We start from the raw sequence: 112,767 nt of genomic DNA, 5'->3' as shown, positions 1-112,767 counted from the left end.
GTTTCCCGCCAGGTGGTCGGGGTCGTCGGCGGGCAGATCCAGTGCGGTGTCGAATGCTTCTTTGACATCCGGCTTGTCGCCGTAGAACCCTTCCTCACCCACCGGCACATAACCGCGATGACAGTTCGACAGCCCGATGTACGACTTCATCTTCTCCGTCACCGGCAGAGCGAAGAACTGCTTGGTGGCCTCCAGCAGCCGGTCGAAAAGCTCGTCGCTGACCGGGGTCCCGGAGATGTAGAAGAATCCGACGTCGCGTGCCGCTGCGCCGAGTTCGGCCGCGACGCGCTCACGGTCGGCAGCGTCGGCGGACCGCAATCCGCTGATGTCGATGACGGGTACCGATTGAAATGATGTCGCCCCACTCACAGTGTCACGCTTCCTTCGCTTTCTTTGATGTCCCAGGTGATGTCGTCGTCGACTCGTAGCTGTCCTGTCTCGATCCGAGGACGCAGCTGCGCCCCGACGCGGTGTGAATCGCTGGATTCCTCGATCCGCCAATCGGTTCCGCTGACGGTCCCGAGCGAGATTTCCTGCGGGCCGGCCCAACCGAACCGGTCCCCCACCCGCACCAGCACCCCGGTCGTTCCCGGCGCCGAGAGCACAAGTCCCCAGCAGGGTTGTGTCGTGCCGGCTTCGCGCTGCCAGTGCTCGGTGTAGTCGGCGTGTATGCCGATCTCCACGAGGGTGCCACCGGCCCAGCTCATCCGCCCCGCATCGGGCAGACCGGGTGGCTGCAGGTCGACCAGGCGGGCCCACACGAAGACATCGTCGCGCTGGCTGAGCAGGCCGGCGAAACCCTCACCCGGTCCACGCAGATCGACGAACATGGAGATACCTTGCAGCCATTGCACATTCGTTCCGGTGTCGCGGGAACCGTCGGCCTCCACCAGCAGCGTCCGTCGCCAGAGCCCGGTGCAGTCGGCAATCATCGGGGTCGCGAGGGTCACAGGGACGCGTCCCATCTCGATCGCAACTCCTCGAATCCTGATTCGGTGGGCCGGCCCAGCGCCCGGACCCGGGCGATGCCGCCATCGGGATAGGCCTGCACTCGAATGGCGGTGATCGCCGGCGCATCGACCACGAAGACCTGTCGCGCGTCGGCGATCAGGTGCGTGCGGGGCAGCACCACCTCGTCGAACGGCAGGGCCCACCATGGTCGTCGGGCATCGGGCCGGTCCCGGGTACCGAGCACGGACACCTCGCGGGAGGCGTTGAACACGAAGTAGGACGTGTCGATTTCGATGCGGGTCAGATCGCTGGGTGTCAGAAACGAGATCGTCACCGCGTCGTGGGTGTCGGGCCCGATGTCACGCCTGCGCCGGGCTTCCCAGCCCGACCCCATGTTCTGCGGGCGGTCCGCGGCGATCAGCGCCCGCGCGTCGGAGAAGAACGTGTCGCTGCAGTGCTCGACGCACCCTCCGTTCTCGGCACCGGACACTTCGACGGTCACCCCGGACCACAGCGCCGGATCGGGTACGGGGTCGCCGTAGGCCCGCAGCCTGGCCACCCCGCCGTCGGAGGCGATCACCAACTTGAGGTGGGTGTAGCGGCGCGGGTCGTCGACGGCGATGGGGTTGTGCGCGTCGGCTTTCAGAGCCGTCAGCGGCGACAGCAACCGCCAGTCCACCCGTGCATCGCATGGGTCGGTGCCGGCCGCCGGCGTGGCTGCATACAGCGTGCAGCCGGTCGGATGGTTGCCGGTGAAGAACCGGGTGTCGACGTCGATGGTGCGCAGCCGGCCAGGCACTCCGAGCCGGATGATGGCCCAGTCCGGCGCGGGCGCATGCCTGCGGGTCTCCCAGCCGTCGACCACTTCGCCGCGCAAGTCGAATGTGCCTGGGACGAAGTCGGGTTCGGCCGCGTCGATCAGCCGCTCTTTGACGCCGAACGACTCGTCGCTGGCCGCCACGACGCTGCCGCCGACCGTGCGGCACGCCAAGTCCAGTCCGGTCATGTGTGTAACCCCTGCGATAGTGGCCAATGCGTGCGTGCGTTGTCCGGTCCGGCGGCATATACGCCGGCCTTGCTGGTGGACAGGTTCAGACCGACCAGCATCTGCGCCAGACCCACCGCCGCGGCCACCCCGTCGACGGCGGGCACTCCGAGTGTGTCGGTGATCGCGGCGGTCACACCGGCCATTCCCGCGCAGCCGAGGCAGATCACGTCGGCGCCGTCCAGCGTCACCGCGCGCTCGGCTTCGGCGACGATCGCGGCAACCGCGCCGGCTGGGTCGGCGTCGACCTCCGCGGTCCCGAGGCCGCACGCCCGTATGGATGCACAGTGGGCAGCCAACCCGGCCAACAGCAGACGGTCCTCGATCGGAGCGATCGAGCGGGCCAGCGTGGTGACCACCGAGAACCGCCTGCCGATCAGATGCGCGACGTGGGCGGCTGATTCGGCGATGTCGAGTACGGGGACGTCGAGCATCTCCTGCAGCGCGTCTTTGCCGTGTTCACCGAAGCCGGCCAGCACGACGGCATCGGCGTCGAACGTTCCGGCGGCGAACTGGGTGGCGACGACGTCCATCACCCCGACGGCGGAGAGGTAGCTCTCCGCGGCGGAGTCGATCGCGACGGACCCGAAAGCTGGTTGCGCGGTGACAATTTCGGTCCCGGGTGCGGCCGCCGCCCGGGCCGCGGCATCGATCTCCGCCGTCATCGTGTCGGAGGTGTTGGGGTTGAGTACCAGAATTTTCATGCCGGTTCCCGCAGTCCGGCGACCAGCAGGTCGCCGTGGCTGTCGTGGCCGGCCACCCGTCCGGCCCGCCACATCTGGCGGATCGCACCGGTCAGCACGCTGCCCTCGTACGGGGTCACCGGATGACGATGCCGTAGCTCGGCACCCCGCACCACCCATGAGGCGTCGGGCTCGAACACGCAGAAATCGGCGCGCTTACCTTCGGCGATCAGTCCCCGGTCGGTCAGCCCGGCCAGGCCGGCGGGCGCCTGCGCCATCCACCGGCACACGTCGCGCACGTCGAATCCGAGCCGGCGGGCCTGAGTCCACAGCGCGGGCAGTGCGATCTGCAACGAACTGATCCCGCCGAAGGCACGGCCGAAGTCTCCGCCGGTGAGGTCTTTGTGGCGCGGGGCGCATGGCGAGTGGTCGGAGACCACCATGTCCAGCGTTCCGTCGGCCAGCGCAGCCCACAGCAGGGTGCGGTTGTCCCCGCCGCGGATGGGCGGGCAGGCCGCGAACACCGTCGCCCCCTCGGGAATGGCCTCGGCGGCGAAAGTCAGGTAGTGCGGGCATGTTTCGGCAGTCACCGGAAGGCCTGCCGCTTTGGCCTCGGCGAGCATCGGCAGCACCTCGGCGCTCGAGACGTGCACGATGTGGGCTCGGGCACCGGTCTCGGCGACGGCGTCGAGCACGATGCGCACCGCGTCCCGCTCCGCCGCGTCGGGCCGCGACCGCAAAAATTCGCCGTAGGACCGTCCCGCCGGGGCGGGGCAATCGGTCAGCACCCGCTCACTTTCGGCATGTACCAGCAGTACCGAATCCAGTTCGGCCACAACGGCCATCGCGGCGCGAAGCTGGTCGGGGTCCAGTGGCGGAAAGTCGGCGTTGCCCGACTCGGACAGAAAGCATTTGAAGCCGAGCACTCCCGCACCGGCCAGCTCACCGAACGACTCGAGGTTGTCCGGCACGATGCCGCCCCAGAAACCGGTGTCGACGTGGCATGCGCCGCGCGCCGCGGAACGTTTGACCTCCAGCGCCGGCACCGTGGTCGTCACCGGATCACAGTCCAGCGGCATGTCCACGACCGTGGTGATGCCACCGGCCAACGCCGCGGCCGTCGCGGAGTCGAAGCCCTCCCAGTCGGTGCCCGGGTCGTCGATGTGCACATGAGTGTCGACCAGACCGGGCAGCAACACCACGTCGGGGCCGAGCACTGTCTCGCCGGCGCCGCCGAGGTGACTGTCGACCTCGCCGATTACCCGGATCACGCCGTCCGCCAACCCGATCGCGGCGGGCCGGACCTCGCCGTCGATCACCGCGCGCGGTGCGCGAATGACGTGTTCGACGGCGGCCGTGGTCACGGCGGGGGCACCGGGCCGAACCGGTCCGCGAAGCGCTGGGTCAGCTCCGGCCAGACATGGGGGTCGTGGCCGGGCACCAGCTCGTAACCCTTGTCGGTGGCCAGTCGCTTCAGCTTGCGGATCGGCTCGACCGTGTCGGCCGGATCGACGTCGATGAACCCGCCGATCGGCAACTCGTGCTCGATGTTCTCGGTGAGGTCGGCGGCGTCGAACGCGAATACGAACCCGCCGCCGCCCACCGCCTCATCGAGCTCCACGACGAAGCTCTGATGCCCCGGGGTGTGCCCGTAGGTGGGCACCGCGGTGATACCGGGCGCGATCTCGGCCTCACCGTCGGCGAGTACCCAGTCGATGCGGGGATCGTCGAAGTCGATGCGGTTGATCGCGTTGTGTTCGGGCTCGGGATGGTTCGAGAGCCCGTACTCCAGCTCGCGGCGCTGCGCGTGCACCGGGACCTTGCCGGCGAACAGCTTCACGCCGCCCGCGTGGTCGTGGTGCAGGTGCGACAGCGCCACGAGGTGGATGTCGTCGACGTCGATGCCGATGTCGTGCAACGACTCCTCGATCGGCTCACCGGGTCCTGGGAGTACCGGGATGTACTCGACGGTCGGGAAGAACCGCCGGTACAACGCCGGATCGCGGATCAGTGCGGTGTTGAACCCGGTGTCGAGCAACACCCAGCCGCCGTCGGTTTGCAGCAGCACCCCGGGAACCGGCTCACGCATCCGCAGCTCCGGTGGCGCCCCGTAGACCGACACCGACTTGGGTAGCTCCTCCCAACCGAGGGTCAGCAGGACAATCCGGCGAACTTTCCCGTCTCCCAGGACCATTCGGCTCAGCCCACCGACAGCGCGGCCAACCGCAGCGAGTTCGGGTCGGTCACCACGTGTGCCTGCTCAACGCCCTTCAGCCACGGCTGGGCCACCATGAAGTCGTTGACATCGGCGACATTCAGCCAGCAACCCGTCTTGACCGCTTCCTCGCCGGCCGTGGAGAAGTCCGCGTCCGATCCGGTGGGCAGCCCCTTGGCCAACGCCTCGGTGATGGGCGGCGCCGAGCAGCCGAAGAAGTTCAGTCCACCGTCGGCATCCCAGGAGATGTGGCCCCAGGTGTAGGGCGAGGGCGCGTCCGGCCACCCGAGGTAGGTCATGATCTCCGGAGCCGACTGCCCGTCGCCGCCGACCCATCCGTAGATCTCCGACGTCGGGTAGGCCTGGACCTTGGCGTTGAGTCCGGCTGCGGCCAATTGGGTCTGAACCAGGTTGCTGATCAACTGGTTATCGGGGTTCGACGAGTCGTAGCCGATGGTGACCGACTTCTGGTCGGCAGGCAGACCCGCCGCGAGCTGAGTCAGCACGGACGGGTCGTGGGTCACCGACTGCTTACCGAACTCGGCGGCCATCACGTTGGGCGGGTAGATCTGTTCGGCCTTCTTGCCGCGGCCGAAGTAGGTCTGCTTGACCAGTTCGTCGACGTCGATGGCCTGCATGACGGCGTTGCGGTTCTTGGCGTCGGTCATCATTCCCTTCTTGGGATTGATGTAGACGAAGTTCGACATCATGGTCGGCAGCGAATAGTTCGCGAACGACTTGTTGTCCAGGTAGGACTGCACCGCGGAGGACGGCAGGTCATGCAGGATCGCGGCGAGCTGACCGTTGTTGAACTGCAGCTGCTGCGCCGAGACGTCGGTGATCACCGGCAGCTCGACCTTCTCGAAGTACGGCTTGGCGCCCCAGTAGTCGCCGAAGGCGGTCAACTGGTACTTCGAACCCACCTCGGCGTCGGTCAGCGTGTACGGACCGGTGCCCAGGTCGTGGGTGGTCAGATAACCCTGCGCGTGGTCGCTGCCCGCGTTCTTCTGCAGCCCGTCCGGACTCATCATCCGCGGGCCATAGGGACACGCGAGGTAGTCCAGGAACGCCGAGTTCGGCGCCTTCAGCGTGACGGTGACGTCGTAATCGCCCTGGGTGGTGACCGATTCGACGTCGGAGACCATGTATGCGGGCCCCTGATTCACCGCCGCGCGCCGGTCGAAGGACGCCTTGACAGCCGCGGAGGTGAACGGCGTGCCGTCGTGGAACTTGACCCCCTGGCGCAGCTTGAAGTTGAACACCTTGTTGTCCGGCGATGCCGTCCACTCGGTGGCCAGCAGCGGCTGGAGTTCAGGCTTGTCGGTGCCGGCCTTGTACTCCAGCAGACCCTCATAGGTGTTGGTGGTCAGCAGCAGACCCTGGCCGGCGTAGTAAATGTCGGGGTCCGGCGGCTGGCCCGGATCCTGCAGGAATGACAGCTTCAACACCTTGTCGGTCGGAGCCGCGTTCGGGGTGCTGCTGCCACCGGAATTCGAACCGCCGCAGGCGGTCAACGCCAGGGCTGCGGTCGCGCCGATCGCAAGCAGCGTGGTGATTTTCTTCATCGGGCGGCTCCTTCGAGTACCGGGGTGGTGAGGGAAGCAAAGGCGTCGAGGATCTCCTCAGTGGTCCGCGTCGCGCCGGTTTGCAGGTATTCCATGGCATCCAGTGCGGCATCGTGCCGGTAGACCGAGGAACCGCCGACACAGTCGGACACCACCCGCACGTGGAAGTCACGCTGATGGGCGTCGGCGAAGGTGTAGTGCACACACACGTCGGTCAGGCCGCCGATCAGGATCAGCGTGTCGGCCTTCAAACCGGACAGCACGATCTCGAATTCGGTTCCGATGAAACCGGAGTAGCGCCGCTTGACGATGTGGAATTCGTGATTGGGTCCGGTGAAGTCGGGTAACAGCTCGGGATGCAGTGGGGTGCCGGGCCTGCCGTCGATGCAGTGCGGTCCTTCGACACCGTCGAGTTCACGGCCGAAGTCGATGCCGTTGGCGCGGTGCACTTCCTGGAAGAACACGATCGGGATGGTCGCGGCGCGCGCGGCGGCGATCAGTTGCCGCGCCCGGGCGATTCGGTCGGCGTAGCCGGCCATGTGCGGGATGCCCACCTCCTCGACGGGCATGTCGCCACTTTCTTGCATGTCGACGACGACCAAGACCGGATTGCCCACTATCAGTGGCTGTTTCGGCACCTATCCTCCTGTAACTGCGATGCGGGGGTCTGCGGCGGCCTGGAGAAGATCCACGACCGTGTTGATGAAGACGTAGAGGGCGCCGAGCATCAGCGTGACGCCGGCAATCGCCGGGAAGTCGGCCACCGGGATGCTCTGGGCGATGTACTGGCCGATGCCCGGCCAGCCGAAGACCTGCTCGACGACCAGCACGCCGGCGAACATCAGGCCGACCTGCAGCCCGGTCATCGACAACGCCGAACCGACGCAGTTGCGCAGTACGTGACCGGCCACTATTCGGCTCTCCGACAATCCTTTTGCGCGTGCGGTTCGCACGTAGTCGCTGTCCATGTCGGTGAGCAGACTGGACCGCAGCACCCGGCCGATGGCGACTGCCGGACCCAACGCCAGCACCAGGGCCGGCAGGATCAGGTGGTGCAGGGCGTCGGCGACGACGTCGAAACGTCCGCTGAGCAGTCCATCGACGGTCAGCAGTCCGGTGGGGCCGGTCGGCGGGTTGCTGATGCCGATGCGGCCGTTGGCCGGTACCCAGCCGAGCTTCTGGTAGAAGACGATCAACCCCAGGATGCCGAGCAGGAACATCGGCGCCGAGGACCCGGTGAACAGGATCGCCCGCAGCACAGCCGATCCCCGCCACTTCAGCGTGGTGCTGAAGGCCAGCAGCACGGCCAGTACCAGCGCGATACCGATACCGTAGAGGGCCAGTTCCAGGGTGGCCGGGAAGAAGCTGCCGAGATCGGACGCGACGGCGTGCCGGGTCCGGTACGACGTGCCGAGGTCGCCCTGGACCGCCCCGGTGAGGTAGTGCCAGAACTGGGTGACGATCGGGTCGTTGAGGCCCAGCGCCTCTCGGCGCGCGGCCACCGCTGAGGCGGACGCCTGTGCGCCCATCTGAGCCTTGACCGGATCCAGGGGCGAAATATGTTGCAGCACAAACATCACGGCGGTCAGTGCGACCAGGATCACCAGCGTGGCGGCCAGTCGGGAGGCGATGAACGCTTTCACCTGTGGGCCTCCTAGCTCGTCTTCATCAGGTTGCGCAGGCTGTCACCGGCGACATTGCCGATCACTGCGAGGACAAGTACGCCCAGGCCGGGCATCACCGGGACCCACCACTGCTGCAGGAAGTAACTCAGGTTGCGGGCCGCGTCGGCGCCCAGTTCCGGGGCGGGAGCCGACTGCCCGAGACCGAGGAACGACAACGCCGCCAGCGTGAGGATCAACGTGCCGAGGTCGAGGCTGGCGGCCACCAGCGCATTGGGCACCGCGCCGGGCAGCAGGTGGCGCATGGCGACCCGGACGGGCCCGACGCCGGCCAGCCGGGCGGCCTCGACGTGGGGGCGGGCCGCCAACCGCGCGACCTCGCCGCGAACCAGCCTGGCGTAGAACGGCCACCACACGATCGACACCGCGATCAGGGTGTGCACGAAGCCGGGCCCCAGTGCGGCGACGACGGCGATGGCCAGCACCGGCGCCGGCAGCGACAGGAACCCGTCGGTGATCCGCATCAAGGTCGCGTCCAGCCAGCCGCCGGTCGCGCCGGCGATGAGCCCGACGAGGCCTCCGATGAGCAGCCCGACGCCGACCACCACCAGGGCTGCGAACCAGCTCGACCGGATGCCGAACAGCACGCGGCTCAAGATGTCCCGCCCGACGCTGTCGGTGCCGAGCAGGAATCCGTTCTTGCCGGGTGCCTGCAGCGGCATGCCGACGGGCACCAGCGGGTCGTGCGGGGCCAGCAGCGGGACGGCGACGGCGATCACGGTCACCAGCAGCAGCAAGGACACCCCGAGCCAATTGACGATCACCGCACGGTCTTTCGGTAACGCCGCCATCCGCTTCTCACGGCCGCGCAGCAGTGCCGGGGCGGGGACTGCGATGGCCATCAGCGCGCCTTCCGTTCGATACAGGCGACCTGGTGCGGGCTGCCGGGGGTGCCTTCCAGGCGGACGTCGAGTTCGATGTCGCTGCAGGTGTCGATCGCGATCGGGCACCGCGGGTGGAAGGCACAGCCGGTCGGCGGTGACAGCGGGCTGGCGGGTTCGCCGGCCAGCACCCGGCAGTCGCGGCCCAGGTCGGGGATCGCGTCGACCAGCGCCTGGGTGTACGGATGCGTCGGGCGTCCGATCACGTCTTCGGCGGGACCGATCTCGACGATGCGACCCAGGTACATGACCGCGATCCGGTCGGCCACCACCCGCGCCACCGACAGGTCGTGGGTCACGAACACCACCGACATGTCCAGGCTGCGGCGCAGCCCGCCGATCAGATTGAGCACCGAGGCCGCCAGCGATACGTCCAGCGCGCTCGTCGGCTCGTCACACAGCAGCACCTGCGGCGGGATCACGGTGGCCCGAGCCAGCGAAACCCGTTGCCGCTGACCGCCGGACAACTGCGCGGCCCGCGACTTGACCACATCCTGCGGAAGGCCCACCCGCTCCAGCACTTCCGCGACGGCGTCCTTGCGCTCGCTGCGCGACATCGAGGTGCCGCGCAGCCGTTCACCGATCAGTTCGCCGACGGACAACCACGGTGTCAGCGAGGCACCGGCGTCTTGGAAGACCATCTGCGGGCGGGTGTCGCCGGCCAGTTCGACCTCGCCGGTGGTCGGCTTCTCCAGCCCGGCGATGATGCGCAGCAACGTCGACTTCCCGGAGCCGCTCTCGCCCACCAGGGCCACTGATTCGCCGTGCGCGACGGTCAGCGACACTCCGCGCAGCGCCTGCAGTTTGCCTCCGGATGCCCCCGAGCGATCCAGCCTGCGGCGGCGCACGGTGAACGTCTTGGTGACGGTGCGGGCATCGACGGCGGGCGGTTGATCAGCCGCAATCTCGACCCGCTCGGCGAAGGCTTCGGCCTCGGCGGCGACGATCCCGGCCAGCTCGGTGCGCATCTGGGCCGGCTCGATGATGCACGCGCTCACCCGGTTCTCGGCGCACGCCACCGGATCCGGTGGTGTGGCGGAGCATTCGGTGCGGGCCAGCGCACACCGCGGCACGAACGCGCAACCGGGCAGCGGTGCGGTCGGACTGGGCACCTGGCCGGCCATCGCCGCCAGCGGCCGGTCCCGCGCCGTGTCCAGGGTCAGCCGCGATTGCAACAGCCCGTGGGTGTAGGGATGCGCGGGGGTGGCGAGAACGTCGGCGGTCGGGCCTATTTCGGCGATCCGCCCGGCATACAGCACGGCAATGCGGTCGGCGATCTGCGCGGCGACGCCGAGGTCGTGGGTGATCAGCACAATGCTGCAGCCGATCTCGGCGCGCAGCCGCTGCAGCAGCGCCAGCACCTGTGCCTGCACCGTGACGTCGAGTGCGGTGGTCGGTTCGTCGGCGATGATCAGCTCGGGATCACCGGCCACCGCGATCGCGATCATCACCCGCTGGCGCAACCCGCCGGAGAGTTCGTGCGGATAGGCTCGCATCCGTCGTTCGGGATCTGGAATACCAACGGCGGTCAGCAGTTTCAGTGCTTCTGCGCTGCTGCCTGCTACTTCTTCGACTTGTTTGCCGATCCGCATCGTCGGGTTCAGCGACGTCATCGGATCCTGGAACACCGCGCCGAGGTCGAGTCGGCGGACCTTGCGCAGCTGCTTGGCGGCGCCGGTGAGCATGTCGGTGTCGCACACCTGGACGCTGCCGCTGGTCTTGGCGGCGCCGAGCAGGCCGAGCATGCTGAAGCCCAGAACGCTTTTCCCAGAGCCGGATTCGCCCACCAGGCCCACGATTTCGCCGGGTGCGATCTGGAGCGACACCCCGCGCAGCGCGTGCACGTCCTTGCCGTTGCGGCGGAACGTGACACAGAGATCATCCACCGCGGCGACCACGTCGCCCGGCGTCGTCGCCGGTGCATCGGGTCGCAGCGCGACACTTGCGGCGCTCGCCATGCAGAGTCTCCCGGAAGGTCAGAGGGTCCACGAGGATGCGCTCACCGGTGAGCCATCAGCCTGTCGATTGACAGTTTTACGGGCCTCTGGTCGCGGTGGGTGTCGCTGGCGTAACCAAACCAAGACGGCGCGTAACCGATAGGTATCCCGCGTTTCTGTCATGTGACAGAAAATCCCTGGGTCTGTCTTTTCGCAGGTGATGTAGGTCAACATCGGACCATGGAGACAACGCGGGCGGGCCGTCCGCGCTTGACCGAACGGCGCAGACCCGGCACGACCGCCCGGGACGAGATCCTCGACGCCGCGGCGGAGCTGTTCACCAGCCGCGGCTACGCCAGCACCTCGACCCGGGCCATCGCCGAGGCGGTCGGCATTCGGCAGGCCTCGCTGTACCACTACTTCAAGACCAAGGACGAGCTGCTGTCGGCGCTGCTGCACCAGACTGTGACACCGACCCTGACGTTCTTGTCCGGACTGGAGCAGGGCGGCGACCCCCGCTCGGCCGCGAGCACCCTGCACGCCCTGGCCGCGTTCGACGGTGCCCAGCTGCTGACAGCGCAGTGGAACCTGGGTGCCCTCTACCTGCTGCCCGAGCTCCGGGAGGCGCGGCTGGCCACGTTCTGGACCGAACGTGAGCGCCTGCGACAGGCCTACCTGGACCTCAGCCGCGCGGTTCTGGTGGCCACCGGCATCTCCGACGACGCGGCGGACCTTCCGTTCCGGTTGGTCGAGTCCTTGGTGAACATGTGGACACCGCCCCCGCATCCGGACCCCGGCACGCTGGCCGGCCACGTTGCCGACGCGTGCCTTCGCGTCCTCGGTGTCACCGAGGACCAGCTTGCCGCGCTCAGCGCGTCCGAACCCGTCCGGGCAGGACATTTGTAGTATCAGGCCATGCCGCTGGCCGAAGGCGAGACATTCGCGGGCTATACGATCCTGCGATTGCTGGGCGCGGGCGGGATGGGTGAGGTCTACCTGGCCCAGCATCCCCGGCTCCCCCGCCGCGACGCCCTGAAGGTGTTACCGGCCTCGGTGAGTGGCGACGCCGAATACCGGGCGCGATTCGAACGGGAAGCGGATATCGCTGCCACGCTCTGGCACCCCCATATCGTCGGCGTCCATGACCGCGGCGAGACCGACGGCCAGCTGTGGATCGCCATGGATTTCGTCGACGGCAACGACGCCGGCGATCTGTTGAGGAACTTCCCCACCGGCCTGCCCCAGGCTGAGGTGCTCAAGATCGTCACCGCGGTCGCCGAGGCGCTGGACTACGCACACCAACGCCACCTGCTGCACCGCGACGTCAAGCCCGCCAACATCCTGGTTTCCAAACAGGAATCCGGTGAGGAACGAATTCTGTTGGCGGACTTCGGAATTGCTCGGTGGGACGACGATGCCAGCGGGTTGACCCAGACCAACATGACGGTCGGCACGGTGTCCTATGCCGCGCCCGAACAACTGATGGGCCGCGACCTCGACGGGCGGGCCGACCAGTATGCGCTGGCGGCCACTGCCTACCACCTACTCACCGGCACCCCGCCGTTTCCGCATTCCAATCCCGCGGTGGTGATCAGCCAGCATCTGTCGGCGTTGCCGCCGAGCCTGGCCGAGCACCGCCCGGAGCTGGCGAACCTGGACGCTGCGCTGCGCAAGGCGCTGTCCAAGGACCCTGCCGAGCGGTTCGACCGCTGCGTGGACTTCGCGCGGGCGCTGGCCCACCACATCACCACCCCGGTGTCCGGTGACGGCCTGATCGATGCCGATGGCACCCGACTGACCCCGATCACCGATGCGGCGCCCATCGGTGAGCCGGCCCCGCAGTCTCACGGTCGGTGGCTGAAAATTCTGCTTCCCGTCCTCGCGGTGCTGCTGGTCGCCGGTGTCGCGATCGCCTTCATCGCCGGGCGCGACCGCGGGGAGGACGTTGCCGCCAAGGACCTCCGGACCGCCACGACGACGGCAACCACCCCGGCCGTCCCGCCACCACCGCCGGCCGCGACGACGACACCACAGCCGACCACGACGGCGACGGCACAGACGACCGACACCGTCACCGTCGAGCCGACCCCCACCGCGGTGATCGGCTCGGATTGCACCGAGCCGGGCGCCACCGGAACCACCGCCGACGGTGCCACCGCCTATTGCACGAAGTTGCAGTACACCAGCCGCTACCTGTGGTCGGTGCATTCCGACGAGATCCCGAATCCGGTCGTCACGTCGTCGCCGACGTCCCCGGTGGCGGCCCCGCCGACCGAGACCGAGTCCCCGGTTCGTGTCTGCATGCAGGAAACCGGGCATACCAGACTGCGATGTGCCGAGGAGATTTTGCGCGGCAACGGCGGCTAGGACCGAACCGATGAGCGCTGACGACACCCCCCTGTGGCTGTTCGCCGATCAGCTCGGGCCGCAGTTCCACGGCGGCGAACACGCGCACCGTCCGGTGTTCCTGGTCGAGGCGACCTCCGCGCTGCGCCGGCGCCGCTTTCACCGGCAGAAGCTGCACCTGGTGCTGTCCGGGGTGCGGCACGCCGCGGCCGACCTGGGTGAGCGCGCAACCGTGGTCCGCGCGGAAACCTACAGCGAGGCGCTGCGCGATTACGGCACGCCGGTGCTGGTGCACGAACCGACATCGTTCGCCGCCGATCGCTTCGTGCGGCGCCTTCAGCGCGACGGCATGGTCGCCGAGGTGTTGCCCACCCCGGGATTTGCGTTGTCGCGGGCCGACTTTCGACAGTGGGCCGGGGATCGGCGCCGGTTCCGGATGGAGGACTTCTACCGCGAGCAGCGCCGGCGGTTCAGCGTGCTGATGGACGGTTCCGAGCCGGTCGGCGGGCGGTGGAACTTCGACGCCGAGAACCGCGAGTCCCCACCCAAGAACGGTGCATCGATCGGTGTCGACGCGCCGTACCGCCCGCGCGAAGACGACATCGACGACCGGGTGCGCCGCGACCTCGATGCGATGGATCTGCCCACCGTCGGCGTCGACGGACCGCGGCTGTTCGCGGTCACCCCGGCCGAGGCACGCCGGGCGCTGACGAGATTCATCGAACGTCGGCTGCCGCTGTTCGGCCGCTACGAGGACGCCATGATGGGCGGTGACTGGGCGATGTCACATTCGCTGCTGTCGGTGCCGCTGAACCTCGGCGTGCTGCACCCACTGGACGCCGTGCACGCCGCCGAACAGGCCTACCGGGACGGCAACGCCCCACTGGCCGCCGCCGAGGGGTTCATCCGCCAGATTCTGGGCTGGCGGGAGTACATGTGGCACCTGTACTGGCACTTCGGCCCGGACTATCTGGACAACAACGCCCTGTCCGCCGAGACTCCGCTGCCGGCCTGGTGGAACGAACTCGATGCCGACTCGGTCACCGCCGAATGTCTGCGGCAGGCGCTCGGCGGGGTGCGGGATCGCGGGTGGGCGCACCACATCCAGCGGCTGATGGTGTTGGGCAGCCACGCCCTGCAGCGCGGTTACCAGCCGCGGGCCCTGACCGAATGGTTCGCCACCGCGTTCGTCGACGGTTTCGCCTGGGTGATGCCGACGAATGTGGTCGGGATGAGCCAGCACGCCGACGGGGGTCTGCTCGCCACCAAGCCGTACACCTCCGGTGGTGCCTACCTGAACAAGATGAGCGACCACTGCCGCTCGTGCAGCTTCGACCCGAAGGTCCGCATCGGACCGAACGCATGCCCCTTCACCTCGGGTTATTGGGCGTTCGTGCATCGTCACCAGGACCTGCTGGCCGGTAACAACCGCACCGCGCGCGCGGTGTCCTCGATGGCGCGGCTGGCCGACCTGGACGCCGTCGTCGAGCAGGAACGGCACCGGGAGACGTTCTAGTCACATACCGGTGAAACGAATCCATGCCCTTGTGGCGATAGAGGTCGCAAGAGGCTGGTGTGATCTGCTCGCAGAGCGACCTCCAAGCTCCCTGGGCTATGTTCGACCGCAGACACAGACGGAGGTTGGAGTGAAAAGGCTCATCCTGGTGGCCGCCGGCGCGCTTGCCGCAAGTTCGGCAGCAGCCGCCCTCAGCATGGGGTCCAGCAGCGCCGACCCGAATGCCGGCGGAACGATGAACATCCTCGGCGAACCGTATTACAAGGCGGTCGCGATCCTGCACGCCCAAGGCATCTCGACGGTCTTCGGCGGCTCGGTGGGCAGCGACGTTCCGCAGGCCAAATGCATCGTTCAGAGCCAGAAATACCTGGCCAGCGGCAAGATGTCGCTGATGCTGAACTGCACCAAGGCCGCCCAGCCCGACGCGCCGGCGCCTAGCGCACCGGGTTCGGCCCCTGCTCAGCAGATCCCGTCCGACGGTGGTTCCCGCCCGACTCCGGGCGCTCCGGGAACCGTGATCGTCACGCCGACTCAGGTCGGCTGACCCGGCTCCGATACGGGCTAGACTCCTCGGCAGCCAATGCCGGGAGGTTTGCCCATGCTGCGCCCACGTCGCTTCGACCGCGAGATCGATCCGGGCCCGGTGCAGATCCAGGCCCGTAAGGTCGCCTTCGACGTGTCCGACGCGCCGTTGCACTGGATTCCGGGGCACCCGGTCGCCTCACATGTGGTCGGCCTGCTCCACGTCGTCCTCCCGGTCGCGGAGCGCTGGTTCGTCGCCACCTACAACGAAGCGCTGCCGCTGGTGAAGGATCCGCGGCTGGCCGAGGACATGCGCGGGTTCATCGGCCAGGAGGCCACCCACGCCGACACCCACGACCAGGTCCTGCAGGAGCTGATGGTGGCGCGCGGCGTGGACGCCGAGCCGATCCTGCGCCAGCTCGACTACGTGTTCGGTCAGGTGCTCTCGCCCAGCACATCGAGTGACCCACGGAAGCGGCTGAACAATCTGTGTGACCGCCTGTGGCTGATCGCGGCGATCGAGCACTACACCGCCGTCCTGGGCGACTTCGCGCTCAACTGCGCCTGGGACGACTTCGGCGCCGACCCCACCCTGGTCGACGTCTTCCGCTGGCACGGCAGCGAAGAGGTGGAGCACCGCAACGTCGCGCACGACGTCGCGGTCTACTTCCACGACAGCTATCTCGACCGGATCCGCTCGATGGCCATGGCCGTGGTGCTCATCGCCGGCTTCTTCAACCGCGGCAGCTGGTACATGTGTCGCACCGACCCGACGCTGGACATGAGCTGGTGGCGAATGCAGCGACTGCGGGCCCGCGACTCCAAGCTGGGTCTGCTGCCCAAGTACCGCACCTTGTTCGGCACGACGACGCTGACCTACTTCCGGCCGAACTATTCACCCGAGGAAATCGGGTCCACCGCGCAGGCGGTCGCCTATCTGGCCAGCTCGCCGGCCGCCCGCGCCGCGCACCTGTGAGAGACCGGCTGGGGTCCGCGCCGCCGAGCGCGTCGGGCCGTACTCGCCACGATCCGCTGCTGCGCCTCACCGACGCATCGATCAGGGCCCTGTGGGCGATCAGCGGCGCGGTGCGACGCCCGGCGATACCGCAGGCACGCGAGCGCACGTTCACGCTGCAGGTCGTCGACCGTCGGGTGGTCGCGCGGGATCAGAACGTGGTGGCACTGACGCTGGCGACGCCGGATCGACGACCCCTGCCGGCGTGGCATCCCGGCGCGCATGTGGACATCCGGCTGCCCAGTGGGCGCATTCGGCAGTACTCACTGTGCGGCGACCCCGCCACGCCCACCAGCTACCGGATCGCGGTGCGGCGCATCCCCGATGGTGGTGGCGGATCGATCGAGGTGCACGACGATCTTCAGGTCGGCGCGACGGTGACCACCGGTGGCCCGCGAAATGCGTTCCCGCTCACCGTTCCCGGCTACGGCTCCCCCGCCCGGCAGCTGCGGTTCATCGCCGGCGGTATCGGCATCACCCCGATCCTGCCGATGCTGGGGCTGGCGCAGCGGCTGAGTATCGACTGGTCGATGATGTACACCGGGCGCAGCCTCGAGTCCATCCCGTTCCTCGACGAGTTGGGCGAATTCGGTGAGCGGGTGCAGATCCGGACCGACGATGAACACGGAATTCCGACCGCCGCAGAACTTTTGGGCGCCTGCCCGGACGGTGCAGGCGTCTACACGTGCGGGCCGGCGCCCATGCTCACCGCCATTCGGGAAGCCCTGGCCGGCCGCGACAACGTCGAATTGCACTTCGAGCGGTTTGCCGCGCCGCCGGTGGTCGACGGCACGACGTTCACCGCGACGGTGGCCTCGACAGGTGTCACGGTGGCGGTGCAACCGGAGCAGACTCTGCTGTCGGCGCTGCAGCGCGAGCACGTCGCGGCACCGTACTCCTGCCAGCAGGGCTTCTGCGGCACCTGCCGCACCCGCGTCATCAACGGCGTTGTCCAGCACCGGGATACGCTGCTCACCGCGCCCGAGCGAGCCGAGGGAATGATGCTGACGTGCGTGTCACGCGCGCCCGACGGCGGCCACCTGACGCTGGATCTGTAGTCAGTCGGCCTTGAGCATCGGGATGCCCTCGCTGGTCGAGAACTGGGCATCTTCCTGGCTGGCAAGCCCCATCGACACCAGCGTCCGCGGGAAGATCAGGTCGGTGAGGTAGGCCAGCGCGACCGCCCACCGGTTGACTCCACGCGGGATCGCATACAGGTGATAGGCACGGGTGACGGCTTTGGCGGGCAGGCCGGAGACCTGGATGTTGAGCGGGTTGGCCACAGCCTTGCGCGGGCCGAGATCGACGACCAGACCCATGTTGCGGTGCCGGTAGTCCTTGGAGGTACCGAACCCCAGGCTGGCGGCGACGTTGCGCGCCAACGCCTTTCCCTGCCGTACCGCATGCTGGGCGGTGGGCGGGGTGATGGTGCCGGGCTGGGTCAGGTCGGGGACGGCGGCGGCGTCGCCGGCGGCGAAGACGTCGGGGTGACCGGGCACCCGCAGGTCCGCGCCGACCTTCAGCCGGCCCTTCTCGGTCGGCAGGCCGAGCGTCTCGATCAGCGGTGCGGCGGTCACCCCCGTCACCCAGGCCACCGTCCGGGTGTCGATCCGCGAATCATCGCTGAGCACAACGTGATCGGCGTGCACTTCCTTCAAGGTGAGGCCCAGCCGAACGTCGATGCCGCGGTCGCGCAGAACCTCCCGTGCGGCTTTCCCGAGCTTCTCACCCACTTCGGGCATCACCTGTTCGGCGAGGTCGAGCAGCAGGAAGCGCACCGATTGCGGGTCGAATCCCATCTGGCGTGCCGCGGCGTCGGCCAGCGCCCGCAGCTGGACCACCAGTTCGGTGCCCGAATACGAGGCGCCCACCACCACGACCGTGCGTCGTGCTGCGGCCACCGCGGGGTCGGAGTCGATACCGGCCAGTTCCAGCTGCTCGAGGAAGTGGTCGCGCAGGTACAGCGCCTCGGCGATCGATTTGAGACCGCGGGCGTAGGTGGCCAGGCCGGGAATGTCGAAGAGCCGGGTCACCGAGCCGGGCGTGAGCACCAGCCGATCCCAGGACAGTTCGTGGCTTCGACCCTCGGGGTCGGTGTAGCCGAGCGTGTGCGCCGTCAGGTCCGCGGTGTCGACGCGACCGCGGATCACCTGAACCCCGGGCAGCGTGCCGGCCAGCGGGATGGACACGAAGCGCGCGTCGACAAGGCCGCCGGCCACATCGGGCAGCAACGGCGTATAGAGCATGTAGTCGATCGGCGAAATGAGGGTGATCTGCACATCTGCGCTGTGCCGATGTAAGCGACGCTGCAGCCGCCGCGCGCACTCGAACCCGGTGAAGCCGCTTCCCACCACCACGACGGACGTCATCGGGCCAGTTATACCCTCACCCGGCGAATACAAACTCACGACTGGGAGTGTTGCGCCGCGCCGTGCCGACCGAGCAGGATGGGTAGCCCTATGGCACGTTCGCTGGGTCTGCTGTCTTCGGTCTGGTCGTCGGCGGCGACCTTCCCGGTGAGCACCGGGGCGGCGATGGCGTACCGCACCCTGTTCATGACCGTCAAGCGGTTGGTGGTCGGGCGCACGATGACGGTGCGTCTCGACGGCGGGGACGTCACGCTGACTGTCACCGAATTCAACTCGCGCCTCGACGTCCGTGGTCTTGCCGTCGGCCAGTTGAATGACGTTCGGATCACTGCGACCGACATCCGTTGGGGCAACCATCATTTCGAGGGCGCCACGATGGTTCTGCACAATGTGCACTTGAAGCCGGGTGTTCCGCCCGTGCTGGTGGCCGCGCCGGTGGAGGTGACCATGGTCGTCTCCACCCAGGCGCTCAACGCGGTGTTCTCCGAGTCGCTGCCCCGACTGTCGGGTCATGTCGACGACGACGGCATCGCGCGGTTGCGCTGGACTCGCCACCCCCGGCTGGGCAGTGTGGAGGTGGATGTGGAGTTGGACGGCTCCACGTTGTGGTTGCATCCGCGGGCGCTGCGCACCACTCGGCGCCGGTGGGCGTTGCCCACGCGGTTGCCGTCCTACCCGGTGCGGCTCCCGGAACTGGCCAGTGGCCTGACCCTGACCAGTCTGTCGTTGGGGCCCAGCTCCTTACAGCTGACCGGTAGCCTCCCGCAGTGGCGGGCCGAGGTGCCCAGGGCGCGCGTCGAGGACGTTCTCACCCAGCTCAGTGCTGTCGGGCGGCCACTCAATTTCACCGGCCGGTCCCGCCGCAGCTAGCCGGCGGCGCTCGTAGCGCCGGACCGCGAGCACCGTCACTGCGGCCAGAGCCCACCCGAGCAGCAGATCGATGACATAGTGCTCGGCTGCGTACACCAAGGTGAACGCCATGATCATCACGTAGCCGGCCAGCAGCGGCCGCCAGCGCCGGGCGACCCGTCCCCACAGGAATGCCGCGATCATCGCCGACAGGCCCGCGTGCAGCGACGGAATGGCGGCGACCAGGTTGACGCTGGCCTGACCCTCGTCGAGCAGCGCGCGGGCCACGTCCAGATGCAGCATCGCGAAGCCCCGGCTGGAGATCCGCTCCACGACGTCATTGGCGCCCGGGTGCTGGGTGGTCACGGGCCCCAGCAGCCCGCCGTCGGCATGCGGCACCGGGCTGAACATGCACGGCGGTGCGGACGGACCGCCTGCGACGTCGGCCGGCTCGCAGCGGGCCGCCGCCCAGGGCGGCGCCGCGGGCAGCACCGCATAGATGGCCAGCGCGGCGAACGACAGCACCACGAATCGCCGGACGAATGCCTTCCACTCCGCCCGGTCGCGCAGCCACAGCACGCCTGCCACCACGTACGGCAGGATGAAGAACGACATGTACACCGTGCTGATCACCACCTCCCACCAGGGCGGGGACGGCATCTTGAGGTGTTCCTGAAGCCACACGGTGGGCACCGCGCCGAACATCCGGCGATCCACCTCCGGTTGCCACACCCACTGGGTGGGGGTGCCGATCAGCCCGGCCGCTCCCCTGCTCAGGTCGTACACGATCAGCACCACGGCGAAGGGCAACCAGTCCCGCACGATCAGCAACACCCGGCGCCTGCCGATGCTGGCGGCCAGCAGCCCGGAACACACGTAGAGCAGCACGAGCTCACGATTGAGCGCCAAACCGTTTGTGGCAGTCCACCATACGATGCCGCCCAGCCAGACTCCGATGGCGGCGCGCCGGATCAACGCGAGCCGGCTGGTGTGGGGATCCGGATCGCGCTGCGGCGCTTCGGGCTCGACGTCGACGGCGGTCATCCCCGTCCACTCAACCCGTTCATCGCATGGGGTTACCCGCTTTACGCAAGATTTCGTTCAGACGCCGTTAATCCGGCGGTCGCGGGCCCACCGGACCGCGGGTTGCCCCCAGAGCCACCGAGCAATTCAGTCCCAGGCGGAGGCAACAGCCTCTTCGACGTCGATGACCTTTGCCTGTTGCGACGCCGGGCTGTCGATCTCGTCGGCGACGTATGCCGCGACGAACCGACGGATCTCGGTGTCGACGCCGGCCACGATCCGCAGGATCTCGCCGCGCACCGATTTCGAGGTCACGTGCACGGCGATGTCAGAGGGCCTCGGCTTCGCGACGTCGATGACCAGGGTGAGCGGTTCGGCCGCGCGGGCGGTCGCCCGCAGCGCGATATCGCCGTCGACCTTGAACCGCTGCTTGTCGACTCTGAGGTCCACGATCAGCTCGATCACCAGCGGGATGCGCACGTTGAAGGTGATGGTGTCGCCCACGCTGCGCCGGGCGGTCGGCTGTTGGATTTTCACTTTGGCGGTGACCTTGGCCAGACCACCGGGCCCTTGGGCCATCGGGCCCATCTCGAATTCGCCGCCGGCGATCTCGGCGAACGCGGCAGCCACCCGTTCCTCGGTCACCGCGATTTCGAAGAACCGGCGCCCGAATTCCTCATAGGTGACGAAGCTGTGCGATTGCATAGAGGTCTACGTTCTCACGTCTGATGTGGACCCGAGAGCGCGGACCGGTAACAAATCGGTTCGGGTCAGGCCGGCGGCCACACCAAGTGGAGCCCGGCATCGTCGGCCGGTTCACCGGCCGCGACCGCGAAGGTGTCCAGTGCGTTGACCACGGCCTGCCGCTCCTTGACGCTCATCGCACGCAGCGCCCGGGTGATCGCGCGCCGGCGGTGCCGGTTCATTTTGCGGACCAGTTGCCGTCCCTCGGTCGTGAGCGACAGCGATATGTTGCGCCGGTCCGCCGCGGAGTCCTGCCGGTGCAGGAAGCCTGCCTTGATCAGCCGATCGCAGATCCGGCTGGCGTTCGACGGGCTGATGTCCAACGCCGCGGCGACCGACGCAAGGTTCAGCGGGCCCTGGGTGTCGATCATCACCAGCACCCGCAGCTGCGGCACGGTGACGACTTCGGAGATCTCGGCTATCGAGGCGGCGGCGATACCCACCAGTGCGCGGGAGGCCCGCAATACCGCATCGACATCTGCCGACGACGGCCCGTCGATTGACTGCTGCACGCCCGGCCCCCTCCTCATTGATGTTCCGGCCACGGCGCTCACTCGTCTTTCGCGGCCAGCACCGACACCACACCCTTCTCTTCGAACAATGCCAGATGAACGTGCCGCGGGCTGCGATGGCCGTGTTGTCGCAGCACGGCGTCGAGGTCGGCGCGAGTCAGCCCGCTGCGCCGCAGGTTTCGTTCGTCGACCTCGCCATCGCGGATGAGCACGCGAAGCGGCGGATCCACAATGCGCCGCAAGGCCGGAACGAACCGCATCCGGACGACCGCTGCATGCGCCGCGATCAACGTCGCCAGCGCCGCCGCTCCGGTCAGCCATGCGGTGTCGGGCGCGGTCGCGGTCCGGCCCACGACTGCGCCGACTGCGACTGCGGTCACCCAATCGAATGGGGTGAACTCCGCGATCGCACGACGTTGGGTGAAGCGAAACGCCGCGGCGGCCGTGACGAAGAGTGCCAACGCTTTGGCAGCCGCCCACGGCGCCTGGTGCCAGTCGCCTATCAGTGCGTGCTCCCAGCCGTTCACATCGCTTCCTTGACCCCTCGTCTGATCAACCACACGTTGGCCGGCCACGCCGTCGCGAAGCCGATGATCATGCCGATCTGCATCAGAAACCAGTAGACGGGATTGTTCGGATGCAGCGGATCGGAGCCGAAGAAGACGAACGACATCAGCGCCATCCAACCGAACAGTCCCACCTCGAAGGCGGTCAGTGACAGCACATCGGCCTTCGCTGCCTGGGCTAGCCCTTTGCGCAGTCCCAGGCCGCGCATCGGGGCGATGGCGAAGTACTGGAACAGAATTCCCAGCGCCAACGCCGCAGTGTAGTCACCGATGTACTCCGGCAGCAGCGCTCGTCCGGCCAGCTGCAGGGCCAGGGCGAATACCGTGAATTCGGCGATGATGTCCCCGAGAGTGCATCCTGCCCCGCAGTGACTGACGCCGATCGCGGTGGTGGCCCAGCCCGGCTTTCCGGGCGGGCTGTCACGCCCGTGCTCGGCCAGCCACCGGCTACTCTGTGGCCTTCCGAAGCGCCAATACATCCATACCGCGACCGGACCGAAGTACAGGCCGGTTACCGGCCATACCGCCTCCATTACGCGCATCCGCTGCCGGTAGCCGCGTGCGTAGATGTCGAAAACAATGATCAGAGAACTGATTCCGGCCAGCGCCAGCGCGCACCAGGACAGCACCGTCAGCCACGCGGGGGCCACGCCGGCCTCCTGAGACCTCGGGACGTCACCGGTACAACCGACGCGACCAGGTATCGGCTCAACCCGCCCGGTATGGAACGAGGCCCCATGCCATTGCGATGCATGAAGTGCGCGTACCCGGTCGGCGGCGATGAATGCCCGTGGCGGGCACACCTTAATCGAGGCCTCATCGAACGCTTAGATTAGTTGCGCACAGGCAATTGTTTCTTGACGGTAAGCATGGACATCGTGCTCAGCGACAGCCGAGCCTAATGTTTCGCAACGGCGTGCCACGCCAGGTCGGCGATCGCGGCGCAGTAGTGCTCGGCGATCGGCTCCCGGGTGTAGAGAGCGCGGACGTTGATCGGTGCCAGGACGAGCTGCATCGCGGCGATCGTGTCGACGCCGTCCCGCAGCTCGCCACGCGCGGCAGCCCGATCGAACACCGACCGGATACTGGCGAAGCGCCGCATCCAGAACGCCATCCGGGTGTCGTCTGCGAAGGCGGCACGGTCGTCCACCACCAGTGCTCGGAGCAGACTGCGCCCGACCGTGTCGTTCACCTGCTGGGCCACCGTTGTGGCCAAGGCTTGCAGGTCGGTGCGCAGGGATCCGGTATCCGGTGCGGTGAGGACGTCGTTGCTCCAGTACAGGAGGGCCTCCAGAGCGAGCCGGCTGCCGTCCCCCCAATATCTGGTGACCATCGACTCGTCGATGCTGTGCCGCGAGCACATCGTCGGAATGTCGAAGCGCTCCAAGCCCCACCGGGTGAGCTCGTCGTAGGCGGCTGTCATCACCATCTGCCGGACGTCATCGGGGACGCCGGCATCCGTATGCTCCGAGTCGCCTTCGATTGGTCGACCTCCGTCCCTGCCATTGGTCAGCTGCCAGTCAACCACTTCTGCCGGTCGGCTCGGATCGGATTGCGGCGCTATTGCCGACCAGGCCCGCGGGCAGCCGACGGCCGGGTAACTTGGACGGGTTGGAGTCATGGCCGAAATCGCCCGCGCATCCCGGGGTCGCCGCGCCTATGAGGCTCTACGTCAACAGGTTTCGGTCACAGCTCCAGCAGCACAGTGACCGGGCCGTCATTGACCAGCGCCACCGCCATGTCGGCGCCGAACACGCCGGTTTCGACGTGGGCGCCCACCTCCCGCAGCGCATCGGCGAAGGCTGTGACGAGCGGCTCGGCGACGGCGCCCGGCGCCGCCGCGTTCCAGGTCGGCCTGCGACCCTTCGCGGTGTTGGCGTACAGGGTGAACTGGCTGATCACCAGGATCGGCGCGCCGATGTCGGCCGCGGACCGTTCATCGTCGAGAATCCGCAACTGCCATAGCTTTTCGGCGAGCCGGCGGGCGATGGCGTCGGTGTCGGAATGGGTGACGCCGACCAGAGCCAGCAGGCCCTGACCGGAGGGCCGGATTTCCCCGACCACCTCACCACTCACCGACACCGAGGCCGACGTCACCCGCTGCACCAGCACCCGCATGGCTGCCGATGCTAGTGCGTGCCCTGGCTAATCCCCGCTGCCGACGGGCGCGTACCCGAGGATCGCCTTGGTCTCCAGGAAATCGGCGAAACCCTCTTCGCCCCACTCCCGGCCGTTGCCGCTGGTTTTGTACCCGCCGAAGGGGGCCTTGATGTCGAACGCGTGGTTGATCGTGACCGCGCCGGCCCGGATGCGCCGGGCCAGCGCACGCGCCTGGTCCAGGTCGGCACCGGAGACGTACCCGTAGAGGCCGTAGTCGGTGTCGTTGCCGATCTCGACGGCCTGGTCCAGGTTGTCGTAACCCAGGATGCACAGCACCGGTCCGAAGATCTCCTCGCGGGCGATCGTCATGTCGTTGTTCACGTCGGCGAACACCGTCGGGCGCACGTAGTAGCCGGTGTCGAGGCCCTCGGGACGGCCCGGGCCGCCGGCCACCACCGTCGCGCCCTCGGCGATGCCCTTCTCGATAAGGCCTTGTACTTTCTCGAACTGCGCGCGGGAGGCCACCGGCCCGATGGCCGAGCTGTCGGACAGGTCGCCGACCTTGACTCCCTCGGCGGTGGCTTTCGCCACGGCTACGGCTTCGTCCATCCGCGACTTCGGGACCAGCATGCGCGATGGCGCATTGCAGCTCTGCCCGGAGTTCATCATCATCACCGCGACGCCGGCCGCGACGCTCTGGCCGAACGCCTCGTCGTCGAGCACGATGTTGGGGCTCTTCCCGCCGAGTTCCTGGCTGACTCGCTTGACGCTGGGGGCGGCGTTGCGCGCCACCTCGATACCGGCCCGGGTCGAGCCGGTGAACGACACCATGTCGATGCCGGGATGGCTGGACAGCGCGGCGCCGACACCCGGCCCGTCACCGAAGACCATGTTGTAGACGCCCGCGGGAAGCCCTGCGGCGTCGATGATCTCGGTAAAGATCTGCCCGGAGAACGGCGCCACCTCGGACGGCTTGAGCACCATGGTGCACCCGGCAGCCAGGGCCGGGAACACCTTGCAGGCGATCTGGTTGATCGGCCAGTTCCACGGCGTGATGAGGCCACACACCCCGACCGGCTCCTTGACCACCATCGTCTGGCCGCGCTCGGTTTCGAAGCTGTAGTTCTTCAGCACGTCGATGGCGGTCGACAGGTGACCGAGACCCATCATCACCTGCGGCCCCGCCGCCAGCGTCGGAGGTGCGCCCATCTCCTCGTGCACCGCGTCCGCGAGATCCTTCAGACGTTTCTGGTACTCGTCGAGGATCGTCTGCAAGACGTCGAGGCGGTCTTCCTTGGAGCTGACCGACCACGTGCCGAATGCCGTGCGGGCCGCTTTGACCGCCTTGTCCACGTCGGCGTCGCTGCCGATGGCGATCGTGCCGCCGACCTGCTCGAGTGTCGGGTTGTCGACGTCGAGCGTCCGCAGCTCGACCGGCTCCACCCACTGGCCATCGATGTAGAACTTCAGATATTCGCGCATGATCACATCCTCCTCAATCCGGCTGGGTTATTGGGTGCCTTCGGCGTACCAGGTCCTGAATCGGTCGTACTTCGGCATCTCTTCGGAGTTCGCCTTCGGGTCGATGCACACGTGCACCACGCCGACTTTTCCACTGGCGTAGGCCCGGGCGATCGCCGGACCGATCTCCTCTTCTTTCTCCACATATTCACCGTGGCAACCGAAACCTTCGGCGATCTTGTCCATCCGGACATCCTTGCTCCAGTGCACGCCGGGTTGCGGGGACGGCTGGTCGAAGGTCCGCTTGTACACGCCGACCTCGAGACCCCACTGATGGTCGACGCCGACCACACACACCAGCGGCAGGTTCTGCCGGGCTGCGGTCTCCAGCTCGGCGATGTGGAACAGGAACGCCGAGTCACTGGTGAGCAGCATGACCGGGCGGTTACCGCCCTCGGCCACCGAGGCGCCGACGGCGTAGGGCAAGCCGGTGCCGAGGTGACCGAAGTTCTGGTTCCAGATCACGTCGCGCGGCTTGGTCTGCGAATACGTCCACTGAAAGATCACGGTCGCCCCGCCGTCGCGCACCAGGATCCCGTCGTCGAGGTCCTCGAACGCCTTGGTCGCCTCGACGACGTAGCGAGCCGGGTGCACCGGGGTGCGTCCGCTCGGTGCCTCCTCGGCGACCCGGACCAGCTCGGCGGCGTCGGCTTTGATCAGCGTCTCGAGGTTGGCCGACACCGACCGCGGGGTGTCTCGCAGCGCCTCCACCAGCTGGGGGACGACGCCGCGCAAATCACCGACCAACGCCACGTCGACGGGCCGGTTGACACCGATGGCGGTCGGGTCCTGCTCGACCATCACCCATTTGCGGGTCGCGTTGCCCGCGGCCCAGTGCTGGGTCTTGCCGTAGTGCATGGGTTCGCCGAGTTCGGTGCCCAGGGCGACGCACAGGTCGGATTCCTCGACGGCGGTGTTGGCGGCCGGGGAGAACAGGTACGGGAACGTCCGGTCTTGCAGCCCGGGGATGAACGAGGTACCGCCGGAGGTCTGGATCACCGGGCAGGCCATCAGTTCGGCCAGCTCCTTGACCTCCTGCTGGGTGCGGGAGGTGTGCACGCCATGACCGACCAGCAGCACCGGGCGCTGGGCGTCGCGGATCAGCCTGACCGCCTCGGCCACCTCACGGCTGCCAGCGCCCTGGTTGACCAGCCGGTAGGCCGACGGCGGCGGCGCGTCGTCGACGTCCAGCTCTTCGAGGATGATGTGCGACGGGAACTCGACGTAGGTCGGTCCCGGGGTGCCCGACATGGCCTTGCGAATGGCCTCATGGATGATCTCGTCGGTCTGGTCTGCGTACTCGATTGAGCTGCTGTACTTCACCGATGCGGCGAAAAGTGGCTCCTGCTGCACGAATTGGATGCGTCCGCGCCGCACCCGACGCTCGGTGACCCGGGCCCGCTGCCCACCCAGGAAGATGACCGGCGAGTTCTCGACGAGTGCGCACTGGATGGCGCCGGCGATGTTGGCCATGCCCGGGCCGAGCGTTCCGATGCACAGGCCGGGCTTGCCCGTCATCCGGGATGCGGCCTCGGCCATGAAGCCGGCGCTCAGCTCGTGGTGCGGCGCCACAACCGACCACCCGCGGGCATCCGCTTCGGTGAACATGTGCACGAAGTTGGGATCCGGGATGCCGAACAATGTGTTCACGCCCTCGGCCTCGAACAGGTCGAGAATGCGTTTGTAGACCGGTACACCCATGCGAAACTCCTTGATTCCGTTACAGATAGCGTTGTGCGAGTTGGTGACGATGCGCTGCGGGTGAGCCGAACAGCGAACGATTCAGCGCGGCCCGCTTGAGGTAGACGTGGACGCCGCTTTCCCACGTGTAGCCGATGCCACCGTGCAGTTGCATCGCCTTGCCTGCCACGTCGACGGCAGTGCTGCACGCGTACGACTTGGCCATCGCGGCCGCTGCCCCCGCATCGGGTTGGTCACCGGTGACGGCGTGTACGGCCGCGCGGACCAGTTGGCGGGAGACCGCGATCGCCACATACATGTCGGCGCACGCGTGCTTGACAGCCTGGAACGAGCCGATGGGCCGGTCGAACTGGTGTCGCATCGTCACGTAGGAGACGGTCGCGGCGAGCATGGCTTCGGCCACGCCGAGACTGTCGCATGCGATGGCGGCGGCGGCCCTATCGCGTAGCCGGCCGGCGGCCGACTCGTCGACGAAACTCAGCGCTGCTCCTGGGTGTTCGACCGTCACGCGGGCCAGGCGGCGGGTCTCGTCGAGCACCGGCTGCGGGGTGACGGACACAGTCGCCTCGGTGACCCCGGCGTCGGTGACGACCAAGATCGTGTCGGCGCCCTCGGCGTCGGGCACGAAATCGAACGGCTCGAAGGCAACCGCCACTCGGGTGCTGCCGGAAGCTGTTTCGGCGAGCAGACGGTCCCGGGTCTCGCTGGGCGCCAGGCTGTTCAGCACTCCGACGGCCAGCACGGCGCTGCCGAGAAAGCTGGTGGCGCTGGCCGCCCGGCCCATCTCCGCACAGATGACCGCCGCCTCGGCGAACGTCGCGCCCGCGCCACCGAGGTGTTCGGGCACTTCCAGCCCGGTCCAGCCGGCGTCGGCGATCACCGCCCACTCGACCGTGCGCTCCTTGGCCAGCAGACCGCCGGCCACCGATCGTAGGTCGGCATGGAACTGTTCGAAATGGTCTGCCATCACGCTGCGCCTGATTCTCGCGGTCTCACAAGGCCCCGCTCGGACTCGGTTCGCGCGGCAACCCCAGCCCGCGTTCGGCGATGATGGTGCGCTGAATCTCGCTGGCGCCACCCGGAATGGTCCATTCCCAGGATCCGATGAAGTCCAGCATCCACGCCCCGGACTCCCAGCCGCTGGACGCGGGTTTGGCGAGTGTGGTGTGGGCGGCCAGCCCACCGATCTCGGCGCCGAAGTCGGTCATCCGCTGCAGCAGTTCGCTGTAGAACAGCTTCACCACCGAGGCGTCCGCCGCCCCGACTCCCTCGGCATCGTGGTTGAGCACCAGGTCACGGCACAGTCCGCGCAGGCCGGCGATCTCGATCTCGAACTGCGCCAGGCGATCGGCGACCCGCTCATCTGTGATCGGCGAGCAGGCCTGCACCAGCCGGCGGAAGCCCGCAGTCCCCAGCCGCTCGGCCAATTCCAGCATCGTCATACCGCGCTCGGCGCCCAGCGTCGCCTGGGCGACCTGCCAGCCCTCGTTCTCGGCGCCGATCAGATTGGCCGCCGGAATGACCACGTCGTCGAGGAAGATCTCGCAGAAGTGCGACTCCCCCACGGCGTTGCGGATCGGCCGCACCTCGATACCCGGTGTGGTCATGTCCAGCAGGAAGTAGGAGATCCCCCGCCGTTTCGGCGCCTCCGGATCGGTGCGGGCCAGAAGTAGACACCAGTCGGCATGCAATCCCCCACTGGCCCAGATCTTTTGACCATTGACCACATAGGTGTCGCCGACGCGTCGGGCGGTGGTACGCAGGCTGGCCAGATCGGATCCGGCTTCGGGTTCGGAGAATCCCTGCACCCAGATCTCGCCGTCCAGGATGGCGGGCAGGTGGCGGCGGCGCTGCTCCTCGGTGCCTGCGACCAGCAGGGTGGACGCGGCGTGGTGGATGCCGACGAACGCCAGGACCAACCGCGGGGCGTCCTGCGCGGCGAGTTCGGAGTACAGCACGATCTGCTGATCGACCGGCATTCCGCCACCCCACTGCCCCGGCCAGTGCGGGACGGCGAAGCCCGCGGCGTGCAGTTCGGCGAACCAGGCTTTCTGGAAGGCGACGAAATCGGCGTCGGTGACGCCGGTTTGGGCGGACCGCCAATCGGTGGGCACATGGCTCTCGCACCATGCACGCACCTCGGTCCTGAAGTCCTCGAGGTTCGTCATGAATTGGCCCGCAGCTGGTCCATGGCGTGCGCCACGGCCGCACCGTCGTCGAACGACGGAGCGATCTGCGTACCGGACCGTATCGCCTCGACCACCGTGCCGAGGAACGCCGACAATGCCGGCGGCGGTGACCGTCGTGGTGCAGGCGGGAATTCGAACGTTTGCGGATCCTCGCCGCGCCGATACACCACCAGTGCCGTGTCGCCGGTCAGCTCTACGGAGCCGGCGCTGCCGAGCAGTGTCGCGCGCGGCGTGAGGGCAACCGCCCCGGCGAAGCCGGTGTCGTGGGAGGCGGTGCAGCCGTTGGCCATCCTGAACCACGCCGAGTACGCGTCCTCGGCGGTTGCCTCGGGCGCCGAACCCTCGATCCGCGTGACACCCCCGCAGTCGGCCACCTCGCTGTTGAACAACCACCGCGTGTAGTCGATGAGGTGCGAGCCGTAGGCGCCGATCCAACCGCCACCGCGCTCACGGTCGTTGATCCAGCCGTACTCGCGTCCGCGTAGTCCGCTGCCGTAGAACGTCCAGTTCAGATGCACTGGCGTGCCGATCGTTCCATCGCCGGCCAGCTGTTTGAGCTTCGCCCACGCCGCAGTGAACCGGAACTCGAAGTTCAGGAAGTTCAGCACTCCCGCTTCCCGTGCCCGGTCACGCATGGCCTCGGCCTCGGCGGCGTTGCGGCCGAACGGCTTGTCGCAGAGCACGGGGTGTCCGTGATCGATCGCGGCGTTCACATGATCGACGTGCATGAACGGTGGCGAGTGCACCGAGACCAGATCGACGTCCGATGCGATCGCCGTCCGCACCGCGGACTCGTCACGTGGGCTGATCACGTCGACGTCGAGGCCGAGACTCGAGTAGACCGGCGCGGCAGCGTGCTTGCCGAAGCCGGTGCCGATGACAACGACCTTCATGCGAACAGTCCTGTCAATCCGGCCCCGCCCACCCTGCGCGTCAGCAGGTCCCGCGTCGCGGACAGGCCCGATGGGAGCCGTCGCAGCGGCTGGCTGTGGCGTGAGAGCCAGGACAGGGTCGTCTCGTCGCAGAACCCCACCGCACCGTGCAGCTGATGACACACCCGAAAGACGATCTCCGCGGCTTCGAGAGCCGACATTCGCAGGGCGAGAGCATCGTTGCACGCGTCGGCGCTGTCGCTTCCGATGCTCCACAGCGCGTACTTGGCGAGAATGTCCAACCCGCTGCGCTCGACTTCGGCGTCGGTGAGCTGGAACTGCACGCTCTGAAATGCCGACAAGGTCTGACCGAATTGCTTCCGCAGGTTCACATGCGCAACTGTCAGCTCGATCGCGCGATCCAGCATGCCCAGCAATGTCCAGCACTGCAACGTCAGCGCCAAGGCGACGTCCCCGGCACCGTTCTCATCGATCGCCGACAGCTGCAGCTCTGTGACGAATGCCGGCCCGGCCGCGGTATGGCCGGTCACGTGGGCTCGCGCGCCGTCCAGGGTCACTGCTGCCCAACGGGTTTCGAGGCCGGCCAGAGTCGCCGACGGTCGGCTGCCTGCCACGACCACCAGCCCGTCGATGTCGAGGTCGGCGGGAGCGGACAGACGCTCGGCCACCGGGTAGGGCACCGCCCAGTAGCCCGCGCTGCGACAGAGAGCCGCGGCGGCTTCCAGACTGTCCGGGTCGGTGCGAGGGTCGAGCTCCCACGCGCCCAAGCCCGAGAGGATCGGGCCGACGAGAGACTCTCTGAGGCCCGGCTTGGCCGGGTCTTTTTCGGCCTGCTGCACGAGTTGGTCCCCGCCCGCGGCCTCGAAGGCCCGACGTGCCTGAAGGCCGAACTCTCTGGCCTCCGCGCTGAGGTCCAGCACCATCGAGGTCATTTCGCCGCCGCCAGCAGAGAACGGGACAGCAGGATGCGCTGCATCTCGATGCTGCCCGAGGACACTGTGGAGGCCTGCGAGTACTTCCAATGGTCCTCGACCTCGCCGAGGAACCATCCCGCCCGCGGGTCGTCGTGTGACACCTCGGCCGCGATGTCCATCAATACCTCTGCGCTGTCCTGATCCAGCTTCGTGACCGCGATCCGGTAGGCGGCAGCGTCGCCGGGCCGGACCCGACCGGCGCTCTGGAGTTCCACGATGCGATAGGCCATCAGCCGCGCACGGCGGCAATGCGTCAACATCCGCACCCATCTGCCGCGCAGTTCAGCGGACACGTCATCCCAGCGGTCGCCGAGAACCGTTGGCGCCGCCGCCAGTAACCGTTCACACCGCGCGTACCGGGCGATTCCCACCCGCTCGAACGAGGTCACCTCCTGCACGATCGACCATCCGTCGTCGACCGTGCCGAGCACATCCGCCTCGGTGACCCGCACGTCCTCGAAGAACACCTCGTTGAGGTGATGCGGGCCCATCATGGAGCGGATCGGCCGCACCTGGATCGCGGGATCGTTCATCGGGACCAGGAATATCGTCAGGCCCTGTTGTTTTCTCTGCGTTGCGCCTTCTCCCACTTTGGTGGTGCGCGCCAGCAGGAAGCACCACTGCGCCATGGTGGCGTACGACGTCCAGATCTTCTGACCGCTCACCAACCAGCCGTCGCCGTCCCGCCGCGCGGTCGTCCGCAGTGACGCCAAGTCCGATCCGGCCTCCGGTTCCGAGAAGCCCTGACACCAGATCACGTCGCCGCGGGCGATCGCCGGAAGATGGGTGCGCTGCTGGGATTCGGTGCCGTGCCGCATGATGATCGGTCCCACCCAGTTGACCCCCATGTACTGCGCACCGCGCGGCTCGTGGTGCGCCCACATCTCCTCGCGGACCACGGTCTGTTCCCACACCGAGACGCCGCGACCGCCGAACTCCTTCGGCCAGGCCGGGCAGAGCAGTTCGTGCGCGGCCAACGTTTTGCAAAACCGTTGTGCGACATCCAGATCCGCGGGGTCATCGGTGAACGCCCCGAGGTATCCATCCGGAACATGGTCTTTCACCAACTCACGCAGCTGTGTGCGCAGTGCTGCCGCTGACGCGCCCATGTCGAAGTTCAGATTCATCGGCTCTCCACTTCCGCCAGACCCAGCTCGGCCAGCACGGCCTCGGTGTCGGCGCCGAGTTCGGGTGTGGGCCCGGCGATCCGCCCCGGAGTCCGGGAGAACCAGGTCGGCACGCCCGGCATCCGAACCGGACCCTGGGGGGTGGGCACGGTCTCGAAGAATCCGACCGCATTGAGCTGTTCGTTGTCGAACAGCGCCTGGGGCGAATTCAGCGGTGCGGCCGGAATCTCGAGCTCGACGAACAACGTCAACCACTCCTCGGTGGTGCGTTCGGTCATGGTCTGCGCCACCAGTGAGTACACAGTGTCGATCTCGGCGGCCCTGGCCGTGAGCGTCGCGTATCGCTCGGTAGCCCAGGCCGGCTGCACGGCGCCGATGAAGCTGGCCCAGTGCCGGTCGTTGTAGATCAGCGCCGAGATGTAACCGTCCTTGGTGCGATACGGCTTTCGATTCGGCGCGACCGTCCGGTGGTACAACGCGGGCCCGAGGGGAGGGTCGAACATCGCGCCGTTGGCGTGCTCGACGAGCATGAACGAGGCCATCGTCTCGAACATCGCGACTTCGACCTCCTGACCTTCGCCGGTCCGCTCGCGGTGGAACAGCGCCATCGTCGTCGCATACACCGCGGTGAGTCCGGCGACCTTGTCCGCGACGATCGTGGCGACATAGTTCGCCTCACCGGTCAATTCGGCCTGCACGGCCGGCAGGCCGCACTCGGCCTGAATGGTGTCGTCGTAGGCGGGACGGTCCCGGTCGGGTCCGCGGCGGCCGTAGCCGTAGCAGTTGGTGTAGACGATCGACGGGTTGATGGCGGCGACGTCGTCGTAGCCGAACCCGAGTTTGGTGATCGCCTTCGCGCGCATCGAGTGGATGAACACGTCGGCACGCGCGATCAGCGCGCGCAGCGCGGCCCGACCCTCGTCGGATCGAAGATCAAGTACCACACTGCGTTTGCCGCGGTTGACGTTGACGAACACACCACTGAGCCCCGGTACGGGGCCGACCGAGACGTAGCGGGTGTCATCACCGGCCGGCGGCTCGACCTTGACGACGTCGGCGCCCATGTCGGCCAGGATCTGGGTGCAGTAGGGTCCCATCACCATCGCGGTGAGGTCGACCACCCGGATCCCGGCCAGCGGGCCGCTGCTGTTCATACCGTGCCCCTTGCCATAGCGAAGCTGTGGCCGATGTGCGCGTGGTGGCCGTCGGGGACCACCGGGAACATGAGCTGCTCCCCGAGGTCGCGAATCTGGTCGATACGAGCGCCCACGTCGTCGACGGTCCACGCCGGCTGGTAGACCCCGGCGCTCTCGACGACGGCGACCCGGGCCACCCGTCCGGCGATCGCGGTGAGAATTTCGCCGGTGACCGAACATGATTCGTGCGCCAGCCAGCCGACCACGGGAGCGACCAGCTCAGGACCCATCGGCGGGTAGGCGGAGGTGTCGATACCCTCGGCCATTCTGGTAACCGCCGCCGGGACGATGACATTGCAGCGCACCCCGTGGTCGGCGCCCTCCAGCGCGACGACGTTGGAAAACCCGATCACCCCGGCCTTGGCCGCGGCGTAGTTGGCCACCCCGTGGTTGCCGTACAGGCCGCCGATCGACGACGTGAGGACCACTCGACCGTAGCCGGCCTGACACATCGACGGAAACGCAGCGCGCACCACGTGAAAAGCACCGCGCAGGTGAACGTCGAGCACCGCGTCGAAGGTCTCGGCCGTCATCTCCGACAGCGGTGCGTGGCGGACGTTTCCGGCGTTGTGAATCAGGACATCCAAGCGACCGTACGCCTCGAGGGCCGCCGCCACGATCGCCTGGCCACCGTGGGCGCTCGCCACCGACTCCGGCGACGCGATCGCCTCCCCACCTGCTGCGGTGATCTCGTCGACCACCTGCTGAGCCGGGCCGGTGTCGGTGCCCTCACCGGTCAGCTCCCCGCCCGCGTCGTTGACCACGACCTTGGCACCCAGTCCGGCGAGCAGCAACGCGTACTCGCGACCCAGACCCCGGCCTGCGCCGGTGATGACGGCGACCCGGTCGTCGAATCGTGCCGGTGCCATCAGGTTCCGAGTACCAGGCCGTCGAGATCACCCGTGCCCCGCCACTGCTCGAGGAGTTCATCGAAGGCGTAGAAGCCGGGCGAGTAGAAGTCACCGAGGAAAGCGCCGTTGTCCTTCGCGCCGCCCTGGCCCTCGTTGTTGTAATAGCCCGGCGTGCAGGACAGTTCGAACGCGGAGTTGTCGATCGACAGCTCACGGACCGTGGTGACCCAGGCGTCCTGACCTTCCTGGCTCGGCTCGACGGTGGTCGCGCCGCGATTCTGGGCCTCGGCGATGATGTAGGCGATGTGCTTGGCTTGTTGCTCGAACATGGCGGTGGTGTTGGCCGAGACTCCGCCCTGGATGAAGCCCATGAAGAACTGATTGGGAAAGCCGCGACTGGTCATGCCGTGCAATGTCGAGTAGGCGTCGTGCCAGTGGTCGAACAACGACAGCCCGTCCCGCCCCACGATGGCGTCGATCGCGAATCGACGGCTGATCTCGGTGGAGATCTCGAAGCCGCTCGCGAAGATCACGCAGTCGACCTGGTATTCGACCCCGTCCGCGACGATCCCCCGCTCGGTCAGCCGTTCAACGCCTTTGGACGCCGACACGTCGACGAGGGTGACGTTGGGACGGTTGAACGTGGCCAGGTAGTGCTCACTGGACGTCGGACGCTTGCACATGAAGCGGTAGTAGGGCTTCAGCGCCTCGGCGGTGGCCGGATCCTCGACGACTTCGGCCACCAGGCGGCGCAGCCGCTCCATGATCTTGAAGTCCTCCTCCTCCCGGAACGCCATGATCTGCTCGATCGACACCGAAGCGGGATCCTCGGTCGCGGCGATCCGGGCAGTCAGGTTCCGTCCGAGCTCGGTCCAGAAGTCGCACACCAGATCCGGTTCACCGAACACCACACCGACGAACGGCGACCAGTTGTGAAAGTTGCGCTTGCGTTCTTCCTGCCAGCCGGGTGGCAGCGACGCCGCCCAGGCCGGATCGGTCGGCGGATTGGTGCGCGCGTCGACCGACGACGGCGTGCGCTGGAAGACGAAGAGCTCCTTGGCGTCCCGGCCCAGATGCGGAACCAGCTGAATCCCGGTGGCACCGGTGCCCACCAGCGCGACGCGCTTGTCGGCCAGTTTGTCCAAGCCGCCGTCCGCGCTGCCGCCGGTGTAGTCATAATCCCAGCGCGCGGAGTGGAACACATGGCCGGCAAAGTCTTTGATCCCCGGGATACCCGGCAGCTTCGGCCGGTTGTAGGAGCCCTGCGCCATCACGACGAACCTGGCCCGGATGTCGTCCCCCCGGTCGGTGCTGATCCGCCAGCGGTGCGTCTCGTCCTCCCAGCGCAGTTCGCGCACCTGGGTGGAGAACAGCGCTCCGTCGTACAGGCCGAAGTGCTTGCCGATGTTGCGGCAGTGCTGGAATATCTCGGCGCCGTCGGCGAATTTCTTCGACGGCATGAAGCCCAGCTCTTCGAGCATCGGGATGTAGCAATAGGCATCGTTGTCGCACTGGATCCCCGGGAACCGGTTCCAGTACCAGACGCCGCCGAAGTCACCGGCCATCTCGATGACCCGGATGCCGTCGACGCCGGCCTTCTTCAGGTGGGCGCCCGCCAGCAACCCGGCGAAGCCGCCGCCGAGCACCACCACATCGACATCCTCGATGATCGGATCACGCTGCACCACCGGCGTATACGGGTCGACTTCGTAGAACTCGGCGAAGTCGCCGTCGAGCTCCAGGTATTGCGCGGAGCCGTCCGGACGTAGTCGCTTTTCCCGCTCGACGCGGTACTTCTCCCGCAGCGCATCGATGTCGATGTCGTCGGGTGTCCGGGTGGGTCCACAGTCGGCGGTCATCGGCCGGTCTCCTCTGCGAGCGGTCGCGGCTCCCCGGTGCCCATGTACTTCGACAACTGGTAGTGCAGGTTGACAGTGCTGCGCTCGCGATATGGATTGGGCTGTGTCCCGGGGAAACCCAGCGACTTCATCCCCTGCTGGACGGCGGCCATGTTGGAGAAGTCCTGGGGTAGTACGCTGCGCCACCGCGGATCGCCGACCGGGGTGTACTCCCATTCCGTCTGGGGCTCGGCGCCTTTGGGGTACAGCTCGAACACCGACACCTCGAAGATGCACTTGTCCGGGTCATAGCCCGGGTCGGGGCGTGCGCCGTAGCACAGCGCACTGGTCAGGCCCTGTCCGATCTGGAAGTTCGGGAACAGCTGCCATGCGGTGCCGCTCTGCCCAAGGATGTCGGCAGGGATGGTCGGCCAGAAGACCCCGCGCGCCTCGTCGTCGCGCCGCGCGGAGGCCAGCCAGTGCTCCAGAACCTTGTCCGCCGGGGTGCCCTCGGGCAATTCGTCGACGAGTCGCAGTGCGGCGGCCACCAGGGTTTGCGTGGTGGTGGCGTTGGTTTCCTCCATGGTGTACACCTGCATCTCCGCGGTGGAGATGCGGGGGTCGCCGGTCCCGAGCCTGATCTTGGACTTCGTCTCGGCCATCTCCTCCGGAGCGTCGTAGCCGATGTTGCTGTGCCTGCCCTGCGCCTTGGCCCAGCCCTTGAATTCACCGAACTTGTTGAACTCCGGGTGTGTGGTGAAGACGTGATAGGTCTCGTTGAACGCTTCCAGCGCGACTTTCCAATTGCAGTCGAAATGCACCCATTTGCGCCACTTGCACCGCATGTTCTCCAATCCGAACGGATCGAGGATCTTCGCGGCCGGGAACAGGTAGTCCGCCAACGGTTCGCAGTCGGGGTCCATGTTGACCCACAGCCAGCCACCCCAGGTGTCGACGTTCACCGGCCGAAGCCGGGTGTTGTCCGGATTCAGCGCACCCTTCCAGTCGGCTTCTTCCCGGATGTGAGTGCAGGCGCCGTCCAGACCATAGGTCCAGCCGTGGAATCCGCACACGAACGACTTGCGTGCCCGTCCGACAGCATGTTTGGCCCCCGTCGGGGTGTCCACCAACCGGCGGCCGCGGTGCATACACACGTTGTGGTGCGCCGCGAAAGTGTCCGCCCCCGTTCGCACGACGATGATCGAGTCGTCGAGGATGTCGTACGTCAGGTAGCTGCCCACCTCGGGCAGTTCCTCCACCCTGCCGACCTGCTGCCAGACCGTGCGCCACAGCTTGTCGCGTTCGGCGCGGGCATACTCCGGCGAGATATAAGCATCGACATCGATGGTCATCGGCTCCGCGAGCTCTTCGGCACTTTCCAGTTCGCCCATCATCACTTCCTTTCAGGGCCTGCTGATTTCGCGGCGGAAGTCGTCGTCGGCGAGGAACAGCGAGGTGTTGTCGGCACGAAGGTGGCTCCACCGCAGGTCCAGGCCACCGTCGACGAGCAGGGTTTGGCCGGTGATGTAGCTGGCGAGGTCCGACAGCAGGAACACGATGGCGCCGGCCTGTTCTTCCGGTTGTCCCCGCCGTCCCATCGCGATCGCCGCTCGGTCCCGTTCCGGATCGGGGTCGACGTAGGTGCGTGACGCCTCGGTTTCGGTAACCCCGGGTGCCACGGCGTTGACCCGTATGTCGTCGAGCGCGAGTTCGACCGCCAGGGTGCGGGTGGCCGCCACGATCGCGGCTTTGGCCGTGCCGTAGGCGATGTGGAACGGCGCGGTGTTCATGCCGCTGATCGAGGACACGGAGACAATCGAGCCCGGCCCACCCACTGCACGGATTTCGGCGGCCACCGCCTGGCTCATGAAGAACATCGTCTCGAGATTCGCGGTGAACAGGTCTCGCCAGTCGTCACGGCTGACCCGGGTGGCGGGCATCCACGTCGAGGGTGCGGCGCCGCCGGCAATGTTGACCAATCCGTGCAGTCGCCCCTCGGTGCGGCGCGCCGCGGCCAGCACGGCTGCGATCCCGTCGTCGGTCGCGGCGTCGGCTGTCACGGGCACGATCGGCAGTCCCTCGGCGATCAGCGGGCCGATATGGGTGTCGAGGTTGTCCTGCGAGCGGCTGACGGCCACAACCGTCGCGCCGGCCCGTGCGGCCATGGCGGTCACAGCGGTTCCGATGCCGCCGCCGCCCGCGCCGGACACCACCACGATGCGGCCGTCGAGCCTGAGGAGATCCGCCATACCCTGCTTTCGCTCACCATTTTGTCCGGACAAATAGATGCACTCTGCCGAATGGAGAACATGATTCCGCAGCGATTATGGCGTCGTCAAGGGTGATCATGCAGAAATATGGCGCCTATTGTCTGGACTAAATCAGCTTGGTACGGTCACGCGGTGGAACAGAGGTCGCTGCGTTCTTCGCCTGGCCGCTTCACCCTCGTCCAACCCCCTGTGGTGGCCGAGGGCTGGACCATCGAGCGCCGCACCGCACCCAGCCGGCTGTTCGGCGCCAACGGTCTGCGGACCGGTCCGGACGGTCGGGTGTACATCGCGCAGGTGACCGGCAGCCAGATCAGCGCCCTGGACATCGGGACCGGATCACTCGACACGATCAGCGCCAAGGGCGGCGACATCATCGCCCCCGACGACGTCGCGTTCGACGATGCCGGGAACCTGTACGCCACCGAGGTGATGGACGGGCGGGTCAGCGTGCGGGCCGCCGACGGCAGCACTCGGGTGCTGCGCGACGATCTGCCCTGCGCCAACGGCATCACCATGCACCGCGGCCGGCTCTTCATCTGTGAATGCCGCGAGGGTGGCCGCATCATCGAGCTCGATCCGGCCGGCGGACCGCCGCGCATCCTGCTGGAGAACGTGCCCTCACCCAACGCGATGGAGGTCGGACCCGACGGGTTGCTGTACTTCCCGGTGATGGGTGCCAACGAGATCTGGCGCATCGACCCCGATGGCGGCGGCCCCGAAGTGGTGGCCGGCGGCCTGGGCGTGCCCGATGCGGTGAAATTCGACGCGAACGGCAATCTGGTCTCCACCCAGGTACACAGCGGCCAGGTGCTGCAGATCGACCCCCGCACCGGCGAGCACACCGTGCTGGCCAACCTCAGTCCCGGGTTGGACAACCTGACGTTCGTGGGGAACAGACTGTTCGTCTCCAACTTCACCGGCGAGATCACCGAGGTCCTCGACGGCCTGCAGACCCGCACCGCGCTGCCCGGCGGGCTGAACTGGCCGTTGGACCTCACGGTCGGTTCCGACGGTGTCGTGTACATCGCGGACGGCACCTACTTCTATGCACTAGGCGCCGATGGCGAACTGCAGACGCTCGGCATGCTGTTCAGCCCCGGCTACCCCGGTTTCGTCCGGGGTGTGACCGCGACGGGGCCGGGCGAATTCGTGGTGACGACGTCAGGTGGGCAGGTCGCGCGGTTCCGCCCCACCCAGGGCGAAAGCGATTTTCTGGCAGCCGGATTAGACCAGCTCTACGGGGTGGCCGTTGCAGCGCGCGGCATCGTCGCCGTGGAGCAGGGCACCGGGCGGCTGGTGTCAGTGGACGCCGGCCGCACCGAGGTATTGGCGACCGGACTCGATACTCCGGTCGGGGTGGCGTTCGGGCCCGATGGCAGCCCGCTGGTCAGTGAACGCGGCCGGGTGGTGCGGGTCGATGGCGGCACGATCGAGCCGGTCGTGGACGGATTGGGTTGTCCGCAGGGCATTCTGGTGGACGCCAACCGGCTCTACATCGTCGACGCGGACGCCAAGTCGCTGCTCGAAGTCGATCTGGACAGCGGATCGCGAACCACGATCGCCTCGGGTCTTCCGGTCGGCACACCACCTGGCGTCACCCCCAAACCGCTGCGCGGCATGCCGCCGTTCTCGGGTCCCCAGGGGCCGTTCGCCGGGATCGCCGCCGCGCCGGACGGCACCATATACGTCTCGGCCGATGCCGACGGCAGCATCTTGGCCCTGCGCCGGAGCAGCTGACATGACACCTCCCGAGTCCGGCGACCACCGCTATATTCAGGTGGCCCGCACGCTGCGCAAGGAGATCGTGGACGGGGTGTATCCCGTCGGTTCTCAGCTACCCACTGAACACGAACTGTGTCAACGGTTTTCGGTCAGCCGGTATACGGTGCGCGAAGCCTTGCGACGGCTGCGTGAGGACAACCTGGTGTCGTCCCGGCCGCGGGCCGGCACGATGGTGGTGCCCAGGCCGTCGGCACACGCCTACGTCCAGGACGTGGTGTCGATCAATGATCTGCTGGCCTTCGCGACGGGTGCCCGCTTCGCGATCGAATCGATCGCCATGGTGACCATCGACGACGAACTCGAGCACCGGTCAGGGTTGGCGGCCGGCGAAGAATGGCTGGCGGTGCGGGGCTTCCGCGGCGCCGACGGAGCCGACGCCCCGGTCTGTCGTACCGAGTACTACATCAACCGCGCGTTCGCGGCGGTGGGCCGGATGCTGCAGAACCACAGCGGGCCGATCTTCCCGCTCATCGAGGACCTGTTCGGGCTCAGCATCGTTGAAGTGCGGCAGGAGATCTCCGCTGTCCAGATCAGCGTCGAGCTGGCCGGCCGGCTCAAGGTCGAACCGGGTACACCCGCACTCGAGATGCAACGCACCTACATCACGTCTGATGGTGAGATCGCCCAGGTGACCGTCAATACGCACCCGGCCTCGCGGTTCCGCCACTCGATGACGATGCGACGGGTGAAGGGCTGACGGGCAATGCGCACCGCGCAGCGTGACGCCGAATTGACCGCCCGGGCCTACGGTTCCGGATTGTGGGTGCACGACACCCTGGCGGACGCGTTGACCGCCGCCGCCCGCGACACCCCGCAGCGGGAGGTTCTCGTCGACGGCCCGATGCGCCTCGACTGCGCAACACTTCACAACCGGGCGACCGGGCTGGCCGGCGCGATGCTGACCCGGATACCCGCCGCAAGCGTGGTGTCGTTCATGCTGCCCAACTGGCATGAGGCGGCGATCATCTACCACGCCGCGACCGCGGCCGGCATGGTGGTCAATCCGATTCTGCCGTCGCTGCGTGACCACGAGCTCGCTTTCATCCTGGCCGACGCCGATGTGCGAATGATCTTCGTGCCCGGCGATGTCGGCGGTCACGACTATGCGGCAATGCTCCAGCGCGTCACCGCGGCGCTGCCCCATCCACCGGTTGTCGTCGTGGTCCGCGGTAAACCCTTGACCGGGCAGCTCGCGTTCGACTCGCTGCCCACCCAGCCGGCGTCGGCCCCGGCTCTGGACCCCGACGCCGTCCGGATGATCCTCTACACCTCCGGCACCACCGGACGGCCCAAAGGTGTTCTTCACAGCCATAATTCGATTCACGCCTTGATCCGCCAGATCGGCAGACACTGGCTGATCGATCCGGGATCGGCATTCCTGGTGCCCTCCCCCATCGCCCACATCGGTGGCTCGATCTATGCGTTCGAATGTCCAGTGCTGCTGGGAACCACCGCGGTGCTGATGGACCGGTGGGACTCCGACGGCGCGGTCGCACTGCTGACCGCCGAGCACTGCACACACATGACCGGCGCGACGCCGTTCCTGCAGGCGATTCTCGCCGCCGCCCAACGCGCGAACACCCGCCTACCCGACCTGCGGGTGTTCATCTGTGGCGGCGCCTCGGTTTCGCCACAGCTGATCCGCACTGCCGCCGACTATTTCGAGCGGGCGGTGATCACTCGGGTGTACGGCTCCACCGAGGTGCCGGTCACGACGATCGGCGCTCCCGACGATCGCGACCGGGCCGCCGACACCGACGGCCGACCCGGCATCGCCGACGTGACGATCGTGGACGGTGAAATCCGGGCCCGGGGTCCGCAGATGCTGCTGGGCTACCTGCATCCGGAAGACGACACCGACGCCTTCGATGCCGACGGCTATTTCCGCACCGGCGATCTCGGTCACTGGGTGGACGGCCACTATCTCGTGGTCACCGGCCGGGCCAAGGACATCGTCATCCGCAACGGCGAGAACATCTCCCCCAAGGAAGTCGAGGACGTACTGCTCGGCCACCCCGACATCGGCGAGATCGCGATCGTCGGGGTTCCCGACCCGCGCACCGGGGAGCGCGCGTGCGCGGTGATCGTCACCGATCGGCCGCCGGGGCCAGACGTCGGCGATCTGCGTGACTTTCTGCAGGCCACCGGTGTCGCGAAGTTCAAGTGGCCCGAGCAGGTGGTCGTCTGGGACGCGCTGCCCAAGAACGACGCAGGCAAAGTACTGAAACATCGAATTCGAGCGAGATTGGTCGACGCGGATGAGTGATCCACAGGTGGCGGTGGTGACGGGCGCAAGCAGTGGAATCGGATTCGCCTGCGCCACAACGCTCGCCGCGGCAGGCATGGCGGTCGTCGGCACCGGGCGCGACGCGGGCCGGCTGGCCGCGCTGGCCGAGGTGATCGGCGATCCCGACCGGGTGGCCACGCTGGCGGTCGACCTCACCGACGACGATGCGCCGCAGCGGATCGTCGAGGCGGCGGTCTCCCGGTGGGGACATGTCGACTTCCTGATCAACAACGCCGGGGTCGGCAGCCCGAAACCGCTACACGAAACCGACGACGAGACGCTCGACCACTTCCTCGGGGTCATGCTGCGCGCGCCGTTCCGGCTCGCCCGCGACGTGATCCCGCACATGCCAACGGGTTCGGCCATCATCAATGTCACCTCGACCTTCGCCGTGGTCGGCGGTCTGCGCGGCGGTGCCTACTCGGCAGCCAAGGGCGGCCTGACCGCACTGACCCTGCACATCGCGTGCCAGTACGGCGCACAAGGGATTCGCAGTAACGCCGTCGCGCCGGGCGTCACGGTCACCCCGATGGTGGAGCACCGCCTGGACGACCCCGGCTTCCGGAAGATGCAGACGGAGATGACACCGCACACCCGGCTGGGACGGGTCGAGGACATCGCCGGCACGGTGGCGTTCTTGTGCTCCCCCGCAGGCAGTTTCATCAACGGCCAGACCATCGTGGTCGACGGCGGCTGGAGCTCCACCAAGTATCTGTCCGACTTCGCGCTGACCTCGCAGTGGGTCGCCCGGTGAACCTGTTCGCCACCCTCGATCAGGCAGCGGACCGCTTCGGCGACCGCGGCGCGGTCTACCGCGGCGAGCAGCAGCTGCACACCTGGAGCGAGCTCAAGCAGCGCGCGCTGCGACTGGCCGCATCGCTTCGGCGTGTCCACGCACCAGGCCAGCGGATCGCGATCGCCAGCGAGAACCGCGCGGAGATCATCGAACTGTTCTACGCGTTGTGGGCGGCCGAGTGCGTCGTCGTCCCGGTGAACTTCAAGCTCCATCCCCGTGAGATGGCACAGATCCTCGACGACTGCAGTGCGGCAACGGTATTCGCTTCTCCCAAGATCGCGGCAGACCTGACCCCGCACTCCCCCGTCGGCGTCGAACAGATCGGCGGCCCGGACTACGACCAGCGGTTCACCGCCCCGCCCGCTGACGTCCCGGTAACCGACCCGTCGACGCTGGCGTGGCTCTTCTACACCAGCGGCACCACCGGCCGCTCCAAAGGAGCGATGCTGTCCCACCGCAGTCTCACCGCGATGACGGTGGCGCATCTGGCCGACATCGATTCCCCGGACGAGAATTGCAGCCTGCTGCACACCGCCCCGATGTCGCACGGCTCCGGTCTCTACATCGCGCCGTACGTGCTGCGCGGCGCACGGCAGGTGGTTGCCGCATCCGGCGTCTTCGACCCGGACGAATTCCTCGATCTTTGCGCGGCACACCCGGGATCATCAGCGTTCCTGGCGCCCACCATGATTCAGCGCCTGGTGGGCACCGGGCGGGAGGCTCCCGCCGCCCTCCGCATGATCGTGTACGGCGGAGGCCCGATGTACGTCGACGGCCTCAAGAAGGCGATGGCCGCGTTCGGGCCTGTCTTCGCGCAGATCTACGGCCAGGGCGAATCGCCGATGACGATCACCGGATTGCGGCGCGCCGACCATGAACTCGGCGACGACGCGATCCTCGGGTCGGTGGGATACCCCCGTTCCGGCGTCCAGGTGGCCGTGCTGCGCGCGGACGGCGGCCGCGCCGAGCCGGGCGAGATCGGTGAGATCGTGTGCCGGGGCGACGTCGTGATGTCCGGATACTGGAACAACCCGGCGGCCACCCGCGACACCGTGAAGCAGGGCTGGTTGTACACCGGGGACATGGGGTCGTTCGACGACCGTGGCTACCTGACTTTGCACGACCGCTCCAAGGACGTGGTGATCAGCGGAGGCAGCAACATCTATCCGCGGGAGGTGGAGGAGGCGCTGCTGGAGCATCCCGACGTGGCCGAAGCCTGCGTGATCGGTGCGCCGGATCCCGAGTGGGGTGAGGTGGTCGTGGCGTTCGTCGTGGGCTCCGCCGCCGGCGATGTGCTCGACGCCCACCTGCTCGATCGGATCGCCCGGTTCAAACGGCCAAAGCGCTACCTCTTCGTCGACGACCTGCCCAAGAACAGTTACGGCAAGGTGCTCAAGCGCGAATTGCGCGCCCGCCTCGGGTAACGACGTTCTCGTCTGCATAGAATGCCGCTATGTCCACCGATTACCGCTTCCTGACCTACGAAGAGCTCGATGACGGCCGCATCGTCCGCATCATGCTCAACCGGCCCGAGGCGCGCAACGCGCAGAACCGCGGCCTGCTGGTCGAGCTCAACGAGGCGTTCCTGCGGGCCGAGGCCGACGACACGGTTCGGGTGGTCATCCTGGGCGGTCATGGCCCGATGTTCTCGTCCGGTCACGACCTCGGGTCGGCGGTGTCGCGGGCCGAGTACACCCCGGGGCCGGACCAGCACCCGAGCTTTCAGGGCCTCGGCGCCAACCGGGAGGGCGCCGAGAAGCTGATGCTGCAGGAGTGGCATCACTTCTTCGCCAACACCCGCCGGTGGCGCGACCTGCGCAAGATCACCATCGCGCAGGTGCACGGCGACGTCTACGCGGCGGCCCTGATGCTGATGTGGGCGTGCGACCTGATCATCGCGGCCGAGGGCACCCGGTTCGCCGACGTGGTGGGCACCCGGCTGGGTATGTGCGGTGTCGAATACTTCGCCCATCCGTGGGAGTTCGGCCCCCGCAAGACCAAGGAGCTGATGCTCACAGGTGACGCCATGGAGGTCGACGAGGCATATCAGCTCGGCATGATCACCAAGGTCTTCCCTCAAGCCGAGCTCGCCGACAAGACGCTGGAATTCGCCCGCCGGGTCGCCGAGGTGCCCACGATGGCGGCTCTGCTCGCCAAAGAAGCGGTGAATCAAACCGTCGACAACATGGGCTTCTACAACGCGCTGAACGCCTGCTTCACGCTGCACCAGCTCAATCACTCACACTGGGCGCAGGTGCACGAGGAGGGCTGGCCGGTGGGCCTGGAGTCCGATGGCCTGCCGAACTGGAAGACCGCGCCGCCTATCGTGCCTGCGGTCAAGGACCAGGTCCGCGCTGAAGGCTGATCGTCGGCACAGCTGCGCGATCACGGCAAAGTCCCGATTCCAGCTCACCTGAATCGTTCAAGTAGTCTCGGCGCTGTCACAGGCCGTGACCGATGAGCCGTGCGGTTGGGCGACTGCTGCCGACGTGCCGTGAACGATGCCTTGCCGAAATCCCTTGTTATAGGCTTTAATTCGCGGAATGCGCAAAGCGCGTTAATCGGATTAGCCTTATAAATCTTAAGATTTATGTTGTGCAGGACACACTTTTTCGCGAAACGTGGTGAAAAGCACAGACTTTGGTCTGCGCGCAAATTGTTGTTAGTTTCGGCCGCATGTTTGCAATCGCGACGTTGATGACTCTGATCAGTCAGGTGTCAGGCACGCCGTACGTCCCCGGCGGGGACACACCGGCTGGCACCGACTGCTCGGGACTGGCCTCCTGGGTGTCAAATGTGGCCACCGGAAGGCCTGCCTTTGGCAGCCGGTTCCACACCGGCAACGAGGAAGCCGCCCTCCTCGCCCGCGGATTCCACTACGGAACCGCCCCCAATTCCCTGGTGATCGGCTGGAATGGCCGCCACACCGCAGTCACATTGCCCGACGGCACCGCGGTGTCCAGCGGTGAGGGCGGCGGCGTGCGCGTCGGCGGTGGCGGCGCCTACCAGCCGCAGTTCACCCACCACATGTACCTGCCGATGCCTGCCGATGCCACTCAGGATCCGCCCGCGCCGCCGGCGCCGGATGCTCCCCCGCCGGCTCCGGATGCGCCGGTGTTTGTCGACACCGTCGACGCGCCGCCGCCGCCGGCTGCCGACGTTCCTCCGCCGGCCCCCGACATCGTGCCCGCCGGCGCCGATATCGCCCCTCCGCCAGTCGATCCCGTTCCCCAGCCCGCATAGAACATCCACGAGTACGCCGCTCTGCCCACCCCGGCAGTGCGGCGTATATCGTCAAAAGCCCTGTTGTGCGATGAGTTTCGCTCCTGCGTCACGGGCGGCGGCGGGCCGGGCGAGCACGCCGGCCACGACCAGCACCAGGACGGCGACAGCCAGGCACGGCCCCCACACCGCACTGCCGTGCGGCCACGGGATCACATTGCGATACAGGGTGTATCCCAGCAAGGCCAGACCGAGCAACGGCAGGATCACCTCCGACTTGCGAATCTGGTTGTCGCGGGCGAGGAATAGCAGCCGGACAGCTCCCAACGTGGCCAGTGCGTAGGCCACCAGCAAGATGAGCGTGCCCGCTGTGGCCGCGATGCTGAACACGTCGAATGGACGCGCCCGCAACGCAATCCAGCCGATCGCCTGGATTGCGAACACCGCCGCCACCGCTGTTGCCGCCGCGACATGCGGAACGTTGCGTCGGGGATGCACAGCTGCCAGCGCGGCCGGGCCGATACCGTCCCTGCTGAGCGCGTAGAGCAGCCGGCTCGCACCCACCACGCTGGCCAGGCAGCAGGCCGCCGCGCTGAACGTCGCGCCGACGACGATGACATAGGACAGCCACGGTGCGACGTACCGCTCGGCGATATCGCCCATGAGCGCGTCGGATTTGGCAAAGGCCGCGACCCCGGCCGAGTCCGTGCCGAACGCCATCATCTCGATCGCCGTGACCGTCACGAAGAACACCCCGCCGAACAGCGCGGTACCGAGGATGGCCCGGGGAATGTTGCGCCGCGGCGCCTCGGTTTCCTCACCGAGAGTCGCCGCGGCCTCGAAGCCGGCGAACGACAGGAAGCCGAACACGATTCCCAGGAACACCGTCGAGACCGAGGTACCGGGGGCGACGGTGAACACCGACATGTCCAGATGCTGACCGCCGGGAGTGTGGCCGGTGATCACCTTGCCCAGCGTGATCGCCGCCACCACCAGGATCAGCATCACCGTCAGGCCTTCGGTGACCAGCAGGACGGTGGCGCCACCCCTGATCTCCCTGGCGGCGAGCCACCACACTGCGGCGAGCACCAGCCAGGCGAACACGAACGCAATCCAATCCGGTAATTCGTTGGGGGCAGCAGCTTTTCGAACCAGATCGGTCAGGAAGATGCCCGCTGCCGTCGCAGTCACCGCGCCGAAAAAGACATAGGTTCCCGCGTTGAGCCAGCCGGCCACACTGCCGGCTCGCGGTCCGAGCGTGACACCGACGAAGGCGTACACACTGCCGGCGTGGCTGAACCGTTGGGCGAGCCGGACGAACGTGTGGGCGATCAGCAGAACGCCGACTGTCGCCAACAGGAACGCCAGTGGGACTGCACGACCGACCGCGGTGGCCGTTCCCTGCGGATTGATGTTGATCGCCATCGACGGTGCCATAAGCGCAACCGACACACCCACCGCCGACCAGACGGTGAGGGTCCGGCGCAGCGCGGGATCACCGGACACCTCGTGCCCCGCCAATCAGTCACCCTCGTCGAGCACCAGCGCCTGTTCCGGGCAAGCTGCGACACCGTCTCGGGTGCGCTGCTCGTCTCCGGGTGCGACGTCATGGTCCTCGAGTGTCGAGTAGCCCATGTCGTCAACCGGAAACAGCTCGGGATCAACGGCATAGCACAGCGCATGACCCACGCACCGTGAGCTCTCCAGGCGGACCCGCATCGGCTCAGGTTAACCGCGGCCCCCGAGCGGACGTGCCGATTTCGGCAAGGCCTCAGGGGTTGATGGTGTTCTCTCCGACCTGACGCCCCCACACATACTCGGTGAGCAAGGGCTGGCCGAGTTCGAAGTGGTTGTACGGCGCGATCGAGGCCCCGTCATCCATCACCAGGTAGGGAGCCGGCCAGAAATTGCGGTCGATCGTCTGCCAGCACCCCGGTGCTCCGCCCGGTCCACCCCTGCCGTTGGTCCTTGGCAGGTTGTCCGGGTACACGTAGGGATTCGGCGCGCCGAGGATCTCGGTCATCGTGGAAAGTGAATATCCGTTGCCGCCGAAGGCATCCAGTGCACTGGGTGCCGCCTGCGCGATGTTGCGAATACCGCAGAACAGTTCGGGGCTGTAGGTGTCGAGAAGCTGGGAGCTGGGGACCAGGTCCGCCATCCCCCGAATGAAGTACGGCTTGCTGCGCTCGAAGATGTCGGCGCCGGTGTTGCCGAATCCGATGGAGGCGAGCAGGGCCGCGTCGATGTCGTGCTGCTGGCCGTTGAGCGAGTTCGCGGTCACCACCGCGTGGTCGAGCGCATCCCACAAGTTGGGGCTGGCCTTGGTGTAGACGTCGGCCAGATCGCCCAGCCGCTGGATGTCGCGGCGGATCTGCGGCATCTGCGGGTTGATGTCGTCGAGCACCGAATTGCCGTTGACGATCGACTGGCCGAACTTGGTGCCCAGCCCGTTCAACGCCTCGGCCGTCGCCGACAGCGTGAGGTTCAGCTTGACCGGATCCACCTTCTCGGCGATGGAGGTGACTGTCTCGAACAGGGTGTTGAACTCCGTGGTGACGCTGGAGGCGTTGATCACGTCGGACGTCGTCAGCCGGGCCGACACCGGATTCTTCGGTGTCGACAGTGCGACGTACTTGTTGCCGAAGACCGTGGTGGCCTTGATGTCGGCGTGCACATTGGCGGGGATGTAGGCCAGATAGCGGGGCTCGACGTCGAGCCTCAGCCGCGCAATGTTCTTTCCGTCGCGCTCCCCGGAGCTGACGTTGATGACCCGGCCGATCACCACTCCGTTGAAGGTGACCTTTGACCCCGTGTCCATCACCAGGCCGCCGCGATCAGACACCATCGTCAACGTTGCCCGAGGCGACAGATCGCCGCGGAATTGCAAATAGACCAACGACAGGACCAGAACGATCACGGCGAGAAAGATCAAGCCGGCAGCCTTGAGCGGCGGACGGTCGCGCCAGTTCACCGCAGCCCCTCCTCACCCCGACCCAAGCGAACGAGCGCCCCTACCGGCCGTGGCCAGTGATATGGACCACAGGAATGTACCTGATGTGCGAGTCGAATGGTCGCCATCCGCGCAATTCGCCATGCCGTTAATTCAGTAATTCTGATTGCGTCATCGTCAATATATCCGGAACCGGACCGACGCGGTGGAATATGCAGGTGCCCAACCAATTCCGCGAGCCCTGATGTGCATTGCCAACGGCCGCCGATAAGGGTGGCAATTTGTCTTTGCAATATTTGCTGTGGCACTGCGGCACCGATGATCGGCGGGTGCCGCCCGCCGACCGGATGCTGACGGCTTCCCGAACTGGCCCCAAACCCGCTCCGGTAAGCGGTGGAGTCGGGATAATCGACTGTGCCGCCCGGGGGTGTCGCCGGCGCGGGAACAGCTCAGCGAGGAGCGTGAGACCCATGTCCATCATCGAAGCGGACTCAGCGACCCAGTCGCCCCATCAGCGCGCGGTCAGCGAGACCCAGCAATACATCGACAGTCCGCGATTCGAGGGGATCACCCGCCTCTACACCGCAGCCCAAGTCGTCGAACAGCGCGGCACGATCCCCGTCGACTACACCGTCGCCCGTGAGGCGTCGGCCGCCTTCTACAAGAGGCTGCGAGAACTCTTCGCAGCCAAGAAGAGCATCACCACCTTCGGGCCGTACTCGCCGGGCCAGGCGGTGACCATGAAGCGGATGGGCATCGAGGGCATCTACCTGGGGGGCTGGGCGACCTCGGCCAAGGGTTCGACCACCGAGGACCCGGGCCCGGACCTGGCGAGCTACCCGCTGAGCCAGGTGCCCGAGGAGGCAGCGGGCCTGGTACGCGCGCTGCTGACCGCCGACCGCAACCAGCAGTACCTGCGCCTGCAGATGACCCCCGAGCAGCGCGCGGCCACGCCGGCCGTCGACTACCGGCCGTTCATCATCGCCGACGCCGACACCGGCCACGGCGGAGATCCGCACGTGCGCAACCTGATCCGCCGCTTTGTCGAGGCCGGCGTCGCGGGCTATCACATCGAGGATCAGCGCCCCGGCACCAAGAAGTGCGGCCACCAGGGCGGCAAGGTACTGGTGCCGTCCGACGAACAGCTCAAACGGCTCAACACCGCCCGCTTCCAGCTCGACATCATGGGTGTGCCGGGCATCATCGTCGCCCGCACCGATGCCGAGGCGGCCAACCTCATCGACAGCCGCGGTGATGAGCGGGACCAGCCGTTCCTGCTCGGCGCGACCAATCTCAAGGTGCCGCCGTACAAGTCGTGTTTCCTGGCCATGGTGCGCCGGTTCTACGAGTCGGGTGTCACCGAGCTCAACGGCCATCTGCTCTACGCGCTGCCCGAAGGTGAGTACGCGGTGGCCGACGCCTGGCTGCAGCGGCAGGGCATCTCCGACCTCATCACCGAACAGGCCGCCGCATGGCGCGACGGTAAAGAACATTCGCTGGACGCCCTGTTCGACAAGGTCGAGTCGAGATTCGTCGACGCCTGGCAGGACGACGCCTCGCTGGACACCTACGGCGACGCGGTGGCCGAGCTTCTCGCATTCCGGGAGAGCGAAGGTGAGCCGCACGAGATGAGCGCCGCGGACTGGCGCGAGTTCGCCAAGACCGCATCGCTGCACGCGGCCCGGGAGAAGGCACGCGAACTCGGCGTCGACGCAGCCTGGGATCCCGAGCGGGCCAAGACCCCCGAGGGTTACTACCAGGTCCGCGGCGGCATTCCCTACGCGATCGCGAAATCCCTTGCCGCAGCGCCGTTTGCCGACCTGCTCTGGATGGAGACCAAGACCGCCGATCTGGCCGACGCCCGCGAGTTCGCCGAGGCCGTTCATGCGGTGTATCCGGACAAGATGCTGGCCTACAACCTCTCCCCCTCGTTCAACTGGGACACCACCGGGATGACCGACGAGGAGATGCGAGCCTTCCCAGAAGAACTCGGCAAGATGGGCTTCGTCTTCAACTTCATGACCTACGGCGGCCACCAGATCGACGGTGTCGCCGCCGAGGAATTCGCCACCGCCCTGCGCCAGGACGGCATGCTGGCGCTGGCGCGTCTGCAGCGCAAGATGCGGCTGGTCGAATCGCCGTACCGCACACCGCAAACGCTGGTCGGCGGACCACGCAGCGATGCCGCGCTGGCGGCATCCTCGGGTCGCACCGCCACCACCAAGTCGATGGGCAAGGGCTCCACCCAGCACCAGCACCTGGTGCAGACCGAAGTGCCGAAGAAGCTGCTCGAGGACTGGTTGGCGCTGTGGAGCGAGCACTATGAGCTCGGCGAGAAGCTGCGGGTGACGTTGCGTCCGCGGCGTGCCGGCGGCGAGGTCCTCGAGCTCGGTATCTACGGCGAGCGAGAGAAGGGCGGCGAACAGGAGCTGCTGGCCAACGTGCTGGTCGACCCGATCAAGGACCGGCACGGCCGGAGCATCCTGACGGTGCGCGACCAGAACACCTTCGCCGAGAAGCTGCGGAAGAAGCGCCTGATGACGCTGATCCATCTGTGGATGGTGCACCGGTTCAAGGCGGACGCCGTCTACTACGTGACGCCGACCGAGGACAACATCTATCAGGCCGACAAGATGAAGGCGCACGGCATCTTCAGCGATGTGCACAAGGACGTCGGCGAGATCATCGTCGCCGACGTCAATCAGGAGCGCATCGCCGAGCTGCTGGAGCCCGACCGGGTGGCGCTGAAACGGCTTATCGCCAAGGAGGATTGACCCCCTCCGCCCAAACCGACATTTCGCCGGGAAAGATCGAGTAGCGCGCGACATTTCGTCGATCTCGGCGCGGAAACCTACTTCAAGTAGGCGACGATCGCGTTGGTCAGTCCGCGACGGGCCGCGTCGAGATCGCCGTAGCTGCCGAGCTGCTTCTCGGAGGCGATCCCGCGCATCGCGCCGGGAATCAGCCAGGCCATCTCCCGGATGCGCTGCGGGTCGACGTGCAGGTCCGCGAACGCCTTCTGGCAGGTCTCCTGCCAGCCCTGCCCCCAAGAGAACAGTTCGGCAGCGGTCTGCGGGTAGAGCCGCTCGAGGTCGGCATGCTCCCTCGGCAGCGCGGCCCGCAGGTTCTCGATCGCGCGCGAGTCGCGGTTCGTCAACCCGTCATAGAGCGTGTCGATGATGCCGGCCACCCGCTCACGCAGGCTCGCCGACGTATCCGGCGGGGTGAAGATGTTGGCCCGCCGCTCGGCCGTGTAACGCAGTACCGCTGCCCAAAAGCCGTCGGTATCACCGAATTGGTATTGCACGGTGCCCCAGGTGGCGCCGGCGTCTTTCGCGATCCGATTGGCCGACACCGCACCGGGCTGACCGGATGCGAGCGCGGTCAACGCCGCCTCGAGCAGGCTCTCGCGGGTGGCCGAACCGCGCCGGTTCGGCCGTCGTCGCGCACTGTCCGCCTCGGCCACGCCGAAAGCCTAACCCAGATTCATTGACACTTCTATGATCTCTTTCTAGACTCGCCAGCGTGGCGAAACCGTCCCTGTCGATGAAGCCCACCGGCTGGTTCCAGGTGGCGTGGTCCGACGAGATCGCGGTCGGCGACGTCCACCGCATGAAGTATTTCGACACCGACATGGTCGCTTGGCGCGCACAGTCGGGAGCATTGACCGTGATGGATGCCTACTGCGAACATCTCGGCGCTCACCTCGGATACGGCGGCCAGGTGGTCGGCGAGGTCATCCAATGCCCGTTCCACGGCTGGCAATGGAACCACGAGGGACGCAACGTCTGTATTCCCTACCAGGACAGGCCAAATCGCGGCCGCCGGATCCCCACCTACCCGGTGGTGGAGCGAAATTCCTCGGTGTACATCTGGCACGACATCGAAGGTAGGTCGCCGTACTTCGACGCGCCGGACATCTTCGCCGACTTCGGGGACGACAAGACCGCCGCCGACTATTACCCGCAGGCCCGGCTGTACCGGCCACAGCTTGAGCTTCATCCGCAATACGTGCTCGAAAACGGGGTGGATTTCGCACATTTCAAGTTCGTGCACCAGACTCCCATCGTGCCGCTGTTCACCCGGCACGACTTCGACGAGCCGGTGTCCTACGTGGATTTCACCATCACCTTCGAGGGCGACGAGGGCCAGATCATCGACGACATCAACAGCGGTGTCGAGGCGATCAACGGCGGACTCGGCGTCGCGGTCACCAAGAGCTGGGGCATGATCGACAACCGCACCATCTCCGCGGTCACCCCGGTCGACGAGAACACCTCCGATGTCCGGTTCATGGTCTACATCGGCCGCAAGCCCGGCGACGACAGCGCCAAAGCCGAAGCCAAGGCGCAGGCGTTCGCCCAGGACGTGATCGACCAGTTCGCCGCCGACATCGAGATCTGGCAGCACCAGCGCTACACCCACCGCCCTGCGCTGGCCACCACCGAGTTCGACGGCTTCACCGCAATTCGTAAGTGGGCCAACCAGTTCTATGTTTCCGACCACCAAGGAGAACCTGCGAATGTCAGCCAATAGCCCGATCCGGGTATTCCAGGTGGCGACCGGAAACGTCGGCACCGAGATGATCAAGCGCATCGGTGAGCATCGCGGCCTGGAGCTGGTCGGCCTGCACTGCTACTCCCCGGAGAAGATCGGCCGCGACGCCGGTGAAATCGCCGGAATCGCGCCGATCGGTGTCACCGCAACAGGATCCGTCGACGAGATCATCGCCGCCAAGCCCGATGTGCTGACCTTCCACGGGGTCTTCCCCGATGAGGACCTCTATGTGAAGGTGCTCGAGTCGGGCATCAACATCGTCACGACCGCGGACTGGATCACCGGCTGGCATCGCGACACCAATCACCCGCACCACTCCGGCAAGAAGGTGTCGCAGCTTCTGCACGAGGCCTGCGAGAAGGGCGGCTCCAGCTTCTATGGCACCGGCATGAATCCCGGCGTCAACCAGATCCTCGGTGTCGTCTGCTCCTCCGACGTCGCGGAGATCGAGAACGTCACCACCATCGAATCGGTCGACGTGTCGTGCCACCACTCGGCCGACACCTGGAAAGAGGTCGGCTACGGTCTGCCCGTCGACGACCCGGCGCTGCCCGGCATGCTCGAGAAGTACACCCGGGTCTTCGCCGACAGCGTGCTGATGATGGCCGACTGCTTCGACCTCGAACTCGACGAGGTGACGTTCACCTATGAACTGGGCGCGTGCACCAAGGACGTCGACCTCGGCTGGTACCAGCTGCCCAAGGGCTCACTCGGCGGCAATTACCTCAAGTACCAGGGCATGGTCGACGGTGTGCCGCGGGTCGAGACGCATCTCGAGTGGCAGATGACACCGCACACCGATCCGAGCTGGGACATCAAGGGGTGCTACATCACCCAGATCGCCGGCGACCCGTACGTCTACAACAAGCACATGATCTTTCCGAAGCCGGGCGTCGACCTGTCCGACGTGGAGTCGTTCGCGTCCATCGGCATGACCGTCACGGGGTTGCCGGCGCTCAACGCCATCCCCGCGGTGGTGGCCGCCGCACCCGGGCTGATCACGAGCGCGGACCTGCCGCTGCGTGGATTCGCGGGCCGGTTCAAGAAGTAAAAGCCGCAGTCTGACGGCGATCGAGCGAACGGTAAACGGAGAAGTATCGGTCCGGATTCGGTTTGGTGAACAGAAGATGAACACCGACGTCAGGGTGCACTTTGCCGCGGTCTCGGCGCGTTTTCCGCTGGTCGGCACCCCGGTTCGACAGCAACGGTTCAGAGCCTCTCAACGGTCCTGGACACCAGTCCAGAAGATAGCGAACGGTGTATGGGCGCCGGAACTGTCCAGGTAAAGTGCCGTCCGTGGGAAAGCACCGGTTAGCCAGGCCCCGGCGCCGATGGTCGGTCGCCGTGGTCGCGCTGGCCGCTCTCCCGTTGGCCGCCGTGCTGTCCGGCAGCACCGGTTCCGGCCCCGCCAAAATGACGTCGGGCACCGTCGAGTGCTGTGCCGAATTGGTCGCCGCGGCGCCGATGGATCTGGCCGCCGCACCGATCGGTGCGCACTACGTCGTCATGACGCAGGCCGAGTTGGTGGCCAGCAGAAGTGCGGTCAACCGCACGCCCCTGCACGCACTACCCGCGGGCGTCGGAATCGAACAGGGGCTGCAGCTCAAAACGGTCCTGGCCGAACGCCTCATCAGCGCCTACTTCCCGGAGATCCACAACATCGGCGGCGTACGAGCCGACTCGTTGAAGTGGCATCCGATGGGCTTGGCCATCGACGTGATGATCCCGAATTGGCAGACGCCGGAAGGCAAGGAACTCGGCAACCGGATCGCGGCATTCGCCCTGGCCAACGCAGACCGGCTGTCGTTGAATCACGTGATCTGGCGCCGCATCATCTACGACCACGGCGGCAAACCGTCCCTCATGCCGGATCTCGGCGGAAACGACGCCAACCACTACACTCACGTTCACATCGCCACGAACGGTGGCGGCTATCCCACCGGTGACGAGAGTTATTTTGGCTGACTTCAAGGTTTTTGGTGTGGCGTCGAGCGCCGCTCTTGTGCTGATCGCCGCGCCGGTCGCGCACGCCGACGAGGTGTTCTGGGGTGGTTGGTACAAGATCACCTTCCACACCGATCAGAAGTCGGGCACGTCGAAAGCGGCGACACAACAGGAAACGCCCTACACCGCCTCGTACAAGATCAACACGGACTGTTCGGCCGACATCTGTACCGCCTCGGTCATCGACGGCCCGACGCCCAAGGACAACGCCGCGCAATCGACCAGTTTCGTCTGGACGGGCTCGCAATGGTCGAGGTCGAACAGCTGGCGATGGGACTGCACACTGCCGGACGGCACAATCACCTACGACCCGGCGCATTCGGTGACGACCTATACCCCGCAATCCGACGGATCGCTGGCGGGCACATTCCAGACCACCATCGAAAGCGGCGCCTGCCAAGGCACGGTCACCATCCCGGTCACCGCAACACCGGCCTGACCCACCTCGTCGCTTAGGGTGCGAAGCGTGAATCGTCTCGACCGCTTCTTCGAGATCACGGCCCGCGGGTCGACGATCGGCGCCGAGGTTCGCGGCGGCCTGGTCACGTTCATCGCGATGGCCTACATCGTCGTGCTGAACCCGATCATCCTGTCCGGGGCCGCCGACGTGACCGGACACAAACTCGGCTTCGCGCAGGTTTCGGCCACCACCTCGCTGGCCGCCGGGGTGATGACGATTCTGTTCGGCGTGTTCGCCCGGCTTCCGTTCGCGTTCGCCGCCGGGCTGGGCATCAACTCGTTCCTGGCCACCACCGTGGTCGGTACTGTCACCTGGCCGGAAGCGATGGGCCTGGTGGTCGTCAACGGCCTCGTCATCGTCGCGCTAGCCGTCACCGGGCTGCGCCGGCTCGTGTTCGACGCGGTGCCCATGCCGCTCAAGCTGGCGATCACCGCCGGCATCGGCCTGTTCATCATGTTCATCGGCCTGGTCGACGCCGGCTTCATCTCCTCGACCGGATTGCCCTCTCCCCCTGTTGGTTTGGGCGGTGGCGGACATGGCTCGATCAGTACCGTGCCCACGGTGGTGTTCATCTTCACACTGCTACTGACCGGCGCACTCGTGGTGCGCAAGGTCCGGGGCGGAATCCTGCTGGGACTCGTGGCCGGCACCGTCGTCGCGGTCATCATCGAAGCGATCTGGCATCTCGGCCCCGCGACCAAAAACCACGGGGGCTGGACCCTGTCCGTGCCGACCTTGTCGGGGTCCCCGTTCGCGCTTCCCGACCTATCTCTGGTGGGCGCCTTCAGTTTCGACAGTTTCGGGCGGATCGGCGTCCTGGCCGCCACGATGCTGGTCTTCACGCTGGTGTTCGCGAACTTCTTCGACGCGATGGGCACCTTCACCGGACTGTCCCGGGAAGCCGGACTGGCCGATGACCGGGGCAACTTCCCACGGCTGCGTTCGGCTCTGGTCGTGGAAGGCGCCGGCGCAGTCGTCGGCGGCGCGACGTCGGCCTCGTCGAACACGGTGTTCATCGAATCGGGGGCCGGCATCGAGGAGGGCGCCAAGACCGGGCTGGCCAACCTCGTCACCGGCGCGCTGTTCCTGGCCGCGATGTTCGTCGGGCCGCTGGCCCAGATCGTTCCGACCGAAGTCGCCGCGGCCGCGCTGGTGATCGTCGGGACGATGATGTTCTCCCAACTGCGCCATGTCGATGTCTCGGAATTCTCGGTGGCGCTACCGGTCGTCCTCACGGTCGCGGTGATGCCGTTCAGCTATTCCATCGCCAACGGCATCGGCGTCGGGTTCGTGACGTGGGTGGTGGTGCGCTCCGCCGCCGGCAAGGCCCGCGAGATCAGCCCGCTGCTGTGGATCGTCGCGGCCGGGTTCGTCCTGTACTTCGCCCGCAGCGGGATCGAGTCACTGCTCGGCGTGTCCTAGCCCGGCACAGGCTGACTCACGCATCGTCGACGAGCATCGTCTGGAAGGCCACACGGTCGCCGCGGTACAGCGCGCGGACCACCTCGATGGGCCTTCCGTGGACGTCCAGTGAGCGACGGTGCAGATGCAACATCGGCATGGCGGTGGTCGTCATCAGCAGACCCGCCTCCCGCGGAGTGGGCAGGATGGTCTCGATGCGCTCCACGGCCGAGGCGAACCGGACCCCCGTCGCACGGATCGCCGCGTACAACGACGTCTCCGCATCGAAGGTTTGATAGAACGTGCCGAACCGGGACAGGGGCAGGTAGGTGCTCTCCAGTCCGATTCGCTCGTTGTCGGCCAACAACACACGCTCGAGGTGCATCACCGGCTCCCCGAGTTCGACATCGAGTCCGGCCGACAGCTCGGCGGTGGCCTCGACGTCCTCCCACGTGACCAGGATGCGGCCCGGCTTGCGCCCCATCCGGTCGGCGCCCTCGGTGTACGACTGCAGCGAAAGTGGTTGTGTGAGTTTCGGCTTCGCGACCACGGTACCGCGGCCACGACGCTGGATACGGCCCTCCAGGAGCAACTCGTGCAACGCTTGCCGCACCGTGTCACGCGCGACACCAAATCGCACCGCCAGGTCCCGCTCGGCGGGTACGGCGTCTCCCTCCTGCAAGTCCGCCAAGAGTTCGACGAGGCCGCTGCGGACCAGATGCACCTTGCTCATGTCGTGCGGCGTCTGAGTACTCGCTCAGCGATGTCCAGGACATCGGCGATGCTCAACGCCGGCGCCCCGGGAACTTTCGCGGCGTCGTCGTAGCGCCGTAGCCGCAGCCCGTCGGACCACCAAGGGTGCCAGGATATTTCGTCATCGACGGCTGGGCCACCCTGCTGCCGCAGCGACAGCACCGACCGCGGTGACAGCGCTTCGGCATAGGCCGGGTCGGTGGCGGCCAGGTAGCGCTTGGCCATCACATGAGCACCCGCGAGCCATCCCACGCGGCTGCCGTAGCGCGGGGTCAGCCAGTTGCGTGCGGCGACGTCGTGGCGATCTCGGTCGGGACCGACGTACAGCGGGCTGTGCGCCAGATCGTGCAGGGCGGCAGCCAGCACCAGTTCGTCGTCGGCGCCGTCGTCGACGGCGCGGGCCGCGGCCTGCATCGCGTGGTCGAGTTCGTCGACACAGTCTTCGTCCCACACGTCACGCAGCGACCTGAGTAAGGCTGACGTCTCCGCCAGCACCTCGGTGAGGGCCATGGCTGACAGGATAACGCGAATTGGTCTATACCAATCGTTTGACTTCTGTTCAGGTGCGCGGAACCGCACCGTAGGTCCGCCGATGCTCGGGGCGTAGAGCCTCTATCCATGCGGGTGACCATTGTCGGTGGCGGCGTGCTGGGAACCGCCCATGCGTGGGAGGCCGTCGAACGCGGGCACACCGTCGTCCATCTGGAACGAGAGGTCGAAGCACGCGGCGCCACCGTGCGCAACTTCGGACTGGTCTGGGTCTCCGGACGCGCGGAGTGCGAACTCGACGCCGCCCTGCGGGCTCGCGAATTGTGGGAGAAGATCGGCGAGCGAGTCCCCGGCGTGGGCTTTCGTCCCGCGGGGTCGCTGACGCTGCTGCGCACCGCCCGAGAGGTGGCCGTCGCCGAGGAGGTGAGCCGCCGTCCCGACGCCGCCCGCCGCGGCTTCCGCTTGCTGGAACCCACCGAGGTGCGTGCACTCAACCCCGCGTTGCGTGGCAACTTCCTTGCCGGACTCCATTGTTCACGCGATGCCGCCGTGGAATCACGGCAAGCCTTGCCCGCCATCCGCGCACATCTGGCAAACAGCGGTCGGTACCTGTTCTTTCCGGGCACTGAAGCCCGATCGGTCGAGCGTCACGCCGTGCGCGACGACCATGGCCGCCATCACGAGGGCGATGTCGTACTGCTGTGCCCCGGCGCGGCGCATGGCGGGCTCACTCGCGAACTCGCCGGAGATCTTCCGGTGCGGCGGGTGCGGCTACAGATGATGCAGACCGAGCCACTCGGCGAACCGCTGAGCACCGCGATTGCCGACGGCGACAGCTTTCGGTACTACCCGGCTTTCGCCGGGACCGCACTGAACAGATTGCGGGACAACGAGCCTCAGCATCCCATTGCAGAAGCTGACCGGATGCAACTGTTGTGCGTGCAGCGACTCCACGGCGGACTCACGATCGGCGACACCCACGAATACACCGAGCCGTTCGGCTTCGATGTACACGAGGCGCCCTACTCGTATCTCGTGGAGTTGGTCGAAGAGCTTCTGGGACGGCGCTTGCCGCCGGTTCGCCAACGGTGGGCCGGGGTGTACAGCCAGTGCGTCGACCCGGGCGAACTGGTGTGTCGGCGCGCGATCGGCGACGGCAACTGGGTGATCACCGGGCCCGGAGGCCGCGGGATGACGCTGGCGCCCGCGATCGCCGAACACACCGCAGAACTGATCGGGCTCTGAACGGAAACCGAGGAAAACATCATGGCGAACAACGCTATTCAACTCGCAGTCATCGATATGGCCGGCACCACGGTAGCCGACGACGGCCTGGTGGTGGAGGCCTTCGAGGCTGCCGCCACCGCAGCGGGCCTGCCACCGAGTGGCGAAGAACGCGAACGCGCGCGCCGCTATGTGCTCGACACCATGGGCCAGTCGAAGATCGCCGTCTTCCGCGCTTTGTTCGGAACAGAAGAGCTGGCACAGCGGGCCAATCAAGCCTTCGAGCAGGCCTACGACGAACTGATCGACACCGGCAACGCCCGGCCGATTCCGGGGGCGGCCGACGCCATCACCGCCTTGCGGCAGGCCGGCGTGAAGGTCGCATTGACCACCGGATTCAGCGCCGCCACCCAGGACAAGCTGCTGGCCGCGCTCGGCTGGCAGTCGCTGGCCGATCTGACACTGGCGCCCGGCGACGACGTTCGCGGCCGGCCTTACCCCGACCTGATCCTGACCACGCTGATGCGTCTGCAGGTCGACGGGGTCGGCAACGTCGCGGCGCTGGGAGACACCAGCAGCGACATCCACAGCGCGCTACGCGCCGGCTGCGCAGTCGCGGCCGGCACGCTCACCGGCGCGCACAACGCCGCGCAACTGCGGGACGCCGGGGCCACCCACATCGTGTCGACCGTGACCGAATTCGCCGACCTGATCACCCAAACCCGCGTAACCGGAAGGTACTGATGAAGATTCGAAATTGGACGGCGGTGGCCAGCGTCGCCCTCGTCGCGACACTACTCAGCGCGTGCGGCGGTACCGGCACGTCGAGCTCCGGCGGCGGCACGACGCTGACTGTCTACAGCGCGGACGGCCTGGGTAACTGGTACAAGGGTCAGTTCGCCAAATTCACCAAGGACACCGGGATCAACGTCAACGTCGTCGAAGCGGGTTCCGGCGAGGTGGTATCGCGGGTGGAGAAAGAGCAATCCAATCCGCAGGCTGACTTGTTGGTCACTCTGCCGCCGTTCATTCAGAAAGCGGACAAGTCCGGTCTGCTGCAGGCCGGTGCCGCCGATACGACCGGCATCTCGCCGGACCTTGTCGGCCCCGACGGCAAGTACGTGGCGATCGTCAACAATGCGCTGAGCTTCATTGCCAATCCCGGCGCGAACCCGATGCCGGTCAGCTGGGATGACCTACTGAAGCCGGAATTCAAGGGGAAGGTGCAGTATTCGACCCCCGGGCAGGCCGGCGACGGTACCGCGGTGCTCGTTCTGCTGCAGCATCTGATGGGCACGCCAGGCGCGCTGGACTACCTGGGCAAGCTGCAGGCCAACAACGTCGGACCGTCGTCGTCCACCGGAAAATTGCAGCCCAAGGTGAGCAACGGCGAACTGCTGGTGGCCAACGGTGACGTTCAGATGAATCTGGGCTCGATCAAAGACGACGGCTCGAAGTTCGTCATTTTCTTCCCCGAGATGGCCGACCACACCCGAACCACGGTCGCGCTGCCCTATGTCGCAGGTGTCACCAAGGGTGCACCGCATGTAGACGCGGCCAAGAAGTTGTTGGGCTTCCTGCTGTCCGATGAGGTGCAAAAGACAGTTGCCACAGATGCTTTGGGCATCCCGGTCAAGGATGCCGTGGTCTCGGCGTCGGCCGGCTCGCCGGATACCACCACACCCACCGGCCTGCTCAACGGTGTGCAGGTCTGGTCGCCGGACTGGAACGCGGTGCTCACCGACCTCGACGCCGATGTCGCCGCCTATCAGAAGGCCACCGGGAACTGAGGTGAGCGAGATCGCCGTCGGCTCATCTCAGGCCACCTCGACCAGCCGGTCGGCACCGGCGGTATCCGACGCGGCCCCGGCCATCACCTTCGATCGGGTGGGGGTGAGCTACCGGCGTGGCAAGAAGCGGACCGACGCGCTGATCGACTTCAACCTCAGAGTCGCCGTCGGTGAAACCGTCGCGCTGTTGGGCCCCAGCGGGTCGGGCAAGTCGACCGCGCTGAACGCACTCGCCGGATTCGTCCGGCCGACGTCCGGTCGGGTCCGGCTCAGCGGACGTGATGTCACCGATCTGCCGCCGTCGAAGCGCGGGATCGGGGTCGTGCTGCAGTCGTACGCATTGTTTCCGCACATGCGGGTCGCCGACAACGTCGCCTTCGGATTGAAGTCCCACCGGGTCGCCCGCCGGGAGATCGGTCCGCGCGTCGCCGAAGCACTCGACATGGTGGGTATGGCGTCATTCGGAAAGCGTTTGCCGCGTGAACTTTCCGGTGGACAGCAGCAGCGGGTGGCGATCGCACGTGCATTGGCGATCCGCCCCAAGGTGCTTCTGCTCGACGAGCCGCTGGCCGCCCTGGATGCGCGGCTTCGTCAGTCGATGCTGGCGGAATTGCAGCAACTCAAAGAGGCACTGCCGGACACCGCGATGCTGTACGTCACCCATGACCAGGCCGAGGCGCTGGCACTGGCCGATCGCGTGGTTGTGATGAACGACGCGCGGCTGATGGATGTCGATACCGCCCAGAACCTGTGGACGCGCCCGCCGACGAGTTTCACGGCGGCCTTTCTCGGCGGGGCCAACCTGATCCCGTGCACCATCGGGCGCGTCATCGGCACCTCCGCGCTGGTGAGTGTCGCACACAAGACCGTCAGCGCCGAGGCGCCGCAGCCCGCCGTTGGGAAGGTCGATTGGGCGCCCGGCGCGCAGGCGCTGCTGTGCATTCGGCCGCATGCGCTGCAAGTCGTGGGGTTGGGCCATCCGGAAGCACTGCGTGCCACCGTCAACGCGTCGGTGTGGCGGGGTGCGACGACGCGTGTGGTGTTGTCGGTGGCAGGGATGACCGACCGCCTCATCGAGGTGGACGCGCCCGGACACACCGGCTACCCGGTGGGCACCGAGGTCGGTGTGCGTTTTCCGCAACCGGCGGGCGTGCTCGTCCAGGTGGGTCGATGACGGCACTTCTCGACCAGCCCGCACCGACCGAGGCGGCACCCACCGGCCGACCGGGCCGCGGCCGCAGGCAAGTGTGGTGGACACTGCCGCCGCTGCTCATCGTGTTGCTCGTCGCGGTCTACCCGTTGTTGCGAGTGTGCCTGGAATCGGCCAAAGTTCGCGGCGACGGCCTCGGTACCGACACGTGGGAATCGGTGTTGAGTTCGCCGGCTTTTCGGTCTGCCCTGTGGCGCACCGTGGCGATCGCGGTGACGTCGACAACCGGCTGTCTGGTTCTGGGGACATTTCTGGCAGTCGTGTTGGCATTCATGCCATTTCGGGGATCATCGGTGGTCGGCCGACTCATCGACTCGGTCCTCGCACTGCCATCGTTTCTGATCACGCTCGCTTTCACGTTCATCTACGGCAGCGCGGGCGCGGTCAATGCATTGATCTCCACCGTCGGCGGAAGCTCCTCGCCGGCGCTCAATTTCTTGTACACCCCGGCGGGCGTGATTGCTGCCGAGGTCACCTTCTTCACTCCGTTCGTCATCCGCCCGCTGTTGGCGGCTTTCGCGCTTCTCCCCCGGCAGCAACTCGACGTTGCGGCGAGTCTGGGTGCGTCTCCCCTGCGGGTGCTGTGGTCGGTGATCATGCCCGAAGCGTGGCCGGCTCTGATGGCCGGCGGCAGCCTGGTGTTGCTGTTGACACTCAACGAATTCGGGATCGTCCTGTTCACCGGCGCGAAGGGTGTGATCACACTGCCGGTGCTGATCTACACCCGGGGAATTGTGACGTTCGACCTGCCCGGCGCGGCGGTGATCGCGACAGTCCAGATCGCGCTGTCCCTGGCCCTGTATGCCGGCTACCGGGCCGTCTTCACCCGCGTCTCCGTCGGCCGGGCCTGAGGGGATTAGCCGGATGTTGCTGTGGGGCAGGCGTAGTCGGGTCATAGTGTTGACCGTCTTCGCTGTGGTGGTGCTGGTGGTGTTCGTCGCCCCCCTGGGAACCGTGGTGATCGCCGGACTCTCCGGCGCGTGGAACGGTCCGCTGCCGTCGAACGTCGGGTTCGCCAGATTCGGACCGGCGCTCTCCGGCGAGAATCTCGCCAGCCTTTCCGTCAGCGTGCAGACCGCGGTCCTGGCCGGCGGCCTCGCGCTCGTGTTCGGAACCTGGGCCGCGATCGCGGTCCAGGATGCGCCCCGCTGGCTGGGCCGATTGACCGATGCCGTATTCCATCTGCCGATCGCGGTGCCGTCGGTCGCAATCGGACTGGGGCTCTTGATCGCCTTCAACAGCCGTCCAGTCCTTCTGGGGGGCACCCGGTGGATCGTCATCCTCGCCCACTTCGTGCTGGTGCTCGCGTTCGCCTTCAGTGCGGTGTCGGCTGCGCTGAATCGGTTGGACCCGGCCTACCGGCAGGTCGCGGAGTCGCTGGGTGCCGGCCCGGCCCGAGTGCTCCTACGGGTCACCCTTCCGCTTCTGTTGCCCGCGCTCGGCGCGGCCGCCGGGCTGGCCGTGGCACTGTCGATGGGCGAGCTGGGTGCCACGGTGATGGTGTATCCCGCAACATGGAAAACCCTGCCGGTGACCATCTTCGGGCTCACTGATCGCGGTCAGGCGTTTCAGGCGGCGGCCAGCACCACACTGTTGCTTCTCGTCACGCTGCTGGTGCTGGTGGTCCTCGGGCGCATCCGAGGCCGTGCTGCCCTCCGCTAGACCGCTTGCCCGTTGGCCGCGACGCCATGTCCTAGTCTGGGTCGACACGACGGAAGGACCCCGACATGCGCAAGGCGACCCTGGCCACGCTGATCGCGGCCGCCGCGATCACGGGCGCCCCCGGCATCGCCGCGGCCGCGCCCACGAACTATTGCGGTGATCTCAAGGGCGTCGACAACGGGCAGACGTGCGATATCCAGCAATCCGCCCCGGCATACCAGGTCAAGATCAGCTTCCCCAGCCGCTACCCGGACCTCAAGCCCGTCGCCGACTACATCAGCCGGACTCGCGACGGCTTCCTCAACGTGGCCAAGGCGTCCAATCCGGGCGACGTGCCGTTCGAGCTCGACATCACCGCAACCTCGTACACCTCGACGGTCCCGCCGCGAACCAGTGAGTCCCTGGTGCTGCAGAACTACGAGAACATCGGCGGCGCACACCCCGGCACATCGTTCAAAGCGTTCAACTGGGATCAGGCCTCCGGCACGCCGATCACCTACGACACGCTGTGGCGCCCGGACGCCGACCCCTTGCCGGTGGTGTATCCGATCGTCGTCGCCGAACTGCAGAAACAGGCCGGCCAGCCGATCACGGTCGATCCGGTGACGGGGATGGACCCCGCGAGTTACCAGGACTTCGCGATCACCAACGACGGCGTGATCTTCTTCTTCAGCCAGGGCCAGCTGCTGCCCGAGTCGGCGGGCGCCACCCAGGTGCTGGTTCCGCGCTCGGCGATCGATCCGTTATTGGCCTGAGCGCGCCCGCGGCGTGACACACACTGCCGCGCTCCACATCTTGTCGCCCGGGTTGCGCGGATCGGGCTGCGGTAGGCGGGCCGCGAGCCGAAGCAGCAGCGGCAACCGCCGCAACCGGCGGGCCGCCGTCAACAGTGATTCCGCGGAAACGACCGACCAGCCCAGGTTTTCGAAGAACGCCAGCCCGTTAGGTGGGGCGAACTTGATCGGCGCGTTGCGCATCATGCCGTCGGTCTTGTCGTTCATCGTCTTCTTGATCCCGCCGGATCCGAAATCGAATGTCCACCAAGCAATCTCGGGGCGCTTGAAAGCCGCGGACAGCCCGGTGACATCGGCTTCGTCCAGATACATCAGCAGGCCCTCGGTCAGCACGAAGGCTTTCGTCGCCCCGGCGAGAGCCTCGTCGAGAAACGCGTTCCGGGCGCGCGGATCGGCCAGGTCTACGGCGTGGCGCGACAGCCGGCAGCGCGGGGTCTGATCGGCCAGCAGTTGCTCTTTCTCGGCGACCAGGGCCGGAAGGTCGGCTTCGACCCACTCCAGCCCGGCCGGCAGGTCCAGCCGGTAAGGCCGGGTGTCGAGACCGGCCGCCAGGTTCAGCACTCTGTCGCACCCTTGGCTGATGGCCTGCGCAATGAGGTCGTCGATGATCTTGGTGCGGGCGACCAGCCACCAGCCGTCGCGAATGCTGCGCGGCGCGGCGGCGATGATGGCGTGGCCCTGTTGCCCCGCCAGCCGTTCGGCCAGCGGATCGCGGAACAGCGCGTCGGGCCGCGCCGATTCCTTCGCCCGGTGCGCGGTCACCCAGCGGGCGGTGTCGGAGACGTTCGAGACGAGCGAGTCCATGGGCGACAGTGTCCCAGACCGCGGGGTCCCAGACCGCGGGCTCAGAACACCGGCAGGTGCGCGGCCGCGATCATCGGCAGCCGGCCGGCGTTCACGGCGCGCCCTTCCACCATGGCGGGCACCCGACCGGTCCAGGTCGCGCCGTAATAGGGATCGATCGGAGTCAGCGCATCCGCGCCGCCGAGGCTGTTGCCCACCCGCTCCAGCCAACGCGAGATTCGAGCCTTCATGGCTGACCTCCAATTCGGTGTTGTCGTCGTTGCCATGACTCTGCTGGTTCGCGAGCGTCGACGGCATCGGTCGGTCGGCCGATGCAGAGGATGAATCCGGTGTCCACCAATCGGGGGACGTCGGGCTGCCATGCTGTTCCCATGCCTCGTCTGCCTCGCCGGATCACATCGGATCTGACCGCCGTTGTGGCCGGGCTGGAGGGCAAGCTCACCGAACGACGTCGTGACCTCAAGGTGCAGTTGGGCGCCTTCCGTGGTGTTCACGTCGTGGTCTACCGCGGGTATGTGGCCGAGGACGTCGCCAAGGTCCGGGTCCGGGTGATGGAGACACCGGAGTTGCCCGGCGACAGCAGGATCCCGTACTGGGACGTCGCGCAGAGCAATGTGCGACGGCACGCGACGTTGTCCATCGTCGGTACCGAGGTCGAGCTGCGCATCGGCAGGCATCGGGCCACCGAGGTCACCGACAGCCACGGCTTCGCCAACTTCTCACTGCCGGTGCCCAAGCTGCGGGTCGGCTGGCACACGGCGGAGGCGGTCGCCGCGGGGATCGGCGACGACGAACCGGCCGTCGGCACCGGCTGGGTGATGAAACCGTCGCTGGCCGCGCCCTATCTGGTGATCTCCGACATCGACGACACCATTCTTCTCACCGGCCTGACCGAGGGTGTGGCGATGGTCGCCAGGACCTTGCTGCACGCTGTGGAGCAACGCAGGGCGATCCCCGGCATGGCGCCGTTCTACCGCGGTCTGGCCCGCGGTGTCGAGAGCCGCACCGGCAGCCGTCGAGCGCAACCCACGTTCTTCTACGTCTCGACGGGCAGCTGGTCGTTCTATTCGATGCTGGAACAGTTCGTGGAATTGCGCGCCTTTCCGCCAGGTCCGATGTTCCTCACCGACTGGGGCCCGACCGAGCGCTACCTGCGACGCAGCGGTGCCGAGCACAAACGAGCCGCCGTGCGCCGGCTGTTCGAGGCCTATCCGCGGATGCGTTTCATCGTGATCGGCGACAGCGGTCAGCGCGATCCGCTGATCTACGAGGAGGTGGCGCGCGAATTCCCCGGACGGGTGCTCGCGGCCATCATCCGGCAGGTCGGCGCCGACGACGACGAGCGCAACGTGTCATTGCGCGAGCACGCGCAGGCGCTGCGCGACGAGGGCATTCCGATGCACCTGGTGGCAGACGCCGGGCAGGCCGCCGAACTGGCCCGCAGTCTGCGTCTCTGCGACGAAGACACGGTCGCCGAGGTGCGCGCCGAACTGAACGACTGAACACCGACATCAATATTTGCTGAACTGATAGTCTCTGCAGCGTGCAGGCATCGGGGTATTTCGCAGGCGGTGTGCTCGCGCTCGGGATCGGCGCTGGGCTCTTCCTCGGGCACGGGGTGGCCTCGGCCGCTCCCGACGCCGGATCCGCTGCCCAGAAGTCGGTGACGAAGCCCGCCGCCAAGTCGGCGCGGCAGGCCGGCCGACCCGCGCCGGCCCGCAGTGACAGTCACCACCCGGCCGCACGACTGGCCGCACGCTCGGCTCCCCGATCGATCGAAAAGTCGACTGCGACAACGACTGTGGCGACCACAGTATCGGTGACACTGCCGCCGATGCCGGTCGTCAGTGGCGCGTCGTTCACGGTGTCCACCGGATTCATGAAGCCGTTTGCCACGAATTTCGTTGCCGCCGGCGGTGATCCGGCCGACAGCGCACGGTTCTTCTTCGGCGACCTGGCCGTCAAGAGTCTGGACGCGCTGGCCGAGGACAACATACCGGCACCCCAGGTGCGGTTGCTGATGGGCAACCTGGCGGCATCGGGCTACTTCGGCGGAATCTGGTTGCGCGACAACCTGCACGCCAGCCCCACCAGCACCCCGGCGATCCCGGCACCCCCTGGGCCGTTCCCGGCAATCGACCTGTCCCCGTCGGCGATCGGCATCCGGTTGTTCGACGCGGTGTCGGCCGGGTTGACGGGCGCGGCGGCCAGTGCGCCGGATTGGGTCGTCTCCGCGGTCGCACACGTCTCGGTGCCGGTGCTGCTGGCGCTCTACGGGTACAACCGCGGCTATCTGCAGGTGGTACTGGAGCATCCGCCGGCGGGCGTGCCGTCGATGCAGGACACATTGGCCTGCAGCGGCTTTCTGGCGTGCAACTCGACGGCGTTCCCGTTGGAACTCGCCACGCGTTACGACAGCGCACTGGGCAAGCTCGACGACCCGGCCACGCCCGGCTGGGCGGAGATGTCGATGTGGACCAGCGTGCTCCAAGGAGCTACCGGCGCGGGGCGGTTCGTCTGGGAAGGGCTGGCCCAAGCCGGCTTCTCCCCCGCTTCGTATACCGCACTGGTGCAGCTGAGTTCGGCATACCTGATGGTCAGCAAGGCCGCCGTACTGTCCAGCATGACCGCCTACGCCGACGGCGATGCGGCCATCGGTCGCAGCTCACTGCGGCTGCAAGCGGGACTGTGGATGTGGTCAGGCGCGTACTTCGCCGGCCTGGCCTCGAGCGCCGCTCCGGGCACCATACCGAAAGTTGTTGTCGTCTAAGTTTTTGGAGCGCGCCCGGCGCCAGAACCGTCCACGAGGTTCCTCCTTGGCGCACACCCCACCGGGTAAGACCCGCTCGGACGGAACGTCAACGTGGGGGGCCAAGAATGATCTGGCCGAATTCCCTTGCCCCTTCGGCCATCTTCGAAGGCGTGATCTCGAAGTCGTCCGGTCGCGGCGTCGCCCGATCGCGCCCAGAATGCCGGAACATGCCCTCGATCCCCGCCGGAGTATTGATCATCAGCAAGTCAGCCGTCTTCGATGTGATGCGGTAAGCGTGCGGAATGTTCTTGGGCAAGAACACGATCCCACCCTCGGATAGCTCCATCTCTTGGTCATCGACCCAAACCAATGCCGTTCCCTTGATCAGCATGAAAACCTCGTCTTCGCGGGTGTGCTTGTGGTACGGCGGCGCCTCACCTTCGCCGACGTCAAACCGTCCGACCATTAATTGGCCGTCAGTTGCCTTGCCGTCCAGCAAGATCGCCAGCGTGCCACCATCGAGCCATTCCAGTTTTTGCTGCTGTTCGGGTTGAGCCAGGTATGCCATGCTCATATCGCGTCGCCTCTCGTGATAGGACAGCCAGACGTCCTGTGTTTATGCGGGTTCCAGGCCCCGCGCCGGCCGAACTGCCAGGTCGGGCTGATCATCGGTTCCAGCGCTGATCGAGCCACTGTTCGAATGTCTGCACAGAAGGGGCGAGTTCCGCGGTGAGCGCCCGATCTGCTTGGTAGGACGGCGGCGTGGAGAACCACGTGAACATCGCGCGCAGGTCGTCATCTCCGGCATCGGTTGTCGGCAGAGCTTCGAAACGAGCTGGTTGTGCCGCCCGGCGTCCGAAGACGTCGGCGATCTGCGAGCCGGTCAGCTCGTCGCCGGCGATCTCGACCGCTCCCGTGGGGACACGAGACGGGTCGATGAGCACAGCGCCGGCGACGGCGCCGATGTCGCTGACGGCCACCATTTGCAGCGGAACACCGTCGGGCATCGGAAGGCGCACGACTATATCGTTCGCCTCAAAGTTCGACGACTGGCTCAGCAGATTGTCATAAAAGAACGTCGGCCGCACGTATGTGGCTGGTATTTCCAGGCTTTCGATGTACTCCTCGACGCGGCGCTTGCTCTCGAAGTGCGGGATCCCGGTGTGCCGCTCCGCGCCGCCCACCGAGCTGTACACGAGATGCTCGACTCCGGCAGACTTGGCCGCATCCGCGATGAGGATGCCATCGTTGATCTCACCCTCCGTGCCACGGCCCGATGTCATCGTCGTCATCGCGAAGACACGTTCGACGCCCTCGAAGGCCGTGCGAACACTTGCCGAGTCGTCGAAATCAGCGATGGCCAGTTTGGCTCCGGCAGCTACCAGCGCCTGCGCAGCCGGTTTCTGCGGGTCGCGGACCAGCGCCCGTACCGCCACCCCAGCGCTCAGCAGAGCCCGCGCGGTGGCACCGCCCTGCTGCCCGGTTGCTCCAACGACGGCGACCACACCAGATAGCGCCACACTCTTCTCCGATCACGGGCCGCAGCTGTGTCGCGCGGATGCGGCGACGATCAGGAGCGGACGAATTATTCCGCATAACGATAGGGTAGGTCGCGGCCGGCGTTCCGGCAATACGAAGTCGCTGCCGCCGCAAGGATTCGATCCGGGCCGTCCGGATTTCGCGCCGACCAACCCCGTGGTCGATCTTGGCGCGGCCGCGCAGAACTCAGAGATCGATTGTGCTTCAACGTCTTTTGCCGCAGACAGACCTGGCATCGCCGGTGGCTTGCCTGCAGCCCGGCTGAGTCGACTCCCTGCGGCTAGCGCTTCGTGAACGGCAACGTTCGAATCGCCATGTCGTGCTCGTCAGACGATGCAGGTGTTGTGTGACACTCGAGGGATGACCGCTGAGTTGTCCCCGCAGCCACGTCGGCGCGCGGTCCGGCGCGATGCGCTCGTAAACCGAGAGAAGATTCTGCGCGCCGCGGCCGACGCGATGGCCCATCAGGGACTCAACATTCCGCTCGCCGACATCGCGAAGGCCGCCGGCGTCGGTGTCGGCACCTTCTATCGCGGGTTCCCGGACCGCACGGCGCTGCTGCACGCCCTGGAGCACCGCTCGTACGACATGCTCATCGACATCCTCGATCGGATCGAGGAGTCCGGGCAGACCGGCGCCGACGCGGTAGAGACCTACCTGATCGAAAGTTTGAACCTCGGCCACCAGCTGGTGCTGCCCCTGCGCGGAGCGCCGCCCCTAACTTCCGAGGCGGCCGTCGCCGCCCGTCGACGAATCAACGCCTCCCTCGAACACTTCCTCGCCGAGGGTCGCACGGCCGGGACGGTGCACCCCGACGTCAACGCCACTGACGTCATCGTCTGTGCGGTCATGACCGGCCAGCCTTTGCCCCACGGTCCCGCGTGGCCCGCCATCGGCCGCCGCCACCTCAGCTTGTTCGTTCGAGGTCTGCGATCACCTGACCAAGCACCGCTCCCGGGACCACCGGTCACCCGCGACGACCTCGAAGCTCAGTTCGCCGCCAACGCAGACTGAGGGCGCAGGCAGATCTGAAGGTAAGGCGCGTGGGCAAACGTTGGCGCGTCACGTCCAAGAAATTCGGCCCGGCAGCAGCGTCAGAGGTCGCGTTCGAGCAACACCGCACCCGCGTCGACGGAAACGATTTGGACTGCGGCAATGTCGTCGACAGGCATCGATGTGCTGCCAGCAGGCGATGCCGGTATCGCGATCCGTGCCGTCCAGGTCGCCAGCTGGGTGCGGCTCCCATCGCGACCGACCGCCACCATCGCCAGTGTGTCGGTCACCTCACCGCCGTCATGGCCGAGGTCCATCGGTCCCGCCTCATAGAGGCAGTGCATCTCGATGCGGGTCCCCCAGCTCCGGCGGGTGAGAGTGACTGTGGCAGTCAGAGGAACCGGCGTCACCGGCGTCATCGTGAGCGCGGAGGCTTCGACCGGTGCAGGTGTCACCACCATCGGGTTCGACTGAAGGGCAACCACGGTAAGGCCGACGACCAACGCGGCCGCCCCGGACCACGCCCACGTCGCCGTCCTCGAGCGACGCCGTCGCGCAGTGACCTCGGCCAGCAATTCATCCCGCAGCGGCGGCAGCCAGGCCTGGCCACCTCGATCGTCAAGGGTGTCGACGTAACCGCGGTCGATCTGCGCCAAGAGCGCAGGCATACCGCTGAGATCACTGACGGCATCAACGCACGACGGGCAGCCCATCAGGTGTGTCTCGAAATCGCGCCGCTCCGCCGGCGACAGGCAGCCGAGAACATACGCCGCATCCCACAGCGCGTACGGGTGGGTGTCGCCGGGTGACGACGGACCGTCGACTGTGGTCATCACGTCACCCCGAGGCCAAGCCCTCGAAGAGCCGGGTGATGAGCATGATGACAAAGCTGTCGAAGTCGCCGCGCAACCGGTCCTGATCGGACGCGAAAGGGCGCTGCATCGACATCCCCAGCAGCACAACCTCCATGAGTCGCACCGATTCGTCGATCACATGTTCCGGCGCCGCATCACCGGCAATGGAGCGCAGCAGCCCGGCGAACTGCCGCCGCTGGGTGTCCCGGAATTCGAGGTAGGCGGTGCGCAGGAATTCGTTGTGGTTGGCAGCCGCCCCGAACTCGACGACGAAGGTGACCGTGTCGAGATTGTCGATGAACAGGGTGTACAGCAGGCCGGCAGCGTCAGCCAGCCCGTCGCCGACCGACTCTGCGGGCACCAGCTGGGTCGCTGCCGTGGCGAACAGTTTCGTCGCCACATCGTTGATGGCGGCGTCGAAGAGCTTCTCTTTGGTTTCGAAGTGATAGTGCAGCAGCGTCTGGGACACCTTGGCCGTGTTGGCGATCAGGCGCATCGACGACTTCTCGTACCCGTGGGCGCGGAAGCATTCGACCGTCGCCTCCAAGATCCGCTGCCGGGCGTCGCCGGGCGTGACCTCGGGCGGCCCGACACCGTCGTTCGCCTCAACCGTTGGTGTCGACATCGACACTCCTTGTTCTGTGATGAACTTTCCCTGATCGCGCACTCAGTGTCCTCTTTTTTGAGTCACGAGTGGCGATTCCGGTTGGTTCAGCAGGAAACCAAGGGATTTCAGTCGGTCACGACCCAGTCGGTCACAACTCAGTCGGTCACGACGACGACGGACTGAAACCGCCGGAATGAAGCCGCAGTACGCGGCGAACCTTGGCGGTTCGGCGCAGCCGCCTGGTCCAGGACACCGCAAACGCGCTCAGCATCAGCACCGCCAACGCCGCGAGCCAGGGATGGCCGCCGTGGCCGTGCACCCACTCGGCCAGACCGCCTTGAATGCGTCCGGCGCCGGCGATCACCGGGTCTCGTGGTGCCGCGGCGCCGCTGAAGACGCGTATCTCGTAGACACCGTAGTAGCCGACGTACAACCCCACGATCAGCACCAAGAAGCCACCGAACCTGTTGATATAGGGCAGGATTCGACGCAGCCGGTACACCCCGATCGGGTTGGCGAATGCGGCGGCGATGGCCAGGACGCCGACGATCAGCGACATCCCCGCCGCGTACGCCAGATAGGTCACCAACCCGTTGACCATCAGCCCGCTGCGGAAGCCGGCCGCGGTGACGGCCAGAAAAGGCCCGATCGTGCAGGACAGGGACGCAATCGCATATCCGACGCCGTAGCCGAACATCGAACCGCCGCGCACTGTCGGCGCCCATCGGCTGCTTTGGGTCACCGGGTTGAGGCCGGGTAGGTGCCGACCGGCCAGCGACCAGATCCCCAGGACGACGAGGACGACGCCGATCGCCACCGTGACGTACGGCAGGTATTGCTGCACAGCAGCGGCCGCCGAGACCGTGAGCACGCCGAAGACACCGAACACAGTCATGAAACCCAGCACCATCTCGATCGTTGCCACCGCGGCTCGGCGCACCGCGGTGAGCTGACCCGTGGCATCGCCGCGCACCACCAGCGTCATGTAGACCGGCAGCATCGCGAAACCGCACGGGTTGAGCACAGCCACCAACCCGGCGCCGAAAGCGAGTCCCATCAGACCTTGTTCCACGATGCGCCTGAGACCCCTGTCTTGGTGGGCGACCCGAACTGTCGTCTGCTACGACACGAGCCACAGCGCTTCTGGGTTCACCTGATTTCCCGCACTCGAGGGCGGCGGTCTGTCTCGGGTGACCTGAACGGGCCATCCCCGCAAGATGGCCGGGTTGAGCGATGCGGGGCGACGGGCCGCAACCGTACGTTCTCGACATGACCGAGACTGCCCGCGACGATTCCCGTACCGATGAACAGCCCACGCCCACCTACGCGGTGTGGCTGCGCGTCATGGCGCTGGTATATGACCCGTTCGTCTGGCTGGGCGAACTGGTCGGCATGCGGCGCCGGCGGCGCGAGCTGGTGGCCGGCGCGCGCGGGCGGGTGGTCGAGATCGGCGCCGGAACGGGGCTGAACCTCCCGCACTACCCCGATGGCGTCGACGAGCTCGTGCTCACCGAGCCCGAACCAGCGATGCGCCGCGCACTCGCCCGGCGGCTCGAACGGGTCGGGCGCGCCGCGCGGATCTCTGATGCGTCCGCCCTGCACCTGCCGTTCCCCGACGCCTCGGTCGACACCGTCGTCTCGACGCTGGTTTTGTGTACCGTCCCCGACCCCGAGGCTGCGTTGCGGGAAATCGCCCGCGTCCTACGACCGGGCGGGCAGCTGTTGTTCATCGAACACATCCGCTCGGGCTCGCGTCTCCTTGCGGCGTTTCAGGACGTGATGCTGCGGCCATGGCGCGGCTTCGCGGGCGGATGCGTATGTAACCGCCCGACCCTGCAGTTGATGCGGGCCTGCGGGTTCACGGTGAGGGCCGATGCCGCGGTGTGGCACGGGATGCCGGCCGTCGTCCATCCACTCGCCATCGGGCAGGCCACTGTATGACGACCTTGCGTGATCTACGCGGCGGCGTCGCGGGCGCAGCGATCGCCGGGACCGGCTACGTTGTCGTCGCATTCGCGGCGACAGCCCCGGCAAGTGCTGCACCACAATGTAATTCGGACATTCACTCCTGTGGCGACAGCCGCCCGGGTCATGCCATGTTTGTGTCTGTCGCGCCCGCCCCGATCATGCTCGTCGGCGACGGTACTGCCGAGCATCCCAACGGCGGGCTGTTGATCGGGAACGGATACAGCCCCGACCCGGCGACGTGTGGCACCGCGTGCAACGGCGGCAATGGCGGCTGGCTTCTCGGCAATGGCGGCGAGGGCGCCAACGGCGGCCGCGGCGGCAGCGCCGGCCTGTTCGGCTCTGGTGGACGGGGCGGCGGCGGGACCTCCGAGCACATCGACGGGGGCGACGGCGGCCGCGGTGGTGTGCTGTCGGGCGACGGCGGCGACGGCGGCTTCGGCGCGAGCGGCGGCGGCGCTGGCGGCCGCGGCGGCGACGGCGGCGTGTTCGGCGGCCACGGAGGCAACGGCGGTTCCGCCGGTGCGGGATCCCCGGGCAGTAACGGCGGCACCGGTGGCCGCGGTGGCGAATCCGGGCTGTTCGGTGGTGTCGGAGGTCAGGGCGGCAACGGTGGTGACGGCGGCCTCGGCGTCACCGTCGTCATCAGCAATGGTGGGGGCGGGGGCGCCGGCGGGAACGGCGGACTCTTCCACGGTGGCGGCGACGGCGGGCAAGGAGGCGACGCCGGCACCAGCGGAGCAGGCGGGCAAGGCGGTCGCGGCGGCAACGGCGGTGCGATAGACGGCCGTGGCGGATTCGGCGGTGCCGGCGGAAACGGTAGTAACAGAGGATCTTTCAAGGGCGGCCAAGGCGGCGTCGGTGGCACGGGCGGCATTTTCGGCGTCGGCGGCGGTGGCGGCGACGGCGGCACCGGCGGCGGCACCACCGGCGGGGTCAGCGGGTTGGGCGGTGAGGGCGGCGCTGGGGGTGCCGGCGGAATCTCGGGCGGTTCAGGCGGAGTCGGGGGTCAGGGCGGCAGCGCGACCACCGGCACCGGCGGAAACGGCGGCAGCGGAGGCGGCGGTGGGAACGGCGGAATCGTCGGCGGCTCGGGCGGCTATGGCGGCAAAGGCGGAAACAGCAACTCGGGGCCGGGCGGTGCCGGTGGCTCAGGGGCCAACGGCGGGCTGGGCGTCGGCGGAACCATAGCCGGTCGAGGAGCCAGGGCCGGAAGTCCGCCCAACGGAAGCACCGGCGGAAACGGCGGCATCGGTGGGCGGGGCGGGCGCCCCGGAGACCCCGCCCGGTAGCTGCTACTCGGCGATAGCGTCGAGACGCTCGGTCACCCGAACCAGCGCCTCATCGAAGACCTCCACCTTTTCCGAACGTTTCTCATTGGCCGGCTGCGCGGCGCCGCGGCCACCCTCGGTCTCCACTCGAGCGGCGCCCTGGCGCCGCAACAGGCTGAAGTTCTTCTCCCGCGCCTGCCGGAGCCGACTCTGCAATTCCTTGAGCTGCTTGGCGTCCATGCGGGCCAGCGCTTCCGGTTGGCTCTCGCCGATCAGCGAGTCTTCCTGCGGTGTCAGGTTCACGTGGTGGTTGCTCATTGTTGATTCATAACCCTTTTCGGGGCGCTGGACGCGTGAATCGGCGCACTGCTCGCCAACTGGTACCGGCGCGCTCACCTCATATTCACGTTGTCGGTGCTCGCTTTGCCGGAGTCGCGTCGCAACAACGCCTTTGCCCGCTACACTCCGTCGACTACTCGCCGGGAGGCATGCGTATGGCATTACAACGCGCTACCGATCAGCCATCACGTACCGCCATCAACCACATCGGAGGGGTAGGCGGGTTGGCGGCGACGGGGCCGTCCGACCCGAGCGCATGACCGGGCTCCCTACATCATTTGACCCATACCGCATTCTGCGAACACATAGTTCAGCCGAAGAACCGGTGTGTCCATGCGCCATACGTTCAACAGCATGAACACGATCACCGGCATCACCAGGTTGGCCGCCTACGGCGCGCTCTTCGGCGGCATCACTGCTGCAGCTCTCGGCATCGGCTCCGGTGTGGCCCAGGCCGACCCCTCGGGACCGGCGACCGGGACCCACCAACTCCGGTCCGACGACCGCGGCGACCAAGAGGTCTTTCCCCGGGATCACCCGATCCCGATCCATGGCGACGACAGCGGCACCCACATTCCAGGCTCGGCCCACACGGCTCCCCCGGCCGGCGCCACCCACACGGCCACGACCCATCGCGGTAACTGAGCCCGCGCACACCTACCTCCCACCAGTGCAAGGACGGGCAAAATGACGCAGGTAATAGCGGGCGACGAAGCCGCCGACGACTTCTGCGAAGACTGCGGCTACGAGCCGGAACTCAAGCGAACACTGAATGGCTTTCAGGTGTTTGCCATTTCGTTTGCTTCCCTGTCGGTCGCGGTGGGAATCTTCGCCACCTATGACGACGTATTGCGGGATTCGGGCCCGATTGGCATCTGGCTGTTCCCCATCGTCGCGATCGGACAGATTCTGGTGGCGTTGGTGTACGCGCAATTCGCTGCGCGCATCCCGCTCAGCGGGTCGTCCTACGCGTGGGCGTCGCGGCTGGCGAGCCCGAAACTCGGCTGGGCCTTCGGTTGGCTGGCCGTTCTGAGTGCGGTCGCCAGTCCGGTGACCATCGACAACGCCCTGGCCAGCCAGTGCCTGATGCCGTTGTTCGGGATGGAGCCCAGTGAAACCACCGCGCGACTGATGACGGTGGCGCTGTTGGTCATTCAGTTCGTCCTGGCCGTCGCCGCGACGCGCATCGTCGGTTGGGTCAACTCACTGTCGGTCGGGGTCGAGCTGGCGATCCTGCTCGTGATCGGTGTCGCCCTGACCATCGCGATCATGGTGAGTGGCAACGCGGAACCGGCGAACCTGTTCTCCCGCGGCATCACCGAAGGTAACCCGAACTTCTGGGTCATTGGCGGCGGATTGATGGCGGCATCGATCATGGGGTTGTCGACGCTTGTCGGTTTTGAGACGGCATCGAATATGGCTGAGGAAGCCAAGAATCCGACGCGCACCGTTCCGCGGGCGATCATCGGCTCGGTCATCGCAGCCTCGGTACTGGGGATGGTGTTCGTCATCATCCTGACCGTGTCGATCACCGACATGGCCAAGGTCTCCAACACCGAATCGCCGGTCGCCGAGATCATGAACCAGCGCTTCGGACCGGGCTTCGAGCGGCCGCTGCTGGCCGCGATCGCCCTCGCATTCTTCGGGGCCGCCTTGGTTGCCATGGTGTCGGGAGCACGCTACATCTACGCCATGTCGCGCGACGGGCGCTTTCCCGCCCACAAGGTGATGGGCCGGGTCAACCCGCGCACCCGCACACCGATACCCGCGACATTCCTGGTCCTGGCCGTCGGTGTGATCCTGATGGCGCTCATGCCGGGAGACGCACTGCTGCAACTCATCATGGCCGGCGCGATCGTCACGATGCTCCCCTACCTGTTCACGATCATCTTGTATCTCGCGACGCGCCACAAGCTCGATCGCAGGCCGGGCGGATTCGATCTGGGTCGCTGGGAATGGCCGGTGGCGATCGGAGCGCTTGTGTGGGTGATCATTTCACTGTTCGTGGTGATCACGACATCCCCGGGATGGGCGCCCATCGCGCTGGCCTTCGGGTTGTCTGCAGCCGGCGGGCTGTACTTCCTCTACATGTGGACGTTCAATCGTTCGGTGCTCGAGGAAGAGCCCGGTGATCCCAACATGTTCGCGGAGGTGGAGTGATCATGGCTGCTGTACTGACCGGCCGGGTGGTGCACCCTGGCGACGCCGACTACCCCGCTGCCAGCCGCGGCTGGAACCACTTCTTCACCCACCGTCCCAAGGCCGTCGTATTCGCCTACAGCACAGACGATGTCCTCAACGCACTGACCTGGGCACGCCAGGAAGGACTCGCCGTCCGGGTACGTAGCGGCGGCCACGCCCTGGAAGGCTGGTCTGGCGTCGACGGCGGCGTCGTGATCGACGTCAGCGGGTTGAAATCGGTGGCGATCGACGCGCATGCCCGGACCGCCACCGTCGGGGCGGGGCTCAATCAGCTCGAGGCGGTCACCGGACTCGGCGAGGCGGGGTTCGCGGCACCCACCGGAACAGAAGGCAGCGTCGGGTTGGTCGGTGCCACGCTCGGCGGCGGCTTCGGCCTGCTGACACGCAACTACGGAATGGCGTCGGACAACCTGCTGGGGGTCGAGATCGTCGTCGCCTCAGCCGACGGCGGCGCCCAGGTGATCACCGCCGACGAACACAACAACCCCGACCTGTTGTGGGCGCTACGGGGCGCGGGCAACGGAAACTTCGGCATCGTCACGTCGTTGACGTATCGCATTCATCCGCTGACACACTCGATCTTCGTCGTCGCCACGTGGCCCGGCTTCGATGAACTGCAGCCGGTGTTCGAGGCCTGGCAGCAGTCCGCGCCGTACGTGGACCCTCGGCTGACGAGTCAGCTGGAGATCGAGGGCGACAAGGTCGGGTTACATGCCCTGCTTGCCGGCGGGACGGAAGCCGAAGCGCTGCAGCTCCTTTCGCCGATGCTGTCGATCGGGAGCCCTGATATCGTCGTGCAGGACTCGACGTGGCCGGAGATCTACGCCGGGTTCCAGATCCCCATCACAGAAGAACCGGCGAACTGGAAGTTCTCCTCGCAGTTCATGACGGAGCCCTTACCGTCCGACGCGGTGGGCATCATTGCCGAATTCATGGCGAAGGCACCCGACGGGTGCAACTACTTCACCAACGCGTTCGGTGGCGCGCTGGCCGACAGTGAGCCCTCAGGCGGGTCGGCGTTCGCGCACCGCGGCGCGTTGTACTACGCCGAACCAGGTGCAGGTTGGGGTGTTCGCGGCGGGCCGCCCGCCCCCGATGAGGAAACCGAGGCGGTCCTCGCGTGGGTCGCGGAACTCACTGACGCGTTGGCACCCTACGTCAATGGCGCCTACGTCAACGTACCGAACGCCGGCATGCCGGACTGGGAGCGCGCCTACTGGGGCGGCAAGGTCGAGCGGCTACGTCAGATCAAGGCGACCTACGACCCCGACAACGTGTTCAGCTACGCCCAGAGCATCACGGCCTAGCCGCCGTTCATCAGCTCCGCGAGGAACTTGGGCAGGCGACCGGAACCGAAGTCGTAGAAGCGAGCCCACACCGGCTCGATCGAGATGCGCACCATCTGCGGGTAGGTGGACCTCACGTTGCGTTCGAACTCGGCGAGTTCGTCACCGCTCATGGTGTTTCGCGCCGACGTGAGGTACTCCTCGGTGACGCCGTCGACTGTTTCCAGGGTTGCCAGGCCCCGCACCAGCAGCGCCTTGGCTTCTTCCGGAGACGAGCCGCCGTCGATGGCTACGGCGACCTGCGGCCGGGAAGCCAACGCCCGGGCTTTCGGCGAGGTCGGCGCCGTCGACACCACGATCCGCTCACCGGTCCAGTGGAACCCGACGGGAATGACCCGCGGGAAGCCGTCGTGTCCGTTGTAGGCGAGCCGAGCCATCGCCCCCGACAACAGTTGTCGTGCGCCCGGATGGCTGAGCTCGGCCGCCAGTTCCCGCGTGTCCATCAGTCGGCCACCGGTTGCAGCGGTCCGATGTACGTGCCCGGATGACTCGCCGCGTCCTGCCGGGCAACGGGTACCCGGCCGGGAATCCAGGGAACGTCCATCCGCCCAGGCGCATTCGGCAGAGTCACCGCGATGGTGTCCGGCACCCAGCCATTCGGGTCCGCCAGGAACGTGAGACGGCTAGCGGCGGCGGCACCCGGTGGGAGCGTGATCGGCACCGCCGCGTCGGCTTGTTGCGGCACCTGATAGTCCGGACCCCACCTCGGATCGTCGGGACCGATGAGATCCACGCCGGGATACCCCTGCACCTCACAGGGCTGAGGCGAGACGTTCGTGACGATCAGGTCGAAGTGGATCTGCGTCGTATCGCCGGGTGACGCGGGCGCGCCGGTGCTCAGACGAAGGACATCGGGTGTGCACGCGGGCATGGCTGATGCGGTCGGACTCGGGGCTGTCGAACCGATGGCCGCGAGCGCAATCAGCACCCCGAGAGCCTTCGGTACATACCTCGTCATCATCGAGCCGCCTTCCGTCTTCGAGACTCCTCGACCGGCGAGCGAACTCTAGTCCTTTATGTGGCCACTGTGTCCGTTCTCGATATTGGCCGCCGTCAGCCCGCCGCGACGCCGGTGGGAGGTTCGTCGACCTCCGGCGCAACCGGAACCACGATCGTGATCGCGGTGCTGCCGCCGTGGCCATCGGAGACCGAAATAGTGAAGCTGTCGTGGGTTACGGCGAACGGGGCCCCCAACGCCGCGGCGAGATGCCGTTGGTCGGCAGTCGGGTTGTAGGTGAATGAGCCGTCCCCGTAGACGTCGACGACGCCGCCGCCGGTAGTGGTCGGATTCGAGCTGTAGCTCAACACATCCGCGTCCGGGTCGGTGACCCCCATCACGGACCCGGAGACGACACCGATGACGTCATCGACGGCCAAGTCGGTGATAGTGCCGCCGCTGGGGTTTCGGTTGACGGCGCTCACCGGCACCGTGATGGTCTGGGTGACGGAACCGCCGTAGCCGTCGCTGACGGTGACGGTGAAGCTGTCGGTGGTCGCCGTGTCGGGCGCATTGTCTGCGGCTGCGGCATGGCGTATCTGGAACGTTGGCGCGTAGCTGAACGAACCGTCGGAGTTGATGGTGACTGCTCCCCCGCCAGCGCTCGTGGTCGATCCGCTGAAGTGGAGGCTGTCCTGGTTGCGATCATCGGCCTGGATCTGGCCGGAGACCGTGCCGTCGATCGAGGACGTGCTACCCGAATAGCCGCTGACGGTCGGGGGCTTGTTGATGGGCGCGACATCGACGGTCACCACCGTGGTCGTGGTGTCGCTGCCGCTGATGCCCAATCGTCTTGCGTAGTAGTGGATTACCGATTGGATGCGGCCCAGCACGCCCGGCAACCGGTACGCGCTGCCGTTGTCCGCGGTGACGGTGAAGTTCACCGACCCGCCAAGGTGGGCGGTGGTCGCGTCGGGGAGGACGGTGAAGGTGCCATCTGGGTCGACGTGGACCACCGCATTGTCGGGTTGGCCGACTGTGTAAGTCACTGGACCACGGGACCCGGTGGTGCCGTGGAGATCACCCGTGACGGCACCGGTCACGGGGTCCTCTGGCTGTTGAACGGGTGTGATCACCGGGGGTTTGTTGAACAGTGTGTAGTGCAACTCGCGGCGGAACCAGCGCAGTACGTCACGAGGGCGGAGGTCCTTGGTGGCCGAGCCCGCAGGAGTCGTGCGGTAAGCGTTACCCGATGCCCGAATTGTCCTCGGCACCGTGACGTTGACGGCGTCGCTATGACGGGCAGATGAGGCAGGTCCGGCGTTACCGCTGGCGCCACTCCTGCCGCTGTGCCCGGTGTCTGCGTTCGCCACCGCAGCACCCTGCGCCAGCGCAGCGCCGATGCCGACGGTGATCGCGCCGGCACCCAACCAGACAACAGGACCGCCGAACGGCCGTCGGCCCCATCGGCGGTGTGCCAGGACCGCGCCTCCGGCCGCCCCGAAGACCAATACCGTGACCGCGGCGCCGACTCCTGCCCCGTCGAAGAAGGCGGTCGAAAACAGCAGCGTTGCCGTCCTCGCCAGGACGGACAGGCTTACGACAAACCCGATCGCGCGTGCGGCCCCCACGTTCCGGCGTACCGGCTCCGCCGCATGCCCCGGCTGCGCGTGCGCGCTTTTTTCAACGACGGATGAAATCATGAGCAGAGCGTAAACCCACTACCGGAATAATTCAATGGATATTGAAATGATATCGTCAGACATGCCTTCACGTGCAGCGATGGACAAGCGACGCGGCCGACGCCACGGCGAACCGGTGTCCCGGGACGTGGTCCTGCGCGCAGCCAAGAACCAATTCGCTCAACACGGATACGAGAAGGCGACCCTGCGTGCGATCGCCGACGAAGCCCATGTGGACCCGTCGATGGTGCTGTATCTGTTCGGCTCGAAGGCGGAACTCTTCCGCGAGTCGATGAAGCTGGTTCTCGACCCGGAATTGTTCACCGATCAGCTGACCGCCGGCAATGACGACGAGCTGGGGTTCCGCATCGTCCGTGCCTATCTGACCATCTGGGAACAACCTGACACCGCTGCGAGCATGGTCTCGATGCTGCAGTCGGCGACATCGAACAGTGATGCGCACGAGGCATTTCGGGAGTTCTTGCACAGTTATGTGATGACCGCGGTCACCGATGCCCTGGGAGGCGCGGATGACGCCCGACTGCGGGCGATGCTCGCCGCCACGAGCCTGGTCGGCACGGCGATGCTGCGGTACGTCATGCAGGTACCGCCGCTGTCGACGCTGACCGCCGACGAGGTGGTCACGCTCATCGGTCCCAGCGTTCAGCGCTACCTCAGCGCACCGGCGGACGAACTCGGCCTGCCGACCACCCACGCCAACTAGCCGCGGGCGCGATGCCCGTCCAGGAATTCAGCGACCACGCCGGCCGCATCGAGGTCGGGAACCTGCGGCGTCGCCCCGGTGCGCGCCCAGAGGCCAAACACAAGCAACGGCGCGATCAACGCCACCAGCGTCTGCAGAGGGTCGCCCGCCGCCAGTCGCCCGCCATCCTGATGTGCCGCGATCACCCCGGCGGCATTGACGAGATTGGGCATCAAGGCCGAAATCGCATCGCGCAGTTCCGGATTCCGGGGCACCTCGGCGAGCAGCGTCGCGACCGCACCGCCATATTGTTGCGCGGTCTCGACATAGGACCGCACCAGCTCGGTGAGATCCGCCGTGACGTCGTCACTGATCGCCACGCTCGCGAACGATGAATCCGCCAACACGTGCGTCAAGGCCGTGTTGATCAGGGCCGCCTTGGCTCCGTAGCGCCGGAACAGGGTCGCTTCGTTGACTCCCGCGCGCGTTGCGATCTCCTGTGTCGTGGTGGCCCGGTAGCCACATTCGGCGAATACCGCGACAGTCGTCCGGAACAGGCCGGCTTCGTCGATGCGTTTGGGCACACCCGAATCTTAATGCAAGTCACCACTTGCTTTAAATGGGAACCGGAGTTACGGTTCGGGCGCTTGTCGGCTACTGAACGACCGAGAAGGGATGGTCCCGTGACGTCCACCAAAGCGCCACCGACGAAACTTGTCCGGATCATCGAACGGGCCCGTCACGTCCTGTACCGGATCCACCAACGCGCCGCGCCCCCGGCAGCCGTCATGATGGAACTGATCATGGGTGCGTGGATTGCCCAATTGATCTCTGCTGCAGCAGAACTCGGTATAGCCGATGAACTGGCGAACGGGCCCGCGACCGGCGATGAGCTCGCGCGGCGACTGAACGTCGACCAGGACGCACTGTGCCGGATGCTTCGGGCACTCATCGGTGTCGGTGTGTTCCGGCACCGCAGCGACGGCCGCTACGAGCTCACCGCCCTTGCGGAGACATTGCGCACCGACTCCCCCGTCTCGATGGCGGGCATGGCCCGCTGGGTTGGCTCAGCACAGCACCGCGAGCATTGGAGTCACGTGGCAGACGCGGTACGCACAGGCTCCGCGGTGGTTCCCGCGTTGCGGGGCAAGCCGATCTTCGACTACCTCGCCGAGGAGCCGGCGCTCGCGGGGATCTTCAACCAGGCCATGACGGGGCTGTCGGAGTCGTCGGTCAGCGCTGTCGTCGCGGCTTACGACTTCAGCCGCTTCGCCACGATCGCCGACATCGGCGGCGGTCACGGCCGGCTCCTCGCCGCGATCCTCGAGTCCGCGGCACACGCCCGCGGCGTGTTGTTCGATCTGCCCGAGGTGGTGGCCGGCGCACCTGCTCTGCTGCGGCAGTACGGCGTCGAGCACCGCACCCGAATCGACCCGGGATCGTTCTTCGAATCCGTTCCGGAGGGCGCCGACGCCTATGTGCTCAAGCACATCATCCATGACTGGCCCGACGACGATGCGGTCCGCATTCTGCAGAACATCCGCACCGCCGCTCACCGGGGCGCACGAGTGTTGTTGATCGAGTTCGTCATTCCTGACCACGACAGGAATTTCCACGGCAAGTGGGTGGACATCGAGATGCTGGTCGTCGCCAACGCTCGCGAACGCACCGCGGCCGAGTACCGTCAGCTATTCGACAAGTCAGGGTTCCGGCTGACTCGAGTGGTCGACACCGTCGGCCCGATCAGCATTCTGGAAGCTGTCGCGGTCTAGCCAACCGCGTCAGGCGATGACCCCGGAGTCCCGCAAGCCGGATCCCTGGCCCACCCGACCCACCTGGGCGAGTATCTCCTCGGTGTGCTCGCCCAATTTCGGTGCCGGACCGGCTAATCGAGCCGGAGTGCCGTCGAAGAGGGCGGGATGCCGCGGGATACGCACCCGCCCCACCACCGGGTCGTCACGTTCCTCGAACAGCCCCATTGCGATGGCGTGCGGATCGTCGGGCAATTCCTCGGGCGGCACGATCATCGCGTACGGTACGTCGGCGGCTTCGAATCTCTCCGTCGCCTGGTGCACCGTCAGCTTTTCCGCGCCCGCGTAACACGCTGCCATCACCTCGGCCATCAACGGGCGGTGCTGGTTTCGCAGCTCGGCGGTCTGAAGTCGCGGGTCGTCGGCGCCGGGCGCGTCCAGCGCACGGCACATGCCGGTGAAGTCGGAATCCGAGATCGGGGTCACCACACCCCACCCGTCGATGAAGCGGAACGGCTTGAATCCCGATGTGAAACTGGACGGCTGCGAATTGTCCGAGTCGAGCAGGACCTCGTTGCCGGCCGCATCGGTCCACAAGAAGGACACCACCGCGTCCACCATCGAGACGTGCACGTGTTGTCCGCCGCGACCTGTCGCCCGTGCGAACAGTGCGGCGGTGACGGCTTGGCTGGCGTACAGCGCGGTGACCTTGTCGGCCAGTACCTGCTGCAAGAAGATCGGCTCGCCGACGTCGGGGGCGGCCTGGCTGGACGCCACACCGCCGTACGCCTGAATAACCGTGTCGTATGCGCTGCGGTCCCGATAGGGCCCGACCTCACCGAAACCGGTCAACGAGACATAGACGACCTCGGGATTGATCGCGACGACGTCGGCATACCCGACACCGAGCCGGTCGGCCACGCCGGGACGAAAGTTCTGGATCACCACGTCGGCTTGCGCCGCCAGTTCGAGCGCAATCTCCCGTCCGGCCTCGGTTCGGACATCCACCGCGATCGACTTCTTGCCGCGGTTGCACACCCGGAAGACCGCACTCAACCCGTTCACGCTCGGACCGATCCAGCGCAGGATGTCGCCGATGTCGGGGCGTTCCACTTTCACCACGTCGGCGCCCTGGTCGGCGAACAGTGCACCGATGTAGGGACCCGTCAGCGCCAGCGACAACTCCAGAACGCGAATACCGCGCAGCGGCCCAGTATGCGCGTGATCAGCCGAATCCATGTATCAGTTCTCCACCAGGTCGGCGAGGGGCTCGGTATCCGTGAGCCAGTGCCGGCCGGCCTGCCGTGCCGCCTCCCACTTCGGAATGCTCACCGCGTCATCCTGCCCGAGGTCGTCCGGCGTCGGGCCGATGCGTTCGACGAGCGGGGCCAGAGCTTTCTGATCGAAGTGGTAGATCTCGGCCGCCGCCAGCCCCAGCATCTGCCGGGTCTCGTCGATGGGGATGTCCCAGAACGCGTGCCGTAGCCACTTACGGGTGTTCGGCCAGGTTCCTTCCGGATGCGGATAGTCGTTGCCCCACAGCATGTTCGGAACACCGATCTCGTAGCGGCGCGCCAGTTCACGCCGCTCGGTCGTGGTGGCCCCGATGAAGCAGTTCCGGTCGAAGTACGCCGAGGGCGGCATGGTCAGATCACCCTCGAGCGCTCGGCTCATCTTCTTCGCCGAATGCTCCCGCAGGAAGCGGGTGTCCATCAACCACAGCAGATCGTTGGCCCAGAACGCACCGCACTCGGTGGCACCCCAGCGCAGTGCGGGGAAACGCTCGAACACCCCGGCCCACAGGGCGAACCACAGCGGCCGGGCTCCCCACCACCGCACCTCGGTGGTGTAGATCCCCAGGTGCTCGCCATACTCCGCGCTCGGAGCGGGACCCACGTGGGTGTGCACCGGCATCTGCAGGTCCTGGCAGGCGGCCCAGACCTTGTCGTAACGACGGTCGTGATACGGCGGGTAGTCACCCCAGAGCACGGGGATCAGGATCCCGCCCCGCAGACCGGCTTCGGCGGCCCGGGTGATCTCGACGACCGCCGCATCGACGTCGGCCAGGATCGGGATCACCGCGACTCCAGCCCGCCGCTCCGGACTGTGGCTGCACAGCTCGGACAGCCACCGGTTGTGGGCTCGTGCACCGGCCATCGCCCGGCCGGGGTCGAGGTCGCCCGACTGGCCCAGGCCGGCACCGAACGGAGCTCCCGCCACGCCCGTCACCGCGTCAGCGTCGGGGAAGATGACCTCGCCGGCCACACCATCCCCGTCGAGTTCCTTATCCCGTTGGGCGACATCCCATCCGCCGGCGATCCCCTCGCCGTGCTCGTCGAACCAGGTTTGCGCGAACTCCTCGTCGATGAACCCACCGGCCTGCGCCGCGGCCTGCTTCTCGGCGAGGTAGGCCTCGAAGTCCTCGCGGTATTCGGGATCGACGTATTCGCGGTACCGCTCGGTCGGGAGCTCGGCGTGCGTGTCGGCGGAGATGATGAGGTACGGGGCAGCGTTGTTCACGATGGGCCTTTCGATTACCAGGTACGGATGGGGTCGGGCTCGAAGACGGTGCTGCTCGCACCTGCGGGCACCTCCGTCAGCGGCTCGGCGACCTCGGCGACGGTCGGGCCGATCCGATCGGTCAGAGGCTGGAGCGCCGCCAGGTCGAAGCCGTAGACGGCCGCCGCGTTACCGCCGAGCATGGCCGCGACTTCCTCGGGCGCCACACCGGAAAAGGTGTAGCGCAACGCTTCTCGGGTGAAGAAGCCGGTTCCCTCCAGGTGTGGGTAGTCACTTCCCCACATGATCCGGTCGACGCCGATCTCGTGCCGTTCGGCGCATTCGACCGGCCGCATGAAACTGGCCCCGACATAGCATTGGCGGGCCCAGAACTCGCTGGGCTTGAGAGATAGCGAGCCCGCGGTAGGCCCGGCGAAGCGGGCGATCGCGGATCCTTCTCGCGCGTAGCGGGCTGCCGCAACGTCGAGGGAGTCCAGGGTGGCCGGTATCCACCCGGCACCCTGCTCGGTGAACACCACGGTGAGGTCCGGATGACGATCCATCGCGCCGCTGAAGATCAGGTGCCACAGTGCCCGGTGCGCGAACCAGTGCGTCTCGTACACCCATATGGCGAATGAGCTGCCCCAGCCGTCGAGAGGACTGGGTCCGGCATTGCCGCCGTGGTGATTGACCACCAGACCGGCCTCGGCGCATGCCGCCCACAGCGGTTCCCAGTGCTCGGCGTACAGCTGAGGGATGGCTGCTCCTGGCGGTATCCCGGGCAGCAGAACACCGCCGCGCAGACCGAGTTTCGCGATCTGCGCTACCTCGGCGACGGCTTCGTCGAGGTCCTGCAGCAGAATCTGCCCCACCCCGGCACGCCGCTCGGGAGACAGCGAGCAGAAGTCGGCCAGCCAGCGATTGTGCGCGCGCAGCCCGGCCCAACGCAGCTCGAGCTCGCGGGCGGTCTCCGGCGGCGTGGCCGCCAGGCTCGACGAGGGAAAGAACGGCGGAATCGTGTTGGGGTAGATCACCTCACCGGCGACGCCCTCGGCATCCAGGTCGGAGTTGCGACGGTCGCTATCCCAGTTGCGTTCGGCGTCGGCGTCGGCGAGATCGGCGAACGGATTGACGTACGTCGTTGTCCACCTGTCGAATTCGTCGCGGAATCGCGGGTCGAGATAATCCCGGTAGTCGAGCAGGTCGGCGCCGGCGTGGCAGTCGGCTGAGATGACGGTGTACCGGTCCATCCGCTACACCCGCGTCGGCTCGGGCCTCGGCGCGGCGAGCAGAGCGACGTCGTCGTAGCGCTGGTGGACGTAGGGCAACAGCCACTCCGCCGGAACCCGCTCGGCGATCCTGCCGACCTGAACGGTTCGTCGGCGGCACCATGTGATCGATGTGAGCTGACGGACCACGATGTCGGCCACCGGGTCCAGCGGCGACTCCCCCAACTCGATTGTGCCGTCGATGTTCTCCAGCAGCTCGTAATGCCGGTGGTACTCGCCGTAGACCAGGTGCGGATCGGTGATGCCGTCGCCGTCGGGGGCGCGCAGGAACTTGAAGTAGAACTCGGTGTTCACCTGGTCGGGCGGCAACTCTGCCGGTCCGGTGACGCGCCCGCTCACCGTGATGAGCGGATATCCCAGCCGGGCGACGGTGGCAGTGACATCGTCGGCGTCGCGGTCCACTCGGATGTCGGCCAACTTCTTTGGCTCACCGAAGGTTTCGCGTCCACCGGTGACGGATTGTTCGGTGGACTGCGGCATGAACAACGGGTAGTCGCCGTCGACGTCGCCGTGCCGGGCCCGCACCGAGAACACCGCTGACCCGAACGGGGGCCGGCCCTCGATCTGGACCCGCTGCAACTGGACGCGGACCAGGGGTTCGGCTGCCGGTTCGAGCGGCTTGGGCAGGACCGCGGCGACGATCTCCGGATCGGTGAGATAGGTGACGGTCACCGCCTCGGTGGCGATGGGCGCCTTGGTGGCATCGATTTCGTGGTCGACCCGCGCCTCGGGTGGGCGCGGGCCGTAGCGAACGGTGTTGACGCTCATCGGTTTCCTCCTTCGTTCTCGCCGCTCTGCCCGGCGTGCTTGCCGAGGACGTCGACCAGGTAGTCGGGTTCGCCGCGCGCGATGATCGAGGCCGCCTTCTTGCTCACCACGTCATCGGAGGGCGCGGGTGGCCCCATCATCCAGAAGCTGTCTGTCCGGAGGCCCTCGATGACCTGAGCGGCGACCGTCTCCAGCGGCGTGAATTCCACGTGTGCGCCGGCTGTTTCGAAGCGGGCGACCACGTTGGCCAAAGTCTGCAACTCGGTGCGGCGTTCCTGAGTGGCCGCATACTGCTGCGGCCGGTGCCGCCACGACTCCCAGATGCCGGTGTTCAAGAAGCCGCCAGGGAAGAGCACATGGGCCCGGACGGCGGCCCCGGTCATTTCCAGGTGCGTGTAGAGGCTTTCGGTCAGGCACAGCACGGCAGCCTTGGTCATCGGGTACACCGCGGTGGCCGGGCCGCCCATCGCGCCGCGGGCGATCGGCGCGAAACCGCCATTCCCCGAACAGGTGTTGACGACGTGACCCTCGCCCTGGTCGAGCAGGATCGGCACGAACGCCTTGATGCCGTGGATGACGCCGAGGACGTTGACGTCGATCCCCCAGCGCCAGTCCGCAAGATCGTGTTCCCACATGTACCCCTCGGACACCGCGCCGGTGCCGGCGTTGTTGCACACCACATGCACTGCGCCGAATCGGTCGAGAGCGTGCCTGGCGAGCGATTCGACCGAGGAGTAGTCGGTGACGTCGGTGACCACGCCGATCGCCTCGATGCCGTCGTCGGTCAAAGCCCGGGTTGCCTCGTCGAGTGGCTCGGCAAGGACGTCGGCCAGCACGACCTTCATGCCTTCTTGGCCGAACCGCCTGCCCATGGCGCGTCCGATCCCGCCGGCGCCCCCGGTTACGACCGCCACTGCGCCCCGTAGGTCCTTCATTGTGGGCATCGTCACATGGTCGCGTATATCACCGCAAGCAGTCGCATTATGCGACCATCGGTCGATGCCGCCGCGCCCATCTCCGCAGACCGAGCGGGTCGTGAATCTGTTCGAGCACCTGGCCGGCGAGGGACGCGACGGGCTGACGTTGGCCGAGGTGTCGCGCTACTTGAACGTTCACAAGGCGAGCTGCCACTCGATGCTGGCGGAACTTCTGCGGGCCGGCTGGCTGCTGCGCGATCCGGTTCGCAAGACGTATCACCTGGGTCCCGCGCTGGTACGCCTCGGCCGGGAGGCGGCAGGCCACTTCCCGGCCTTGGCGCTGGCCCGCTCGGCGATGATCGAACTGTCCGCAGCGACCGGTGCGCACTGCGTCGCCTTCTCGGTCGGTGACGACCACTCCACCGTCGTCGACCAAGTTCGCAGCCGCCTCGGCGGTGGCCATCCGATGCCGATCGGTACGCAGTTCCCGCACCGCCCGCCGTATGGCGCGTCGACGGTGGCGTGGGCCGGGGTGCACGCTCGGGAGCGGTGGCTGACCGCGCTGCCCGAGGACGTACGCGAGCGATACCGCGACGCCATCGCCGCCGCCGAACAGCGTGGCTACGCGGTCGGACTTCATCTGTTGCCCGATCTGCGCTTGCAGGAACTGGCGCTCATCGTCCGTAGCGCCGAGGTTCGCTCCACCCGGCTCAGCGAACTCGCGCAGGCGTTGACCGACGAACTGATCCATCAGGAGCAGTGGTTTCCGGTCAGCCTGGACAGCGACCGAACCTACGAGGTGAGCCATATCGACTCGCCGGTCTTGGCTGCGGACTCACGTATTGCCTTGATCCTGAGCCTTGTTCCGAGTCCCGAACCGATGAGCGGCGCCGACGTCACCCGGATGGGCGAACAACTCGCTGCGGCCACCCGGGGGCTCAGCGCCGCGCTGGCGGAAGAGTCTCTGTCCCAACCGGCTCCCTAACGAAGAACCGCCGACCCTCGGTCCGGCACGTGTCGACCGTTTCGGAGTTTCCGCTGCCACTGATGTATCGTTCCCTGGCGCCCGTCGGTAGTTTCGGCGGGCACGCGGGCTGTGGCGCAGCTTGGTAGCGCACTTCACTGGGGGTGAAGGGGTCGCAGGTTCAAATCCTGTCAGCCCGACCGATCTCGACAGCGCAACATGGTTGCGCGCGAGAGGGTCTACGTCAGCTGGTCGCTCGGCTACACGTTCAACAACCGGTACAACCCGATCAGCCCGACCACCACGATGACGGCCCGCAGCACGTTCGGCGACAGCCGCCGTCCGTAGTGTGCACCCAGCCAGCCACCGACCAGCGACCCGATGGCGATCAGCCCGGCCGCCTCCCAGCTCACCCGGTCGAACGCAACGATGGTGTAGGCCACGGCCGCGACGATGTTCACCAACAGCGACAGCATGTTCTTGGCCGCGTTCATGCGCTGCATGTCCTCGGGCAGCAGCGCACCCATCACCCCGATCAGCAGGATGCCCTGCGCCGCGGTGAAGTACCCGCCGTAAATGCCCACGGCGAAGGTTCCGACCACCAGGGCCGTCATCCGTTTCGGCGACACATGCTCGGCCGAGCGGCCTGCGGCCTCGGCGCGGGTCCGGGCATAGGCCTGAATACGCGGTCCGATCACCACCAGCACCAGGGCGCCGACCAACAGCACCGGAACGATCTGCGTGAACACCTTCTCCGGCAGGTGCAGCAGCAGGAACGCCCCGATCGCCGCGCCGATCAGCGATGCCGGAATCTGCCAGCGCAGTCGATCCCACTGCCCGCGGAGTTCCTTGCGATACCCCCAGGTACCCGACACCCCGCCGGCCACCAGGCCGATCGCGTTCGACATCGTCGCCGTCACCGGCGGAAACCCGAGTGTGACCAACGTCGGGAAGGTGATCAGCGTGCCGGAACCGACCAACGAATTGATGGCGCCGGCCCCCATCCCGGCCAGGACGATCACGATCATGTGGGCAACGGACACCAACGAACCCTATCCGGCGAACCGGTCAGCACCGACGGCGCCCGCAGCAGCCACCAAACACGCTCGCCTGCAGCGTGATACGGCACACAGCCCTACTCCGGCGGCGAGCCGCCTAGCCTGTTATTCCCATGAGCGAGATTCCGAGTACCGACGAGGCGCTGGCCAACCTCTCCATGCCGCTGATCGATGCGATGATGACCCAGCGCGCGATCCGGCGGGTCAAACCCGATCCGGTGGACGACGCCATCGTGGTGAAGTGCATCGAACTCGCACTGCGCGCTCCCACCGGGTCCAACGGCCAGAACTGGGAGTTCATCGTCGTCAAAGACCAACGCGTCAAGGATCAACTCGGCAAGCGCTACCGCCAGCCCTGGTCGATCTACGGAGCCCTCGGCAGGCGGCAAGCCGCCAACGACGAGTCGATGCTAAAGATCCTCAAGGCAGTGGAATGGCAAGTCGAGCACTTCAGCGAGATACCGGTCCTGGTGGTTCCCTGCCTGCGCGGCGGCACCCGCGTGCCCTACGTCCCGACGCCGTTCGTGGGCGAAACGTCGTACTTCGGCTCGATCTATCCCAGCGTGCAGAACCTGCTGCTGGCCGCCAGGGCGATGGGACTGGGCGCATCCCTGATCACCATGCCGCTGTGGAACGTCACCTCGGCGCGCAGGATCCTGGGCCTACCGCTGTCGGTGACCCCGGTCTGCGTGGTCCCGCTCGGCTGGCCGCGCGGACGCTACGGCCCGACCACCCGCAGGCCGGTTGAGGACGTCGTCCACTTCGACACGTACGGAAGCCGGGGGCTCACGACCTAGCGGTGGCCACCGCTTCCGGGTGCGCCACCGGCCGGACCTCCACCATGGTCGCCGCCGTTCCAGCCGGGCTCGGCGACCTCGGCTTCGGTCAGCATGTCGCTGGTGTCGGGGATCATCGACGGCGCGCAGTCCATCGAGAAGCTGTCCTCGGTGTCGGATTCCGAGCAGGCCAGCACTCGGGGCACGGCACCGTCGAACGCACCTGAGAACACGGCGACGGCAGGCGCCGCAGCGATCATCAAACCGGCAATGCCATAGACCAGTCGGCGCGTCGGCGCCAATGAGGTAGCAAACTCCATGCCCGGCAATCTATGCCCAGCAGCGGCCAAATACCGTCAAACCCGCCGAATCAACGCGGCTTGAGCTTGCGCTTCTCCCGCACCCGCACGTTGATCCGGATCGGGGTGCCCTCGAAACCGAACGTCTCGCGCAGCCGCCGCTCCAGGAACCGCCGATAACCGGCCTCCAAGAAACCACTGGTGAACAGCACAAATGTGGGCGGGCGGGCGGTGGCCTGGGTGGCGAACAGGATCCGCGGTTGCTTGCCGCCGCGCACCGGCGGCGGGGTGGCCGCGACCACTTCCTTGATCCACGTGTTGAGCTGCCCGGTCGAGATGCGGGAATCCCACGACGCCAGCGAGGTCTCCATCGCCGGCACCAGCTTCTGCACCGCGCGCCCGCTCTTGGCGGAGATGTTCACCCGCGGCGCCCACTGCAGCTGCGCCAGTTCGCGGTCGATCTCGCGGTCCAGCAGATAACGCCGGTCCTCGTCGACGAGGTCCCATTTGTTGAACGCCAGCACCAGCGCCCGCCCCGCTTCGATCACCATGGTCAGGACGCGCTGGTCCTGTTCGGTGAGTGGTTGCGACGCATCGATCAGTACGACGACCACCTCGGCGGCATCGATCGCGCTGTGCGTGCGGACCGACGCGTAGAACTCGTGGCCGCTGGCCTGCCCGACCCGGCGGCGCAAGCCGGCGGTGTCGACGAAACGCCATGTCTTGCCGCCTAGTTCGATCAGCGAGTCCACCGGGTCCACCGTGGTTCCCGCGACGTCGTGCACCACCGAACGCTCAGCTCCGGCCAACCGGTTCAGCAGCGAGCTCTTGCCGACGTTGGGCTTGCCCACCAGCGCCACCCGTCGCGGTCCGCCGGTGGCCTGAGCCACCTCGGATTGGGCAGGCAGATCCGCGACCACCTCGTCCAGCAGATCGGCCACCCCGCGGCCGTGCATGGCACTGATCGGGTGCGGCTCCCCCAGCCCGAGCGACCACAGCGCGGCTGCGTCGGCCTCGCCCTTCTCGTTGTCAACCTTGTTGGCCGCCAAGAACACCGGTTTGCCTGATCGGCGCAGAATTCGGGCTGCCGCCTCGTCACCACTGGTGGCACCGACCGTCGCGTCGACGACCAAGATCACCGCATCGGCGGTCTGCATCGCCACCGAGGCCTGCTCGGCGACCAACTGCTGCAAGCCTTTGGCGTCCGGCTCCCACCCGCCGGTGTCCTGCACGACGAAACGCCGCCCGGTCCAGGACGCGTCGTAGGACACCCGGTCGCGGGTCACCCCCGGCAGGTCCTGCACGACGGCCTCACGCCGGCCGAGAATGCGGTTGACCAAGGTGGACTTGCCGACGTTGGGCCGGCCGACCACTGCCACCACCGGTGGCGGCGCCAGCGCCTCCTCGTCGTCGTCGAATCCCTCCTCGGAAAGCTCCCAATCGCTTTCGTCAGACCACGTGCCGTCTTCGCTCATCGCATTGCACCACTTCGCTTTTCGACCAGATCAAGCAGATTGGCCACCACCTGGTCCTGGGTCATGTCACTGGTGTCGACGATGATCGCGTCCTCCGCCGGTCGCAACGGCGACACCGTGCGGGTGGAATCCAGGTGGTCGCGGCGGATCACGTCTGCCAGCACCGTGTCGTAGTCATCGGGCAGCCCGGTCGCGACGTTCTGATCGTTGCGGCGGCGCGCCCGCGTCTCGGCCGACGCGGTCAGAAAGATCTTCACGTCGGCATCCGGCAGCACGACCGTGCCGATGTCACGGCCTTCGACCACGATCCTGTCGGCCCCTGCCGCCAATTCACGTTGCAACGCCACCATCCGGGTGCGTACCTCAGGGACCGCAGAGACCGCCGAGACCGCCCGCGTGACCTCATCGCCCCGAATCTCGGCCGAAACATCTTCAGCGCCAAGGTAAGCCCGGTCGATGTCTGGGTCAGAACCCACCGACAGCGCCACATCGGAGGCTGCCGCGACGGCGCCGGCGTCGGTCAAGTCGATGTGGGCACGCAGCATCGCCAGCGTCACAAGTCGGTACATCGCACCGGTGTCCAAGTAGTGGGCGCCCAATGCACGCGCCAAACCCCGTGACACCGACGACTTTCCGGTCCCGGCTGGCCCGTCGACCGCTACAACGCATCGACTCACAGACCAACCGCCTTGTACAGATCGCCGACTTCCTTGCGCGTCAACGCACGGATGCTGCCGGGCCGCTGTTCACCCAGCGTCACCTCGCCGATGCTCACCCGGACCAGCGCCTCAACCGGATAACCCGCCGCCGCCAACAGCCGGCGCACGATCCGCTTACGCCCCTCGTGCAGCGTCACCCGCAGCAGTGTCTTTCCCGGCACCGCATCGACCACCGCGAAGTCGTCGACCTTGACCGGTCCGTCGTCCAGCTCGATGCCGGCGCGCAGCGTCTTACCCAAACCCCGTGGAACCGAACCGGTTACCGTCGCCAAATAGGTCTTGGGCACCTCGAAGGACGGGTGCATCAACCGATGCGCAAGCTCCCCGTCGTTGGTCAGCAGCAGCAGACCTTCGGTGTCGGCGTCCAGGCGTCCGACGTGAAAGAGGTTCTTGTTGCCGCGGACTCGGTGCTCCACCAGATCACCGACGCACGGCCGGCCCCGCTCGTCCGACATCGTCGAATGCATTCCGACGGGCTTGTTGATCGCCAGGTACATCATCGAGTCGTCGACGACGATCCGTGACCCGTCGACTCTGATGTCGGCGTTGGCCGGATCGACCCGGGTGCCCAATTCGGTGACGATCCGTCCGTCGACCTCCACCCGCCCGTCGACGATCATCCGCTCGGCCACCCGTCGCGAGGCGACTCCCGCCTGCGACAGGACCTTCTGCAGCCGCACTCCTTCTGGTTCAGGCATCGGTGTCCACATCGATCGAGACGTTCGGATCGGCTGCCGAGACGCCGGCCAGCTTGGCGAAACGTGGTTCGGCATCCAGGTTTTCGCTCAGGTCGTCGATCACGTCGACGTCAGGAAGCAGCGGCGCGATGTCGGGAAGATCGGTCAGCGACGACAGCCCGAGCCGCTCGAGAAACAGCTCGGTGGTCGCGAACGTCGTCGCGCCGGTGTCCTCGTCGGTACCCGCCTCGGTGATCAGCCCGCGCGCCACCAACGTACGGATCACCGCATCGACGTTGACGCCGCGGACCGCGCTGACCCGAGCCCGGGTCACCGGCTGCCGGTAGGCGACCACCGCCAGCGTCTCCAGCGCCGCGCGGGTGAGCTTCGACCGCGATCCGTCCAGCAGCAGCCGCTCCACGTACGGCGCGAACCGCGCCCGGGTGTACATGCGCCAGCCACCGCCCGCCTCGCGCAGGTCGATACCGCTGTCGCGGTCCGCCAGCGCTGCGGCCAACCGCTCCAAGGTGGCGGTGATCCGCTCCAGCGGTTGCTCGGTCACCGACGCGAGCGTTTCGGCGTTGACCGGGGTGTCGACGACCAGCAACAGCGCCTCCAGCACCCGGACCAGTTCGTCGTCGTCCATCTCGGGGAGAGCGACGTCAGTAGCCAAATCGGCCTCCGAGTCGGACGCAAGGTCCACGTCGGGTATGTCGGCTGCGTCGTCGGTCATGATTGGTTCTGCTCTTCTTCCCACTCGGCTCGGACCAGCTCTTCGTTCACAACCCGGTCGCCGGTCCATGAAACCTGGAGCACACCAAGTGGTTCTGGCTGCTCGAATGCTACCGTCCTGGCCCGATAGAGTTCGAGCAGCGCCAAGAAGCGTCCGACGATCTGGATCGGCGCCTCGCAGTCGGCCACCAGTTCCTTGAACGACGCCCACTGCCCCGCCCCGCGTGACGACAGGAACTCCAACAGCAGCTCGGCCTGCTCCGGCACCGACACCTGCGAGGCATGCAAGTGCTCGGTCCCGACGGTGGGAACCGGGCGCGGGGTGAACGCCGCAGCGGCGATGTCGGCGAAGGCGGCGGCATCAACACCCAGCATGACCTCGGGAAGAAGGTCGGCGAAGCGATCCTCGACCGTCACCGCCCGGGGGTAGCTCCGCAGCGCTGCGGCCTCCAGTTCGGCGAACATCTCGGCGACATGCTTGAACGCGCGGTACTGCAGCAGCCGGGCGAACAACAGGTCGCGCACCTCGAGCAGCGCCAGATCCTCCTCGTCGTGCACATCGCCGGCGGGCAGCAGCCGCGCGGCCTTGAGGTCCAGCAGTGTGGCAGCAATCACCAAAAAGGTGGTGGTCTCGTCGAGCTCGAGCTTCGGCCCGATCTCCCTGGTGTACGCAATGAATTCGTCGGTGACCTGATGCAGCGCGACCTCGGTCACATCGAGGCGGTGGGCAAAGATCAACTGCAACAGCAGATCGAACGGACCCTCGAAGTTCGTCAGCCTGACACGGAAGCCCTTTTCGGGCGCCGGCGATTCGGTCACTTGCCGAAGCGGTCGATGACCTCACGGGCCAGCGATCGATATGCCTGTGCACCAACGGATTTCGGTGCCCAGGTGGTGATGGGCTCGCCGGCGACACTGGTCTCGGGGAAGCGCACGGTGCGGCTGATGACGGTGTCGAACACCAGATCGCCGAAGCGCTCCAGCACCCGCGCCATCACCTCACGGGCATTGACGGTGCGGTTGTCGAACCGGGTGATCAGGATGCCGCTGATCGTCAGCCGCGGATTGAGCCGCTCACGCACCTTGTCGACGGTGTCGGTGAGCAGGGCCAGCCCGCGCAGCGAGAAGTATTCACATTCGGTCGGGATGACCACCGCGTCGGAGCAGGCCAGCGCATTGACGGTGAGCAGGCCCAGCGACGGCTGGCAGTCGATCAGGACGTAGTCGTAGCGATCGAGGACGGGGTGCAGCGCGCGCGCCAGGGTCTGCTCGCGTCCGACCTCGTTGACCAGCTGGATCTCGGCGGCCGACAGGTCGATGTTGCTGGGCACCAGGTCCAGGTTCTTCACCCGCGTGTTGATCAGCACCTCGTCGATGCTCACCCGCGGTTCGATCATCAGGTTGTGGACGGTGTGGGTCAGCTCGTAGTGCGGCACGCCCAGACCCGCCGACAGCGCGCCCTGCGGATCCAGATCGACCAGCAGCACCCGCCGGCCGTACTCGGCCAGCGCCGCCCCCAGGTTGATCGTCGAGGTGGTCTTGCCGACCCCGCCCTTCTGGTTGCACATCGAAATGACCGTGGCCGGCCCGTGCGAGGTCAGCGGCTGTGGTTCGGGAATGTGGCGGGGCGGGCGGCCGGTGAGACCGATCGGTGTGGCTTCGTCTGCCTCGTCGGTCACGCCGTGCCCCCCGTCAGCAGGCTTTTCGGCGGCGTGGCGAACATCCGCGAAAGTCTAACGGTGTGTCGCCGCCACACGAGGCAGACCCGCGACATCATGCCCGCGGATGTGCGCCGGCCCAGACCTCGCGCAGGGCATGCACGGTGACCAGCGTGTAGATCTGCGTCGTGGTGACCGAGGCGTGGCCGAGGAGTTCCTGGACGACGCGGACGTCGGCACCGCCGTCGAGAAGATGGGTGGCGAAGGAGTGCCGCAGCGTGTGCGGTGACACAGCCGAGGAGATGCCTGCCCGTTCGGCGGCGTCCTGCAGCACCTGCCAGGCGCTCTGCCGCGACAGCTGCCCGCCGCGGGCGTTGAGGAAGATCTTCGGCGTGCCGCGACCCCGGCGCGCCAGATCCGGACGGCCACGCACCAGGTAGGCGTCCAGCGCCGCGATCGCCGGGCGGCCGACAGGCACCAGGCGCTGCTTGCCGCCCTTGCCGCGCAGCAGCACCGACCGGGCCTCGGTGTCGATGTCGTCGACGTCGAGGCCGACAGCCTCGGAGATCCGCGCGCCGGTGGAATACAACAGCTCGAGCAGGGCGCGATTGCGCAACGTCAGCGGTCCGTCCGACGGGCTGTCCCCGCCGGCGCCCTCGAGGAGGGCCAAGACCTCGTCGAGGGTGAGGCTCTTGGGGAGCCGACGGCTCGGGGTCGGCGGCTTGACCGCGCGGGCGACGTCGATGCCGATGATCCCCTCGGCGGCGGCGAACCGGTGAAAGCCGCGCACCGCAATCAGTGCGCGCGCGGCCGATACCGCCGACAGCGGCGTCGCGCCGGTGTCCGGATCGCCGCGGCGCAGCGCCACCAGGAACTCGCTGACGTCGTTCTCGCTGACGTTGGTCAGGTCATCGATGCCGCGCGACGACAAATGCTCGACGTAGCGGCGCAGGTCGCGCCGGTAGGAGCTGATGGTGTTGGCCGCCACCCCGCGCTCGATGGTCAAGTGGTCGAGATAGCCCTGCAGCTGATCGTCCAAGGGGGTTCGGAGGGCAGGAGCGGAGCGACCCGGGAGGTCGGTTCGGAGGGCAGGAGCGGAGCGACCCGGGAGGTCGGCCGAGAACGTCGTCATGAGCGGGCCTTCCCCGCGGCGAACGCCGTCGGGCGATCCGGGAACGGCACATCGACGGGGCGGGGCGACTTGTCGTCGACGATCACCGCGTGTGCGGCCAAGATGCCCGCCACCGCAGTGGAATTCACGATCTCCCCGGACAGCACCTGCTGCACCGCGTCGGCGATGTGGACCCAGTGCACTTCCATATCGGCTTCTTCGTCGTGCCCCTGGGGCCGCCCGACGTCGGTGAGGCTCCGGGCGAGATACACGCGCAACGCCTCGTCGCTGAACCCTGGCGAGGACATCAGGTCGACCAGCACGTCCCAGCGTTCGGCGGTCAGGCCGGTCTCCTCGCGCAGTTCCCGCGCCGCGGCTTCGGTCGGGTCCTCCCCCGGCTCGTCGAGTAGCCCCGCGGGCAACTCCCACAGCCGGCGCCCGATCGGGTGCCGGTATTGGTAGACCATCGCCACCCGGCCCGCGTCGTCGACCGCGACGACTGCCACGGCACCGTAATGCTCGACGACCTCGCGCTTGGCGATATTGCCGCCCGGCATCCGGACCTGATCGACTCGCAGGGCGAGAATGTTTCCGCGATAAGCGGTTTCAGAAGAGACGGTCTCGAAGTCGTGGTCAGCCACGGGCTGAGTGCTCTGGAACCTGCTCGGCCAGCGGCTGGGCCGCCTCTTCCGGGTGTTCCTTGCCGTTGGAGTGCTGCTCCGGGATCTCCAAAGACAACCGCTCGGCCGCCTTGTAGTCGATGGCAGCACCGACGAACGAGACGAACAGCGGATGTGGGCGGGTCGGCCGGCTCTTGAGCTCCGGATGGGCCTGCGTGCCGACCAGGAACGGATGCACATCGCGCGGGTATTCGACGAACTCGACCAGATGGCCGTCCGGTGAGGTGCCCGAGAACTGCAAACCGCTCTCTGCGATCCGGTCACGATACGAGTTGTTGACCTCGTAGCGGTGCCGGTGGCGCTCGGACACATGGGTCGAGTCGTACGCCTCGGCGACAATCGAACCGACTTCCAGCGTCGCCGGGTAAGCACCCAACCGCATGGTGCCACCCAGGTCGGCCTCCCCGGCGACAGCCTCACGCTGGTCGGCCATCGTGGAGATCACCGGATCCGGTGTGGCCGGGTCGAATTCGGCCGAGTTGGCTTCGGTCAGTCCCACCGATCGGGCCGCCTCGATCACGATGCACTGCAGCCCGAGGCACAGACCCAGCACCGGCAGCCCACGATGGCGGGCGTGGCGGATCGCGCCGATCTTGCCTTCGATGCCGCGGATGCCGAACCCGCCGGGGATGAGCACGGCGTGCACGTCACCCAGCGCGACGGCCGCACCGCTGTCGGTCTCGCAGTCGTCGGAGGCGACCCAGCGCATCTCGACTTTGGCGCGATGAGCGAACCCGCCGGCGCGCAACGCCTCTGCCACCGACAGATAGGCGTCCGAGAGGTCGACGTACTTGCCCACCAACGCGATTCGGACCGTTTCCTTGGGCTCGTGGACCCGGCGCAGCAGGTCGTTCCACTGCGTCCAGTCCACATCGCGGAACGGCAGATTCAGCCGGCGCACAACATAGGCGTCGAGTTCCTCGCGGTGCAGCACCTTCGGAATGTCATAGATGGACGGCGCATCGGGTGTCGAGATCACCCCGTCGATGTCGACGTCGCACATCAGCGCGATCTTGTTCTTCAGCGGCTCGGGCACGTCACGGTCGCAGCGCAGGATCAGCGCGTCGGGGCTGATACCGATACTGCGCAGCGCGGCCACCGAGTGCTGGGTGGGTTTGGTCTTCAGCTCGCCAGACGGCGCCAGATACGGCACCAGCGAGACATGCAGGAAGAAGCAGTTCTCCCGGCCGACTTCGTGGCGGACCTGGCGCGCGGCCTCCACGAACGGCAGCGACTCGATGTCACCGACGGTGCCGCCGATCTCGGTGATCACCACGTCGGGTCGGTTGCCCGACGCATCGGGCTCGGCCATCGCCAGGATGCGGCCCTTGATCTCGTCGGTGATGTGCGGGATCACCTGCACGGTGTCGCCGAGGTACTCGCCGCGACGCTCCTTGGCGATCACCGACGAATACACCTGCCCGGTGGTCACATTGGCCGAGCCGGACAGATTGCGGTCCAGGAAGCGCTCGTAGTGCCCGACGTCGAGGTCGGTCTCGGCGCCGTCCTCGGTGACGAACACTTCACCGTGCTGGAACGGGTTCATCGTTCCCGGATCGACGTTCAGATACGGGTCGAGCTTCTGCATCGTCACCTGCAGACCGCGCGCGGTCAGCAATTGACCGAGGCTGCTGGCGGTCAGGCCCTTACCGAGGGACGAGACAACTCCACCGCTGACGAAGATGTGCTTGGTGGCGGTCTGCGGGTGCTTGCGCAGTGGGGGCAAGAGCAACCTCCGTGACGTCGGGCAGGGGATCGCTGGGAACTGCCTGGGGCCTGCCTACCCACGGAATCTCACCCTAACACCGACCCCGACAAGCGTGCGCTAACACGCCAGTGGCCTTCGTTACCTCTGCGTTGCCCGGCGTCTACTGCGGAACGGTGAGCGACGCGGCGCCCGGCCCGATGCCGAACTTGCCCGACGGCGCCCCATTGATCAGGTTCTGCAGGGCCAGCACGGTGGTGATCCGGCCCGACTCGGAACTGATGTCGTCGACGGTGGTCACGTCGGCCGCCATCCCGGCGTCAGCCCGCGTCACCGCGAGCGCCGCGGTTCCGGTGGCTGATCCGTCCCGGCCGGCGAGCACCGTGCCCGACCCGTGCGGGGCCATCCCCGCGGCGAACCGGGCGACCGTGGACCCCTGGTTACCGGCGTCGTCGCCCAGAGCTCCCCCGGTCACCACGACGGCGGTGTTGGCCGCGGCCAGGCGGTCGCCCTGATAGGTCAAAAAGCCGGTGTCACGCAGCGCGGCCAGCACGGTGTCGCGCTGGGTGTCGTCCGCCGGTCGGATCGCGGGGTTGCGGTTGATCAGCAGCGCGATACCGAGCAGGTCGCCGGCCTGCGAGCCCTGATCGACCAGCGTGGTGCTCAGCTGTGCGCCGGCGGGCACGATCGAGGAGTTGACCACCGAGCGCAGCTTCTCCGCGGAGTTGGCGTCGACGAACTGCTGCGTCAGCGCGACCGTGCCGGTGACGGTACCGCCGGCCTGTCCGATCAGCCGGCTCGTCGCCGCCACATCGTCGTCGTTGGCGTCAGGGGTGCGGAACAACACCACCGACTTACCCGCCAACGCGTCCTTGACGATCCGGCTCGACATCTGCTTGTCGAAATCGTCAGCAGCACTGAGCTTTTCGTTCAGCGCATTGCGCTGATCGGTCAGTGAGGTGATCTGTTTGTTGAGGTCCTGCTTTTCGTCGCGCAGCCCTGACAGCAACGTGTCGGACAGCACACCGGAGCCCAGGAAGACGCCGACGGCCAGCGCAAGGAACACCGCAGCCAGCGAAATGGCATGGTGGCGTAGCGAAATCACAGCGGTGAGCCTTTCTGCTCTACGCCTAGGTCACCCAGCTCTGCACCCACAGCGAGAAGCGGTTCCAGTAGGTCACAATCCAGTCGATGACGAATGTGTCGGCCCGCGACACCCACAGCGCGGCGATGATCGCGAACAGTACCGCCAGGATCAGCATGGCGATCGCTCCACCGGAGATGTGGTTGCGGTACAGCGTGGCAACAGCTTTCGCGTCGACGAGCTTCTCCCCGACCTTCAGCCGGGTGAGGAAGGTCGACGGGTTGCTCTGCTGGCGGGAACGGTCGAAGAACTCTTCGATGCTCGCCGAGTGGCCGGCCGTCACGATCAGCGAGGCGCCGTGATGGTCGACGAGCAACAGCGCCAGATCGGCGGCCGAACCGGCGGCGGGGAACGTCATCGCCCCGATGCCCAGGTCCTGAATGCGTTCCAGGCCGTTGGCGTGCCCGTCGGCGTCGGCGGGAAGGACCACCTGCGCACCACTCTTGAGCACGTCAGCGCTCATCTGGTCGGGGTTGCCGACGATCAGCTGCGGCCGGTAACCGTTCTTCTGCAGCAGGTCCGCTCCGCTCTCCACCCCGATGAGCACCGGTTGGTACTCCTTGATGAAGGGCTTGAGCGCCTTGAGGTCGTCTTCGGCGCCGGGGCCGTCGGCCACCACCAGGACGTGGCGGCGGTATACGTCGACGTCGATGTCCGGGATGCCGATACCGTCGATCAGCAGCGGGCTCTCGCTGCGGATGAATTCGATGGTGTTGCCCGCGAATGCCTCCAGGTGCGCAACCAGCCCGGTCTTGGCGTCCTGCATGAGGTCGGCGATCTCTTCATCGCTGCGCTCCACGCCCAGGGCCAGCCTGCGATCGCCGGAGTACACCCCACCGTTGTGAAGCCGGATCTTCGCGCCGTCTTTGATCTTCTTGAAGACTTCGGGACCCGCGCTGTCGATCAGTGTGATGTTGTTGGCCACCAATACTTCCGGGCCGAGGTTCGGGTACCGGCCCGAGATCGACGGGGAGGCGTTGACCACGCCGGCGATGTTCGCGTCGACCAGAGCGTCAGCGGTCATCCGGTCCAGGTCGAGGATGTCGAGCACCACGATGTCCCCCGGGCCGACGCGGCGCAGCAGGCGATCGATGTCGCGATCGACGCGGGCTGTCCCCACGACTCCTGGTCGTGCACCGGTATTACGCGAGAGAAGCGCTGACATCTTCATGCTGGGATTCTGTCGGCGACCGGGCGGATATCGGCGGAGGCGCGCCGTAACACCAGCCACACAAGTCACATCTTGTCACAGCAGTAACACGGTTCGGATACGTGTATTTCCCGCATCCGAGACCCTCACCGGTTACCGTCAGCTAACCGATCGACGGAGCCGAGCATGAGCCGAATGTCCCGCGCGACCTGGCTCAGCGGGCTGGCCGTCGGGCTCGGTGTGGGCGCGGCCCTCCTGGCCGGGGGCGGCGTCGCCAACGCCGAGTCGCCCGGTAGCGGCTCAGCGCCCCACGGTGCCAGCACCTCGGCCGGTTCGGTCGGCCACTCACGGCCATCGTCGACCGCGACCGCGCCGAGGTCCCGAAAGACGCCCACTGCGGCAAGGCTTTCCACACCCGGGGCGGGAGTCGCCAGACCCGCGCCGCGTCCCGTGACGTCACCGCCTCCGGTGCCCGCCTTCGTCGCGGCGGTCACGACGTTCTTCGACGACCTCCATGACTCACTGACCGGAGCACCGGAAGCCCGGCCGACTCCGGTCGAGACGACGACGACTGCCTACGGGGCGATCGGGAAGTGGATGCTGGCCCGCAGCGGCGGCCTCGCCGACTGGCCCAGCCAGCAATATCCGTTCAAGACTTTGTACCAACCGATCAACGTGATCATCGTCGACCCGACGTCGACCACCGCCGAGGAGGCGGCCGACAGGCTCAACGCCGCCCTGGGTGCGGCCGGCTTCCCGGCCCAGCCCGTCCATTCCACGGGGTATCAGGGTCTGATCGACGGAGTCGTCTACGGGCAGCAGCCCACCGGACCCGAGCAGGCGTTCTCCAACGCCCATTGGCTGCTGACCAACGATCACGGCCGAGTGTTCGGCGCGGCGCCCGCGCCGGGCGGGACGGGCTACGTGTGGACCGCCTCGTTCAGCCGCGAGCGCGCCGGCTTCTTCTATGTCGTCCCCACCCACGTCTACGTGTCGTTCAATCGAGCGCGGGACGCGGTCCGGGCCGCGCTGGTGCGCACCGGCGCAACCGATCTGGGACTGGTTGACATGGACAACGAGCTCGACCGCCGGACCACCACCACCGGCGACCACGACGGCTACGCCGTCGTCATCCGGCTCAGCTGAGTCCCCGGTCGCCCTGCGCGGCGTCGAGCAGTTCGCGGGCGTGCGCGCGGCCGGTGTCGGACTCCCCCAGCCCGGCCAGCATCCGCGCCAGCTCGCCCACCCGCTCCTCGGTGTCGAGGCGGCGCACCCCGCTGGTCCCGTTGCCTGCGCTGTCGACGACGAGGTGGCTGTCGGCGTACGCGGCGACCTGCGGCAGATGGGTGACGACGATGACCTGGTGGCTGCGGGCAAGCCGCGCCAGGCGGCGGCCGATCTGCACCGCGGCCCGGCCACCGACGCCGGCGTCCACCTCGTCGAACACCATCGTGGTGCCCTCCGCCGACGCGGCGAGCACCACTTCCAATGCGAGCATCACGCGGGAGAGCTCACCACCGGACGCGCTCTTGTTCAGCGGCAGGACGTCGGTGCCGCGATGGGAGGTGAACCCGAATTCGACCAGGTCGATGCCTTCGCCACCGGCATGCACGGTCTCGCCCGACGGCAACCGCAACGGTGCGCTGTCGTCGTCGCGGGCCGGCATCAGCGACACCGTGACGCTGAAGTCGGCGTGCGTCATCGCCAGCCCGGTCAGCTCGGCGGTGATGGCCTTGGCCAATCCCTTCGCCGCTTTGGTGCGGGCTTTGGACAGCTCCAGGGCGGACGTCGCCACCTGACCGGCGAGCTCGTCGACGCGGCGGCCCAGCCCGGCCAGCGCATCCTCGGATACGTCGAGCTGCGCCAGACGCTCCCGCGACTCCTTGGCCCACGCCAGCACTCCGTTGACGTCCGCGGCGTACTTGCGGGTCAGGTTGCGCAGCTCGGCCTGACGCGCCAGCTTGGTCTCCAAGGCACTGGCGTCATCGGGCAGGTCGCCGAGGAAATCGCCGAGTTCCCGGGCGACGTCGCCGGCGACGGTCAGCGCGTCGGTGAGCTGGCGGGCCAACGCCCCCAACGCGGGATCGTCAGTGGACTGCAGCAGGGCGGCCGCACGCCCCAAAGTATCCGTGGCCGAACGGGGTTCACCATCGGCGAGGTCATCGGCCGACAGGTTGGCACGGGCACCGGCGACCGCCTCGCGCAGCGCGTCGAGTTCGGAGAGCCGGCGGATGTCGGCCACCAGCGATTCGTCTTCTCCTGGCGTCGGGTCGACGCCGTCGATCTCGGTCAGCGCGAACTTCAGCCGGTCCGCCTCCTGAGCCAGCTCGCGCGCCCGGTTGGTCCGGTCCACCAGATCCCGCCGTGCCACCTGCCACTGGTCGCGCAGCTTCTTGTAGCGCTCGAGTTTCGCGTCGACGCCGGTGAAGCGGTCCAAGGCGGCGCGCTGTTCCTCGGGGCGCATCAGCCGCAGCTGGTCGTTCTGGCCGTGCAGTGTCAGCAGTTCCGAGGTGAAGGTCGACAGCGACTTGGCGGGCACGCTGCGCCCGCCGAGGTAGGCCCGCGACGGCCCGTCGCGGCTCACGGTGCGCAGCGCAATGATGCTGCCGTCGTCGTCACGGTCGGCACCCGAGGAATCCAGGATCTCGTCGATCCGCTTACCGGTGGCATCATCGAGTTCCGCAGTGGCGAAACGGCCCTCGACGACGGCCCGCTCAGAACCCGACCGCACCCTGGTGGCATCGGCGCGCGCCCCGCCCAGCAGGTGCAGTCCGGTCACCACCATGGTCTTGCCGGTGCCGGTCTCGCCGGTCAGCACGGTCAGGCCGCGGTCGAACTCCGCGGTGGCGGCGCTGATCGCGCCCAATGACTCGATCCGGATCTCAGCCAGCATCGCCGATTCACTGCCCTCGCCAGCCGGTGACCGGCAGCCGGAACTTGCGCACCAGACGATCGGTGAACGGCGCGCTGTCCAGACGCACCCACTTCAGCGGTGTCGTGCACTTGGTCACCTCGAGCCGCCCGCCGGCAGGCACCCGCATCTCGCGGCGACCGTCGCAGAACACCAGCGCCTCGTGGCTGTCGTCCTCGATCTCGATCGCGATCAGCGCAGTCGGGCTGGTCACCATCGGCCGCGCGAACAACGCGTGAGCGTTGTTGGGCACCACGATCATTGCCTCCAGATCCGGCCAGACCACGGGGCCGCCTGCCGAGAACGCGTAGGCGGTGGACCCGGTCGGGCTGGACACCAGGACGCCGTCGCAGCCGAAGGCGGACACCGGCCTGCCGTCGATCTCCAGTACGACACCGATCACCCCGAGCCGCGCGCCCTTTTCCAGGCTGGCCTCGTTGAGGGCCCAACCGCGGGCGATGACCTCCCCCTCGGCGCGCACCGCGATGTCGAGGGTCATCCGCTCCTCGACGCGGTAGGTGCGGGTGACGACGTGTTCGAGAACGGTGTCGATGGCTTCGGCTTCGGCCTCGGCCAAGAACCCGATGCGCCCCAGGTTGATTCCGAGCACCGGAATCTCCGCGTTGCGGGCCAGTTCGGCGGCCCGCAGGAAGGTGCCGTCACCCCCGAGAACGAGCACCAGCTCACACCCGACGGCCGCGTTGGCATCGGCGTCGACCACTTCGGTCGTCGAGCCCACCGCCTGCATCTCGGTGGGGTCGAAATGGGTGCCCCGGTCCACGGATTCGGCGGAGAGAACCCGCAACGCTATGCCGTTGTCGCCCAACACCTTTTCCACCCGGCGGGCGGTCTCGATGGCCTCCTCGCGGGCAGTGTGTACGACGAGCAGGATCGCCCGCTCAGAAGTCATTGCGGTCCTTCCGCGACGGCGCGGCGCACCGCGGCGTCCAGTTCGTCTCCGTGCAATCCGTTGTCTGTTTCGGCACGCAGCCACAGAAAGTATTCGACGTTGCCCGAGGGGCCGGGCAGCGGGCTCGCGGTCGCGCCGACGGTCTGCCAGCCGAGCTCACCGGCGCGAGCGGCGACAGCCAGTACCGCAGACGTCCGCAATTCCGGATCGGACACCACCCCGCCGGCACCGACCTGCTCGCGACCGACCTCGAACTGTGGCTTCACCATGGGAACGATATCGGCGTGCGCGGACGCGCAGACAGTCAGTGCGGGCAGCACCGTGGCGAGTGAAATGAACGACAGGTCGGACACCACGAGGTCGACGGGGCCACCGATCGCGTCGGGCGTCAGGTCCCGCACATTCGTGCGCTCGATGACCGTCACCCGCGAATCGGAGCGCAGCGACCAGGCCAGCTGGCCGTAGCCGACGTCGACGGCCACGACTTCGGTGGCGCCGCGATCCAGGAGCACCTCGGTGAAGCCGCCGGTCGAAGCGCCCGCGTCGAGGCAGCGCCGCCCGACCGGGTCGATGGCAAAGGCGTCGAGGGCGCCGATCAGCTTGTGGGCGCCGCGCGACACCCAGGTCCGCTCGTCGCCGGCCTCGACGGTCAGGTTGGCGGTGACGGCGACCGCGGTGGCGGGTTTGACCGCACGCATGCCGTCGATGCTGACCCGGCCGGCACCGATGAGCTCCGCGGCCTGCTGTCGTGACCGCGCCAGTCCGCGACGGACCAGCTCAGCGTCAACCCGGGCACGCCGCGTCATGCGCGAACTCAGCCCTTCTCCACCGATTCCAGCGCATTGACCAAGATCTGGTGCGCTTCCTCGAGCTGCCTTCCGACGGCATCGATGTCGACACCGGCGACGTCGGCGCTGTCGGGATCGACGCTGGGCACCTGGGCCAGCACGGCGTCGATATCGGCGCGAATCTGTTCGGGGTCGGCGTTCATATCACCGTTCACGCTAGCTGATCCTGCGCCGTCAGCAGGGACCAGCGCTGCAGCGCGGCGCGTGCGGCATCGTCACCGGCGCGCACGGCAAGTCGGCGTTCGCCGTCGGCTGCATCCCACACCGCACGAGCGGTGGCACGAACCACCGAGAGCCCGTCGTCGCTGTGGTCTGCGTCTGCCGTGGTCACAATCACCGAACCGTCGCTGACCTCGACACGCCAGGCTGCCTGCTCGGCTACCCGCAGAGCCTCGGAGGCGGTGTGCAGATCGCGGAGGTCGGCGCCGATGTAGGTGGGACGTTGCTCCGGGACCGCGTGCACCGCCTCGTCCGCGGTGCTGACCCCGCACAGCACCATCAGGCTGGGCAGATCCGCTGCGTTGGCGCCGGCGATGTCGGTGTCCAGGCGGTCACCGACCACCAGCGGAGTGCCAAAGGAGCCGCGCGCCAGCGCATCTCGCATCAGCGCCGGAGCGGGCTTACCCGCCACCTGGTATTCGGCGTCGGTGGCGGTGCGCAGTGCGGCGACCATTGAGCCGTTTCCGGGTAACAGGCCCCGTTCGGTGGGCAGGGTGCGGTCGACGTTGGCGGCCACCCAGAGCGCACCGGAGCGGATGGCCAGTGCGGCCTCGGCCAGGTCTGGCCATCCGGTCGTCATGGAGTGTCCCTGCACGACGGCGACGGGCTCGTCATCAAACCGTCTGACCGGCTGCAGTCCGACCGCCTCGACCTCGCCGACCAGCGCATCGGTCCCGACGACCAGCACCTTGGATCCCGGTTTCAGCTGCTGGGCCAGCAGTCGTGCCGCACTCTGGGCACTGGTCACCACATCGGCTGCGTCGGCGACGAAGCCGAGTTCGCGCAAGTGCGCGGCCACATCCTCTGCAGCGCGGGAGGCGTTGTTGGTGACGAACAGTTTGCGGGTCTGCGCGACCTCGAGGGCATCGATCGCTCCCTCGGTCGGCTCATGACCGCGAAACACGGTGCCGTCCAAATCGAGCAGCAAGCAATCATGTTGCTGCGCAAGGGTAGTCATCTCAGGCCAGCTCGCCGACCCGGTCTTCGGCGTCGGTGACGCCTTCGACGTCGGCGGCGGCGGCATGGATGAACCACTGCAGCGCGTCCTCACCGCGATCGAGGGCCAGCAGCGTCTCGGCGTAGGCGTAGAACAGTCGGGCAGCGGTCGAGCCGGTGCGAGACGGGTCGGGTTGAGGGGTGGACAGCACCACCAGCGCCTGCTCGAGCTGACCGAGGTCGGCACGCGCCCCTGCGGCGACGATCCGCAGCTCGTCGGCATCGTCGCCGGTGAGCTCGGCCGCTTCGGGGCTGCGGGCCAGTTCGATGGCGCGTTCGGGCCGCCCTACGCCGCGTTCGCAGTCGGCGATCAGAGGTAGCAATTGCGACTTGCTGCCCATCCGCCGGGCAGCACGGAACTCGGACAGCGCCTGGGCCCAGTCACCGCACTGGTAGGCGGCGATGCCGACGGCCTCGCGTACCGCCGCGATGCGACCGGAACGAGCCCGCGCGGCTTGGGCGTGTTCCAGAGCGGCCTGCGGATCTTCGTCGAGCAGCTCGCCGGCCGCGACCAGGTGACGGGCCACGGTGTCGGCGGTCGAACGATCCAAAGTTGAGAGCTCGCCCCGGATTTCGGGCGCTAGCTGCTTGGCCTCGATCGACGACGGAATGATCGGACCGGCCTGGGCCCCGGTGCTGCTGTCGTCGCCGGGGGTCTGCCGTGGCTGTGCCGGCCGAGCACGGCCCGGCCCCGACCGGCGTGGCGGGCTGCTGCTCCAGCGATCGCGGTTCCCGGCACCGGCCGCCGAGGGACGACGGGGCGGACGCCCACCGGAATTGCCTTGCCTGTCATCGACCACCTGTAAAGGATACGGGCAGCCCTCAGACAGTCACAATTCGGATAATTGAAAAGCAGCCAATGGAATTGGACATTCAAATGGAAACGCCCCCCGATTTCTCGGGGGGCGTTTCACTAAATTGTGTTCGGCGGTGTCCTACTTTTCCACCCTGTTGGGTAGTATCATCGGCGCTGGTAGGCTTAGCTTCCGGGTTCGGGATGGGACCGGGCGTTTCCCTGCCGCTATGGCCGCCGTAACTTTATTCACTCTTTTTTG

113 protein-coding genes, 1 tRNA gene, 1 rRNA gene and 1 pseudogene (1 of these 116 only partly in view) are annotated in these 112,767 nt (G+C 67.0%); 41 read left to right on the top strand and 75 right to left on the bottom strand.

The features are described from left to right. The 11 genes in view from AB4879_RS24460 to AB4879_RS24410 are tightly spaced (at most 11 nt apart) and all read right to left on the bottom strand, a layout consistent with a single transcriptional unit that may run on beyond the window. Window positions 1–369 carry the beginning of an isopenicillin N synthase family dioxygenase gene (locus AB4879_RS24460; RefSeq protein WP_370509654.1) on the bottom strand. It extends 669 nt beyond the left edge of the window, so 369 of the gene's 1,038 nt are visible here — the first part of the coding sequence; its start codon is at window positions 367–369; the stop codon falls past the left edge of the window. Further along, window positions 366–965 (bottom strand): hypothetical protein, encoded by a 600-nt coding sequence (locus tag AB4879_RS24455; protein WP_370509653.1) that lies wholly within the window; start codon window positions 963–965, stop codon window positions 366–368. The genes AB4879_RS24460 and AB4879_RS24455 overlap by 4 nt, the downstream gene beginning before the upstream one ends. After that, window positions 947–1,957: an allantoicase gene (locus AB4879_RS24450; RefSeq protein ID WP_370509652.1), complete on the bottom strand. Its 1,011-nt coding sequence runs from the start codon at window positions 1,955–1,957 to the stop codon at window positions 947–949. Before AB4879_RS24450 ends, AB4879_RS24455 begins: the two co-directional genes overlap by 19 nt. After that, complete coding sequence (locus AB4879_RS24445; protein WP_370509651.1) at window positions 1,954–2,700, bottom strand: aspartate/glutamate racemase family protein; 747 nt, start codon at window positions 2,698–2,700, stop codon at window positions 1,954–1,956. Before AB4879_RS24445 ends, AB4879_RS24450 begins: the two co-directional genes overlap by 4 nt. Then, window positions 2,697–4,043: an allantoinase AllB gene (allB, locus tag AB4879_RS24440; protein ID WP_370509650.1), complete on the bottom strand. Its 1,347-nt coding sequence runs from the start codon at window positions 4,041–4,043 to the stop codon at window positions 2,697–2,699. Before allB ends, AB4879_RS24445 begins: the two co-directional genes overlap by 4 nt. Continuing rightward, window positions 4,040–4,873: an N-acyl homoserine lactonase family protein gene (locus AB4879_RS24435; RefSeq protein ID WP_102806371.1), complete on the bottom strand. Its 834-nt coding sequence runs from the start codon at window positions 4,871–4,873 to the stop codon at window positions 4,040–4,042. The genes allB and AB4879_RS24435 overlap by 4 nt, the downstream gene beginning before the upstream one ends. A gap of 5 nt (window positions 4,874–4,878) precedes the next feature. Further along, window positions 4,879–6,459, bottom strand: coding sequence for an ABC transporter substrate-binding protein (locus AB4879_RS24430; protein ID WP_370509649.1), 1,581 nt, complete (start codon window positions 6,457–6,459; stop codon window positions 4,879–4,881). Further along, on the bottom strand, window positions 6,456–7,097 hold the full coding sequence (locus AB4879_RS24425) for a cysteine hydrolase family protein (protein WP_102806373.1): 642 nt from the start codon (window positions 7,095–7,097) through the stop codon (window positions 6,456–6,458). Before AB4879_RS24425 ends, AB4879_RS24430 begins: the two co-directional genes overlap by 4 nt. Continuing rightward, entirely contained in the window at window positions 7,098–8,102 is a 1,005-nt protein-coding gene (locus AB4879_RS24420) for an ABC transporter permease (protein WP_370509648.1), read from the bottom strand. 11 nt (window positions 8,103–8,113) lie between these two features. After that, window positions 8,114–8,983: an ABC transporter permease gene (locus AB4879_RS24415; protein WP_370509647.1), complete on the bottom strand. Its 870-nt coding sequence runs from the start codon at window positions 8,981–8,983 to the stop codon at window positions 8,114–8,116. Beyond that, on the bottom strand, window positions 8,983–10,980 hold the full coding sequence (locus AB4879_RS24410; protein ID WP_102806376.1) for an ABC transporter ATP-binding protein: 1,998 nt from the start codon (window positions 10,978–10,980) through the stop codon (window positions 8,983–8,985). Before AB4879_RS24410 ends, AB4879_RS24415 begins: the two co-directional genes overlap by 1 nt. A 219-nt stretch (window positions 10,981–11,199) precedes the next feature. Between AB4879_RS24410 and AB4879_RS24405 the strand changes: the two genes are divergently transcribed. The 6 genes from AB4879_RS24405 to AB4879_RS24380 all read left to right on the top strand — a co-directional run bounded on the left by AB4879_RS24405 (window position 11,200) and on the right by AB4879_RS24380 (window position 17,416). Then, the gene (locus AB4879_RS24405; protein WP_370509646.1) at window positions 11,200–11,865 is read left to right on the top strand and encodes a TetR/AcrR family transcriptional regulator; all 666 of its coding nucleotides are present in this window, start codon (window positions 11,200–11,202) and stop codon (window positions 11,863–11,865) included. 9 nt (window positions 11,866–11,874) lie between these two features. Then, a complete protein-coding gene (locus AB4879_RS24400; RefSeq protein ID WP_370509645.1) occupies window positions 11,875–13,326 on the top strand; it encodes a serine/threonine-protein kinase in 1,452 nt (483 codons plus the stop codon). Window positions 13,327–13,336: 10 nt separating this feature from the next. Next, the gene (locus AB4879_RS24395) at window positions 13,337–14,821 is read left to right on the top strand and encodes a cryptochrome/photolyase family protein (RefSeq protein ID WP_370509644.1); all 1,485 of its coding nucleotides are present in this window, start codon (window positions 13,337–13,339) and stop codon (window positions 14,819–14,821) included. A 130-nt stretch (window positions 14,822–14,951) separates the two neighbouring features. Next, window positions 14,952–15,365: a hypothetical protein gene (locus AB4879_RS24390; protein WP_083118996.1), complete on the top strand. Its 414-nt coding sequence runs from the start codon at window positions 14,952–14,954 to the stop codon at window positions 15,363–15,365. 54 nt (window positions 15,366–15,419) lie between these two features. Next, window positions 15,420–16,319 carry a metal-dependent hydrolase gene (locus AB4879_RS24385; RefSeq protein ID WP_370509643.1) on the top strand — a complete coding sequence of 300 codons (900 nt, stop codon included), beginning with the start codon at window positions 15,420–15,422 and terminating at the stop codon, window positions 16,317–16,319. Next, complete coding sequence (locus tag AB4879_RS24380) at window positions 16,316–17,416, top strand: 2Fe-2S iron-sulfur cluster-binding protein (protein ID WP_370509642.1); 1,101 nt, start codon at window positions 16,316–16,318, stop codon at window positions 17,414–17,416. Before AB4879_RS24385 ends, AB4879_RS24380 begins: the two co-directional genes overlap by 4 nt. On the opposite strand, the gene AB4879_RS24375 is transcribed toward AB4879_RS24380, so the two are convergent. Continuing rightward, window positions 17,417–18,727 (bottom strand): NAD(P)/FAD-dependent oxidoreductase, encoded by a 1,311-nt coding sequence (locus AB4879_RS24375; protein WP_370509641.1) that lies wholly within the window; start codon window positions 18,725–18,727, stop codon window positions 17,417–17,419. A 90-nt stretch (window positions 18,728–18,817) separates the two neighbouring features. On the opposite strand from AB4879_RS24375, the gene AB4879_RS24370 reads away from it, so the two are divergent. Continuing rightward, window positions 18,818–19,597 carry an LmeA family phospholipid-binding protein gene (locus AB4879_RS24370; protein WP_370509640.1) on the top strand — a complete coding sequence of 260 codons (780 nt, stop codon included), beginning with the start codon at window positions 18,818–18,820 and terminating at the stop codon, window positions 19,595–19,597. Here AB4879_RS24370 and AB4879_RS24365 read toward each other — a convergent pair. From AB4879_RS24365 to AB4879_RS24275, 19 genes and pseudogenes are all read right to left on the bottom strand, one after another. After that, window positions 19,565–20,620: pseudogene (locus AB4879_RS24365) on the bottom strand (phosphatase PAP2 family protein); the annotation flags it as partial. The gene AB4879_RS24370 and the pseudogene AB4879_RS24365 sit on opposite strands and share 33 nt — an antisense overlap. 126 nt (window positions 20,621–20,746) lie before the next feature. Beyond that, on the bottom strand, window positions 20,747–21,304 hold the full coding sequence (locus AB4879_RS24360) for a hypothetical protein (protein ID WP_102806384.1): 558 nt from the start codon (window positions 21,302–21,304) through the stop codon (window positions 20,747–20,749). 65 nt (window positions 21,305–21,369) lie between these two features. Then, window positions 21,370–21,855: a MarR family winged helix-turn-helix transcriptional regulator gene (locus tag AB4879_RS24355; protein ID WP_370509639.1), complete on the bottom strand. Its 486-nt coding sequence runs from the start codon at window positions 21,853–21,855 to the stop codon at window positions 21,370–21,372. A 38-nt stretch (window positions 21,856–21,893) separates the two neighbouring features. Beyond that, window positions 21,894–22,382 carry a YetF domain-containing protein gene (locus AB4879_RS24350; protein ID WP_370509638.1) on the bottom strand — a complete coding sequence of 163 codons (489 nt, stop codon included), beginning with the start codon at window positions 22,380–22,382 and terminating at the stop codon, window positions 21,894–21,896. Further along, on the bottom strand, window positions 22,379–23,071 hold the full coding sequence (locus tag AB4879_RS24345) for a DUF4396 domain-containing protein (RefSeq protein WP_370509637.1): 693 nt from the start codon (window positions 23,069–23,071) through the stop codon (window positions 22,379–22,381). The genes AB4879_RS24350 and AB4879_RS24345 overlap by 4 nt, the downstream gene beginning before the upstream one ends. 248 nt (window positions 23,072–23,319) lie before the next feature. Continuing rightward, window positions 23,320–23,850 carry a TetR-like C-terminal domain-containing protein gene (locus AB4879_RS24340; RefSeq protein ID WP_370509636.1) on the bottom strand — a complete coding sequence of 177 codons (531 nt, stop codon included), beginning with the start codon at window positions 23,848–23,850 and terminating at the stop codon, window positions 23,320–23,322. A 257-nt stretch (window positions 23,851–24,107) separates the two neighbouring features. Continuing rightward, a complete protein-coding gene (gene dtd / locus AB4879_RS24335; RefSeq protein WP_102806388.1) occupies window positions 24,108–24,539 on the bottom strand; it encodes a D-aminoacyl-tRNA deacylase in 432 nt (143 codons plus the stop codon). A 27-nt stretch (window positions 24,540–24,566) separates the two neighbouring features. Continuing rightward, on the bottom strand, window positions 24,567–26,003 hold the full coding sequence (locus tag AB4879_RS24330) for an aldehyde dehydrogenase family protein (protein WP_370509635.1): 1,437 nt from the start codon (window positions 26,001–26,003) through the stop codon (window positions 24,567–24,569). 27 nt (window positions 26,004–26,030) lie between these two features. Then, window positions 26,031–27,743, bottom strand: coding sequence for a thiamine pyrophosphate-binding protein (locus AB4879_RS24325; protein WP_370509634.1), 1,713 nt, complete (start codon window positions 27,741–27,743; stop codon window positions 26,031–26,033). Between the two features lie 19 nt (window positions 27,744–27,762). Next, window positions 27,763–28,710 carry an acyl-CoA dehydrogenase family protein gene (locus AB4879_RS24320; RefSeq protein ID WP_370509633.1) on the bottom strand — a complete coding sequence of 316 codons (948 nt, stop codon included), beginning with the start codon at window positions 28,708–28,710 and terminating at the stop codon, window positions 27,763–27,765. 25 nt (window positions 28,711–28,735) lie between these two features. Continuing rightward, complete coding sequence (locus AB4879_RS24315; RefSeq protein ID WP_370509632.1) at window positions 28,736–29,911, bottom strand: acyl-CoA dehydrogenase family protein; 1,176 nt, start codon at window positions 29,909–29,911, stop codon at window positions 28,736–28,738. After that, entirely contained in the window at window positions 29,908–30,825 is a 918-nt protein-coding gene (locus AB4879_RS24310) for a Gfo/Idh/MocA family protein (RefSeq protein ID WP_370509631.1), read from the bottom strand. The genes AB4879_RS24315 and AB4879_RS24310 overlap by 4 nt, the downstream gene beginning before the upstream one ends. Continuing rightward, window positions 30,822–31,748, bottom strand: coding sequence for an acyl-CoA dehydrogenase family protein (locus tag AB4879_RS24305; protein WP_370509896.1), 927 nt, complete (start codon window positions 31,746–31,748; stop codon window positions 30,822–30,824). The genes AB4879_RS24310 and AB4879_RS24305 overlap by 4 nt, the downstream gene beginning before the upstream one ends. Window positions 31,749–31,753: 5 nt before the next feature. Beyond that, window positions 31,754–32,926, bottom strand: a complete 1,173-nt coding sequence (locus tag AB4879_RS24300; RefSeq protein ID WP_370509630.1) for an acyl-CoA dehydrogenase family protein — start codon at window positions 32,924–32,926, stop codon at window positions 31,754–31,756. Then, on the bottom strand, window positions 32,923–34,080 hold the full coding sequence (locus AB4879_RS24295; RefSeq protein ID WP_370509629.1) for a CaiB/BaiF CoA transferase family protein: 1,158 nt from the start codon (window positions 34,078–34,080) through the stop codon (window positions 32,923–32,925). Before AB4879_RS24295 ends, AB4879_RS24300 begins: the two co-directional genes overlap by 4 nt. Beyond that, window positions 34,077–34,991 (bottom strand): SDR family NAD(P)-dependent oxidoreductase, encoded by a 915-nt coding sequence (locus tag AB4879_RS24290; protein WP_370509628.1) that lies wholly within the window; start codon window positions 34,989–34,991, stop codon window positions 34,077–34,079. The genes AB4879_RS24295 and AB4879_RS24290 overlap by 4 nt, the downstream gene beginning before the upstream one ends. Then, window positions 34,991–36,832 (bottom strand): flavin-containing monooxygenase, encoded by a 1,842-nt coding sequence (locus AB4879_RS24285; protein WP_370509627.1) that lies wholly within the window; start codon window positions 36,830–36,832, stop codon window positions 34,991–34,993. Before AB4879_RS24285 ends, AB4879_RS24290 begins: the two co-directional genes overlap by 1 nt. Then, a complete protein-coding gene (locus AB4879_RS24280) occupies window positions 36,829–38,202 on the bottom strand; it encodes an SRPBCC family protein (RefSeq protein ID WP_370509626.1) in 1,374 nt (457 codons plus the stop codon). Before AB4879_RS24280 ends, AB4879_RS24285 begins: the two co-directional genes overlap by 4 nt. 12 nt (window positions 38,203–38,214) lie before the next feature. Beyond that, window positions 38,215–39,060, bottom strand: coding sequence for an SDR family NAD(P)-dependent oxidoreductase (locus AB4879_RS24275; protein ID WP_370509625.1), 846 nt, complete (start codon window positions 39,058–39,060; stop codon window positions 38,215–38,217). A gap of 153 nt (window positions 39,061–39,213) precedes the next feature. Here AB4879_RS24275 and AB4879_RS24270 point away from each other — a divergent pair, with 153 nt between their 5' ends. From AB4879_RS24270 to AB4879_RS24240, 7 genes are all read left to right on the top strand, one after another. Beyond that, the gene (locus tag AB4879_RS24270) at window positions 39,214–40,818 is read left to right on the top strand and encodes an SMP-30/gluconolactonase/LRE family protein (RefSeq protein WP_370509624.1); all 1,605 of its coding nucleotides are present in this window, start codon (window positions 39,214–39,216) and stop codon (window positions 40,816–40,818) included. Between the two features lies 1 nt (window position 40,819). Further along, window positions 40,820–41,560, top strand: a complete 741-nt coding sequence (locus AB4879_RS24265; protein WP_370509623.1) for a GntR family transcriptional regulator — start codon at window positions 40,820–40,822, stop codon at window positions 41,558–41,560. Window positions 41,561–41,566: 6 nt separating this feature from the next. Further along, a complete protein-coding gene (locus AB4879_RS24260; protein WP_370509622.1) occupies window positions 41,567–43,129 on the top strand; it encodes an AMP-binding protein in 1,563 nt (520 codons plus the stop codon). Continuing rightward, window positions 43,122–43,904 (top strand): SDR family NAD(P)-dependent oxidoreductase, encoded by a 783-nt coding sequence (locus AB4879_RS24255; protein WP_370509621.1) that lies wholly within the window; start codon window positions 43,122–43,124, stop codon window positions 43,902–43,904. Before AB4879_RS24260 ends, AB4879_RS24255 begins: the two co-directional genes overlap by 8 nt. Then, window positions 43,901–45,370, top strand: coding sequence for an AMP-binding protein (locus AB4879_RS24250; RefSeq protein ID WP_370509620.1), 1,470 nt, complete (start codon window positions 43,901–43,903; stop codon window positions 45,368–45,370). Before AB4879_RS24255 ends, AB4879_RS24250 begins: the two co-directional genes overlap by 4 nt. A 29-nt stretch (window positions 45,371–45,399) precedes the next feature. Further along, a complete protein-coding gene (locus AB4879_RS24245) occupies window positions 45,400–46,311 on the top strand; it encodes an enoyl-CoA hydratase (RefSeq protein ID WP_370509619.1) in 912 nt (303 codons plus the stop codon). A 311-nt stretch (window positions 46,312–46,622) separates the two neighbouring features. Continuing rightward, window positions 46,623–47,189 carry a peptidoglycan endopeptidase gene (locus tag AB4879_RS24240; protein ID WP_370509618.1) on the top strand — a complete coding sequence of 189 codons (567 nt, stop codon included), beginning with the start codon at window positions 46,623–46,625 and terminating at the stop codon, window positions 47,187–47,189. A gap of 51 nt (window positions 47,190–47,240) precedes the next feature. Here the strand turns inward: AB4879_RS24240 and AB4879_RS24235 are convergent, their stop codons facing one another. From AB4879_RS24235 to AB4879_RS24225, 3 genes are read right to left on the bottom strand one after another with little or no spacing between them, the layout of a single operon-like run. After that, window positions 47,241–48,689 (bottom strand): APC family permease, encoded by a 1,449-nt coding sequence (locus AB4879_RS24235; RefSeq protein ID WP_370509617.1) that lies wholly within the window; start codon window positions 48,687–48,689, stop codon window positions 47,241–47,243. Further along, complete coding sequence (locus AB4879_RS24230; protein WP_370509616.1) at window positions 48,690–48,887, bottom strand: ferredoxin; 198 nt, start codon at window positions 48,885–48,887, stop codon at window positions 48,690–48,692. 52 nt (window positions 48,888–48,939) lie between these two features. After that, the gene (locus tag AB4879_RS24225; protein ID WP_370509615.1) at window positions 48,940–50,139 is read right to left on the bottom strand and encodes an MCE family protein; all 1,200 of its coding nucleotides are present in this window, start codon (window positions 50,137–50,139) and stop codon (window positions 48,940–48,942) included. A gap of 449 nt (window positions 50,140–50,588) precedes the next feature. Here AB4879_RS24225 and aceA point away from each other — a divergent pair, with 449 nt between their 5' ends. After that, window positions 50,589–52,892: an isocitrate lyase ICL2 gene (gene aceA, locus AB4879_RS24220; RefSeq protein WP_102806406.1), complete on the top strand. Its 2,304-nt coding sequence runs from the start codon at window positions 50,589–50,591 to the stop codon at window positions 52,890–52,892. A gap of 77 nt (window positions 52,893–52,969) precedes the next feature. On the opposite strand, the gene AB4879_RS24215 is transcribed toward aceA, so the two are convergent. Beyond that, window positions 52,970–53,584 carry a TetR family transcriptional regulator gene (locus tag AB4879_RS24215; protein ID WP_102806407.1) on the bottom strand — a complete coding sequence of 205 codons (615 nt, stop codon included), beginning with the start codon at window positions 53,582–53,584 and terminating at the stop codon, window positions 52,970–52,972. A gap of 59 nt (window positions 53,585–53,643) precedes the next feature. Here AB4879_RS24215 and AB4879_RS24210 point away from each other — a divergent pair, with 59 nt between their 5' ends. The 5 genes from AB4879_RS24210 to AB4879_RS24190 all read left to right on the top strand — a co-directional run bounded on the left by AB4879_RS24210 (window position 53,644) and on the right by AB4879_RS24190 (window position 58,561). Next, window positions 53,644–54,654, top strand: coding sequence for a Rieske 2Fe-2S domain-containing protein (locus AB4879_RS24210; RefSeq protein ID WP_370509614.1), 1,011 nt, complete (start codon window positions 53,644–53,646; stop codon window positions 54,652–54,654). Further along, on the top strand, window positions 54,641–55,726 hold the full coding sequence (locus AB4879_RS24205; protein WP_370509613.1) for a dihydrodipicolinate reductase: 1,086 nt from the start codon (window positions 54,641–54,643) through the stop codon (window positions 55,724–55,726). The genes AB4879_RS24210 and AB4879_RS24205 overlap by 14 nt, the downstream gene beginning before the upstream one ends. A 245-nt stretch (window positions 55,727–55,971) precedes the next feature. Then, window positions 55,972–56,640: a hypothetical protein gene (locus tag AB4879_RS24200; RefSeq protein ID WP_370509612.1), complete on the top strand. Its 669-nt coding sequence runs from the start codon at window positions 55,972–55,974 to the stop codon at window positions 56,638–56,640. Window positions 56,641–56,656: 16 nt separating this feature from the next. Further along, entirely contained in the window at window positions 56,657–57,118 is a 462-nt protein-coding gene (locus AB4879_RS24195) for a hypothetical protein (RefSeq protein ID WP_370509611.1), read from the top strand. 27 nt (window positions 57,119–57,145) lie between these two features. Further along, the gene (locus tag AB4879_RS24190) at window positions 57,146–58,561 is read left to right on the top strand and encodes an NCS2 family permease (RefSeq protein ID WP_102806410.1); all 1,416 of its coding nucleotides are present in this window, start codon (window positions 57,146–57,148) and stop codon (window positions 58,559–58,561) included. 16 nt (window positions 58,562–58,577) lie between these two features. Here AB4879_RS24190 and AB4879_RS24185 read toward each other — a convergent pair whose 3' ends face one another. Then, the gene (locus tag AB4879_RS24185) at window positions 58,578–59,273 is read right to left on the bottom strand and encodes a GntR family transcriptional regulator (RefSeq protein ID WP_370509610.1); all 696 of its coding nucleotides are present in this window, start codon (window positions 59,271–59,273) and stop codon (window positions 58,578–58,580) included. Then, window positions 59,270–59,803 carry an HD family phosphohydrolase gene (locus AB4879_RS24180; protein WP_370509609.1) on the bottom strand — a complete coding sequence of 178 codons (534 nt, stop codon included), beginning with the start codon at window positions 59,801–59,803 and terminating at the stop codon, window positions 59,270–59,272. Before AB4879_RS24180 ends, AB4879_RS24185 begins: the two co-directional genes overlap by 4 nt. 108 nt (window positions 59,804–59,911) lie before the next feature. On the opposite strand from AB4879_RS24180, the gene AB4879_RS24175 reads away from it, so the two are divergent. From AB4879_RS24175 to AB4879_RS24145, 7 genes are all read left to right on the top strand, one after another. Further along, a complete protein-coding gene (locus AB4879_RS24175) occupies window positions 59,912–61,027 on the top strand; it encodes a TIGR03364 family FAD-dependent oxidoreductase (RefSeq protein WP_370509608.1) in 1,116 nt (371 codons plus the stop codon). A 21-nt stretch (window positions 61,028–61,048) separates the two neighbouring features. After that, window positions 61,049–61,750, top strand: a complete 702-nt coding sequence (locus AB4879_RS24170) for a phosphonatase-like hydrolase (RefSeq protein ID WP_370509607.1) — start codon at window positions 61,049–61,051, stop codon at window positions 61,748–61,750. After that, complete coding sequence (locus tag AB4879_RS24165) at window positions 61,750–62,796, top strand: 2-aminoethylphosphonate ABC transporter substrate-binding protein (protein ID WP_370509606.1); 1,047 nt, start codon at window positions 61,750–61,752, stop codon at window positions 62,794–62,796. Before AB4879_RS24170 ends, AB4879_RS24165 begins: the two co-directional genes overlap by 1 nt. A 1-nt stretch (window position 62,797) precedes the next feature. Further along, window positions 62,798–63,970 (top strand): ABC transporter ATP-binding protein, encoded by a 1,173-nt coding sequence (locus tag AB4879_RS24160; RefSeq protein WP_370509605.1) that lies wholly within the window; start codon window positions 62,798–62,800, stop codon window positions 63,968–63,970. After that, window positions 63,967–64,857 carry a 2-aminoethylphosphonate ABC transporter permease subunit gene (locus AB4879_RS24155; protein ID WP_370509604.1) on the top strand — a complete coding sequence of 297 codons (891 nt, stop codon included), beginning with the start codon at window positions 63,967–63,969 and terminating at the stop codon, window positions 64,855–64,857. Before AB4879_RS24160 ends, AB4879_RS24155 begins: the two co-directional genes overlap by 4 nt. Before the next feature lie 13 nt (window positions 64,858–64,870). Continuing rightward, a complete protein-coding gene (locus AB4879_RS24150) occupies window positions 64,871–65,668 on the top strand; it encodes an ABC transporter permease subunit (RefSeq protein WP_370509603.1) in 798 nt (265 codons plus the stop codon). Between the two features lie 65 nt (window positions 65,669–65,733). After that, window positions 65,734–66,423 carry an esterase gene (locus tag AB4879_RS24145; protein WP_370509602.1) on the top strand — a complete coding sequence of 230 codons (690 nt, stop codon included), beginning with the start codon at window positions 65,734–65,736 and terminating at the stop codon, window positions 66,421–66,423. On the opposite strand, the gene AB4879_RS24140 is transcribed toward AB4879_RS24145, so the two are convergent. Continuing rightward, window positions 66,412–67,266, bottom strand: coding sequence for a class I SAM-dependent methyltransferase (locus AB4879_RS24140; RefSeq protein ID WP_370509601.1), 855 nt, complete (start codon window positions 67,264–67,266; stop codon window positions 66,412–66,414). The genes AB4879_RS24145 and AB4879_RS24140 overlap by 12 nt on opposite strands. Window positions 67,267–67,307: 41 nt before the next feature. Beyond that, window positions 67,308–67,496, bottom strand: a complete 189-nt coding sequence (locus AB4879_RS24135; RefSeq protein WP_102806420.1) for a hypothetical protein — start codon at window positions 67,494–67,496, stop codon at window positions 67,308–67,310. 141 nt (window positions 67,497–67,637) lie between these two features. Between AB4879_RS24135 and AB4879_RS24130 the strand changes: the two genes are divergently transcribed. Next, window positions 67,638–68,768 carry a phosphatase domain-containing protein gene (locus AB4879_RS24130; RefSeq protein ID WP_370509600.1) on the top strand — a complete coding sequence of 377 codons (1,131 nt, stop codon included), beginning with the start codon at window positions 67,638–67,640 and terminating at the stop codon, window positions 68,766–68,768. Window positions 68,769–68,809: 41 nt separating this feature from the next. After that, window positions 68,810–70,036, top strand: a complete 1,227-nt coding sequence (locus tag AB4879_RS24125) for a hypothetical protein (protein ID WP_370509599.1) — start codon at window positions 68,810–68,812, stop codon at window positions 70,034–70,036. An 88-nt stretch (window positions 70,037–70,124) separates the two neighbouring features. Here AB4879_RS24125 and AB4879_RS24120 read toward each other — a convergent pair whose 3' ends face one another. Both AB4879_RS24120 and AB4879_RS24115 read right to left on the bottom strand, forming a co-directional pair. Then, window positions 70,125–70,586, bottom strand: a complete 462-nt coding sequence (locus AB4879_RS24120) for a cupin domain-containing protein (protein ID WP_370509598.1) — start codon at window positions 70,584–70,586, stop codon at window positions 70,125–70,127. A 97-nt stretch (window positions 70,587–70,683) separates the two neighbouring features. Continuing rightward, complete coding sequence (locus tag AB4879_RS24115; RefSeq protein ID WP_370509597.1) at window positions 70,684–71,538, bottom strand: NmrA/HSCARG family protein; 855 nt, start codon at window positions 71,536–71,538, stop codon at window positions 70,684–70,686. Between the two features lie 379 nt (window positions 71,539–71,917). Here AB4879_RS24115 and AB4879_RS24110 point away from each other — a divergent pair, with 379 nt between their 5' ends. Beyond that, window positions 71,918–72,571, top strand: a complete 654-nt coding sequence (locus AB4879_RS24110; RefSeq protein ID WP_370509596.1) for a TetR/AcrR family transcriptional regulator — start codon at window positions 71,918–71,920, stop codon at window positions 72,569–72,571. A gap of 80 nt (window positions 72,572–72,651) precedes the next feature. On the opposite strand, the gene AB4879_RS24105 is transcribed toward AB4879_RS24110, so the two are convergent. From AB4879_RS24105 to AB4879_RS24095, 3 genes are all read right to left on the bottom strand, one after another. After that, on the bottom strand, window positions 72,652–73,383 hold the full coding sequence (locus tag AB4879_RS24105; RefSeq protein WP_370509595.1) for an anti-sigma factor: 732 nt from the start codon (window positions 73,381–73,383) through the stop codon (window positions 72,652–72,654). A gap of 4 nt (window positions 73,384–73,387) precedes the next feature. Next, entirely contained in the window at window positions 73,388–74,029 is a 642-nt protein-coding gene (locus AB4879_RS24100) for a TetR/AcrR family transcriptional regulator (protein ID WP_370509594.1), read from the bottom strand. 145 nt (window positions 74,030–74,174) lie between these two features. Then, window positions 74,175–75,083, bottom strand: coding sequence for a cytochrome c biogenesis CcdA family protein (locus tag AB4879_RS24095; protein WP_370509593.1), 909 nt, complete (start codon window positions 75,081–75,083; stop codon window positions 74,175–74,177). Between the two features lie 197 nt (window positions 75,084–75,280). Here AB4879_RS24095 and AB4879_RS24090 point away from each other — a divergent pair, with 197 nt between their 5' ends. Continuing rightward, on the top strand, window positions 75,281–75,952 hold the full coding sequence (locus tag AB4879_RS24090; RefSeq protein WP_370509592.1) for a class I SAM-dependent methyltransferase: 672 nt from the start codon (window positions 75,281–75,283) through the stop codon (window positions 75,950–75,952). A 155-nt stretch (window positions 75,953–76,107) separates the two neighbouring features. Beyond that, window positions 76,108–77,268, top strand: a complete 1,161-nt coding sequence (locus tag AB4879_RS24085; protein ID WP_370509591.1) for a hypothetical protein — start codon at window positions 76,108–76,110, stop codon at window positions 77,266–77,268. A 3-nt stretch (window positions 77,269–77,271) separates the two neighbouring features. Here AB4879_RS24085 and AB4879_RS24080 read toward each other — a convergent pair whose 3' ends face one another. Further along, window positions 77,272–77,565 carry a hypothetical protein gene (locus tag AB4879_RS24080; RefSeq protein ID WP_102806427.1) on the bottom strand — a complete coding sequence of 98 codons (294 nt, stop codon included), beginning with the start codon at window positions 77,563–77,565 and terminating at the stop codon, window positions 77,272–77,274. 375 nt (window positions 77,566–77,940) lie between these two features. Between AB4879_RS24080 and AB4879_RS24075 the strand changes: the two genes are divergently transcribed. Genes AB4879_RS24075 through AB4879_RS24065 form a run of 3 tightly spaced genes read left to right on the top strand, consistent with a single transcriptional unit; the run spans window position 77,941 to window position 81,095 of the window. Further along, window positions 77,941–78,231, top strand: coding sequence for a hypothetical protein (locus tag AB4879_RS24075; protein ID WP_142391339.1), 291 nt, complete (start codon window positions 77,941–77,943; stop codon window positions 78,229–78,231). A 42-nt stretch (window positions 78,232–78,273) separates the two neighbouring features. Then, a complete protein-coding gene (locus AB4879_RS24070) occupies window positions 78,274–79,746 on the top strand; it encodes an APC family permease (RefSeq protein WP_102806429.1) in 1,473 nt (490 codons plus the stop codon). Between the two features lie 2 nt (window positions 79,747–79,748). Continuing rightward, on the top strand, window positions 79,749–81,095 hold the full coding sequence (locus AB4879_RS24065; RefSeq protein ID WP_370509590.1) for an FAD-binding oxidoreductase: 1,347 nt from the start codon (window positions 79,749–79,751) through the stop codon (window positions 81,093–81,095). Here AB4879_RS24065 and AB4879_RS24060 read toward each other — a convergent pair. The 3 genes from AB4879_RS24060 to AB4879_RS24050 all read right to left on the bottom strand — a co-directional run bounded on the left by AB4879_RS24060 (window position 81,092) and on the right by AB4879_RS24050 (window position 83,774). Beyond that, entirely contained in the window at window positions 81,092–81,577 is a 486-nt protein-coding gene (locus AB4879_RS24060) for a pyridoxamine 5'-phosphate oxidase family protein (RefSeq protein WP_370509589.1), read from the bottom strand. The genes AB4879_RS24065 and AB4879_RS24060 overlap by 4 nt on opposite strands. Then, complete coding sequence (locus AB4879_RS24055) at window positions 81,577–82,092, bottom strand: DUF4232 domain-containing protein (protein WP_370509588.1); 516 nt, start codon at window positions 82,090–82,092, stop codon at window positions 81,577–81,579. Before AB4879_RS24055 ends, AB4879_RS24060 begins: the two co-directional genes overlap by 1 nt. Before the next feature lie 95 nt (window positions 82,093–82,187). Then, window positions 82,188–83,774, bottom strand: coding sequence for an Ig-like domain-containing protein (locus AB4879_RS24050; RefSeq protein WP_370509587.1), 1,587 nt, complete (start codon window positions 83,772–83,774; stop codon window positions 82,188–82,190). Window positions 83,775–83,835: 61 nt separating this feature from the next. Between AB4879_RS24050 and AB4879_RS24045 the strand changes: the two genes are divergently transcribed. Beyond that, window positions 83,836–84,477, top strand: coding sequence for a TetR family transcriptional regulator (locus AB4879_RS24045; RefSeq protein ID WP_370509586.1), 642 nt, complete (start codon window positions 83,836–83,838; stop codon window positions 84,475–84,477). Here the strand turns inward: AB4879_RS24045 and AB4879_RS24040 are convergent. Further along, window positions 84,474–85,040 (bottom strand): TetR/AcrR family transcriptional regulator, encoded by a 567-nt coding sequence (locus tag AB4879_RS24040; RefSeq protein ID WP_370509585.1) that lies wholly within the window; start codon window positions 85,038–85,040, stop codon window positions 84,474–84,476. The two genes, AB4879_RS24045 and AB4879_RS24040, sit on opposite strands and share 4 nt — an antisense overlap. A 99-nt stretch (window positions 85,041–85,139) precedes the next feature. On the opposite strand from AB4879_RS24040, the gene AB4879_RS24035 reads away from it, so the two are divergent. Continuing rightward, window positions 85,140–86,228 carry a methyltransferase gene (locus tag AB4879_RS24035; protein ID WP_370509584.1) on the top strand — a complete coding sequence of 363 codons (1,089 nt, stop codon included), beginning with the start codon at window positions 85,140–85,142 and terminating at the stop codon, window positions 86,226–86,228. Between the two features lie 9 nt (window positions 86,229–86,237). On the opposite strand, the gene AB4879_RS24030 is transcribed toward AB4879_RS24035, so the two are convergent. The 5 genes from AB4879_RS24030 to AB4879_RS24010 are packed head-to-tail and all read right to left on the bottom strand — an operon-like array spanning window position 86,238 to window position 91,698. Then, window positions 86,238–87,446 (bottom strand): CaiB/BaiF CoA transferase family protein, encoded by a 1,209-nt coding sequence (locus AB4879_RS24030; protein ID WP_370509583.1) that lies wholly within the window; start codon window positions 87,444–87,446, stop codon window positions 86,238–86,240. 3 nt (window positions 87,447–87,449) lie between these two features. Further along, a complete protein-coding gene (locus AB4879_RS24025) occupies window positions 87,450–88,727 on the bottom strand; it encodes an amidohydrolase family protein (protein ID WP_370509582.1) in 1,278 nt (425 codons plus the stop codon). A gap of 14 nt (window positions 88,728–88,741) precedes the next feature. Further along, window positions 88,742–89,956: an amidohydrolase family protein gene (locus AB4879_RS24020; RefSeq protein WP_370509581.1), complete on the bottom strand. Its 1,215-nt coding sequence runs from the start codon at window positions 89,954–89,956 to the stop codon at window positions 88,742–88,744. A 3-nt stretch (window positions 89,957–89,959) separates the two neighbouring features. Further along, window positions 89,960–90,763: an acetoacetate decarboxylase family protein gene (locus AB4879_RS24015; protein WP_370509580.1), complete on the bottom strand. Its 804-nt coding sequence runs from the start codon at window positions 90,761–90,763 to the stop codon at window positions 89,960–89,962. Next, the gene (locus AB4879_RS24010) at window positions 90,760–91,698 is read right to left on the bottom strand and encodes an SDR family NAD(P)-dependent oxidoreductase (protein WP_370509895.1); all 939 of its coding nucleotides are present in this window, start codon (window positions 91,696–91,698) and stop codon (window positions 90,760–90,762) included. The genes AB4879_RS24015 and AB4879_RS24010 overlap by 4 nt, the downstream gene beginning before the upstream one ends. A 64-nt stretch (window positions 91,699–91,762) precedes the next feature. Between AB4879_RS24010 and AB4879_RS24005 the strand changes: the two genes are divergently transcribed. Both AB4879_RS24005 and AB4879_RS24000 read left to right on the top strand, forming a co-directional pair. Then, window positions 91,763–92,665 (top strand): helix-turn-helix domain-containing protein, encoded by a 903-nt coding sequence (locus tag AB4879_RS24005; protein WP_370509579.1) that lies wholly within the window; start codon window positions 91,763–91,765, stop codon window positions 92,663–92,665. 105 nt (window positions 92,666–92,770) lie between these two features. Then, window positions 92,771–92,844: transfer RNA gene (locus AB4879_RS24000), tRNA-Pro, on the top strand. A gap of 60 nt (window positions 92,845–92,904) precedes the next feature. On the opposite strand, the gene AB4879_RS23995 is transcribed toward AB4879_RS24000, so the two are convergent. Next, on the bottom strand, window positions 92,905–93,672 hold the full coding sequence (locus tag AB4879_RS23995) for a sulfite exporter TauE/SafE family protein (RefSeq protein WP_370509894.1): 768 nt from the start codon (window positions 93,670–93,672) through the stop codon (window positions 92,905–92,907). A 143-nt stretch (window positions 93,673–93,815) separates the two neighbouring features. On the opposite strand from AB4879_RS23995, the gene AB4879_RS23990 reads away from it, so the two are divergent. Further along, window positions 93,816–94,499 (top strand): nitroreductase family protein, encoded by a 684-nt coding sequence (locus AB4879_RS23990; protein WP_370509578.1) that lies wholly within the window; start codon window positions 93,816–93,818, stop codon window positions 94,497–94,499. Here AB4879_RS23990 and AB4879_RS23985 read toward each other — a convergent pair. From AB4879_RS23985 to AB4879_RS23925, 13 genes are all read right to left on the bottom strand, one after another. Next, complete coding sequence (locus tag AB4879_RS23985) at window positions 94,496–94,798, bottom strand: hypothetical protein (RefSeq protein WP_102806443.1); 303 nt, start codon at window positions 94,796–94,798, stop codon at window positions 94,496–94,498. The genes AB4879_RS23990 and AB4879_RS23985 overlap by 4 nt on opposite strands. Before the next feature lie 50 nt (window positions 94,799–94,848). Further along, window positions 94,849–96,252 carry a ribosome biogenesis GTPase Der gene (gene der, locus AB4879_RS23980; protein ID WP_102806444.1) on the bottom strand — a complete coding sequence of 468 codons (1,404 nt, stop codon included), beginning with the start codon at window positions 96,250–96,252 and terminating at the stop codon, window positions 94,849–94,851. After that, a complete protein-coding gene (cmk, locus tag AB4879_RS23975) occupies window positions 96,249–96,929 on the bottom strand; it encodes a (d)CMP kinase (protein ID WP_102806445.1) in 681 nt (226 codons plus the stop codon). The genes der and cmk overlap by 4 nt, the downstream gene beginning before the upstream one ends. Further along, window positions 96,926–97,669: a pseudouridine synthase gene (locus AB4879_RS23970; protein WP_102806446.1), complete on the bottom strand. Its 744-nt coding sequence runs from the start codon at window positions 97,667–97,669 to the stop codon at window positions 96,926–96,928. Before AB4879_RS23970 ends, cmk begins: the two co-directional genes overlap by 4 nt. Beyond that, complete coding sequence (scpB, locus tag AB4879_RS23965; RefSeq protein ID WP_370509893.1) at window positions 97,662–98,294, bottom strand: SMC-Scp complex subunit ScpB; 633 nt, start codon at window positions 98,292–98,294, stop codon at window positions 97,662–97,664. Before scpB ends, AB4879_RS23970 begins: the two co-directional genes overlap by 8 nt. 83 nt (window positions 98,295–98,377) lie before the next feature. Next, window positions 98,378–99,199: a segregation/condensation protein A gene (locus AB4879_RS23960; RefSeq protein ID WP_036344817.1), complete on the bottom strand. Its 822-nt coding sequence runs from the start codon at window positions 99,197–99,199 to the stop codon at window positions 98,378–98,380. Next, on the bottom strand, window positions 99,196–100,059 hold the full coding sequence (locus AB4879_RS23955) for a ParA family protein (RefSeq protein WP_036344816.1): 864 nt from the start codon (window positions 100,057–100,059) through the stop codon (window positions 99,196–99,198). Before AB4879_RS23955 ends, AB4879_RS23960 begins: the two co-directional genes overlap by 4 nt. A gap of 94 nt (window positions 100,060–100,153) precedes the next feature. Next, the gene (gene xerD / locus AB4879_RS23950) at window positions 100,154–101,170 is read right to left on the bottom strand and encodes a site-specific tyrosine recombinase XerD (RefSeq protein WP_370509577.1); all 1,017 of its coding nucleotides are present in this window, start codon (window positions 101,168–101,170) and stop codon (window positions 100,154–100,156) included. Further along, on the bottom strand, window positions 101,167–101,790 hold the full coding sequence (locus AB4879_RS23945) for an NUDIX domain-containing protein (RefSeq protein ID WP_370509576.1): 624 nt from the start codon (window positions 101,788–101,790) through the stop codon (window positions 101,167–101,169). The genes xerD and AB4879_RS23945 overlap by 4 nt, the downstream gene beginning before the upstream one ends. Continuing rightward, window positions 101,783–103,546, bottom strand: coding sequence for a CTP synthase (locus tag AB4879_RS23940; RefSeq protein WP_370509892.1), 1,764 nt, complete (start codon window positions 103,544–103,546; stop codon window positions 101,783–101,785). Before AB4879_RS23940 ends, AB4879_RS23945 begins: the two co-directional genes overlap by 8 nt. A 151-nt stretch (window positions 103,547–103,697) precedes the next feature. Then, the gene (locus AB4879_RS23935; protein WP_102806450.1) at window positions 103,698–104,639 is read right to left on the bottom strand and encodes a copper transporter; all 942 of its coding nucleotides are present in this window, start codon (window positions 104,637–104,639) and stop codon (window positions 103,698–103,700) included. Window positions 104,640–104,664: 25 nt separating this feature from the next. After that, window positions 104,665–105,849 carry a putative cytokinetic ring protein SteA gene (steA, locus tag AB4879_RS23930; protein ID WP_102806451.1) on the bottom strand — a complete coding sequence of 395 codons (1,185 nt, stop codon included), beginning with the start codon at window positions 105,847–105,849 and terminating at the stop codon, window positions 104,665–104,667. 125 nt (window positions 105,850–105,974) lie between these two features. Next, complete coding sequence (locus AB4879_RS23925) at window positions 105,975–106,322, bottom strand: hypothetical protein (protein WP_370509575.1); 348 nt, start codon at window positions 106,320–106,322, stop codon at window positions 105,975–105,977. Here AB4879_RS23925 and AB4879_RS23920 point away from each other — a divergent pair. Further along, window positions 106,297–106,974 (top strand): hypothetical protein, encoded by a 678-nt coding sequence (locus AB4879_RS23920; RefSeq protein WP_370509574.1) that lies wholly within the window; start codon window positions 106,297–106,299, stop codon window positions 106,972–106,974. The two genes, AB4879_RS23925 and AB4879_RS23920, sit on opposite strands and share 26 nt — an antisense overlap. Here AB4879_RS23920 and recN read toward each other — a convergent pair. From recN to rrf, 7 genes are all read right to left on the bottom strand, one after another. Then, window positions 106,967–108,721 carry a DNA repair protein RecN gene (gene recN, locus AB4879_RS23915; RefSeq protein WP_370509573.1) on the bottom strand — a complete coding sequence of 585 codons (1,755 nt, stop codon included), beginning with the start codon at window positions 108,719–108,721 and terminating at the stop codon, window positions 106,967–106,969. The two genes, AB4879_RS23920 and recN, sit on opposite strands and share 8 nt — an antisense overlap. A gap of 7 nt (window positions 108,722–108,728) precedes the next feature. After that, the gene (locus tag AB4879_RS23910; RefSeq protein WP_102806453.1) at window positions 108,729–109,649 is read right to left on the bottom strand and encodes an NAD kinase; all 921 of its coding nucleotides are present in this window, start codon (window positions 109,647–109,649) and stop codon (window positions 108,729–108,731) included. Then, window positions 109,646–110,455 carry a TlyA family RNA methyltransferase gene (locus tag AB4879_RS23905; RefSeq protein WP_370509572.1) on the bottom strand — a complete coding sequence of 270 codons (810 nt, stop codon included), beginning with the start codon at window positions 110,453–110,455 and terminating at the stop codon, window positions 109,646–109,648. Before AB4879_RS23905 ends, AB4879_RS23910 begins: the two co-directional genes overlap by 4 nt. 8 nt (window positions 110,456–110,463) lie before the next feature. After that, entirely contained in the window at window positions 110,464–110,652 is a 189-nt protein-coding gene (locus tag AB4879_RS23900) for a hypothetical protein (RefSeq protein ID WP_036344808.1), read from the bottom strand. Then, entirely contained in the window at window positions 110,649–111,674 is a 1,026-nt protein-coding gene (locus AB4879_RS23895) for an HAD-IIA family hydrolase (protein ID WP_370509571.1), read from the bottom strand. Before AB4879_RS23895 ends, AB4879_RS23900 begins: the two co-directional genes overlap by 4 nt. A 1-nt stretch (window position 111,675) precedes the next feature. Then, window positions 111,676–112,512 carry a hypothetical protein gene (locus AB4879_RS23890; protein ID WP_370509570.1) on the bottom strand — a complete coding sequence of 279 codons (837 nt, stop codon included), beginning with the start codon at window positions 112,510–112,512 and terminating at the stop codon, window positions 111,676–111,678. 122 nt (window positions 112,513–112,634) lie between these two features. Further along, a 5S ribosomal RNA gene (rrf, locus tag AB4879_RS23885) occupies window positions 112,635–112,747 on the bottom strand. Window positions 112,748–112,767: the final 20 nt, after the last annotated feature.

Origin of the sequence: Mycobacterium sp. SA01, from assembly GCF_041287105.1 — a bacterium.
Classification (GTDB): Bacteria; Actinomycetota; Actinomycetes; order Mycobacteriales; family Mycobacteriaceae; genus Mycobacterium.
This window is presented reverse-complemented; position numbering and strand designations above follow the sequence as displayed.

What these genes read in the sequence shown, in the direction of transcription:
- AB4879_RS24455 (WP_370509653.1), bottom strand. Translation starts at nt 965, where the DNA reads ATGGGACGCGTCCCTGTGACCCTCGCGACCCCGATGATTGCCGACTGC.
- AB4879_RS24450 (WP_370509652.1), bottom strand. Translation starts at nt 1,957, where the DNA reads ATGACCGGACTGGACTTGGCGTGCCGCACGGTCGGCGGCAGCGTCGTG.
- AB4879_RS24445 (WP_370509651.1), bottom strand. Translation starts at nt 2,700, where the DNA reads ATGAAAATTCTGGTACTCAACCCCAACACCTCCGACACGATGACGGCG.
- AB4879_RS24435 (WP_102806371.1), bottom strand. Translation starts at nt 4,873, where the DNA reads ATGGTCCTGGGAGACGGGAAAGTTCGCCGGATTGTCCTGCTGACCCTC.
- AB4879_RS24430 (WP_370509649.1), bottom strand. Translation starts at nt 6,459, where the DNA reads ATGAAGAAAATCACCACGCTGCTTGCGATCGGCGCGACCGCAGCCCTG.
- AB4879_RS24415 (WP_370509647.1), bottom strand. Translation starts at nt 8,983, where the DNA reads ATGGCCATCGCAGTCCCCGCCCCGGCACTGCTGCGCGGCCGTGAGAAG.
- AB4879_RS24410 (WP_102806376.1), bottom strand. Translation starts at nt 10,980, where the DNA reads ATGGCGAGCGCCGCAAGTGTCGCGCTGCGACCCGATGCACCGGCGACG.
- AB4879_RS24405 (WP_370509646.1), top strand. Translation starts at nt 11,200, where the DNA reads ATGGAGACAACGCGGGCGGGCCGTCCGCGCTTGACCGAACGGCGCAGA.
- AB4879_RS24400 (WP_370509645.1), top strand. Translation starts at nt 11,875, where the DNA reads ATGCCGCTGGCCGAAGGCGAGACATTCGCGGGCTATACGATCCTGCGA.
- AB4879_RS24395 (WP_370509644.1), top strand. Translation starts at nt 13,337, where the DNA reads ATGAGCGCTGACGACACCCCCCTGTGGCTGTTCGCCGATCAGCTCGGG.
- AB4879_RS24385 (WP_370509643.1), top strand. Translation starts at nt 15,420, where the DNA reads ATGCTGCGCCCACGTCGCTTCGACCGCGAGATCGATCCGGGCCCGGTG.
- AB4879_RS24375 (WP_370509641.1), bottom strand. Translation starts at nt 18,727, where the DNA reads ATGACGTCCGTCGTGGTGGTGGGAAGCGGCTTCACCGGGTTCGAGTGC.
- AB4879_RS24370 (WP_370509640.1), top strand. Translation starts at nt 18,818, where the DNA reads ATGGCACGTTCGCTGGGTCTGCTGTCTTCGGTCTGGTCGTCGGCGGCG.
- AB4879_RS24360 (WP_102806384.1), bottom strand. Translation starts at nt 21,304, where the DNA reads ATGCAATCGCACAGCTTCGTCACCTATGAGGAATTCGGGCGCCGGTTC.
- AB4879_RS24340 (WP_370509636.1), bottom strand. Translation starts at nt 23,850, where the DNA reads ATGGTGATGACAGCCGCCTACGACGAGCTCACCCGGTGGGGCTTGGAG.
- dtd (WP_102806388.1), bottom strand. Translation starts at nt 24,539, where the DNA reads ATGCGGGTGCTGGTGCAGCGGGTGACGTCGGCCTCGGTGTCGGTGAGT.
- AB4879_RS24330 (WP_370509635.1), bottom strand. Translation starts at nt 26,003, where the DNA reads ATGCGCGAATATCTGAAGTTCTACATCGATGGCCAGTGGGTGGAGCCG.
- AB4879_RS24325 (WP_370509634.1), bottom strand. Translation starts at nt 27,743, where the DNA reads ATGGGTGTACCGGTCTACAAACGCATTCTCGACCTGTTCGAGGCCGAG.
- AB4879_RS24320 (WP_370509633.1), bottom strand. Translation starts at nt 28,710, where the DNA reads ATGGCAGACCATTTCGAACAGTTCCATGCCGACCTACGATCGGTGGCC.
- AB4879_RS24315 (WP_370509632.1), bottom strand. Translation starts at nt 29,911, where the DNA reads ATGACGAACCTCGAGGACTTCAGGACCGAGGTGCGTGCATGGTGCGAG.
- AB4879_RS24310 (WP_370509631.1), bottom strand. Translation starts at nt 30,825, where the DNA reads ATGAAGGTCGTTGTCATCGGCACCGGCTTCGGCAAGCACGCTGCCGCG.
- AB4879_RS24305 (WP_370509896.1), bottom strand. Translation starts at nt 31,748, where the DNA reads ATGGTGCTGGACCTCAGCGCGGAGGCCAGAGAGTTCGGCCTTCAGGCA.
- AB4879_RS24300 (WP_370509630.1), bottom strand. Translation starts at nt 32,926, where the DNA reads ATGAATCTGAACTTCGACATGGGCGCGTCAGCGGCAGCACTGCGCACA.
- AB4879_RS24295 (WP_370509629.1), bottom strand. Translation starts at nt 34,080, where the DNA reads ATGAACAGCAGCGGCCCGCTGGCCGGGATCCGGGTGGTCGACCTCACC.
- AB4879_RS24290 (WP_370509628.1), bottom strand. Translation starts at nt 34,991, where the DNA reads ATGGCACCGGCACGATTCGACGACCGGGTCGCCGTCATCACCGGCGCA.
- AB4879_RS24285 (WP_370509627.1), bottom strand. Translation starts at nt 36,832, where the DNA reads ATGACCGCCGACTGTGGACCCACCCGGACACCCGACGACATCGACATC.
- AB4879_RS24280 (WP_370509626.1), bottom strand. Translation starts at nt 38,202, where the DNA reads ATGGGCGAACTGGAAAGTGCCGAAGAGCTCGCGGAGCCGATGACCATC.
- AB4879_RS24275 (WP_370509625.1), bottom strand. Translation starts at nt 39,060, where the DNA reads ATGGCGGATCTCCTCAGGCTCGACGGCCGCATCGTGGTGGTGTCCGGC.
- AB4879_RS24265 (WP_370509623.1), top strand. Translation starts at nt 40,820, where the DNA reads ATGACACCTCCCGAGTCCGGCGACCACCGCTATATTCAGGTGGCCCGC.
- AB4879_RS24260 (WP_370509622.1), top strand. Translation starts at nt 41,567, where the DNA reads ATGCGCACCGCGCAGCGTGACGCCGAATTGACCGCCCGGGCCTACGGT.
- AB4879_RS24255 (WP_370509621.1), top strand. Translation starts at nt 43,122, where the DNA reads ATGAGTGATCCACAGGTGGCGGTGGTGACGGGCGCAAGCAGTGGAATC.
- AB4879_RS24245 (WP_370509619.1), top strand. Translation starts at nt 45,400, where the DNA reads ATGTCCACCGATTACCGCTTCCTGACCTACGAAGAGCTCGATGACGGC.
- AB4879_RS24240 (WP_370509618.1), top strand. Translation starts at nt 46,623, where the DNA reads ATGTTTGCAATCGCGACGTTGATGACTCTGATCAGTCAGGTGTCAGGC.
- AB4879_RS24230 (WP_370509616.1), bottom strand. Translation starts at nt 48,887, where the DNA reads ATGCGGGTCCGCCTGGAGAGCTCACGGTGCGTGGGTCATGCGCTGTGC.
- aceA (WP_102806406.1), top strand. Translation starts at nt 50,589, where the DNA reads ATGTCCATCATCGAAGCGGACTCAGCGACCCAGTCGCCCCATCAGCGC.
- AB4879_RS24205 (WP_370509613.1), top strand. Translation starts at nt 54,641, where the DNA reads ATGTCAGCCAATAGCCCGATCCGGGTATTCCAGGTGGCGACCGGAAAC.
- AB4879_RS24185 (WP_370509610.1), bottom strand. Translation starts at nt 59,273, where the DNA reads ATGAGCAAGGTGCATCTGGTCCGCAGCGGCCTCGTCGAACTCTTGGCG.
- AB4879_RS24180 (WP_370509609.1), bottom strand. Translation starts at nt 59,803, where the DNA reads ATGGCCCTCACCGAGGTGCTGGCGGAGACGTCAGCCTTACTCAGGTCG.
- AB4879_RS24175 (WP_370509608.1), top strand. Translation starts at nt 59,912, where the DNA reads ATGCGGGTGACCATTGTCGGTGGCGGCGTGCTGGGAACCGCCCATGCG.
- AB4879_RS24170 (WP_370509607.1), top strand. Translation starts at nt 61,049, where the DNA reads ATGGCGAACAACGCTATTCAACTCGCAGTCATCGATATGGCCGGCACC.
- AB4879_RS24165 (WP_370509606.1), top strand. Translation starts at nt 61,750, where the DNA reads ATGAAGATTCGAAATTGGACGGCGGTGGCCAGCGTCGCCCTCGTCGCG.
- AB4879_RS24155 (WP_370509604.1), top strand. Translation starts at nt 63,967, where the DNA reads ATGACGGCACTTCTCGACCAGCCCGCACCGACCGAGGCGGCACCCACC.
- AB4879_RS24150 (WP_370509603.1), top strand. Translation starts at nt 64,871, where the DNA reads ATGTTGCTGTGGGGCAGGCGTAGTCGGGTCATAGTGTTGACCGTCTTC.
- AB4879_RS24145 (WP_370509602.1), top strand. Translation starts at nt 65,734, where the DNA reads ATGCGCAAGGCGACCCTGGCCACGCTGATCGCGGCCGCCGCGATCACG.
- AB4879_RS24140 (WP_370509601.1), bottom strand. Translation starts at nt 67,266, where the DNA reads ATGGACTCGCTCGTCTCGAACGTCTCCGACACCGCCCGCTGGGTGACC.
- AB4879_RS24135 (WP_102806420.1), bottom strand. Translation starts at nt 67,496, where the DNA reads ATGAAGGCTCGAATCTCGCGTTGGCTGGAGCGGGTGGGCAACAGCCTC.
- AB4879_RS24130 (WP_370509600.1), top strand. Translation starts at nt 67,638, where the DNA reads ATGCCTCGTCTGCCTCGCCGGATCACATCGGATCTGACCGCCGTTGTG.
- AB4879_RS24120 (WP_370509598.1), bottom strand. Translation starts at nt 70,586, where the DNA reads ATGGCATACCTGGCTCAACCCGAACAGCAGCAAAAACTGGAATGGCTC.
- AB4879_RS24110 (WP_370509596.1), top strand. Translation starts at nt 71,918, where the DNA reads ATGACCGCTGAGTTGTCCCCGCAGCCACGTCGGCGCGCGGTCCGGCGC.
- AB4879_RS24105 (WP_370509595.1), bottom strand. Translation starts at nt 73,383, where the DNA reads ATGACCACAGTCGACGGTCCGTCGTCACCCGGCGACACCCACCCGTAC.
- AB4879_RS24100 (WP_370509594.1), bottom strand. Translation starts at nt 74,029, where the DNA reads ATGTCGACACCAACGGTTGAGGCGAACGACGGTGTCGGGCCGCCCGAG.
- AB4879_RS24090 (WP_370509592.1), top strand. Translation starts at nt 75,281, where the DNA reads ATGACCGAGACTGCCCGCGACGATTCCCGTACCGATGAACAGCCCACG.
- AB4879_RS24085 (WP_370509591.1), top strand. Translation starts at nt 76,108, where the DNA reads ATGTTTGTGTCTGTCGCGCCCGCCCCGATCATGCTCGTCGGCGACGGT.
- AB4879_RS24080 (WP_102806427.1), bottom strand. Translation starts at nt 77,565, where the DNA reads ATGAGCAACCACCACGTGAACCTGACACCGCAGGAAGACTCGCTGATC.
- AB4879_RS24075 (WP_142391339.1), top strand. Translation starts at nt 77,941, where the DNA reads ATGAACACGATCACCGGCATCACCAGGTTGGCCGCCTACGGCGCGCTC.
- AB4879_RS24070 (WP_102806429.1), top strand. Translation starts at nt 78,274, where the DNA reads ATGACGCAGGTAATAGCGGGCGACGAAGCCGCCGACGACTTCTGCGAA.
- AB4879_RS24065 (WP_370509590.1), top strand. Translation starts at nt 79,749, where the DNA reads ATGGCTGCTGTACTGACCGGCCGGGTGGTGCACCCTGGCGACGCCGAC.
- AB4879_RS24060 (WP_370509589.1), bottom strand. Translation starts at nt 81,577, where the DNA reads ATGGACACGCGGGAACTGGCGGCCGAGCTCAGCCATCCGGGCGCACGA.
- AB4879_RS24055 (WP_370509588.1), bottom strand. Translation starts at nt 82,092, where the DNA reads ATGACGAGGTATGTACCGAAGGCTCTCGGGGTGCTGATTGCGCTCGCG.
- AB4879_RS24050 (WP_370509587.1), bottom strand. Translation starts at nt 83,774, where the DNA reads ATGATTTCATCCGTCGTTGAAAAAAGCGCGCACGCGCAGCCGGGGCAT.
- AB4879_RS24045 (WP_370509586.1), top strand. Translation starts at nt 83,836, where the DNA reads ATGCCTTCACGTGCAGCGATGGACAAGCGACGCGGCCGACGCCACGGC.
- AB4879_RS24030 (WP_370509583.1), bottom strand. Translation starts at nt 87,446, where the DNA reads ATGGATTCGGCTGATCACGCGCATACTGGGCCGCTGCGCGGTATTCGC.
- AB4879_RS24020 (WP_370509581.1), bottom strand. Translation starts at nt 89,956, where the DNA reads ATGGACCGGTACACCGTCATCTCAGCCGACTGCCACGCCGGCGCCGAC.
- AB4879_RS24015 (WP_370509580.1), bottom strand. Translation starts at nt 90,763, where the DNA reads ATGAGCGTCAACACCGTTCGCTACGGCCCGCGCCCACCCGAGGCGCGG.
- AB4879_RS24010 (WP_370509895.1), bottom strand. Translation starts at nt 91,698, where the DNA reads ATGAAGGACCTACGGGGCGCAGTGGCGGTCGTAACCGGGGGCGCCGGC.
- AB4879_RS24005 (WP_370509579.1), top strand. Translation starts at nt 91,763, where the DNA reads ATGCCGCCGCGCCCATCTCCGCAGACCGAGCGGGTCGTGAATCTGTTC.
- AB4879_RS23995 (WP_370509894.1), bottom strand. Translation starts at nt 93,672, where the DNA reads ATGATCGTGATCGTCCTGGCCGGGATGGGGGCCGGCGCCATCAATTCG.
- AB4879_RS23990 (WP_370509578.1), top strand. Translation starts at nt 93,816, where the DNA reads ATGAGCGAGATTCCGAGTACCGACGAGGCGCTGGCCAACCTCTCCATG.
- AB4879_RS23985 (WP_102806443.1), bottom strand. Translation starts at nt 94,798, where the DNA reads ATGGAGTTTGCTACCTCATTGGCGCCGACGCGCCGACTGGTCTATGGC.
- der (WP_102806444.1), bottom strand. Translation starts at nt 96,252, where the DNA reads ATGAGCGAAGACGGCACGTGGTCTGACGAAAGCGATTGGGAGCTTTCC.
- AB4879_RS23970 (WP_102806446.1), bottom strand. Translation starts at nt 97,669, where the DNA reads ATGCCTGAACCAGAAGGAGTGCGGCTGCAGAAGGTCCTGTCGCAGGCG.
- scpB (WP_370509893.1), bottom strand. Translation starts at nt 98,294, where the DNA reads ATGGACGACGACGAACTGGTCCGGGTGCTGGAGGCGCTGTTGCTGGTC.
- xerD (WP_370509577.1), bottom strand. Translation starts at nt 101,170, where the DNA reads ATGACGACGTTCTCGGCCGACCTCCCGGGTCGCTCCGCTCCTGCCCTC.
- steA (WP_102806451.1), bottom strand. Translation starts at nt 105,849, where the DNA reads ATGAAGATGTCAGCGCTTCTCTCGCGTAATACCGGTGCACGACCAGGA.
- recN (WP_370509573.1), bottom strand. Translation starts at nt 108,721, where the DNA reads ATGCTGGCTGAGATCCGGATCGAGTCATTGGGCGCGATCAGCGCCGCC.
- AB4879_RS23910 (WP_102806453.1), bottom strand. Translation starts at nt 109,649, where the DNA reads ATGACTTCTGAGCGGGCGATCCTGCTCGTCGTACACACTGCCCGCGAG.
- AB4879_RS23905 (WP_370509572.1), bottom strand. Translation starts at nt 110,455, where the DNA reads ATGACGCGGCGTGCCCGGGTTGACGCTGAGCTGGTCCGTCGCGGACTG.
- AB4879_RS23895 (WP_370509571.1), bottom strand. Translation starts at nt 111,674, where the DNA reads ATGACTACCCTTGCGCAGCAACATGATTGCTTGCTGCTCGATTTGGAC.